At 72.2% G+C, this 94,693-nt stretch carries 79 protein-coding genes and 1 riboswitch; of the genes, 31 read left to right on the top strand and 48 right to left on the bottom strand.

The window, feature by feature from the left end:
- Window positions 1-136 precede the first annotated feature (136 nt).
- The 4 genes from QNO07_RS21145 to QNO07_RS21160 all read left to right on the top strand — a co-directional run bounded on the left by QNO07_RS21145 (window position 137) and on the right by QNO07_RS21160 (window position 6,537).
- The gene (locus tag QNO07_RS21145) at window positions 137-589 is read left to right on the top strand and encodes an OsmC family protein (RefSeq protein ID WP_283993792.1); all 453 of its coding nucleotides are present in this window, start codon (window positions 137-139) and stop codon (window positions 587-589) included.
- Between the two features lie 107 nt (window positions 590-696).
- A complete protein-coding gene (trxA, locus tag QNO07_RS21150; protein ID WP_283993793.1) occupies window positions 697-1,068 on the top strand; it encodes a thioredoxin in 372 nt (123 codons plus the stop codon).
- A gap of 261 nt (window positions 1,069-1,329) precedes the next feature.
- The gene (locus QNO07_RS21155; RefSeq protein WP_283993794.1) at window positions 1,330-2,535 is read left to right on the top strand and encodes a globin domain-containing protein; all 1,206 of its coding nucleotides are present in this window, start codon (window positions 1,330-1,332) and stop codon (window positions 2,533-2,535) included.
- Between the two features lie 1,029 nt (window positions 2,536-3,564).
- On the top strand, window positions 3,565-6,537 hold the full coding sequence (locus QNO07_RS21160) for an AfsR/SARP family transcriptional regulator (protein WP_502961901.1): 2,973 nt from the start codon (window positions 3,565-3,567) through the stop codon (window positions 6,535-6,537).
- A gap of 619 nt (window positions 6,538-7,156) precedes the next feature.
- On the opposite strand, the gene QNO07_RS21165 is transcribed toward QNO07_RS21160, so the two are convergent.
- Window positions 7,157-8,134, bottom strand: a complete 978-nt coding sequence (locus QNO07_RS21165) for a hypothetical protein (RefSeq protein WP_283993796.1) — start codon at window positions 8,132-8,134, stop codon at window positions 7,157-7,159.
- Window positions 8,131-8,367, bottom strand: a complete 237-nt coding sequence (locus QNO07_RS21170; protein ID WP_283993797.1) for a tautomerase family protein — start codon at window positions 8,365-8,367, stop codon at window positions 8,131-8,133. Before QNO07_RS21170 ends, QNO07_RS21165 begins: the two co-directional genes overlap by 4 nt.
- A 273-nt stretch (window positions 8,368-8,640) precedes the next feature.
- Here QNO07_RS21170 and epsC point away from each other — a divergent pair, with 273 nt between their 5' ends.
- The 10 genes from epsC (at window position 8,641) to QNO07_RS21220 (ending at window position 19,388) form a co-directional block, all read left to right on the top strand.
- Window positions 8,641-9,351: a serine O-acetyltransferase EpsC gene (gene epsC, locus QNO07_RS21175; protein ID WP_283993798.1), complete on the top strand. Its 711-nt coding sequence runs from the start codon at window positions 8,641-8,643 to the stop codon at window positions 9,349-9,351.
- A gap of 44 nt (window positions 9,352-9,395) precedes the next feature.
- Window positions 9,396-10,379, top strand: coding sequence for a PLP-dependent cysteine synthase family protein (locus tag QNO07_RS21180; RefSeq protein WP_283993799.1), 984 nt, complete (start codon window positions 9,396-9,398; stop codon window positions 10,377-10,379).
- 2 nt (window positions 10,380-10,381) lie between these two features.
- Complete coding sequence (locus tag QNO07_RS21185; protein WP_283993800.1) at window positions 10,382-10,936, top strand: cupin domain-containing protein; 555 nt, start codon at window positions 10,382-10,384, stop codon at window positions 10,934-10,936.
- A 53-nt stretch (window positions 10,937-10,989) separates the two neighbouring features.
- The gene (locus QNO07_RS21190; protein ID WP_283993801.1) at window positions 10,990-11,940 is read left to right on the top strand and encodes a DMT family transporter; all 951 of its coding nucleotides are present in this window, start codon (window positions 10,990-10,992) and stop codon (window positions 11,938-11,940) included.
- Window positions 11,941-12,238: 298 nt separating this feature from the next.
- Window positions 12,239-13,063 (top strand): cupin domain-containing protein, encoded by an 825-nt coding sequence (locus QNO07_RS21195; protein ID WP_283993802.1) that lies wholly within the window; start codon window positions 12,239-12,241, stop codon window positions 13,061-13,063.
- A gap of 8 nt (window positions 13,064-13,071) precedes the next feature.
- The gene (gene asnB, locus QNO07_RS21200) at window positions 13,072-14,931 is read left to right on the top strand and encodes an asparagine synthase (glutamine-hydrolyzing) (RefSeq protein WP_283993803.1); all 1,860 of its coding nucleotides are present in this window, start codon (window positions 13,072-13,074) and stop codon (window positions 14,929-14,931) included.
- A complete protein-coding gene (locus QNO07_RS21205; protein ID WP_283993804.1) occupies window positions 14,928-16,031 on the top strand; it encodes a PrpF domain-containing protein in 1,104 nt (367 codons plus the stop codon). The genes asnB and QNO07_RS21205 overlap by 4 nt, the downstream gene beginning before the upstream one ends.
- A complete protein-coding gene (locus tag QNO07_RS21210) occupies window positions 16,010-17,260 on the top strand; it encodes an acyl-CoA dehydrogenase family protein (RefSeq protein ID WP_283993805.1) in 1,251 nt (416 codons plus the stop codon). Before QNO07_RS21205 ends, QNO07_RS21210 begins: the two co-directional genes overlap by 22 nt.
- A complete protein-coding gene (locus QNO07_RS21215; protein WP_283993806.1) occupies window positions 17,248-18,720 on the top strand; it encodes a dihydroorotase in 1,473 nt (490 codons plus the stop codon). The genes QNO07_RS21210 and QNO07_RS21215 overlap by 13 nt, the downstream gene beginning before the upstream one ends.
- Window positions 18,721-18,881: 161 nt before the next feature.
- Window positions 18,882-19,388, top strand: coding sequence for a flavin reductase family protein (locus QNO07_RS21220; protein WP_283993807.1), 507 nt, complete (start codon window positions 18,882-18,884; stop codon window positions 19,386-19,388).
- An 872-nt stretch (window positions 19,389-20,260) separates the two neighbouring features.
- Here QNO07_RS21220 and QNO07_RS21225 read toward each other — a convergent pair.
- From QNO07_RS21225 to QNO07_RS21240, 4 genes are all read right to left on the bottom strand, one after another.
- Window positions 20,261-23,632, bottom strand: coding sequence for a type ISP restriction/modification enzyme (locus QNO07_RS21225; RefSeq protein WP_283993808.1), 3,372 nt, complete (start codon window positions 23,630-23,632; stop codon window positions 20,261-20,263).
- 482 nt (window positions 23,633-24,114) lie between these two features.
- Entirely contained in the window at window positions 24,115-24,507 is a 393-nt protein-coding gene (locus QNO07_RS21230) for a type II toxin-antitoxin system death-on-curing family toxin (protein ID WP_283993809.1), read from the bottom strand.
- Window positions 24,504-24,698: a ribbon-helix-helix protein, CopG family gene (locus QNO07_RS21235; RefSeq protein ID WP_217165866.1), complete on the bottom strand. Its 195-nt coding sequence runs from the start codon at window positions 24,696-24,698 to the stop codon at window positions 24,504-24,506. Before QNO07_RS21235 ends, QNO07_RS21230 begins: the two co-directional genes overlap by 4 nt.
- A 425-nt stretch (window positions 24,699-25,123) precedes the next feature.
- Complete coding sequence (locus QNO07_RS21240; protein ID WP_283993810.1) at window positions 25,124-26,452, bottom strand: class I SAM-dependent RNA methyltransferase; 1,329 nt, start codon at window positions 26,450-26,452, stop codon at window positions 25,124-25,126.
- A 235-nt stretch (window positions 26,453-26,687) separates the two neighbouring features.
- Between QNO07_RS21240 and QNO07_RS21245 the strand changes: the two genes are divergently transcribed.
- From QNO07_RS21245 to QNO07_RS21255, 3 genes are all read left to right on the top strand, one after another.
- Window positions 26,688-28,328: an SDR family oxidoreductase gene (locus QNO07_RS21245; protein ID WP_502961902.1), complete on the top strand. Its 1,641-nt coding sequence runs from the start codon at window positions 26,688-26,690 to the stop codon at window positions 28,326-28,328.
- A gap of 474 nt (window positions 28,329-28,802) precedes the next feature.
- Complete coding sequence (locus QNO07_RS21250) at window positions 28,803-29,372, top strand: hypothetical protein (RefSeq protein ID WP_283993811.1); 570 nt, start codon at window positions 28,803-28,805, stop codon at window positions 29,370-29,372.
- A gap of 1 nt (window position 29,373) precedes the next feature.
- Complete coding sequence (locus QNO07_RS21255; protein WP_283993812.1) at window positions 29,374-29,829, top strand: hypothetical protein; 456 nt, start codon at window positions 29,374-29,376, stop codon at window positions 29,827-29,829.
- Between the two features lie 106 nt (window positions 29,830-29,935).
- Here QNO07_RS21255 and QNO07_RS21260 read toward each other — a convergent pair whose 3' ends face one another.
- Entirely contained in the window at window positions 29,936-30,478 is a 543-nt protein-coding gene (locus QNO07_RS21260; RefSeq protein WP_502961903.1) for a MarR family winged helix-turn-helix transcriptional regulator, read from the bottom strand.
- 95 nt (window positions 30,479-30,573) lie between these two features.
- On the opposite strand from QNO07_RS21260, the gene QNO07_RS21265 reads away from it, so the two are divergent.
- The 3 genes from QNO07_RS21265 (at window position 30,574) to QNO07_RS21275 (ending at window position 34,298) form a co-directional block, all read left to right on the top strand.
- The gene (locus QNO07_RS21265) at window positions 30,574-32,766 is read left to right on the top strand and encodes an MMPL family transporter (RefSeq protein WP_283993813.1); all 2,193 of its coding nucleotides are present in this window, start codon (window positions 30,574-30,576) and stop codon (window positions 32,764-32,766) included.
- Between the two features lie 106 nt (window positions 32,767-32,872).
- Entirely contained in the window at window positions 32,873-33,538 is a 666-nt protein-coding gene (locus QNO07_RS21270) for a potassium channel family protein (RefSeq protein WP_283993814.1), read from the top strand.
- 46 nt (window positions 33,539-33,584) lie between these two features.
- Window positions 33,585-34,298 (top strand): potassium channel family protein, encoded by a 714-nt coding sequence (locus QNO07_RS21275; RefSeq protein WP_283993815.1) that lies wholly within the window; start codon window positions 33,585-33,587, stop codon window positions 34,296-34,298.
- Between the two features lie 128 nt (window positions 34,299-34,426).
- Here the strand turns inward: QNO07_RS21275 and QNO07_RS21280 are convergent, their stop codons facing one another.
- The 8 genes from QNO07_RS21280 to QNO07_RS21315 all read right to left on the bottom strand — a co-directional run bounded on the left by QNO07_RS21280 (window position 34,427) and on the right by QNO07_RS21315 (window position 41,291).
- Window positions 34,427-35,269 carry a DUF3159 domain-containing protein gene (locus tag QNO07_RS21280; protein WP_283993816.1) on the bottom strand — a complete coding sequence of 281 codons (843 nt, stop codon included), beginning with the start codon at window positions 35,267-35,269 and terminating at the stop codon, window positions 34,427-34,429.
- 3 nt (window positions 35,270-35,272) lie between these two features.
- The gene (locus QNO07_RS21285) at window positions 35,273-35,665 is read right to left on the bottom strand and encodes an OB-fold nucleic acid binding domain-containing protein (protein ID WP_283993817.1); all 393 of its coding nucleotides are present in this window, start codon (window positions 35,663-35,665) and stop codon (window positions 35,273-35,275) included.
- Between the two features lie 47 nt (window positions 35,666-35,712).
- The gene (locus QNO07_RS21290; RefSeq protein ID WP_283993818.1) at window positions 35,713-36,396 is read right to left on the bottom strand and encodes a response regulator; all 684 of its coding nucleotides are present in this window, start codon (window positions 36,394-36,396) and stop codon (window positions 35,713-35,715) included.
- A 53-nt stretch (window positions 36,397-36,449) separates the two neighbouring features.
- A complete protein-coding gene (locus QNO07_RS21295) occupies window positions 36,450-39,005 on the bottom strand; it encodes an ATP-binding protein (RefSeq protein WP_283993819.1) in 2,556 nt (851 codons plus the stop codon).
- A 56-nt stretch (window positions 39,006-39,061) separates the two neighbouring features.
- Window positions 39,062-39,184: a hypothetical protein gene (locus tag QNO07_RS21300; protein WP_283993820.1), complete on the bottom strand. Its 123-nt coding sequence runs from the start codon at window positions 39,182-39,184 to the stop codon at window positions 39,062-39,064.
- 208 nt (window positions 39,185-39,392) lie between these two features.
- Window positions 39,393-40,172 carry a DUF3710 domain-containing protein gene (locus QNO07_RS21305; protein WP_283993821.1) on the bottom strand — a complete coding sequence of 260 codons (780 nt, stop codon included), beginning with the start codon at window positions 40,170-40,172 and terminating at the stop codon, window positions 39,393-39,395.
- Window position 40,173: 1 nt separating this feature from the next.
- Window positions 40,174-40,710 carry a dUTP diphosphatase gene (gene dut / locus QNO07_RS21310; RefSeq protein ID WP_283993822.1) on the bottom strand — a complete coding sequence of 179 codons (537 nt, stop codon included), beginning with the start codon at window positions 40,708-40,710 and terminating at the stop codon, window positions 40,174-40,176.
- The gene (locus QNO07_RS21315) at window positions 40,707-41,291 is read right to left on the bottom strand and encodes a PaaI family thioesterase (protein WP_283993823.1); all 585 of its coding nucleotides are present in this window, start codon (window positions 41,289-41,291) and stop codon (window positions 40,707-40,709) included. The genes dut and QNO07_RS21315 overlap by 4 nt, the downstream gene beginning before the upstream one ends.
- 81 nt (window positions 41,292-41,372) lie before the next feature.
- On the opposite strand from QNO07_RS21315, the gene QNO07_RS21320 reads away from it, so the two are divergent.
- Window positions 41,373-41,822 carry a DUF3093 domain-containing protein gene (locus tag QNO07_RS21320; RefSeq protein WP_283993824.1) on the top strand — a complete coding sequence of 150 codons (450 nt, stop codon included), beginning with the start codon at window positions 41,373-41,375 and terminating at the stop codon, window positions 41,820-41,822.
- Here QNO07_RS21320 and QNO07_RS21325 read toward each other — a convergent pair.
- The 4 genes from QNO07_RS21325 to QNO07_RS21340 form a co-directional block, all read right to left on the bottom strand.
- Complete coding sequence (locus QNO07_RS21325; RefSeq protein ID WP_283993825.1) at window positions 41,756-42,568, bottom strand: hypothetical protein; 813 nt, start codon at window positions 42,566-42,568, stop codon at window positions 41,756-41,758. The genes QNO07_RS21320 and QNO07_RS21325 overlap by 67 nt on opposite strands.
- Before the next feature lie 15 nt (window positions 42,569-42,583).
- Window positions 42,584-42,883, bottom strand: coding sequence for a DUF4193 domain-containing protein (locus QNO07_RS21330; RefSeq protein WP_283993826.1), 300 nt, complete (start codon window positions 42,881-42,883; stop codon window positions 42,584-42,586).
- 541 nt (window positions 42,884-43,424) lie between these two features.
- Window positions 43,425-44,675, bottom strand: a complete 1,251-nt coding sequence (locus tag QNO07_RS21335) for a sensor histidine kinase (protein WP_283993827.1) — start codon at window positions 44,673-44,675, stop codon at window positions 43,425-43,427.
- A gap of 7 nt (window positions 44,676-44,682) precedes the next feature.
- A complete protein-coding gene (locus QNO07_RS21340) occupies window positions 44,683-45,336 on the bottom strand; it encodes a response regulator transcription factor (RefSeq protein WP_283993828.1) in 654 nt (217 codons plus the stop codon).
- A gap of 319 nt (window positions 45,337-45,655) precedes the next feature.
- Between QNO07_RS21340 and QNO07_RS21345 the strand changes: the two genes are divergently transcribed.
- On the top strand, window positions 45,656-45,826 hold the full coding sequence (locus QNO07_RS21345; RefSeq protein WP_283993829.1) for a hypothetical protein: 171 nt from the start codon (window positions 45,656-45,658) through the stop codon (window positions 45,824-45,826).
- A gap of 121 nt (window positions 45,827-45,947) precedes the next feature.
- Here the strand turns inward: QNO07_RS21345 and QNO07_RS21350 are convergent, their stop codons facing one another.
- Both QNO07_RS21350 and QNO07_RS21355 read right to left on the bottom strand, forming a co-directional pair.
- Entirely contained in the window at window positions 45,948-46,748 is an 801-nt protein-coding gene (locus tag QNO07_RS21350; protein ID WP_283993830.1) for an inositol monophosphatase family protein, read from the bottom strand.
- A 102-nt stretch (window positions 46,749-46,850) separates the two neighbouring features.
- On the bottom strand, window positions 46,851-47,981 hold the full coding sequence (locus tag QNO07_RS21355) for a ferrochelatase (protein WP_283993831.1): 1,131 nt from the start codon (window positions 47,979-47,981) through the stop codon (window positions 46,851-46,853).
- A gap of 114 nt (window positions 47,982-48,095) precedes the next feature.
- On the opposite strand from QNO07_RS21355, the gene QNO07_RS21360 reads away from it, so the two are divergent.
- Window positions 48,096-49,355 (top strand): MFS transporter, encoded by a 1,260-nt coding sequence (locus QNO07_RS21360; protein WP_283993832.1) that lies wholly within the window; start codon window positions 48,096-48,098, stop codon window positions 49,353-49,355.
- Window positions 49,306-50,634, top strand: a complete 1,329-nt coding sequence (locus QNO07_RS21365; RefSeq protein WP_283993833.1) for a D-arabinono-1,4-lactone oxidase — start codon at window positions 49,306-49,308, stop codon at window positions 50,632-50,634. The genes QNO07_RS21360 and QNO07_RS21365 overlap by 50 nt, the downstream gene beginning before the upstream one ends.
- 27 nt (window positions 50,635-50,661) lie before the next feature.
- Here the strand turns inward: QNO07_RS21365 and QNO07_RS21370 are convergent, their stop codons facing one another.
- On the bottom strand, window positions 50,662-51,699 hold the full coding sequence (locus QNO07_RS21370) for a hypothetical protein (protein WP_283993834.1): 1,038 nt from the start codon (window positions 51,697-51,699) through the stop codon (window positions 50,662-50,664).
- 399 nt (window positions 51,700-52,098) lie between these two features.
- On the opposite strand from QNO07_RS21370, the gene sepH reads away from it, so the two are divergent.
- Entirely contained in the window at window positions 52,099-53,163 is a 1,065-nt protein-coding gene (gene sepH / locus QNO07_RS21375) for a septation protein SepH (RefSeq protein WP_283993835.1), read from the top strand.
- Between the two features lie 139 nt (window positions 53,164-53,302).
- On the opposite strand, the gene QNO07_RS21380 is transcribed toward sepH, so the two are convergent.
- Entirely contained in the window at window positions 53,303-54,166 is an 864-nt protein-coding gene (locus QNO07_RS21380; RefSeq protein ID WP_283993836.1) for a sulfurtransferase, read from the bottom strand.
- A 264-nt stretch (window positions 54,167-54,430) separates the two neighbouring features.
- Between QNO07_RS21380 and QNO07_RS21385 the strand changes: the two genes are divergently transcribed.
- Window positions 54,431-55,240, top strand: coding sequence for a VOC family protein (locus QNO07_RS21385; protein WP_283993837.1), 810 nt, complete (start codon window positions 54,431-54,433; stop codon window positions 55,238-55,240).
- A gap of 69 nt (window positions 55,241-55,309) precedes the next feature.
- Here the strand turns inward: QNO07_RS21385 and QNO07_RS21390 are convergent, their stop codons facing one another.
- The 4 genes from QNO07_RS21390 to QNO07_RS21405 are packed head-to-tail and all read right to left on the bottom strand — an operon-like array spanning window position 55,310 to window position 60,573.
- A complete protein-coding gene (locus QNO07_RS21390) occupies window positions 55,310-55,981 on the bottom strand; it encodes a thymidine kinase (RefSeq protein ID WP_283993838.1) in 672 nt (223 codons plus the stop codon).
- Window positions 55,982-56,033: 52 nt separating this feature from the next.
- Window positions 56,034-57,242, bottom strand: a complete 1,209-nt coding sequence (locus QNO07_RS21395) for an alkaline phosphatase family protein (protein WP_283993839.1) — start codon at window positions 57,240-57,242, stop codon at window positions 56,034-56,036.
- A complete protein-coding gene (locus tag QNO07_RS21400; protein ID WP_283993840.1) occupies window positions 57,242-57,826 on the bottom strand; it encodes a DUF5998 family protein in 585 nt (194 codons plus the stop codon). Before QNO07_RS21400 ends, QNO07_RS21395 begins: the two co-directional genes overlap by 1 nt.
- Before the next feature lie 29 nt (window positions 57,827-57,855).
- The gene (locus QNO07_RS21405; protein ID WP_283993841.1) at window positions 57,856-60,573 is read right to left on the bottom strand and encodes a bifunctional acetate--CoA ligase family protein/GNAT family N-acetyltransferase; all 2,718 of its coding nucleotides are present in this window, start codon (window positions 60,571-60,573) and stop codon (window positions 57,856-57,858) included.
- Window positions 60,574-60,753: 180 nt separating this feature from the next.
- Here QNO07_RS21405 and QNO07_RS21410 point away from each other — a divergent pair, with 180 nt between their 5' ends.
- On the top strand, window positions 60,754-61,035 hold the full coding sequence (locus QNO07_RS21410) for an HPr family phosphocarrier protein (protein ID WP_283993842.1): 282 nt from the start codon (window positions 60,754-60,756) through the stop codon (window positions 61,033-61,035).
- A 163-nt stretch (window positions 61,036-61,198) separates the two neighbouring features.
- Here the strand turns inward: QNO07_RS21410 and QNO07_RS21415 are convergent, their stop codons facing one another.
- The 4 genes from QNO07_RS21415 to QNO07_RS21430 all read right to left on the bottom strand — a co-directional run bounded on the left by QNO07_RS21415 (window position 61,199) and on the right by QNO07_RS21430 (window position 66,093).
- The gene (locus tag QNO07_RS21415; protein ID WP_283993843.1) at window positions 61,199-61,885 is read right to left on the bottom strand and encodes a GntR family transcriptional regulator; all 687 of its coding nucleotides are present in this window, start codon (window positions 61,883-61,885) and stop codon (window positions 61,199-61,201) included.
- A gap of 275 nt (window positions 61,886-62,160) precedes the next feature.
- On the bottom strand, window positions 62,161-62,940 hold the full coding sequence (locus QNO07_RS21420) for a M23 family metallopeptidase (RefSeq protein ID WP_283993844.1): 780 nt from the start codon (window positions 62,938-62,940) through the stop codon (window positions 62,161-62,163).
- A gap of 13 nt (window positions 62,941-62,953) precedes the next feature.
- A riboswitch (cyclic di-AMP (ydaO/yuaA leader) is annotated at window positions 62,954-63,101 on the bottom strand.
- 215 nt (window positions 63,102-63,316) lie between these two features.
- Window positions 63,317-64,687 carry a M16 family metallopeptidase gene (locus tag QNO07_RS21425; protein ID WP_283993869.1) on the bottom strand — a complete coding sequence of 457 codons (1,371 nt, stop codon included), beginning with the start codon at window positions 64,685-64,687 and terminating at the stop codon, window positions 63,317-63,319.
- Between the two features lie 35 nt (window positions 64,688-64,722).
- Window positions 64,723-66,093, bottom strand: a complete 1,371-nt coding sequence (locus QNO07_RS21430) for a M16 family metallopeptidase (RefSeq protein WP_283993845.1) — start codon at window positions 66,091-66,093, stop codon at window positions 64,723-64,725.
- A gap of 194 nt (window positions 66,094-66,287) precedes the next feature.
- On the opposite strand from QNO07_RS21430, the gene QNO07_RS21435 reads away from it, so the two are divergent.
- Complete coding sequence (locus tag QNO07_RS21435) at window positions 66,288-68,735, top strand: DNA gyrase/topoisomerase IV subunit A (RefSeq protein ID WP_283993846.1); 2,448 nt, start codon at window positions 66,288-66,290, stop codon at window positions 68,733-68,735.
- Window positions 68,736-68,825: 90 nt separating this feature from the next.
- On the opposite strand, the gene QNO07_RS21440 is transcribed toward QNO07_RS21435, so the two are convergent.
- Window positions 68,826-69,986 (bottom strand): CobW family GTP-binding protein, encoded by a 1,161-nt coding sequence (locus QNO07_RS21440; RefSeq protein WP_283993847.1) that lies wholly within the window; start codon window positions 69,984-69,986, stop codon window positions 68,826-68,828.
- 59 nt (window positions 69,987-70,045) lie between these two features.
- On the opposite strand from QNO07_RS21440, the gene QNO07_RS21445 reads away from it, so the two are divergent.
- Window positions 70,046-71,059 carry a ferredoxin family protein gene (locus QNO07_RS21445; protein WP_283993848.1) on the top strand — a complete coding sequence of 338 codons (1,014 nt, stop codon included), beginning with the start codon at window positions 70,046-70,048 and terminating at the stop codon, window positions 71,057-71,059.
- Here the strand turns inward: QNO07_RS21445 and QNO07_RS21450 are convergent.
- The 3 genes from QNO07_RS21450 to QNO07_RS21460 form a co-directional block, all read right to left on the bottom strand.
- Window positions 71,037-72,665: a monocarboxylic acid transporter gene (locus QNO07_RS21450; protein WP_283993849.1), complete on the bottom strand. Its 1,629-nt coding sequence runs from the start codon at window positions 72,663-72,665 to the stop codon at window positions 71,037-71,039. The genes QNO07_RS21445 and QNO07_RS21450 overlap by 23 nt on opposite strands.
- Entirely contained in the window at window positions 72,662-73,195 is a 534-nt protein-coding gene (locus tag QNO07_RS21455; RefSeq protein WP_283993850.1) for a DUF485 domain-containing protein, read from the bottom strand. Before QNO07_RS21455 ends, QNO07_RS21450 begins: the two co-directional genes overlap by 4 nt.
- A 135-nt stretch (window positions 73,196-73,330) precedes the next feature.
- The gene (locus QNO07_RS21460) at window positions 73,331-75,454 is read right to left on the bottom strand and encodes a DNA gyrase/topoisomerase IV subunit B (protein ID WP_283993851.1); all 2,124 of its coding nucleotides are present in this window, start codon (window positions 75,452-75,454) and stop codon (window positions 73,331-73,333) included.
- Between the two features lie 436 nt (window positions 75,455-75,890).
- Here QNO07_RS21460 and QNO07_RS21465 point away from each other — a divergent pair, with 436 nt between their 5' ends.
- Entirely contained in the window at window positions 75,891-76,121 is a 231-nt protein-coding gene (locus tag QNO07_RS21465; protein ID WP_283993852.1) for a DUF7455 domain-containing protein, read from the top strand.
- A gap of 267 nt (window positions 76,122-76,388) precedes the next feature.
- On the opposite strand, the gene QNO07_RS21470 is transcribed toward QNO07_RS21465, so the two are convergent.
- The 8 genes from QNO07_RS21470 to QNO07_RS21505 form a co-directional block, all read right to left on the bottom strand.
- A complete protein-coding gene (locus tag QNO07_RS21470) occupies window positions 76,389-77,207 on the bottom strand; it encodes a S1 family peptidase (protein WP_283993853.1) in 819 nt (272 codons plus the stop codon).
- A gap of 262 nt (window positions 77,208-77,469) precedes the next feature.
- The gene (locus tag QNO07_RS21475; protein ID WP_283993854.1) at window positions 77,470-79,020 is read right to left on the bottom strand and encodes an RNA polymerase sigma factor; all 1,551 of its coding nucleotides are present in this window, start codon (window positions 79,018-79,020) and stop codon (window positions 77,470-77,472) included.
- A gap of 363 nt (window positions 79,021-79,383) precedes the next feature.
- Window positions 79,384-80,349, bottom strand: a complete 966-nt coding sequence (locus tag QNO07_RS21480) for a FadR/GntR family transcriptional regulator (RefSeq protein ID WP_283993855.1) — start codon at window positions 80,347-80,349, stop codon at window positions 79,384-79,386.
- A 135-nt stretch (window positions 80,350-80,484) separates the two neighbouring features.
- Window positions 80,485-82,911: an ABC transporter ATP-binding protein gene (locus tag QNO07_RS21485; protein ID WP_283993856.1), complete on the bottom strand. Its 2,427-nt coding sequence runs from the start codon at window positions 82,909-82,911 to the stop codon at window positions 80,485-80,487.
- Window positions 82,912-83,098: 187 nt separating this feature from the next.
- Complete coding sequence (locus tag QNO07_RS21490; RefSeq protein ID WP_283993857.1) at window positions 83,099-83,857, bottom strand: NUDIX hydrolase; 759 nt, start codon at window positions 83,855-83,857, stop codon at window positions 83,099-83,101.
- Window positions 83,858-84,001: 144 nt separating this feature from the next.
- Window positions 84,002-85,954, bottom strand: a complete 1,953-nt coding sequence (locus tag QNO07_RS21495) for a glycogen debranching N-terminal domain-containing protein (protein ID WP_283993858.1) — start codon at window positions 85,952-85,954, stop codon at window positions 84,002-84,004.
- A 262-nt stretch (window positions 85,955-86,216) separates the two neighbouring features.
- Entirely contained in the window at window positions 86,217-87,383 is a 1,167-nt protein-coding gene (locus QNO07_RS21500) for a DUF4192 domain-containing protein (protein ID WP_283993859.1), read from the bottom strand.
- Window positions 87,384-87,604: 221 nt separating this feature from the next.
- Window positions 87,605-89,764 carry a RecQ family ATP-dependent DNA helicase gene (locus tag QNO07_RS21505; RefSeq protein ID WP_283993860.1) on the bottom strand — a complete coding sequence of 720 codons (2,160 nt, stop codon included), beginning with the start codon at window positions 89,762-89,764 and terminating at the stop codon, window positions 87,605-87,607.
- A 305-nt stretch (window positions 89,765-90,069) separates the two neighbouring features.
- On the opposite strand from QNO07_RS21505, the gene QNO07_RS21510 reads away from it, so the two are divergent.
- A complete protein-coding gene (locus tag QNO07_RS21510; RefSeq protein WP_283993861.1) occupies window positions 90,070-90,603 on the top strand; it encodes a hypothetical protein in 534 nt (177 codons plus the stop codon).
- A 71-nt stretch (window positions 90,604-90,674) separates the two neighbouring features.
- On the opposite strand, the gene QNO07_RS21515 is transcribed toward QNO07_RS21510, so the two are convergent.
- From QNO07_RS21515 to QNO07_RS21535, 5 genes are all read right to left on the bottom strand, one after another.
- Window positions 90,675-91,139 carry a hypothetical protein gene (locus QNO07_RS21515; RefSeq protein ID WP_349636861.1) on the bottom strand — a complete coding sequence of 155 codons (465 nt, stop codon included), beginning with the start codon at window positions 91,137-91,139 and terminating at the stop codon, window positions 90,675-90,677.
- Between the two features lie 250 nt (window positions 91,140-91,389).
- Window positions 91,390-92,094, bottom strand: a complete 705-nt coding sequence (gene rnhB, locus QNO07_RS21520) for a ribonuclease HII (RefSeq protein ID WP_283993863.1) — start codon at window positions 92,092-92,094, stop codon at window positions 91,390-91,392.
- 9 nt (window positions 92,095-92,103) lie between these two features.
- Complete coding sequence (locus QNO07_RS21525) at window positions 92,104-93,024, bottom strand: ADP-ribosylglycohydrolase family protein (RefSeq protein ID WP_283993864.1); 921 nt, start codon at window positions 93,022-93,024, stop codon at window positions 92,104-92,106.
- Window positions 93,025-93,076: 52 nt separating this feature from the next.
- Window positions 93,077-93,733: a phosphoglycerate mutase family protein gene (locus QNO07_RS21530; RefSeq protein ID WP_283993865.1), complete on the bottom strand. Its 657-nt coding sequence runs from the start codon at window positions 93,731-93,733 to the stop codon at window positions 93,077-93,079.
- An 80-nt stretch (window positions 93,734-93,813) separates the two neighbouring features.
- On the bottom strand, window positions 93,814-94,422 hold the full coding sequence (locus QNO07_RS21535; protein WP_283993866.1) for a YdbC family protein: 609 nt from the start codon (window positions 94,420-94,422) through the stop codon (window positions 93,814-93,816).
- Window positions 94,423-94,693 lie beyond the last annotated feature (271 nt).

The following is a 94,693-nucleotide window of genomic DNA, read 5'->3' on the forward strand; positions in this document are numbered from 1 at the left end:
GCTTCACACACCAAAGGATGCCCAACACCAGGAAAGATCACTCAAGGTAACGAAGCACTACTAGTCCCCTCGCGACGGCGCTCCGGCCGCGGTGCACTGGATACCAAGCGAGTCAGCGGACCCGAGGAGACGCGCCATGGCCCACACCGCGGCTGACACCGCCACCGCCACCCAGTCACCGGCACCGGACATGCACAGGCTGGAGGTCGCCCATGTCGACGGAAACACCTACGCCGTCGACGTACGCGGCCACCGGCTACTCGTCGACCAGCCCGAGGACACCGGCGGGCAGGGCACCGCCCCCACGCCCACCGAGCTGTTCGCCGCGTCCCTGGCCACCTGCGTCGCCTTCTACGCCGGCCGATACCTGCACCGCCACGGCCTCGACCGCACCGGACTGCGGGTGCGGACCGGGTTCACGATGGCCACCGACCGCCCGGCCAGGATCGACGCGGTCCACGTACAGGTCCTGCCGCCTCCCGGACTGACCGAGCAGCGCCGTGCCGCCCTTCTCGCCGTCGCCTCGCACTGCACCGTCCACAACACCCTCCGGCAGCCGCCCGAGATCGTCATCGCACTGGAGCCATGAGCGTGTCTGCCCGCCCGCCGGGCCGCACGGAACAAACCCCCGGTCCGGCGTGTTGGAGCCTATACCCGCAGGGGTATAGAACTCGACCGGGAGAAGTGGAGACCGCCATGCCGACGGCTGAACTGACCAGGGACAACTTCGACGCGACCGTCACCAGCGCGGACATCGTACTGATCGACTTCTGGGCCGCCTGGTGCGGTCCCTGCCGCCGGTTCGCCCCCGTCTTCGAGCAGGCCGCGGACAGGCACCCGGACATCGTCTTCGGCAAGGTCGACACCGAGGCACAGCCCGAACTCGCCGCGAGCTTCCAGATCTCCTCCATCCCCACCCTCGTGGCCGTTCGCGACAAGACCGTTCTCTACGCCCAGCCCGGCGCTCTCCCCGCCCCGGCCCTGGACGACCTCATCGCCAAGATCCGCGCTGTCGACATGGACGACGTGCGCCGACAGCTCGCGGCAGGCACCGGAGACCGGGGCTGAACCGGGCGAAACGGCAAGGCCCGTCGGCAGGCAAGGCCCGTCCACATGGTCCCGCTCGGCGGGAGACGCAGGCGACATCACAAGCCGCCGAGCGCGGGCCTGCGAACCCGCGCCCGCGCCCGCGCACCGGTGCCGAGTGGCCCTCCTCGAGCAGGCCGATCGGCCTGCTCGGAGAGGCCGATCGGCCCCTCCGATCCGGTCGGTTTCCAGCCACGATGGTGAGCACAGTTCCCCCTGTACCACCCCTTGCTGAGGAGCCCCATGCTTTCGCCAGAGTCGGCCACCGTCGTCCGCGCCACCCTTCCTGCCGTCGGCGGAGCCCTGGACGAGATCACTGAGCGCTTCTACGGCACCATGTTCGCCGAACAGCCCGAACTGCTGGACGGGTTGTTCAACCGTGGCAACCAGGCCAGCGGCGGCCAGCGGCGCGCTCTGGCCGGTTCCATCGCGGCCTTCGCCCAGGCACTGCTCACCGACCCCGACGCCCGGCCGGACGCGCTGCTGTCCCGAATAGCCCACAAGCACGCCGCACTCGGTGTCACCGAGGACCAGTACACGGTCGTCCACAAGTACCTCTTCGGTGCCATCGCCGACGTACTCGGCGACGGCGTCACACCGGAGGTGGCCGCCGCGTGGGACGAGGTGTACTGGCTGATGGCCGGCGCCCTGATCGCCATGGAGGCACGCCTCTACCAGGAGGCCCAGGTCGACCCCCATCACCCGTGGCGGCAGTGGACGGTGGTGGAGCGGCGCGAGGAGACTCCAGACGCGGTCTCCTTCCTGCTCCGCCCCGCCGACGAGGACACCGTCCCGGCCGCCCGCGCCGGCCAGTACGTCAGCGTCAGGGTGCGGATGGCCGACGGCGTCCACCAGGTGCGCCAGTACAGCCTGTCGGGAGCCCCCGGTGACCGGCTGCGCCGTATCACCGTCAAACGGGTCACGAGTGTGGCCGACGCCCCCGAGGGCGAGGTCTCCAACCAGTTGCACCGCACCGCCAGGACCGGTGACGAACTCACCCTGTCCGCCCCGTTCGGCGACGTGGTCCTCGACGAGGGCGACAGCCCGCTGCTGCTGGTCTCGGCCGGCATCGGCTGCACCCCGATGGTCGGCATGCTCGAACACCTCGCAGGGACCGGAGCCACCCGCCCGGTGACGGTCCTGCACGCCGACCGCTCCCCGTCCGGCCATGCTCTGCGTGCGGACACCCGCCGCCTCGTCGGCCGACTGCCGGGCGCCCGGGCAGAGTTCTGGTACGAGGAGGACGCCGCCACCGAACCCGGCGCCCGCACCGGCCTGATGGACCTGGAGGGACTGGATCTTCCCGCCGACGCCGAGGTCTACCTGTGCGGCTCGCTGCCCTTCATGCGAGCCGTCCGCACCCAGCTGCTCCAGGCGGGCGTCCCCGCCCGCCACATCCGCTACGAGGTCTTCGGCCCCGACCTGTGGCTGGCCCACACGGAGGGCTGAGCCCGGGCGTCGCAGGGCCCCCGCACCTCGGGCACGGGGGCATGTACCCCCTCGGGGATACGCCTTGCGGACACTCCCTGAACGATGCACCCGCCACAACCGGCGGTCGCAGGGCCGCACGACTGGGCCGGGATGTGCCGCAGACGACGAACACCGGCCGCGTCGCGGACGGCGGACGGAACCTGGCAACGAGCACGTGCTCCTGCCGCCCCCGCGCCCACAGAAAGGCCTCCCCGCCTACGACGATGGCCATGGAGTCCGGCCGGTCGCTGAAGGGCCGTGCCTCCACTCCAGGAAGATCGTGCTCAAGGTGCCCGCCGGTACGGACGTTGGAGCCGTTCTCCGGGCCGCCGATGCAGAACTCGACGGACGATCCGTTCCTGCCGCGGAACTCACCGCTGATCCGCATCGCCACCTCGCAGCCCAGGTCCTGGGCCAGCACGGCGGCCTGGACCATGGCCTGAACGTCGTGTTGTGCGGCCACCCCGGGCCGGTCCCACTTGTGGTTCATGACGATGACGCACGTCTCACCGGGCCGCATGCCGAAGAACTGTGCCTTCCGGCGCAGTGCACGCGCGTTTCCGCCGCGCTGCCACGGCCAGACGAACACCGCGCTGATCATGCTGGTGAGCAATCCGATCGCCACGTTCAGCGTGACCCCCGCCACCACCGACCCCCTCCGTCGCCCCACCCTCCGATGTCTTCGGTCCACTGGCCGGAGTTGTGATGCGACGTCATTCTCCCCGCTCGGACGGGCGGCCGGAAGCACACACTTCCCGTCAGGGCACCTGAGCGCGACAATATGCTGGGGGCATACCCGTTCTCGCGCGGCGAGCGGCATGTGCGGCCACAGCCCGGCAGACCGTCTTGCCGCCCGCCGAAGTGGCCTGATGTGATGGCACATCGGGGGCCGACAAGGCTGGGGACGTCGGAGGGGTGCGTTTCATGGGCGAGGGAACTGCGGAGAACGGAGCGCGGTTTCGCATTCTGGGCTCGTTCGAATGCTGGGACGGACCGGACCGCGTCCGGGTGGGTGGCCCCGTACACGAAAGGGTGCTGGTCACCCTGCTGTTGGAACCTCAACGCGTACTCCCCGTCTTCCGGCTGGTGGAAGCCGTCTGGGATGACAACGCGCCTGCCACCGCTGCCCACCAGGTGCGCAAGGCGGTTGCCGAGTTGCGGCAACGCATTCCCGACGGACGGAACCTGATCGTCACCGAGGGTCCGGGGTACCGAGCGTTGACCACGCTCGAGCAGGTGGACCTGAGCCGGTTCACCGAGGGGTTGAGACAAGCCAGGGAGGCGACCGCTGCCGGACAGGGCTCGTACGCTGCCACGGCACTGCGTGAGGCACTCGACCTGTGGCGGGGCCCGCTCCTGTCCGGCAGCGGCGGCTCCGTACTCAGCGCGGCTTCCGCAGCGCTGGAGGAACGACGACTGACCGCCGTCGAGCAGCTCTTCGATCTACGCCTCGCCGCAGGCGAGACCGGCGAACTCGTCGGTGAGTTAAGAGAGTTCATCGAGGCGAACCCGCTTCGCGAGACGCTGCGCGGACAGCTCATGCTCGCCCTATTCCGGTCCGGACGACAGGCCGAGGCGCTTGAGGAGTTCACCAAGGTCCGCGAGTTCCTGGTCGACGAACTCGGCATCGGCCCCGGCGACGCCCTCACCGACCTGCACCACGCCATCCTGCGCAACAGCCCCGAGCTCGCCGCCCCGGCCCAGGCCGCCGGTCCCACACCGCTCACCCCGGAGGGCTCGCCCTCCACCCTCCCCTACGACCTGGGCGACTTCACCGGCCGCCAGGAGGAGGTCCGCCAGTTGCTCGGGTACGTGGAGGAGGCGCCCGGCGCCGGACCGCTCATCGTCGCCATCGACGGCATGGGCGGCAGCGGCAAGACCTCCCTCGCCGTACGCGCCGCCCATCAGCTCACCGACCGCTACCCGGACGCCCAACTCCACATCGACCTGCGCGGGTTCACGCCGGGCGAACAGCCGCTCAGTGCCGGGGCGGCTGCCGAGGCGCTGCTGCGCATGCTCGGAGCCCCCGGCGACCGCATCCCCGACGACGCCGAGGGCCGCATCGCCCTGTGGCGGCGCACCATGGGCTCCCGCCGGATGATCCTGCTGCTCGACAACGCCGTGGACGAGTCCCAGATCAGACCGCTCCTCGCATCCCCCACCCAATCCCTCGTCCTGGTCACCAGCCGCGCCCTGCTCGTGGACCTGGACGCCGCGCACACCGTCTCCCTCGGCGTCATGCCTCCGCACGACAGCGTCGCCCTCATCGAAGGCGTCCTCGGCAACGCCCGTGCGCGCGCCGAGCCCGAGGCGGTCGCGCAGCTCGCCGAGCTCTGCGGCCATCTGCCGCTCGCCCTGCGCATCGCCGCCGCCCGGCTGCGCAAGCGTCCCCGCTGGACCGTCCGCTACCTCGTGGACCGGCTCCGTGACGACGCCCACCGGCTGGCCGAGCTCAGTTCCGGCGAGCGCAGTGTCGAGGTGACCCTGCGGCTGTCCTACGAAGGTCTGCCGGCCGAGACCCGGGAGGCGTTCCGGCTGCTGGGCCAGCACCCCGGGGCCGAGATCGAGGTGTACGCGGCCGGAGCCCTGCTCGACAAACGGGCGCGGGACGCGGAGGACGTGCTGGAGTACCTCCTCGACATGCACCTGTTGCAACAGCACGAGACCGGTCGGTACGCCTTCCACGACCTGGTTCGAAGCTTCGCCCAGAACCTCTCGCGCGTCAGCGGCCGCCCTTCCCCGGAAACCGGGGGCGGGGACGCGGGGGCGGGCGACGAGGAGGCTGCTCGCGCCGTACGCCGCCTCCTCGACTTCGCGCTCAGCGCCACCGACGTGGCCTGCGACCTCCTCTTCCCCGGACGGGTCCGGATCCGCCGCCCCGCGCACCAGCCGCCTGCGGAGCTCCCGCCGCTGAAAACCCCCGAGCAGGCCCGGGAGTGGCTGGAGCGAGAGCAGGACTCGCTGCTGGCTGCCGTCTTCCTCGCGTTCCGCTGGGAACTGGACACGCATGTCGGGCTGCTCGCCGCCAACGTTGCCTTTCCGCTGGACCTTCGCGGACGCCTGGAGGAATTCCGGGAGTTGAGCCGCACCGCCGTCACCGCTTCCCGCAGGCTCGGCGATCCGGGGCTGCTGCGGCTGAGTCTGTCGAACCTCGCCGTCGCCTGCTGGAAGCTTGGCCGCTTCGAGGAGGGCATGGAGGTTTCGGAGGAGGCGTTCGGCCTGGCCGTCGACCTCGCCGACCGGCGCGGCGAGGCCAAGGACACCGGCGTCCTCGGTCTCCTGCTCAGCGCGCTGGGGCGGTACGCCGAGGCACTGCCCCGTCTGGAGCAGTCCATCGCGATCAAGCGGGAGCTCGGTGCGGAGCGCGCCGAGGCCGAATCGCTCACCAACCTCAGCAACCTGTACGCCGAATGCGGCCGTTTCCCCGAAGCCGTGGAGGCCGCCACTCGCGCCGTCACGCTGTCCCGCGGTATCGGAGCGGTCGACAAGGAGGTGGAGGGCCTCACCGATCTGGCGGTCGCCCGGCTCGGCCTGGGCTCGGTGGGCGAGGCCGCCGATCTGCTGCGCAGGGCCCGCAAGCTGGCCCTGGACGTCGTGTCGCCCGCCGACATGTCCCTGCTGCTCGCCCTGTCCGCCGAGGCCGCCGACCGGCTCGGCGACAGCGGCCAGGCCGCCGCGTGGGCGGAGTCGGCGCTCCGGGTCGCCGACCTGAGCGGCGCGCCGATGCGGGAGGCCGCGGTCAGCAACATCGTCGGCCGGCTGCACGCCCGTAGCGGTGGGTACTCCCGCGCCCTCGAACTCCACCAGCGGGCCCAGCGTGCGGCATCCGGCGTGGGTTACCGCATCGAGGAGGCACGCGCCCTGGCCGGCATGGCCCACGCGCTGGAACACCTCGGCGAACACGAGTCCGCTCGGGTCCACAGGTCCACGGCGGACGAGGCGTTCGACGCGATGGGGATCCCCACAGGGCGGAGGGCCTGAACGGTTCCGCGCCGCCGGGACGTTCACACACACCGGCCTTCCGGCACGTCCCTCATCAACGCGGACGCGCCGATGCCCCGATCCCGTGCGGGGAGCGGGGCATCCGGATGACGAGGGTACGGGGAACGAGGTCGGGGACCTCGACGGAGGCGGGAGCTCAGTTGGGGCCCTCACCGGAATCGGGAGCGGCGTTCGGCCCCTCACCCCGCATCGGAGTCACGTTGGGGCCCTCACCGTCGTTCGTCCCCGGATGCGGGGTGGCCGCGAGGGCGTGTGCGGTTCGGTCCGTCGTGTCCGCCGCGGCGGCGCTGCCCGCCCCCAGCGCAAGGACGGCTGCCGTGAGGATTCCCGCAATCGTCAACACCGTGTTCCGCATCTGATTTCCCGCTTTCCGGAATCGTCCTGCCTGGGCTTTCCTGCTGACAGAGACGACTTTCACGGAATCCGCTCCCGACCCGTTCCGCTTCCGCTACCCGCCCTTCCCGCCGGGCGGGAACGGAGCGGGAAACTCCACCCCCGACGCCGAAGGGCGCCGGGAACGCGCCAGGAACACAGGTGCGCGAAGGGCCCGCCACAGCGTGGCGGGCCCTTCGCGAGGTGGAGAGGTGGAGAGCTGCGGTCAGGCTGCCAGGCAGTCGCTGACCGCAGCCGTGCGGACCGCTAGCTCGGCGGAGGTGAGGGCGGTGAGCAGGGCGTGCCCGTCCCGCACCTCCCTCACGCCCGGAAGCGCCGTGATGCCCTCCGGCACGTTGTGCGGATCGGGCAGCGGGACGGCCGCGGCACATCCGACCAGCGTCGGCGCCTCCAAGGGCTTGCCCAACAGCGCGCGCACCAGTTCCCGTTCCGACACCAGTCCCGTGGTCAGCTCGATCAGCCGGGATGTCGGCCAACTGGTCTGCCGAGTGAGGGTGTTGATGATGCGAGGTCCCTGGGCGGTGAGCGCGATGCGGGTGAAGGCGTCACCGAACTCGTAGCCGGCGAGGTCGAGCAGTCCAGTGGCCAGGGCGCGGATCTCCGCCTCTTCCAGCCGGGTGAGCGGCGCGGGAAAGGTCTGGAGGGGGGCGCCTCCGCGTACCGTGTCGACGGCGCCGGCCCCTGACGCCGACCCGGCGGACGTCCCGTCCGCTCCCGTGAAGCGCAGTTCGACGATGCCGGTGACCCTGTGCATCCCTTCCGCCGTCAACGTCTCCACGCCGTACTCGATGTGGTTCGGCTGCGGCTCTTCCCGGTGCCCGGTGGGCAGCGCGACCGCCTCCCACTGGGGGCCGCTGAGTGTCAGCAGGCTCCGAATCCGTGACGGGTCGGCGAGCAGCCGGGCCGAGGCGGCCGGGTTGGGGGACAGCCCCATTTGTTCGGCCGTCTCCAGTACGGCGGCCAGAGTGCTCGCCTCGCCGCAGGCGATCAGCCTGCTCACCCGGTGGGTGCGGGCGGTCCGTGCGAGGTGCTCGCGGAGCACCTCGTCCGGGAAGCCGGTCACGTCGGTGACGGTGAGGACGTGGAAGCCGGCCTCCGTCGCCTCCGCCACCATCCGGGGCGACGGGGAGACGAGAAGGAGATGCCGCGGATCCGGGCGACCGGGTCCGACGGGTGACGTCATGTCTGTCCCCCCGCGTCCTGCGGGGCGGTCGTCGCGGTGGCACCGGTCTGCCACACGTCGGCGAGAACGCCGCCCTTCCCCCAGTGACCGGGGTCGACATCCCGCACGATGACGGTGACGGCGTCCTCGGGGCACCCAGCTATACGGGACACGCAGGCGGTCAGTTCACCGACCAGTTCCTGGCGTTGTGCGCGGTCGTTCCCTTTCCACCAGTCGACGGAAATCACGGGCATGAGGGCTCCTCTGCTCGACATCGGGTGAGTCGATGTGCGGTGGCGCCGGTGCACACCGGCGGGGCGGCGCACCGGAGAGTCGGTGAGCGGCGGGGGTGATGCTCCGGCGAGTGTGGAGGCGGCCGTTCCCGTCTGTTTCCCGGCACGTTCCCGCCGCCTTCCCCCGACGCCGCCCGGGATTCCCCCGAGCGGGAACGGGCCGGGACTCCAACGGGAAGGCGACCCGGCACGCTCTGTTCGGTCAAAGAGGCCCGCCCCGCCACTGGAGCCACGATGAGCCTGCTCAGTCCGACGAAGACGGAGTCGCATCCGGAGACCTGTCCGGCCTCCGACCCCGCCAGCGGCGCCGCGAGGCGCACCCCCGCCGCCACCCCCGCCTCCCCCACTCCCCGTCTGCTGTCCGCCCTCCGCGAGGACCTGCACGTCGTTCTCGCCCGCGACCCGTCCGTGCGGAGTGCGAAGGAGGCGGTACTCCACCCCGCGCTCACCGCCCTGTGGGCGCACCGGGTCGCTCACCGCATGCACGGCCGCGGGCTGCGGATCCCGGCCCGGCTGCTCGCCCGGTGGGCGCGCCGGGTGACGGCCGTCGAGATCCATCCGGGCGCGGTGCTCGGCCGCCGGGTCTTCATCGACCACGGCGCCGGCGTGGTGATCGGCGAGACCGCTGTCGTCGGCGACGACGTGACGATGTACCACCAGGTCACGCTGGGCGCGGTCGGCTGGTGGAGCGACAACAAGCGGCCCGAGGGCGACCGCCGCCACCCCGTCGTCGGCAGCGGCGTCGTCCTCGGCGCCAACTCCACCGTCCTCGGCCCGGTGACCCTCGGCGACCGCGCGGTCATCGGCGCGCAGGCCCTCGTCAACAAGGACGTCCCCGGCGGTGCCCGGGTGCTCGCGCCCACTGCCGTCATCAGGGAGCCGGGTCGCCGACCCGAGTTGATGGAGGACGTCTTCACCGTCATCGCCTCCGCGGGCTCCTGGTGACTCCCAGGGCCCCCGTACTCCCCGAAGCCCCTCGACTGCGAGAGATGAGAACCGTGACGACCACCGCACAGGCCCCCCTGGCCCACATCGCCCCCGTCCGTCCCGCAGTCGCCTCGCGCATCGAGGACCTCGTGGGCTCCACCCCGCTGCTGGAGCTGCGCCTGCGTGACCTGGCTCCCGGCGCCCGCGTGCTGGCGAAGCTGGAGTCCGCCAACCCGATGTCCTCCAGCAAGGACCGGGCGGCCCTCTACATGCTGCGCGCCGCCGAGGACCGCGGCGACCTCCGTCCCGGCGGCACCGTCATCGAGGCCACCTCCGGCAACACGGGCATCTCGCTTGCCGCCTTCGCCGCCTCCCGCGGCTATCGCTGTGTGATCGTGCTCCCGGACAACGCCACCACTGAGCGGGTCAAACTACTGCGCGCCTTCGGAGCGGAGATCGTCCAGACGCCGAGCGCGCTCGGCTACCCGGGGGCGATCGCCGAGGCGGAGCGGCTGCACGCCGCCACGGCCGGCTCCTGGTTCCCGTGCCAGCACGAGAACCAGGACAACGTCCGGGCGCACTACGAGACCACGGGCCCCGAGATCCACTCCGCAGTAGCCGCCACCGGCCGCCGCATCGCCGCGTTCGTGTGCACGGTCGGCACCGGCGGCACCCTCACCGGCGTCGCCCGCCACCTCAAGGAACAGGACCCGGACGTACGGGTGGTCGCCGTGGAGCCGGAGAAGTCACCGATCCTCTCCCTGGGTTACGCGGGCCAGCACCGGATCCCGGGCCTCAACGGCGGTTTTGTCGCCGACACCACCGACGTCACGCTCATCGACGAGGTGCTCACCGTCTCAGACGAAGGCGCCCTCGACACCGCGCACCGGCTCGCCCGCAGCCAGGGCCTGTTCACCGGCGTCTCCTCCGGCGCGGCCGCGTACGCCAGCGAGCTGGTCGCCCGCAGGCCCGAGTTCACCGACGGCGTGGTGGTGACGCTGCTGCCCGACACCGGGGAACGCTACCTGAGCATGTGGGAGGCCTGAGCATGAGCCACGCCATGTTCCGGGCGTACGCCGACGCGGTGAAGGCCGAGATCGGGGTGGCCACGACCACCCGTTTCATCGCCCTCGCCGAGACCACCGACGGCCGCTTCGGGCTCTTCCACCACTCGATGCTGCCGGGTGCCGGCGGCGCCGACCCGCACTACCACTCCCGGATCTCCGAGTCCTTCTACGTACTGACGGGCGAAGTGCGCCTGCACGACGGCACCGGCTGGCGCACCGCCAGAGCGGGAGACTTCCTGCACGTGCCGGAGAACGCTGTGCACGGCTTCCGCAACGAGAGCGACTCGCTCGTCGAGATGCTCATCATCTTCACCCCGGCGGAACACCGCGAGGGCTACTTCGAGGGCTTGTCCGCCCTCCTCGCCGACGGTAACCGTCCGTCCCGCGAGGAGATGGTCGCCCTGATGGAGAAGTACGACCAGTACGAGGTCGACGCCCCCGACACGGACCACGACCACCCACTCTCCGGAGACGGGCAGGGGCACCACGGCCCGGGCGACACGCACTCGCACCGGACCGCGCACGTCCACCACTGACCTCACTCACATCGCCCGGATCCGCACCTCACTCCCGATTGAGGAAACACACCATGAACCTCACCAACTGGGGCCGCTTCGTCCTGCTGGCCGCCCTGTGGGGCTGCAGCTTCGCCTTCATCAAGATGTCTCTGGAGGCCTTCGCGCCTCTCCAGCTCGCCTCGGGCCGCCTGATCGTCGGCGCTCTCGTCGTCCTCGGCATCCTCGCCCTGAAGCGGCTGACCCTGCCCTCCCGCAAGCTGTGGGGGCACATCGCCGTCGCCGCCGTCTTCGGCAACGTCATCCCCTTCACCCTCTTCGCCATCGGCGAGCAGTACACCACCGCGACCACCGCCGGAGTCATCCAGGGCGCGACCCCTCTCATCACGATGGGCGTCGCCGTTCTCGCGCTCTCCGAGGAGAGGCCGTCGACCCGCAAGGTGGCCGGTCTGATCGGCGGGTTCATCGGGCTGATCGTGGTCGTCGGACCATGGAACACCGACGGGTTCGGCACGCTAGGCGGCCAGCTCGCCTGCGTCGGCGCCGCAGCCAGCTATGCCGTCAGCTTCGTGTACGTACGCCGTTTCATCGCTCCCCACAAGCTGCCCGCCCTCTCCGTGACCGCCGCCCAGCTCGGCGCGGCCGCCGTCATCACCGTGGTGGTCACCACCTTCATGACCGGCTGGGCGCTGCACGGCGACCTGACCGCCAAGCCGCTGCTCGCGCTGCTGGTGCTCGGTGCCGCCTCCACCGGTATCGCGTTCGCCCTGCTCAACCGGCTGATCGCGGATGCCGGGCCGACGACGGCGTCCGGCGTGAACTACCTCGTGCCGGTGTTCGCCGTGATCGTCGGTGTGCTGGCCCTCGGGGAGCCGCTGACCTGGAACGTGCCGGTGGGCGGCGTCATCGTCATCGCCGCGCTCGCCCTCGCGGAGGGCCGCATCTCCGCCCTCCGCAAGCGCACGGAGGCCGCACCGCCGATGCCGGTCGCGCCCGCACGCGTACCGGAGAAGGCCTGCCCGTAGCCGGCGGGGCGCACCAGGAGCCGGACAACGCACCACACCGAGCCGGGGCCGGCGCGGACACCCTTCCGGGTGCCTGCGCCGGCCCCGGCTCGCTGCGCACTCAACCACCGTCGTCCACAAGGGTTCTGCGCCGCAGGGAGGGGCCGGGCGATCCGGGACGCTTCCCGGTCATGTCCCGCGCACCGGTAGCGGAGCGGGAGGACAGCGGGATCGGCCGGCGCGAACCTGAGGTCACAGGACGAAGGGAAGCGCCAGAACCGTTCTGTTCCCTCCCCCATTGCAAGGAGACCACCGCATCATGCGCACATCCACCTCGGGAACCCTCGACGCGTCCCCCCTCGGGGACGCCCGCATCATCGCTGCCGACGACTTCGAGTTCGCTGCGCTGCCCGGCCGGCGGACCACACTGGCCACTCCGGTAAGCCCCGCCGCGGGCGCCACCCATGTCACTCTGCACGTGGTGCGCATCGCGACGGGTGAGTCCTTCAGCCCCGAGGCGAGCGCCGACGAGGAGAACACCGCGGTCGTCTTCAGCGGCCTGGGCACCGCGACGGTCGGCTCCCGCACCCGCCCGGTCGGCCGTTCGCACGCCGTGTACGCGCCCACCGGGCAGACCCTGACCCTCACCGCGGGCGCGGAGGGCCTGACCGTCTACATCTGGCGCACCCCGCTGGCCGCCGGACGCCGCCCCGGCACGGACCCCGAGCCCTTCTCCAGCCTCTGGGACGAGACCACCCAGCTGCGCGGCTTCGGCGGCACCGGCCAGGTCACCCCCGACGCCGACCGCGCCACCATGAACTTCGTCTTCTGGCCCGGCAACGGCAGCAGCCAGCTCTGCCTGCACTGCGGCATCCAGCAGCCCGGCCAGACCTTCAACGTCCACCTGCACCCCGACAGCGACGAGGCGTTCATCGCCTTCGAGGGCGTCGGCCAGATGTACCTTCGCGACCGCTGGATCGATGTCGCCGCCGGCGACGTCCTGTACGCGGCGCCGGGTGTGCTGCACGGCGCGCGCAACCCGCACACCGGTCCCGACGCCCGGCGCTTCGTGACCTGCGGCGGCCCCAGCCCCTACGACCCGGCGCTCTACTCCGCCGCCGGCTTCATTTCCGACGTCAGGTGATATGAGCCATGTGCCGCATCCACGGATCCTTCCACGCCCGTACCACCGCCCAGGAAATGCGCGACGTCGCCGCCCTCCAGCACCACGGCGGGCCCGACGCCCAGTCCTTCGCCCAGCACTCCGGCTGGGCCCTCGGCAACAACCGGCTGTCGATCATGGACCCAGAGGGCGGCGCCCAGCCGTACCGCCTCGGCGACATCACCGTCGTCTTCAACGGCGAGCTCTACAACCACGACCGCCTGCGCACCGAACTCATCCGGCAGGGTTTCCACTTCGAGGACCGGTGCGACGGCTCGATCCTGCCGGCGCTGTACCTCACGTACGGCGAGAGGTTCGCCGAGCAGCTCGACGGCATGTTCTCCGTCGCCGTCATGGACCTTCGGGCCGCCCCGCGTCTGGTGATCGCCACCGACGCCTCCGGGATGAAGCCCCTCTACTACCACTGGGAGGAGCGCGGCGGCCGGTTCCACTTCGCCTCGGAACTGCCCGCACTGCTCGGCTTCACCGACGTGCGCCCCGGCGAGGACGAACTGGGCCTGCACACCTATCTGTCGGCCAAGACGCCGTTCGGCCGGCGCACCATGTTCCGGGGCGTCGACGTGCTACCGCCGGCCGCCACCGCGGTCGTCAGCCGCGAGGGAGGCATGCGCCTCACCACCCGGCGGATGGGGTACGAGAGCGCGCCCCCGGTCCGCGAGGAGCGCAGCCTCTCACATGCAGGCGGCGAACTGCGCGAGCTGCTGACCCGCGAGGTGTCCCGGCTCCTCGTCGCCGACGCCCCGGTCGCCGCCATCACCTCCGGCGGTCTCGACTCCAGCCTGGTCACGGCACTCGCCGCCCGCGCCCTGCGCGACCGCGGTGCGGCCGACGCCCTGCACACCTTCAACATCGCCTACACGGGCGACTGGCCCGGCGACGAACGCGCCTTCGCCGCCGAGGTGTCCCGGCACACCGGCACCGTCCACCACCAGGTGGAGATCGACCCGGCCACCTTCCCCGACCTGATGGGCGACGTCGTCCGGCACCTCGGCCAGCCCAACGCCGACCCGATCACCCTCAGCACCTTCTCGCTCTTCCGGGCGGTCCGCGACGCCGGGTTCAAGGTCGCCCTCACCGGTGACGCGGCCGACGAACTCTTCGGCGGCTACGCCCGGATGACACAGGCGCTTGCCGCCCCCGAGGGCGCGGACTGGGCCGGGGCCTACCTCGACCACCTGGCCGCGGTGCCGCGCTCGCTGCGCGAACACCTCTACACCAGCGACTTCGCCGCCCAGGTCCACCACCACGGCACGGCCGCCATGCCGCCCGGCCTCACCGAGATGCTCTCGCACGGCCCGGGCAGCCGTCTCCAGCGGATCTGCCGCGTCGAGCAGCGCTACCGGCTGCCCGCCTACCACCTGCGCCGGGTCGACCACCTGTCGATGGCCAGCTCGGTGGAGGCCAGACTGCCGTTCTGCCAGCCCAGCGTCGTGCGCTATGCCGCGACGCTGCCCGACCACCACCGCACCCTCCCCGGCACAGGGGTCAAGCGCGCCTTGTACCGAGCCGCCGACGGACTGCTGCCGGACAGTGTCCTGAACCGCCCCAAGCAGCCGTTCACCCTCCCGATCACGGCGATGCTGGCGCCGGGACAGCGGCTGTGGTCGACGGCTCGCGACGTGCTGTCCCCGCAGGCGCTTCGTGCCGACGGGCGGCTGCGGTACGAAGCCGTGGACGCCCTGTTCACCGAACAGTCGATGCGGCCGTCCGACCAGGTGTCGCTGGCCCTGTGGGCGCTGATGTCGCACCAGATGTGGCGCACCGAGTTCTTCGGCGCGGCCTCGGGGGCCATGCTGCGCACCCCCGAACCGACGGGGGCGGTCGCGTGAACGTCTCCCTCGCCAAGGCGCACGGCGCACCCTGTCCCACCGCCGTCCTCGACGGCCGAGCCTTCTCCGAGTCCGAACCGGAACTCCTGAGCGCGCTGGCCGACCTGCGGGCCGACCTGCGCGGCCAGGGTGCGGGCGACGTGCTGAAGAACGCCATCGTTCGGCCGTCCCGGCACCCGCTCTTCGACCTCGACTACCGGTTCGTCCAGTCCCTTCCGCACAGCCACGACAGTTTCGACCTGCGCGGCTCCTGCGGGCACTCGATCCTTGCCGCCGTGGAGGCAGCCGCCCGCACCGGCATGATCCAGCCGCTGGTGCCGGGCTGCCGGGTCCGGGTCAACGTACTGAACAACGGTGACAACGTGGTCTGCGAGACCGAGAAGACCTCCGACCGCGGCACCCGGTTCACCGCCCACTTCCTGTGCTCGCCGCCGCTGCGCCCGCCCGAGCTGCTCATGACGGGCGAACCGGTCACCGACGTCCCCTTCGAAGACCGGTCCGTGCCCGTCTCCTTGGTGTCGATGGGCAACCCGTATGCCTTCGTCGACGCCTCCCACCTCGGGGTGAGCGGCCCCGACGCGCTCTTCGGGGACGATCCACGGCTGTTCACCGCCATGACCCGGCTGCGGGTCGCGGTCTGCGAGTCGCAGGGCTGGGACACCTTCGGGGCCTTCCCGAAGATCGCCGCCCTGCTACCGCAGGAGGGCGGCGGACTGTTCGTGCGCGCCGTGTCCGTACCGTCCTGGCACCCCACGGTCGCGCTGACCGGCGCGATCTGCCTGGGCGCCGCCGCCGGGATCGCGGGCACCGTGCCCTGGTCACTGGCCGGACGGACGGCGCGGAACCCCGACACGCTGCTGACGGTGCGCACCCCCGGCGGGTGCGTACGGGTCGCCGCCCACTCCACGCAGGACCCCGACCACGTGCGCAGGCTCGCCTGGGTGTCGGTCGCCGAGAAACAGGTCGAGTACCGGGGGCTGCTGCGGCGCTCCCGGACCCCGGCCGCGCAACCCGGTTCCGCAGCCGGCCCCCGTATCCCCGTACTCGCCACGTCCGCCCACCGATCCGAGGAGGCCCCGTGGGTTCCGCTGACAGCCTGACCACCGAGCGCGGGAGTACACCGCCGCGGACGCTGCCCGACTCGTACGACGTCGACACGTACGCGAAGACCGGCCCCCACCCCGCCGGTCGCGCCGATCCCGGCCGCCCCGCCCCCCTCGCGCCTTCGCCGGAGGTACTGAGCCGTCTGGCGGCCTGTGCCGAGGCGGCCGACCGCAGCGGGGAGCCGGACCGCGAGGCCGTCGCCGTGCTGCGCGAGAGCGGGCTGCTCGCTCTTGTCGTCCCCAGGTCGTACGGCGGTGCGGGAGCCGAGACGGTGGCGCTCAACTCCTGTATCGAGCAGGTCGCCACGGCGAACGCCTCCGCAGCGATCATGCTCTTCCAGCACTGCGCCGTCACCAGTCGGATCGTCGAGAACGGCACTCCCGCCCAGCACCGCGAGATTCTGCCCAAACTGGCCGGCGGGCAGTGGCTGGCGGCTTCCGCCTGGTCGGAGAGCGGGGCGGGGGCCGACAAGAAGAACCTCTCGACCCTGGCCCGCCGCACCCCCGACGGGGGCTGGCTGCTGGACGGCGCCAAGTCCTTCACCACCAGCGCCGGGCTCGCGGACGTCTATCTCGTCCTGGCGCAGTCGCAGGAGGAGCAGCCCTCATCGGCGCCCTCTGCGCCGGACACCGGGTACGGGGCCGCCGGTCAGACCTTCTTCCTCGTCCCCGGCGAACACCCCGGCCTGGTGCCCGACACCTCCCTCCGGCTCACCGGAATGCGCGGCTCGGCCACGGGTTTCGTGTCGGTGCGGGATTGCCACGTCCCCGACACCGCGCGGCTCGGCGCACCGGGCGTCGCCGCGTCCATCATCGCCCGCGTCCGGAACAGCGGTGCCTCGCTCGGCGCGGTCGCCGTGGGAATCGCCCAGGCCGCGCTCGACGCCGCGCACGAGCACGCCACGCGCCGGGGGCTCTACGGCCACCAGGCGGTGCGCCACCGTCTGGTGGACCTGGCCACTCAGATCGAGTCCGCCCGCGGCGTGGTGGAACGTGCCGGCCGCCGCACCGCGGCCGACCCGGGACTGACCACCCTGCACTCCAAGCTGGCCGCCTCCGCGGCGGCCGAGCGGGTGGTGGGTGACGTGGCCCAGTTCCTCGGCTCGGCGGGATACGTCGAGACACACCCGATCAACCGGTTCGGGCGCGACGCCCGTGCCGTCGCCCTGATGGGACCGACCAACGACCTCTGCAAGGAACTGGTGAGTCTGTCGTGGAACCGTTGAACACCGCCCTCTCGTCCCGCACGTCCCCGGCGTCCGGCCACACCGGCGAAGCCGACCTCGTGGTGGAAGGGGGCCGTCTTGTCACCCCCGAGGGAGTCCGCGAGGGCGCCGCGGTCGTCCGCGACGGCCGCATCACCGCCCTCCTCGCCCCGGGCGACCGGCTCCCCTCCGGGCCACGCCTGGACGCCCGCGGCCGGTACGTCCTGCCGGGCCTGATCGACTCCCACGTGCACTTCCGCACCCCCGGTCTGGAGCACAAGGAGACCTGGGAGCACGGCAGCCGGGCCGCCCTCGCGGGCGGCGTCACCACGGTCATGGATATGCCCAACACTCGGCCGCCCTCACTCGACGCGGCCTCGCTGCAGGCCAAGGCGGCCCTGATCGCGGGCCGCTCCTACGTGGACCACCATTTCCACCTGGGGGCGGATCCCGACCACCCCGAGGTCCTCGCCGACCTGGACCCGGCGGTCGCGACCTCGGCGAAGGCGTTCATGGCCGGTCACCACACCGCGCCCGTGGTCTTCCGCGAGGCACACGAGCTGGAGGCGGCCTTCGCCGCCGCTGCGCGCGGCAACGTGCGCCTCGTGCTGCACGCCGAGGACCAGCACGTCTTCGACCTGCTGGACTCCCGGAGCGGCGATCCCGAATCGTACGACGCCTACGAACCGCACCGGCCGCGCTCCGGGGCGATCGTCGCCGTGGCCAAGGTCATCCACCTTGCCCGCACCCACGGCACCAAGGTGCACGTGCTGCACGTGTCGTCGGCAGAGGAGACCGACATGCTGGCCGCGGCGGCGGCCGAGGGGCTGCCGATCAGCTTCGAGGTCACGGGCCACCACCTGTCGTTCACCGACGACGACACGGTCAGGCGCGGCCCGCGCACCCGGCTGTCCCCCGCGATACGCGCCGCGCGCGACCGGGAACGACTCTGGCAGGCGGTGCTCAGCGGCGAGGCCACCACCGTCGGCAGTGATCACGCCCCGCACACCGTCGAGGAGAAGAACCGCCCGCCGGCCGAGGCGCCGCCCGGCCTGCCCGGCGTCCAGGAACTCGCCGTGTCGATATGGACCGGCCTGCTCGCCCGCGGTGTCGAGGCCGACACGGCGGCCGCCCACCTCGCGCGGCTGATGGGCGAGGGACCCTCGGAACTGTTCAGACTGCCGGGCAAGGGCAGGCTGGCGGTCGGCGCGGACGCCGACCTCGCGCTCCTCGACCCGGCCGCGCGCTGGCAGCTGTCAGCTGAGCACGTCCAGTCGCTGTGCGGTTGGTCGGCATACGAGGGCTGGACGTTCACCGGACGGTTCACGACGGTGGTGACGGGCGGCCGGGTGGCCTGGGACCTGGCCCACGGCACGGTGGGCGAGCCACGCGGCCGATGGCTGCGGGGGCCGGCCCGGCGTCTCCCCGAGCCGACTCTGCCGACGGTGCCGCACCGGGAGCTGGAAGGGGCGTCCCGATGAGCGCCTCAAGCATGCTCGCCGAGTCCGCGGCGCCGGGTCCGACCACGACGTCTTCCCGGGACTCCGGGGCATGGTCCACAGCCACGGTTCCGCCCCGGGACCCCGGGGCGCGGTCGTCAGCCGTCGCATCCGCCAGGGAGCCCGACGCGCCGGACCCGGTCATGTCGCGCGACATTCCTGCCGACGAGTTCCGCGCCGCAATGGCCTCCCTCGCCGCCCCCGTCACGGTCGTGACGTGCTACGACGACACGGGAGCCGCACGGGGTCTGACGGCGAGCGCGGTGTCCTCGCTGTCGCTGGACCCGCCACTGCTTCTGGTCTGCCTGGACCGGGGATCGCGTACCCACGCCGTACTGACCGCCGCGACCGCCTTCACCGTCCATCTGCTGGGCCCGGCGAACGAGGCCCTGGCACGGCAGTTCGCCGGTCCCACCGCACAGCGATTCGAGGGCGTCTCGCTGGCCACCGGCGCGACATCACGTCACGCGCCCCAACTCGCGGACTGCGCACTGCGGTTGACCTGCGCCCGGCATGACGTGATCGAGGCGGGAGACCACACGATCCTGGTGGGCCGGGTGGCGGTCTCCGACTGCCTGGGCAGCCCGGCGGGCGGCCTGGTCTGGCATCACAGGGGCTTCGCGCTCGCGAGGCCTGCGGAGGCAGGCTGACCGGGCGGGAAAGCTGGCGCCGCGTGCGGCACTTCCGACGCGGACGCCGCGTGGCGTGGTCACGGTGATGCGAGGAGCGCGGGACGAACGGCGGCTCGACCGGGAACCCGGTCGAGCCGCCGCGGCTGTGCGGGGGCGCCGGCCCCGTGGTCCTACCGGCGCCCGTTTGGCCTCAACCGCGGACAGGCCGCACAGCTTCGCGCTCAGCGTCAGCTGCCCTCGGCGCCTCCGTCCAGCATTCGCCACCTGGGCAGGGGGACCTGCTCAACAGGGAGCCTGACGCCCCATCAGAAAGTGGGTCAGGAGCGTCATTCCGTCATCGGAGTATCGCCCGTAACGCCCGCACCGCACTTCACGCACACGCACAAAGCACCAGTTCAGACGTCCTTCCCCACCGGCTCCAGCACCGCGAGCGTCTCGAAGTGGTGCGTCATCGGGAAGAGGCCGCCAAGTGAGGGACGTGGCATACCGGCAGGTCAACGGCTGTTCTTCGGTCTGTCTGAGGAGTATTGGGGCACCTGGAGCGTCCAACGAGCGTCACGACTGGCCGGAGGGGATTCCTCGCCCAATCGCTTCGGCCAGGTCTGTCAACACGACGTCAGCCACCAGTTCCTCAACGACGGCGGTGCCGAGTTCGGTCAGGGCACGGGCCAGCTCTTCCGAGGAGCCTCGGTGAGGCGACAGGTCCGTGCAGTGTGAGGGCGGTCGCGGCGGGGTAGTCCGCCGCTGGCATGCGGCGTCGTCGATGAGGAGACGTAGCACCGAGTGGCGCAGCCTCAGATTGCATTGTGCATCAGCACCGGCACTCTCGGTGTGCGTCTCGCTGACGACGTTCCGACACCCCGTCCAGGAGACCGGGTCAGGTAGCAGCTCTACGGAGCTTGCCGCTTCCTGCGAGGCGACTGCGTAGCGCCGGAACTCCTGCTCCTGCGCGACCGCGCCATCGGAGCGGCGGCCGGAGAGCTCTCGTCTGCGGCGAGTGGCCTGACGGCGTGCGGCTCGCGCGCCTCGATTCCCTCGGTCCCGGGGATGGGGTCCGCCTGTATCCGTGCGGGAGCGGAACGACGGGCGGTGTCCGGGACGGGCAGGACATTCCGACGCTGCAACTCGGCGACACTGACCAGCGGTGACGTGAGAACACGGTTGAGCAGCTCGTTCTGATCCGACTGCAACTCGACCAGATGCCACAGGACGGCCAGCACGTGCTGGAGTTCCTCGCTCCAGGCAGGGTTCCACCGGTCGGGCCGGATGTGGTCCAGCTGGCTGACGGCCCTGCGAGACGGTGGTCCCGTCCTGCGTTTCAACCAGCCGTCGAGAACGTTCTGCCCGCTTACCTGGTAATCCCGCATCTGTTGAGTCACTGACCCGAAAACACCTTGCCCAAAATGGAGTTCCAGACGGTCTGAGTCGTAGTCGAAACTCTCGGGTAGCTCACCCCTCCCGACCTGTCTTTGGTAAGTGATCGCTGGCTGTGCGGTCGCCCAGACCCCCTGGGGCCCGCCAGGCCTTCCATCCACCGGGTCCACCAGCCTCTCTCCGAAGACGGAGGCCCAGATCACCTTCCGCCCGATGTGCAGCGCCTCCGACCACAGCGTGGCGTCTCCGGTGAGGGGTACGCGGACGCCGACGGTCGTGAGTTCGTCGGCGAAGCGGGACCGGAATCCGGGGTGAGCCGTGATTGCGGCGATGTACGCGGCCAAGTCCTCTACGGAGACGGGCAGCCCACCGAAGGAGTTGCGAAGGTGCTGGAGAAGGCCGGGGGTCGCATTGGAGGTGCCGTCCTTCTGCAGGAGAGGTATCACCCTGCCGCCACCCCAGCCGGCGAAGTGATGCATATCCGGCATCAGCGCAGTGAACAGAGTGGCGGGGCCGTCACCGAACCGTTCGGAGTGCAGCTCCACGATGTACATCTGGTCCTCGGCCCGGTTGTCCCACAGCTCCGGCGAGCATCTGTCGAGGACCCTGTTGTCTGGGATGATCCACTGCCGATCGAAAGGGCGGAAGGCCACAGGCACTGGTTCCGGACACTCGGGACCTGCCTCCAGCATCGACCGCCTTCCCTGTGTCGAGCCCGGGAGCGGCTTCACCGGCAGGTCGACGGCACGGCCGCCCTTGGTCTCCCTGAACAAGGCGCGCTTCTCGGCGATGTCTGTTTCGGCGGTCAGTCTCCGCCACCGGGAGCGCAGTGTGTCGGGGTCCGAGGAGTAGACCCATGTCCGCTTGGGCAGGATGCCGGGCACGGTCCATGGCAACAGATCGTTCAGTGCGGGATAGGTGTCCCATGCTCCGAGAGCCGCGGGCGTGAACGGGGCCTGAACGTCCTCACGTACCGGACGCCACTGGTCACTGTCGGGCCCGAGGGCCTCCAGCTGCGTGTACTTGTCTTCACGAGTGCTGCCGTCCAGAGCAACGTACCTGATGCGGGCGGGTGCGGTGTTGGCGCTGCTGCGGACGAACACGGCGATCGTCAACTGCTGTTGAACGTCTTCGAAGAGGCGTGTCCGCAAAGGTGGCTGGATACCCTCCGGGCTGAGGTCGATGATCCAGCCCTCGGAACAGGTCTCACGCAGGTACTTCCTCATCCCTCGGAATCCGGGCCCGCTGAGGAAGCCCGCGGTGCTGATGAAGGCGACGATTCCGCGGTCCGACTCGGAACGATGCTGTTCGAAGACTTTGAAGGTGGCCCAGCGCCAGAAGTAGACGTACAGGTTCTTGAGCTTGTTCTCGTGCACTCCGTTTCTGCCACCGAGGCGGAAGGCATCGAGCAGAGGTGCTTTGTGATCACCCTCGCGGCCGTTCTCCACCCAGCCGCCCTCCCCCTCGGCTCTCTCCCGGTCCGGAGGGTTGCCGATCATGACGGTGACCTTCTGCTCGCGCTTGATCCAGTCCGCCTTGCGGGTGTTCTCGACCAGAGGATCCCCATCGGGCAGGAAGGTAAAGAGCGTGGCCCTCTCGTAGGGGTCTGCAAGGGTGTCGGCGAGATGGAGCCGCAGATCGCCGAGTTGAGTGTCGGTGACTTGCTCGCGGAGGGTCTGGGTAATCCTCATCTGGGCGACCGCGTAGGCGGCCATCTGACGCTCGAAGCCGATCAGCCGGCCCGCCAGCTGTTCCACCGCTTCACCGCGGAAACCCTCCCCACGGCGGGAGCGTTCTTCGGCGACCCTGTCGATGATCTCGCTGAGGAATGTGCCGGTGCCCATGGCGGGGTCGACGATCGTCACCTGCTCGTCCGCGAAGCCCTCCACACAGTTCAGACGGGTGCGCAGGACAGCATCAGTGAAGCGGACCATCTCCTTCACCAGACGAGGTGGGGTGTAGTACGTGCCGGAGCGTTTACGCAGATCGCGGTCGTACTCCTGGAGAAAATCCTCGTAGAGATGAACGTGGGCGTCGGGCGTCCGGGCTCGGATCGTCTCCCAGTCAACAGCATCGACGACCTGCACGAGCGTGTCGATTCGGCGCGCGAACTCGGCGTCCACCGTCTCCGTCAGCAACTGCAGGGCTCGACCCATGACCGTGTTCTCGGCCTTCAACTCACGTGCGACGTCAACGAAGTTGCGGTCGGCGAGCGGTACGTTCTCGATACGGGCCAGCAGCAGGGCGAAGGCGATCGTCTGGGTGTAACGGTCAGCGAAGAGGTGGTCGGGGTCTTGCCCGTCGGTTGAGGGGAAGAGCACCTTGCTCCAGTGGTGCGCCAAGGCGGTGAAAGGCTTGGGAGCCCGCCGGCGGCTGCGCGGACCGTCTGGCGTTCTGCGTTCGAGGGCGAGCTGCTCCAGCACCTCCTCTCGCAGGTACTGGCACAGCGGAGCGATAGATGACACCAACTGACCAACAGCAGTGATGGGTTGAGGCTGCCACCCGAGAAATTCCCGCAGCAGATCCCGAAACGCCACTCCTTCGGCTTCGCTGGTACGCAACCGACTGCCGGACCGGTACAGATCACCTTCGAGCCGAGCCGTACGGAGAGGCCGCGAACCGCCTCGGTACAGGCACCAGGTGTGACCATTGCTGTACAGCACGTTGGGCAGCCGACGCATCAGCTCCCACTGCTCCCGGTCCCGCTTCGTGAAGCCGCCAGGCGTGATGTCGTGCCCGGGGGATTTCAGCTCGAGGAAGCCGGTGATGCGCCCCGATGTCTCCACCGCGTAGTCCGGACGCACTCGAGCCTCGGGCAAGGGATACTCAGGATGAAGGCGAGGGCTCAGCTTCCAGCGCGCCCCGAAAGCCTCCAACAGCTTCGCCACTGGCAGGCTGATGGACGCCTCCGTGTCGCTGACCCTCAGCCGCTCATTGCACTCGGATCCAAAGTCCGCAACGAGAGCCTGTACCCACTCCTCTGGCATCTTGCCCCCCTCCAAGTTACGGACGCGGACGATGAATCACCGCAGACACAGCTTGTTGGAGGCGAAGGGACCGGCTCAGCGCGCACGGGGGGCGCGGGAGGGGCACAGACGGCGCGTTCCGAGACCGCTGGGAAACGAGGGGCGGGTGTTGGTCGGGAGGAGACCGCCGTAGCCGATATGGAACTTGTTGCTGCCCTAACGGGAAGGCTCTCTCGAAACGTCACTTGCGCGCCGAGTGAACCCTCCGTGTCGCGAAGGGATACGACTCAACCCGCTGAACGAACGGATCCCACAAGAACAGGATCAGTCCGCCCGGCGGACTGCCAAAACCCAGCACCGCTCACGGAACCTCATCTCGTTCCGTACCTCATGACGTCCGAAGGTCAGGAAACGGGGAACCAGACCGACAGACGCTTGGCAATGGCCGGTACATCGACGTTGTCCTGCGCGACGTCCTCGACGAACGGACCGGCAATGGAGGCAGGTGGTGGGACGGTACTGGCGCCGACGCCATTGAGCCGCAGGAAGACACGCATGGCGAGCCAGGCGGTGCGCTTGTTGCCGTCGATCAGCGCATGATTGCGGGCAATGGAGTGCAGCAGTGCCGCGCCCTTCTCGTGCAGCGTGGGATAGAGCTCGGTCCCGAACACATTGGCCCGGGGCCGTTCGATCGCTGACACCAGAAGCCCCATGTCACGCACGCTGTGCTCCGTGCCGTTGACCTTGCGAGCAATGGCCAGGATCTCGTCGATCTGGATGTAACGCACCTCGGTCACTTCAGGTAGTCCAGGATCTCCGCATCGCTGTCCATCAGCTCGGCCAAGACGTCATCGACCCTCAGCTCGGCCCGATTCTGGGCCTCTCGGATGGCTTCGATGGCGAGTTCCTGCTTGCTGCGGCGCTCACGACTGGCACGCTCGGTGAGCTTCGCGTCAAGGTCGTCGGGGAGCCGGAGTGTCATCGCCATACAGCCATGATACCGGACTGGTATCTAGGTGGCTAGGTGATACCAGCCACTCGAGACGAGACCTCGGACCACGGCGTCTGTGGCCCTGACGGGCCACGCTCTCGGATCCAAGGAGTGACGGGCTCGATGGAATCTCGCGTCGCCGCTGGGACGGTACAGCGGGGCCGCCGGTAGTGGAGTCCTTGCCCCATGCCGGTGGTCCAGTCCGCACAGCCCCCAGGCGGGGGGCGTGAAGTTCGGGCTTCCGTTTCGAGCGTCATCTGAGCGTCAAAAGTTTCCGAACGAGACCCTGAAGGCGTCGCCGGTGCAAGCGCCTCCCTCATGAACACGCAGGTCAGCCGGCCTACAAGGGCCGATCCGTCAGCTCGACCCGCCACACGGAGGAAAACAGGTCAAGCACCCCACCCGGACCGCGAAATCGCAGGTCACACACCCTTTGCAGCAGGCTCCAGCACCGCCACCGTCTCGAAGTGGTGCGTCATCGGGAAGAGGTCGAAGGCGCGGACGAAGCGGGGCTTGTAGCCGGCGTCGGCGAAGTATTTGAGGTCTCGGGCGAGGGCGGCGGGGTCGCAGGCGACGTAGGCGATGCGGCGGGGGCCGAGGGCGGCGAGCTGCTGGACGGTGCGCTTGCCCGCGCCGGCGCGGGGCGGGTCGAGCACGACGATGTCGGCCTCGGTGATGCCGGTGCGGGGCAGGACCTGGTCGACCTTGCCGTGTTCGATGCGGACCCGGTCGAGGTCGGCGAGGTTGTGGCGGGCGTCCTCGACGGCGCGCTTGTCGGACTCGATGCCCAGGACGGCGCCCTGGTCGCCGATGCGGTCGGCGATCGCGCCGGCGAAGAGGCCGACGCCGCAGTACAGGTCGAGTGCCATCTCGCCCTTGCGCGGCGTGAGGCCGCGCATCACCGCGTCGACGAGCATCTCGGCGGCCTGCGGGTGGACCTGCCAGAAGCCGCCGCCGCCGACGCGCCAGGTGCGGCCGTCGGCCCGTTCGCGGACGAAGGGCCGTCCGTGCACGCGGTGGATGGCCTGGTCCTTCTCGCCGACGCGCAGCACCGAGACGGGCTGGTCGAGTTCGACGATCGGCAGCCGGCCGCCGGGGCGCGGCGTGAGCACGACCTGGCGGTCGTGGGAGCCGACGGCGGCGATGGCGTCGACGGACTCGATCTGCGGCCACTCGCGTTTCTCGATGCCCAGTGCGGAGATCTCGGGTGCGGCGATCAGGCAGCGGTCGATCGGCTCGACCTCGTGGGAGCGGTGGCGGCGCAGGCCGGCGCGCCCCGCCTCGTCGACCGCGTACTGGACGCGGGTGCGCCAGCCGGGGACCTCACCTGCGGGCAGCTTGTCGCCGGGGGCGGGCTCGACGGTGCCGTCCCACTTGACGTCCTCGGGGGTGAGCCCGGCGAGACGGGCGAGTTGCTCGGTGAGCACGTCGGCCTTCAGCCGCCGCTGCGCGCCGGGCTTCGCGTGCTGCCAGTCGCAGCCGCCGCACTTGCCGGGGCCGGCGAAGGGGCAGGGCGCCTCGACGCGGTCCTTGGACGGTTCGAGGATGTCCACGGCGTCGGCGCGCAGGAAGCGGGACTCGGCGTGGCCCTCGGTGACGCGGGCGGTGACGCGCTCGCCGGGCAGGGCGTGGCGGACGAACAGCACGCGGCCTTCGGCGGTGCGGGCGACGAAGTGTCCCCCGTGGGCGACCGGGCCGATCTCCACCTCGTACTCCTGGCCGACCAGCGATTCGGCGGCGGTCTCGGTCATGCGGGGTGACTCCAGGAGTACGAGGGGTGCCCGGCGCACGCACAGGGGTGCGCGACGGGCGAAAGGACGGCAGCCTTCCACTCTACTGCGCGTAGGCGGCACCCGCGCACACGCCCGAGCACCGCACCGCCCCACCCCGCAAAGTGACGCACAAGCGACGCATGTTGCGGGCGCCCCGGGGCTGGCTGAGGATGGCGGGTGACGCGTGTCCCCTGCTCGAAGGAGGCGTCCGCACGTGGCGGGAAGCGGAGACGGTGACGCAGACGCGAGCCCGGAGGCGATCGGCACGGAAGCGGGCCCCGGCAGGCTCTGCCTGGTCACCGGGGCCACCGGATACGTCGGCGGGCGGCTGGTGCCGGAGCTGCTGGCGGCCGGGTACCGGGTGCGCTGCCTGGCCCGCACGCCGTCGAAGCTGCGGGACCACCCGTGGGCGGACCGGGTGGAGGTCGCGACCGGGGACGTGACGGACGAGGCCTCCGTCCGGGAGGCGATGCAGGACGTGGACGTCGCCTACTACCTGGTGCACGGCCTGAGCGGCGGCAGGGACTTCGAGGAGACGGACGGGCGCGCGGCCCGCGTCTTCGGCCGCCGGTGCAAGGCCGCCGGGGTCGGCCGGATCGTGTACCTGGGCGGTCTGACGCCGGCCGGGGTGCCGGAGTCGGAGCTGTCGCCGCACCTGCGTTCCCGTGCCGAGGTGGGGCGCATCCTGCTGGACTCGGGGGTGTCGACGGCGGCGCTGCGGGCGGCGGTGATCATCGGATCAGGTTCGGCTTCGTTCGAGATGCTGCGGTACCTCACCGAGCGGCTGCCGGTGATGGTGACGCCGAGCTGGGTGGGCACCCGGGTCCAGCCGATCGCCATCCGGGACGTGCTGCGGCTGCTGGTGGGCTGCGCCGAGCTGCCCGGTGACGTGAGCCGCAGCTTCGACGTCGGGGGGCCCGACGTGCTGACGTACCGGGACATGATGCAGGGCTACGCCCGGGTGGCCGGGCTGCCGCGGCGGCTCATCGTGCCGGTGCCCGTGCTCACGCCCCGGCTGTCGAGCCACTGGATCGGCCTGGTCACGCCGGTGCCGCGGGCCATCGCCAGGCCGCTGGCGGAGTCGCTGCGGCACGAGGTGGTGTGCACCGAGCGGGACATCGAGCGGTACGTGCCTCCGCCACCGGAGGGGTCCCTGAACGTGCGGCGTGCGCTGGAACTGGCGTTGCAGCGCATCCAGGACGCCGAGGTGGTGACGCGCTGGTCATCCGCCGCGCTGCCGGGCGCACCCAGTGACCCGCTGCCGACCGACCCGGACTGGGCGGGCGGCAGCCTCTACAGCGACCGCAGGCGGCGGTTGGTGCGGGCGTCGCCGCAGGCGCTGTGGTCGGTGGTGGAGGGTATCGGCGGTGAGAACGGCTGGTACTCGTTCCCCCTGGCGTGGGCGCTGCGCGGCTGGCTGGATCGTGCGGTCGGCGGGGTCGGCCTGCGGCGCGGACGGCGGGACGCGTCCCGTCTGCGCGTGGGCGACTCGCTGGACTTCTGGCGGGTGGAGGAGATCGACCGGGGCTCCCTGCTGCGGCTGCGGGCGGAGATGCGGCTGCCGGGCCTGGCCTGGCTGGAGCTGCGGGTGACGCGGGACGAGAACGGCCGCACGAGCTACGAGCAGCGGGCCCTGTTCCACCCGCACGGACTGGCCGGGCACCTGTACTGGTGGAGTGTGAGCCCGTTCCACGCGGTGGTGTTCGGCGGCATGGCCCGCAACATCGCGTCGGCGGCGGAGAAGCAAGGCGCGCGGCGGCCTGGCGGTGACGGGACCGGCGCCGACCAGACCGGCGGCGACCGAGCCGGGGCCGACAGCCGCCGCGCGCGGCAGGCGGGCCGGGCGGCAGGCTGAGGCGGGCCGCTCGGCGAACAGACCGAAAGGGCAGACCCCCTCGCCGGCGGCGACCGAGCCGGGGCCGACAGCCGCCGCGCGCGGCAGGCGGGCCGGGCGGCAGGCTGAGGCGGGCCGCTCGGCGAACAGACCGAAAGGGCAGACCCCCTCGGGCACCTCCGGCTCTGGTCACTCCCGCGTCCACCGGTAGCCGGGGTGACACTCGCGCTTCGCGAGTCGCCCTTCACTGGTTTCCTGCATCCGCTGTCCTAGGTTGCTGGAGACCGTTGAACGCTGGCCAGGGCCGCGTCGGCCCTCCCCGCCTCCCCATGGGAGGGCCGACGCCTGTCCGCGTCCCAACCTGGGGTCCGGCCGTCGCTCCGCTCGGGACTGCCGAGTACCTCCCGCCTACCCCGCTGCTGCACGTGCCCGGGCGGCCTTGTCAGTGCGGGGTCACATACTGCCTTCCATTGAAGAGCTGACAAGGGGGCAGTTATGCGGACGGTGTACGACGGTGAGCTGAACGTCTGCTACAGGCAGTTCTACGTGGATAGCCGCCTCGGCCTTCCGGCCGAGGACATCGCGCACTGTGCCGGTCAGAGCAACGGGCTGTGCGGGGCCGCGAACCCCGGCATCCTGTTCCTGACGACGGGTCTGCACGCGGGACGTGTGGGCCTGTTGGTGGAGGTCCACGAGACCGAGCCACCCCTGGATGACCAGTGGGAGGAGATCGTCGAGGTCTCCTTCCGTCCTGCGTCCGCGGAGACCGCCGTCGTGCCGTGGGGTGACGGCGCGATCTGCTCGCTCGATCTTCCCGTCACCGACTACCGGGTTCGCTACTGCGGACGAGGCATGGATGTGACACCGGACGACGAGCTCTCCGTCCTGGACGGAGGCCCCGTGGTCGATCACTACCTGCTGCAGTTGTGGCCGGCCAAGCCGGCTGCGGATTGCGTGATCAAGCAGACGACGCGGAGCGCCGCATACTGGCATGACCACGCCCGCACTCTGCCGCCCCCCGCCCGGGCCCGCGAAACGCGCCGAGGCCGAGCGCCTTCGACGTGAGGTGGAAGAGACGATCGTCCATGAGGCGGAGCGGCGAGCGGAAGCAGGCGACTGGGGCGGGCGGGCGCCGAGCCCGAAGCTGCGCGAGGTCGGCGGCAACAAGTGGGGCCTCAGCTCCCTAGACCGTGACCTGGTGGATGCTGTGAACAGCGCCGATGCGGCCACCCAGCGAGTCATCGCCCGGTGGGCCGTCAGCTACGCCGTCGCCAGGGCTGAACTCCATACGTTCTATACCTTCGCGCGCGCCATCCGGGCGCTGCGGGTTGGCGAGGAGATACCGGTCCCCCTCGGCGACCGGGCGGAGGTCTGGGAGTGGTTCTTCGCCCAGAGGAACCTGCCGCACACCTTCGTACGCCCTTTGCACGGTTCCGGGGGTGAGGTGTTGCAGCAGGCCATGGCGGTGATCGCGCTGTTCGCCGCAGTCCAGAAGGACCCGCTGCGTGCCAGCTCAAACTGAGGTTGGAAAGAACTCAGTGGCGGCCGGAGTGCGACCCCCGGGCCGTCGGCGGGGCCGCAGGCGATGGCGTCGGCGGTCAGGTGCCGCAGGCCGCCCGCCGAGGCGCTCAGCTGCGCAGGTGGTCCAGTTCGTCGTTGACGGCGGCCAGGAAGCGGGCGGCGACGCGGAGCTCGGCCTCGCTGAAGCGCACCCGGGCAGCCTCGGTACCGCGGGCGAGCGGACCGAAGTACTCCCGGGCCACCTGGCGTCCGCGTCCGGCGTAGCGCAGGTGGATCACGCGGCGGTCGCCGGGGTCGCGTTCACGGCGGACGTGCCCGGCGCGTTCCAGGCGGTCCAGGCAGGCGGTGACGGCTCCCGAGGTGATGTTGAGGCGTTCACGCAGCACGCCGGGGGTGACGGGCTCGCCGGGGTCGCTGTCGAGGATCGCGATGAGTGCCTGCACGTCGGTGGTGTGCAGGCCGTGGGCGTGGGCGAACTCGTGGGCGATGCGGTTGAACTCGCCGTTCATGTGGCGCAGCAGGACGGCGAACGCCTGGAGGTCCGTCGGGACGTCCTCGGTCCGCTCGCCCTCGGTCCGCTCGCCCTCGGCATGCTCGTCTTCGGCAGGGCCTCGGGGCTGACCGCCCCCGCCACGGTCTGTGTCGCGCACCCTCCCACGATATACATGGTTCAATCATTGAGATTCTTTTTCATTGAGCTAAGTGGCCGCCGAAGGCGTGCCCGTGCACCTTCCCTGGGGAGCCGATGACCACCGCACCGCGCCGCGTCCGCTGGCTGATTCCCATCGTGCTGCTGATCGCCTGGCTGGGAGTCGGGGGTGGCCTCGGGCCGTTCGCCGGCAAGCTCGGCGAGGTGTCGACGAACGACCAGGCCGCGTTCCTGCCGCAGAGCGCCGAGTCGACGAAGGTCAACGAGGCGCAGCAGGGGTTCCGCGACGACTCCTCGGTTCCGGCGGTCGTCGTGTGGGTCGCCGAGGACGGCCGCGTGACCGAGGCCCAGCAGGGCGCGGCCACACAGGCCTTGGCCGGGCTGCGGGACGCCGAGTGGAGTGCGGGTGAGGTCTCCCCCGCACTGCCCTCCGAGGACGGCGAGGCGCTGCAGGGGGTCGTGCAGCTCGCCGGCGACCTGGGTGAGGAGGCCGGGGAGCCGCTGGAGGAGATCCGCAAGGCGGCCGAGGCGGTGCCGGGCACCGAGGTGTACATCGGCGGACCGGCCGCCACCCAGGCCGACCTGGGCGAGGCGTTCGCGGGCATCGACGGGCTGCTGCTGGGCGTGGCGCTCAGCGTGGTGCTGCTGATCCTGCTGCTGGTCTACCGCAGTGTGCTGCTGCCGCTGGTCATCATCATGGGATCGGTGTTCGCGCTGGCACTGGCCTGCGCGGTGGTCTACGTGCTGGCCGACCGGGACGTGCTGCGGGTGGACGGGCAGGTGCAGGGCATCCTGTTCATCCTCGTCATCGGTGCCGCCACCGACTACGCGCTGCTGCTGACGGCGCGGTTCCGCGAGGAGCTGGCCGTGCCGGGCAGCGACCGGTTCGCGGCCGTGGTGGCAGCGGTGCGCCGGTCCTTCGGCGCGATCAGCGCGAGCGCGGCGACCGTCGCGCTGGGCCTGCTCGCGCTGCTGCTGAGCGATCTGACGAACAACCGGGCGCTCGGCCCGGTGGGGGCGATCGGCATCGTCTGCGCGGTGCTGAGCGTGCTGACCTATCTCCCGGCGGCGCTGGTGCTGCTGGGCCGGGTCGCCTACTGGCCGGCGAAGCCCCGGCCCGCCGAGGACCCGGGCACACCCGGGGAGAAGCCTTCGGGCGTGTGGGGCCGGGTGGCGGCGCTGGTGGACCGGTCGCCGCGCCGCGTGTGGGTGACGTCGCTGGTGGCGCTGGCCGCGTGTGCCGCGTTCTCGCCGATGCTGAAGTCCGACGGCGTGCCACTGAAGGAGATCTTCGTCAACGACGCGCCGTCGGTGACCGCCCAGGAGCGGCTCGCCGAGCACTTCCCCGGCGGTTCGGGCAATCCCGCGGTGATCATCGCCGACGCCGGCCGGGTCGAGGAGGTGACGGCTGCCGCGGGGAGCACCGACGGCGTGGCCGACGCCGCGCCCGTCACGGCCGGCGGACGGCCCGGCGGCGAGCCGCTGGTGGTGGACGGCAAGGTGCGGATCGACGCGACGCTTGAGGACGCGGCAGACAGCGACGCGGCGAAGCAGACCGTGCTGCGGTTGCGGGACGCGGTGCACGAGGTGCCGGACGGCGACGCGCTGGTCGGCGGCTACACCGCGCAGCAGTACGACACCCAGACGACCGGGGAGCGGGACCGGATGGTCATCGCACCGGTGGTGCTGCTGATCATCCTGCTGATCCTGGTGTGGCTGCTGCGGTCCCTGGTGATGCCGGTGATCCTGGTGGCGACGGTGGCGCTCAACTTCCTCGCCACCCTGGGCGTCGCCGCGCTCGTCTTCCGCTACGGCTTCGGCTTCACGGGCACCGACGCGTCCGTGCCGCTCTACGGGTTCGTGTTCCTGGTCGCGCTGGGCGTCGACTACAACATCTTCCTGATGACCAGGGTCCGCGAGGAGACGCTGGTGCACGGCACCCGGGTCGGGGTGCTGCGCGGCCTGACGGCGACCGGCGGTGTGATCACCTCCGCGGGTGTGGTGCTCGCGGCGACGTTCGCCGCGCTGGTGGTCATCCCGCTCGCGTTCCTGGTGCAGATCGCCTTCATCGTGGCGTTCGGCGTGCTGCTGGACACCCTGGTGGTGCGGTCGCTGCTGGTGCCCGCACTGGTCCGGGACGCCGGGCCGGTGGTGTGGTGGCCGAGCGCGCTGCGCCACCGCGGCGACCCGCATCCGGCGGCGGGCGGCGCGGGGGCTGCGGCTCGCGGTGGTGGCCCCGGCGCGGCCGAGCGGGACCGGGGTGCGGCCGGTCAGGGCGGCGCCGGGTAGCGTGGGTGTTTCGCCGTTCACCAGCCCCGGCCCCAGGCCGGGGGAAGAGGGTGGGCGGTTTATGCCCAGGTGATCGCAGCAGGGGAAGGTGTGGGGTAACAGCCTCATGCACATCGTCATCATGGGGTGCGGCCGCGTCGGAGCCGCACTCTCCAAGACCCTGGAGAACCAGGGCCACACCGTCGCGGTGATCGACCAGGACCCGACCGCCTTCCGGCGGCTCGGGTCCGGGTTCGGTGGACGCCGGGTCACCGGTGTCGGATTCGACCAGGACACGCTCCGGGAAGCCGGGATCGAGGACGCGGGCGCGTTCGCCGCGGTGAGCAGCGGCGACAACTCCAACATCATCGCGGCCCGGGTGGCACGAGAGATGTTCGGCGTGGACAACGTGGCCGCGCGCATCTACGACCCGCGGCGGGCCGAGGTCTACCAGCGGCTGGGCATTCCGACGGTGGCGACCGTGCGGTGGACCGCCGACCAGATGCTGCGGCGGCTGCTCCCCTCGGGCGCCGAGCCGTTGTGGCTGGACCCGACCGGCGGGGTGCAGCTGGCCGAGGTGCACATCTCCCCCAGCTGGGTGGGCCACCGGGTCAGCAGGCTCCAGCAGGAGTCCGGCACCCGGATCGCCTTCATCACCCGGATGGGCGAAGCGATGCTGCCGGACAGCGGCACCGTGCTCCAGGAAGGTGACCTGGTGCACGCACTGATGCGCTGCGACCAGGTGGGCGACGTGGAGGCGGCGTTCGACCGCGGCCCCGAGGAGGCATCGTGAGCGGGAACCGCCGCGGGTCCGCGCGCGAGAAGCGGGAGGTCCAGCCGTGAGGGTGGCCATTGCTGGAGCGGGAGCGGTCGGCAGGTCGATCGCCGCCGAGCTGCTGGAGAACGGGCACGAGGTGCTGCTCATCGACAAGGCCCCCACGGCCATCTCGGTGGAGCGGGTGCCGCAGGCCGAGTGGCTGCTGGCGGACGCCTGCGAGATCACCTCGCTCGACGAGGCGGCACTGCAGCGCTGCAACGTGGTGATCGCCGCGACCGGTGACGACAAGGTCAACCTCGTGGTGTCGCTGCTCGGCAAGACCGAGTACGGCGTGCCCCGGGTGGTGGCCCGCGTCAACAACCCGAAGAACGAGTGGCTGTTCAACGAGGCGTGGGGCGTGGACGTCGCCGTGTCCACGCCGCGTCTGATGTCGGCGCTCGTCGAGGAGGCCGTCAGCGTCGGCGACCTGGTGCGCCTGATGCGGTTCAGCCAGGGCGACGCCAACCTGGTCGAGCTGACCCTGCCGCCCGAGGCGGCCCTGGCCGGTACCCGGGTGGGTGACGTGGACTGGCCGGAGGACACCGCGCTCGTCACCATCATCCGCGGAGCCCGGGTGCTCAAGCCCGGCCCCGAGGAGACGCTGGCCGCCGGGGACGAGCTGCTGTTCGTCGCCGCGCAGGACCGGGAGGAGCAGTTGGAGGATTTGCTGTCGGTCGTCCGTGAGGACGGCGAGGAGCATCCGCGGAACGGTTCCGGCACGGACCGCCGCGGCTGACCCCGTCCGGCTGCGGCGCCCGCCGCGGCCCGCACGACCCGCACATGCGAGGAGGGAGCGCCTCCGGTGAGATCCGGAGGCGCTCCCTCCTCGTATGTGCGGCGGTGCCCGGCGGGACGCGGGCGGGATCAGCCGGGGCGGTGCGGGGTGTCGGGGTGGCGGTCGTCGCCTGCGGCGGCGATGCGCCGCTCGGTCTCGGCGGTGACCTCGCGGGCCACCACGTCCATCAGCTGCGGGCCGTCGGCGGCCTCCCACGTCTCCTGGGCGCGCTTCTCGCGCTTCTCCGCCTCCTCCTCGGCCTCCATCTCCGCGAACACGTCGATCGGCGGCGGGGCCTTGGCGAGGAAGATCCAGGTCAGGTACACGCACAGCAGGAACGGCGGAATCCCCAGCGCCACGCGCAGCCAGCCCAGTTGGGTGGCGTCGCCCCAGAAGTAGATGGGGAAGGTGATGCAGGACTTGGCCAGCAGGATCAGGCCCCAGGCGTAACTGGACTTGACGTAGGCGCGCTTGCGGCCGGGGTTGCGGGTCCGCCAGGAGAGGTTCTCCTTGAACACCGGGCCCAGGATCAGGCCCAGCAGCGGCCAGCCCGCCATGGCGCTGCCCAGGTAGGCCACGGCCAGGCCGAGGGTGTAGATCATGCCCGGCAGGAAGAAGTTCTTCGCGTCACCGGACATCATGGCGAACACCGCGCCGATGGCGACGCCGAAGACGCCGCTGAAGGCGTGCTTGACGGTGTCCTTCCGGGCGAGCCTGGCCAGCCCCATGACGGCGGAGAGCCCGAGCGCCGCGATGGCCGAGAAGTGCAGGTCCCGGTTGATCGTGTAGCTCAGCACGAACACCAGGCCGGGGACGGTGGTCTCCACCATTCCGCGAACGCCGCCGAACGCTTCGAGGAAGGCGGCCTTGGTCACCTCCGTGTCGGCCGTCGGTGACTCGGTGTCCGCGGAGGGCTTGTCGAGTGAGGTCACCCGTTACTCCTGTCCCAGGGATCGCAGCTCGTACTTGGGGTTGAACAGCACGGGCCGGCCGCGGTTCATGGCGACCCGGCCCGACGCGATCAGCGTACGGCCCGGCTCGACCCCCGCGATCGCACGCCGTCCGAGCCAGACGACGTCCAGCGACGCGGAACCGTCGAAGAGCTCCGCCTCCAGCGCGGGGACGCCGGCCCGAGGTCGGAGTGTAACGCTGCGCAGCGTTCCGGTCACTTTCACGATCTGCCGGTCACCGCAGTCGCAGATCCGGGTGCAGCCCGCCGTGTCGTTGCGCGTCGGCTCGTCCTCGACCGGCTCGTCCTCGGTGGAGAACCGGTCGAGGAAGCGCCGTATCTTTCCAGGCCGTTTCGACGGCCTCGGGGCACCGCTCATGTCGGCCAGCGTACCCGGGTGGCGGAGCGCCGCGGACGGTCAGGACGTCACCGTTCGAAGCGGTAGCCCATGCCGGGCTCGGTGATGAAGTGCCTGGGGTGGGACGGGTCGGCCTCCAGCTTGCGGCGGAGCTGCGCCATGTAGACCCGGAGGTAGTTGGTCTCCGACCCGTACGAGGGACCCCAGACCTCGCGCAGCAGCTGCTTCTGGCTGACCAGCCGCCCGGTGTGGCGGACCAGGACCTCCAGCAGGTGCCACTCGGTCGGGGTGAGGCGGACGTCACGGCCGGCCCGGTGCACCTTCTTCGCCGCCAGGTCCACGCTGAACGTGCCGGTCTCGACCACGGCGGTGTCTCCGGCTGCGGGCGCCGGCTCCGCCCGCCGTACCGCGGCACGCAGCCGGGCCAGCAGCTCGTCCATGCCGAAGGGCTTGGTGACGTAGTCGTCGGCGCCCGCGTCGAGCGCTTCGACCTTCTCGTCGGAGGAGTGCCGTGCGGACAGCACCAGGATGGGCACCCGCGTCCAGCCCCGGATGCCGCGGATGACGTCGACGCCGTCCATGTCGGGCAGGCCGAGGTCGAGGATCACCACGTCGGGCCGCCGCTCGGCGGCCAGCTTCAGGGCGGTCGCGCCGTCCGGCGCGGTGTCCACCTCGTACCGGCGGGCACGCAGGTTGATCACCAGCGCCCGGACGAGCTGCGGTTCGTCGTCGACCACGAGCACTCGGTGCATGGCGGTTGCTTCCTTCGGCTCTCTGAGCGGTTCGTGAGCGGGGCTGCGCGGCGTCAGGTGGTGGACGTGGAGAGTTCCGGTGCGAGCGGCGGGCGGGTGGGTCCGGCACGCAGCGTGAGGACCATCGTCATGCCGCCGCCGGGGGTGTCCTCGGCCTCCAGGGTCCCGCCCATCGCCTCGGCGAAGCCACGGGCCACTGCGAGGCCCAGGCCGACCCCGACGCCCCGCGGCACGTCGCCGTACCGCTGGAACGGTTCGAAGATGCGGGCCTTGTCGCTGTCGGGCACCCCGGGGCCGCGGTCGGTGACCCGCAGCTCCACCCGGTGGTGCAGGGCGCTCGCGGAGACCTTGACCCGCTCGCCGGGCGGACTGTACTTGACGGCGTTCTCCACCACGTTGGCCACCGTGCGCTCCAGCAGCCCCGGGTCGACGGCGACCATGGGCAGCGCCTCGGGCACGTCCAGGAGCACGCTGCCCTCGGGCACCCCGCCCAGCGCCTTGGGCACCACCTCGTCGAGGTCGATCTCACGGATGAGGGGGGCGACCGTGCCCGTGTGCAGGCGCGACATGTCGAGCAGGTTGCCCACCAGGTGGTCGAGCCGGTCGGCGCCGTCCTCGATGCCCTCCAGCAGGTCCGCCTCGTCCTCCGGCGACCAGGCCACGTCGTCCGCCCGCAGCGAGGTGACGGCGGCCTTGATGGCGGCGAGCGGCGTGCGCAGGTCGTGGCTGACGGCGGCGAGCAGCGCGGTGCGGATGCGGTTGCCCTCCGCCAGGGCTCGGGCCTGCGCGGCCTCACCCTCCAGCCGCTGGCGGTCCAGCACGCCCACCGCCTGCGCGGCGAACGCCGCCAGCACCCGGCGGTCCTCGGCGGGCAGGACCCGCCCGGCCAGCACAAGCATCATGTGGTCGCCGACCGGCATGTCCACCTCACCGTCCTCCGGGCGCCGCATCGGGCGCCCGTCGGCGGGGGCGCCGACACCGCCCACGCAGGTCCACGGGCCGCCGTCGCCGGGGCGTTCCAGCAGGGCGACGGCGTCCATCGCGAAGGTCTCCCGGACGCGTTCCAGCAGCGCTTCGAGCGAGTCGTCGCCGCGCAGCACGCTGCCGGCGAGGGCGGCGAGGATGCCCGACTCGGCGCGCAGCCGGGCGGCCTGCCGGGACCGGCGCACCGCCAGGTCAACCACGGAGGCCACCGCAACGGACACGAAGAAGAAGATCAGCAGGGAGACCACGTTGCGCGGGTCGGTGATGGTCCAGGTGTGCACCGGGTCGGCGAACCAGTAGTTGAGCAGGGCCGAGCACAGCACGGCCGACACCAGCGCCGGCAGCACACCGCCCACCAGCCCGGCGGCGACGGCCATCGCCAGGAAGACCAGAACGGTGTTGGCGAAGCCGATGCCCGGCTGGAGGACGAGCAGCAGCGGCGTGGTGAGGGCCGGCAGCCCGAGCGCGGTGAGCCAGCCGGCGGCGGTCCGCCACCGCCCCGGGCGGGCGCCGCGCGACCCGGGCAGGCCGCGGCCCCGGGCGACCTCGTCGTGCGTGACGATGTGCACGTCCAGGTCGGTGCCGGAGTGGCGGGCCACGGTCGCTCCGACGCCCGGTCCGAAGACGTACTGCCAGGACCGGCGGCGGCTCGACCCGAGCACGATCTGCGTGGCGTCGACACCGCGGGCGAAGTCCAGCAGCGCGTCGGAGACCTCGTCGCCGATGACGTGGTGGAAGGTGCCGCCGAGGTCCTCCACCAGGGTGCGCTGTACGGCCAGTTCCCGGGGGGAGGCGGGGCGCAGGCCGTCGGCGCGGGCGATGTGCACGGCGAGGAGTTCGCTGCCGGAGCTCCTGGCCGCCATGCGCGCGGCGCGGCGCACCAGGGTGCGGCCCTCGGGGCCTCCGGTGAGGCCGACGACGATGCGTTCCCTGGCCCGCCAGGTGGAGCGGATGGAGTGCTCGCTGCGGTACTGCTGGAGGTACTCGTCGGCACGGTCGGCGGTCCACAGCAGGGCCAGTTCGCGCAGCGCTGTGAGGTTGCCGGGGCGGAAGTAGTTCGACAGCGCGGCGTCGACCTTGTCGGGGCTGCAGACGTTGCCGTGCGCGAGGCGGCGGCGCAGCGCCTGCGGGGTCATGTCGACCAGTTCGACCTGCTCGGCCCGCCGCACCACCTCGTCGGGCACCGTCTCGGGCTGCCGCACGCCGGTGATGCCCTCGACGACGTCGCCGAGTGACTCCAGGTGCTGGATGTTGACGGTGGAGATCACGTCCACGCCGGCGTTCAGCAGTTCGTCGACGTCCTGCCAGCGTTTGCGGTGGCGGGCGCCGGGGGCGTTGGTGTGGGCGAGTTCGTCGACCAGCGCGACGGCGGGGTCCCGCCGCAGCACCGCCTCGACGTCGAGCTCCTCGACGGTCGTACCGCGGTGCGGGTGGCGGCGGCCCGGTATGCGCTCCAGGCCGGGCAGCAGCGCCTCGGTGCGGGCCCTGCCGTAGCACTCGACGGCGGCCACCACCACGTCGGTGCCGCGTTCCTGCCTGCGGTGCGCCTCGGACAGCATGGCGTAGGTCTTGCCCACCCCCGGTGCCGCGCCCAGATAGATCCGCAGCCTGCCTCGTCCAGCCATGGGTCCATTCTGACCACTCGAACGTGCGACCGGCTGCCGGGCTGCCGGCTCGGCGGTCAGAGCCGGGACAGGGCGCGCAGGAGGACGACGGCCAGCACGCCGACCAGGACTGCGGCGGCGACCAGTGCCACATCGGCCATGGTGACTCCTCGGCGGGGCGGTTCACGCCGGACGCCCACCCGAGCGCCGGCGGGGACGGTCGGCCCCCGCCCGCCATCACACCGCACCACCGGGCGGCTCCGGCCGCTGTTGACGGGGTCCTGACGGGCACCGGCCCGTCCTTGACGCCGTCCATACGCCGCAGCGGGCGCGGGCGCACGGCGAAGGCCGGTGAGCGCCCCGGGCAGGGGGCTCACCGGCCTCGGCCTTGGTGCGGCGCGGCAGGGGTCAGCGGATCTCGGTGACCTCGGGGCCGCGCTGGAGCTTGTCGATGCCGCCCGCGTACTTCGAGCCGGCCTCGGCGTCGTCCTGCTGGACGCCGTCGGGGACCATCTGGGCGTCGTTGGGCAGCTTGAGCACGATCGGGTCCCGGGGCGCCATCGGCGCGTCACCGCGGACGACCACGGCGTCCTTGAAGATCTGCTCCAGCAGCCCGGCGGCCTGCGGCTGCACCGCGCCCTGGCCGGAGATGACGCCGCGCAGGAACCACCGCGGGCCGTCCACGCCGACGAAGCGCACCACCTGGACGCCGTTCTTGCCGTCCGGCAGCTGCACGGGGACCTGCGCGCGCAGCTCCCAGCCGAGCGGACCCTCGACCTCGTCGATCACACCGCCCTGCTGGGTGATGCCGGAGGCGATCTCCTCGCGCACCTCGTCCCAGATGCCCTCGCGCTTGGGCGCGGCGAACGCCTGGAGCTGGATGGCGCTGTCGCGCAGCACGATGGTGGCCGCCACGATGGCGTCCCCGGCGACCTCGACACGCAGTTCCATGCCCTCGACCCCGGGCACGAAGACGCCACCGAGGTCGACACGTCCCTTGTCCGGCTCGCTGACCTCGGAGAGGTCCCACGGCCCGTCGGGGCGCGGCGCGGGGGGCAGCTTGACCCTCGCGGGCGCCACCCCGGACTCCGCGGCCCCGTCCGCCGTTCCGTCGGCGGCCCCGCTGTCGTTACTGTCGTTCGAGACGCCTTCCGGCTTCTCGTCCCGCTTGTGACGACGTCCGAACACGTCACTGTCCCTTCAGGTCGGGGCGCTCAGCGCCACCGACCGCAGCGTATGGAATGTGCGGTGAGGCCCCACCGGCCGCACCGCTGTGGCCACCGGTCGAGCCGAAGCCCCCCGTGTCCCGCGCCGATCCCGGCAGCTCCCCCACTTCGTGGAAGCGCACCTTCTCGACCTGCTGCACGACGAGTTGAGCGATGCGGTCGAAGCGTTCGAACCGCACCTCCGCGCGCGGGTCGAGGTTGACGACGATCACCTTGATCTCTCCACGGTACCCGGCGTCGACCGTTCCCGGGGCATTCACCAGTGCCACACCGCACCGGGCCGCGAGGCCCGAGCGGGGGTGGACGAAGGCGGCGTAGCCGTCCGGCAGGGCGATCGAGATGCCGGTGGGCAGTACCGCCCGCTCGCCGGGCGGCAACGTGCGGGCCTCGGTGGTGACGAGGTCGACGCCGGCGTCGCCGGGGTGCGCGCGGCCGGGCAGCGGGACCTCGGGGTCGAGGCGGCGGATCAGGACGTCCACGGGCTCGCGCGGGCCGGTCACGGGTTCACCTCGAAGGCGCGTGCCCGGCGGACCTGGTCCGGGTCCTCCATGGCCGCCTTGATCTCCTCGTCGCGGCCGTGGTCGATGAAGTGCTCGACCTTGACCTCTATGAACACGGCAGTCGCCCGGACCGCGACGGGCCCGTCGGGTGCCCCGACGCGGCCGGTGGCGGTGCAGTAGATCTTGCGGCGGTGCACGGCGGTCACCCGTGCGTCCAGGTGGAGCACGGTGCCGACGGGCACCGGGCGGACGAAGTCGGTCTCCAGGCGGCCGGTCACCGAGATGACGTGCATGAGCCAGTTGAGCGAGCCGAGCGTCTCGTCGAGAGCGGTGGCCAGCACCCCGCCGTGGGCCAGGCCGGGGGCGCCCTGGTGCTCGGGCCGGACGGTGAACTCGGCGGTGACGTCGACGCCCTCGCCGGCCCGCACCTGGAGGTGCAGGCCGTGCGGCTGGGCGCCGCCGCAGCCGAAGCACTGGTCGTAGTGGGCGCCGATGGGCTCACCGGGCGCGGGCGCTTCCGGGTGCCGCACCGGGGGCAGCGCGCCCTCCGGCGGCGTCAACGAGGTCTTCACAGCTGTCACGTCCCAAGACCCTACCGCCGCGCGCGCACGACGGGTGCAGTCCCTGGTCGGCGGGGCAGCGCCGCGTGCAAAGCTTGGGTCATGCAGCCTTACGACGAACGACTCACCGCGCCCCGCTCCTGGTGGCTCATCGCGGGCCTGGCAGGCCTCTCCTGCGGGCTGACGCTGCTGCCCCTGGGGCTGGTGCCGATGCTGGCGGGCCTGGTGGCCGGCGGCGCCCTGGCGGCGGTGCTGGTGAGTTCCTACGGTTCGGTGCGCATCCGTGTGGTGGCGGGGTCGCTGGTGGCGGGCAGCGCACGCATCCCGCTGAGCGCGCTGGGGCGCGCGGAGGTGCTGGACGAGGCGGAGGCGCGGGCCTGGCGCTCGTACAAGGCCGACCCGAGGGCCTTCATGGTGCTGCGCGGCTACGTCCCGACGGCGGTGCGGGTGGAGGTCACGGATCCGGCGGATCCGACGCCGTACGTCTATCTGTCCTCGCGCCGCCCGGAGCGCCTGGTGGCCGCGCTGGAGTCGGCGTCTTCGGAGGTCTGACCGGCCGGTGGGAGTGCCGGCCACGGCTGCCTGGGGCGGTCGCGCAGGTCGGCGCGGATGCGTTCGGCGAGCTTGCGGGTCTCCCGGCGGTTCATCGCCGCTCCGGCGGCGGCGCCGATGAGGAACGGCGTGAGGTTGGGCAGGTTGCGCAGGCTCCGCTTCATCAGGCGGTGGCGCAGTTCCCGGCGGAACTGCACGCCCAGGGCGACGGTGACGGTCGCCGGCACGACCGGGTCGATGCCGCGTTCGGAGGACCAGGCGTTGAGGTACGCCGTTCCGCGCTGGGTGGCGGTGCCTGCGGGCCGGGCACCGTACAGCTCGTGCAGTTCGGCGATGAGCTTGAGTTCGATCGAGGCGACGCCGATGATCTCGGCGGCGAGCTCGGCCGGCATGGCCGGCGGCACGGGCAGCATCGCTGCGGCCCCGACGCCGGCACCTACGGTGGCGGAGCCGCGTACGGCGGTGGAGACCAGTCGGTCGGCGATCTCCTCCGGGCCCTGGCCCGGGAACTGGGCTCGGAGCGTGGCGAGATCGCGAGCGGGGATGCGCGGGGCGGTGTCGATGAGCCGGTCGGCGACAGCACCGAGAAACGCCCGCAGCCTGTGGCGGTCGTGGTCGGGCTTCCGGGCTTTCGCCTTGTTGCGCACACCGTGCCGACCGCGCAGGCGGCCCGGCCCGGCCGCACGCCTGGGAGCGAGCGAGGCGTCCGGGCCCCGCTCGGCATCACGTGCGTCGTCGGCCGACATGGGCACCGTTCGCGATCAGGCCGCGCAGTCGCGGCAGATCGGGTGGCCGTTCTTCTCCTCGGCGAGCTGGGAGCGGTGGTGGACGAGGAAGCAGCTCATGCAGGTGAACTCGTCCTGCTGCCGCGGCAGCACCCGTACGGACAGCTCCTCGTTGGAGAGGTCCGCGCCGGGCAGTTCGAGTCCCTCGGCCTGCTCGAACTCGTCCACGTCGACGGTCGACGCGGCCTTGTCGTTCCTGCGGGCCTTCAGTTCCTCGATGCTGTCCTCGTTGGCATCGTCGTCAGTCTTGCGTGGAGTGTCGTAATCCGTGGCCATCGTGTTCTCCCCCTCTGGGTGTCGTTTGGTGTCTCAGCGCGTAACGCGCGAGGGGCCGGACTTGTGCCCGACCTGAGGCGGAGATTTTGCCTCACATCAAGGCCTGTTACTCAATCGACACCCAACCGGACCCCTGCGGTAGTGGTCCGACGGACTGTCGATGGGCCTGTTATGACCCGAAGGTCGCAGTTCGCAGACGCCATCACGGGTACTTCCCGCAATATCGACCTGCGAAAACCTGGATTTTAGGGTGTTTTTCCCCGGGTTCCCGACCACACGGCGACATGGATCAAAAAATCGGGTGTGTGATCGATCACAGCAGGGCCCGGCGGGGAACGTACCGGGTGGATTACCCCCATTACCAACCTCCCGTCTCGCGGATGCACCGTACATGTATCAGACCGGCGGCGGATGCCCGACCCCGGTTGCCGGGCACCGGTCGGCTGGGGCGTTTCACGTCGGGTGCCCGCCCGCACCGGATCGAAGCGCGGCGGACGGGCGGGTCGGCCCACCCGGGCTCACGCCGGCCTCTCTCGGGGCCTCACACCGGCAGCGTGACCGTCACGACCAGCCCTCCGTCCTCCCGCGGCACCGCGGAGATCGCCCCGCCGTGAGCCCGGGTGGCGGACCGGACGATGGACAGTCCCAGCCCCACGCCCTTGTCGCTGCCGGTGCGCTCGGTGCGCAGCCGGCGGAACGGCTCGAACAGGTTGTCCACCTCGTAGGCGGGCACCTGCGGGCCGGTGTTCTCCACCGTCAGCCGCGCCTGCCCCGGTGTGGCCTCGGTGGTGACCGTCACCCAGCCGCCTTCGGCGACGTTGTAGCGGATGGCGTTCTGCACCAGGTTCAGCGCGATGCGCTCCAGCAGGACCCCGTTGCCCTGGACGTACACCGGCTGCCGCACGCCGCGCACCTCGACGCCCTTGCGCTCGGCCTCGGGGCGGGCCTGCTCGACCGCCTGGTCCGCCACCTCGGCCAGGTCCACCGGCTTGCGGTGGATGATCTCGTTCTCGCTGCGGGCCAGCAGCAGCAGACCCTCCACCAGTTGCTCGCTGCGCTCGTTGGTTGCCAGCAGTGTCCGGCCCAGCTGCTGCACCTCCACGGACGCGTCCGGATCGGAGAGCTGGACCTCCAGGAGGGTTCTGTTGATCGCCAGCGGCGTGCGCAGCTCGTGCGAGGCGTTCGCGACGAACCGCTGCTGGGCGGTGAAGGCGCGGTCCAGCCGGTCCAGCATGTCGTCGAAGGTGTCGGACAGCTCCTTCAGCTCGTCGTCGGGGCCGTCCAGCTCGATCCGGCGGTGCAGGTCCGACCCGGCCACCTGGCGGGCGGTACGGGTGATCCGGCCGAGCGGGGACAGCACCCGCCCGGCCATCACGTAGCCGAGGGCGAACGCGGCCACCGCCAGGCCCATCAGGGCCAGCAGCGAGCGCTGGAGCAGGGAGTCCAGGGCGATGCGGCGCTGGAGCTGCAGGCAGGCGTCCAGGGCCTGCCCCAGGTCGGCGCCGCTGCCGCTGGGCGGCAGCTCGCAGGTGTCGCTCGCCACCTGCACGGGACCGCTGATGCGCAGCGACAGCCGGCTGCCGTCCTGCAGGGCCTGCGCGGCGAGCAGGTAGATGATCGTCAGCAGCACCATGCCGGCGATGAGGAACATGCCGCCGTAGAGCAGGGTGAGCCGTATGCGGATGGTCGGGCGCAGCCACGGGTAGGAGCGCGGCGGCGCGGTGGGGTCCCAGGTCGGCTTGGGCGGGGCGGGCGGCGGTCCTGCGGACCGGTGGGGTGCGGGGGCGGACACGGCGGCCTCAGATGCGGTAGCCGGAACCGGGCACGGTGACGATCACCGGCGGTTCGCCCAGCTTGCGGCGCAGGGTCATCACGGTCACCCGGACCACGTTGGTGAACGGGTCGGTGTTCTCGTCCCAGGCCTTCTCCAGCAGCTGCTCGGCGGAGACGACGGTTCCCTCGCTGCGCATCAGCACCTCCAGGACGGCGAACTCCTTCGGGGCGAGCTGGATCAGCCGCCCGTCGCGGTGCACCTCGCGGCGGTTGGGGTCGAGCCTGATGCCGGAGCGTTCCAGGACCGGCGGCAGGGCGGTGGTGGTGCGGCGGCCCAGGGCCCGCACCCGGGCGATCAGCTCGGTGAACGCGAACGGCTTCGGCAGGTAGTCGTCGGCGCCGATCTCCAGCCCCTCCACCCGGTCGCTGACGTCACCGGAGGCGGTGAGCATCAGCACCCGGGTGGGCAGGCCCAGCTCGACGACCCTGCGGCACACGTCGTCGCCGTGGACCAGCGGCAGGTCGCGGTCGAGCACCACGACGTCGTAGTCGTTGAGGTCGACGCGCTCCAGGGCGGCGGCCCCGTCGTAGACGACATCCACGGCCATGGCCTGCCGGCGCAGGCCGGTGGCGACGGCGTCAGCGAGCAGCTGCTCGTCCTCGACGACGAGTACGCGCACGGCGCTTCCTTCCCTCAGGTACCAAAGGTGACGGCGGCGGCAGGGCCGACACACGTCCGATGTGACCTCCATCGTGCCCCGAAGTCCCATAAACCGGCTGTAAGAGAGCGCGGGAGGCGCGGATGCCGGACGCGGCAAGGATTTTTCCGGGACTTGAGGTTTCTCTGAGGCCGGGGGTGGGGAAATCCCCTCCACACCCGATCACGCCCTGTAGGCGGCATGCCACCCGCGCGCTGTCGACCACCGTCAGGGAACACGCCGTGATCGTCCCACCCCCGGCACACCCCCGTGCCGCCGACCCACGACGAGGGGGCGCACCATGGACGCGTTCACCGCAGGCCTTCTGCAGCGCATAAGGAGTACGGAACACGACCTGAACCGCGCTCGCGAGTCCGGCGACGACTTCCTCGCAGAGGTCGAGCAGGCAGAGCTCGAGGACCTGCACCGGCTGGCATCCGAGCACGGCGTGGAGGTCGGCGCTCTGCGCTGACGTCCGCAACCGGTCCATGACGAAGGTGCCCCCGCGCTGTCGCGGGGGCACCTTCGTCGTGTGCGGGCCGCCTGCCGGGCGGCTGGCGGGCAGCTGGCGGGCAGCGGCCACGTGGGCGGGGTCAGTCCCGCCAGGCGCCCAGCTCGTCCAGCAGCGGCTGCAGCTCGGCGAACACCCCGGGTGAGGCGGCGACCGCCAGGTCGGGCCCGAGCGGGCTGCCGGGCCGGCCACCGGTGAGCGCTCCGGCCTCCCGGGCGACGAGGTCGCCGGCCGCGTGGTCCCAGGGCTGGGTGCCGCGCTCGTAGTAGCCGTCGAGGCGCCCGCCGGCTACGTCGCACAGGTCCAGCGCGGCCGAGCCGGAGCGGCGGATGTCGCGGACCCGCGGCAGCAGTTCCGCGACGATGCGGCCCTGGACGACCCGCCGGTCCCGCGTGTAGGAGAAGCCGGTACCGACGAGCGCCTGGTGCAGCGGCGGCGACGGACGGCAGCTCACGGGCCGGCCGTTGCGCAGCGCGCCCCCGCCCAGTACGGCCTGGTGGACCTCGCCGCGCGGCGGAGAGGCCACCACGCCCACCACCGTCTCGCCGTCCACCTGGGCGGCGATGGAGACCGCCCAGCTGGGCAGGTTGTAGAGGTAGTTGACGGTGCCGTCGAGCGGATCGACGATCCACCGCACACCTGTGGTGCCCTCGGTGCTGGCGCCCTCCTCACCGAGCACGCCGTCGTGCGGGCGGCGCTCGGCGAGCAGGCCGGTGATCAGCTTCTCCGCCGCGATGTCCATCTCGGTGACCACGTCGATGGAGCTGCTCTTGGTCGCCGCGACGCCGAGGTCGGCCGGGCGGCTGCCGTGCAGCAGCTCACCGGCCTTTCGGGCGGCTTCCAGTGCCACGTCCAGCAGTTCGCTCCGCAGCGGATCGCTCACGTCTACCTCCAGGGGTGTTCCGGTCGGGGACGGGGACGGTCCCCGCACATCTGGACCGCGGCCGGCTCCCGGGGGTCGTTCCCGCAGGTGCCGGCCGCGGCCTCACAGGTACGGGCTGTCCGCGCCGGCCGCGGCGGGCCGAGGCGCGCGGGCCGGGCAGCACCCGATCGGGCACACGTCGTGCGAGGGGCCCAGCGCGCCCAGCGCGCAGCGCGCCGGCTGCTCGCCGCGCTCGGCCGCGGCCCGCTCCAGCACGAGTTCGCGCACGGCCGCGGCGAAGCGGGGGTCGGCGCCGACGGTCGCGGACCGTGCGACGGGCAGGCCCAGCTCGGCCGCCTTGGCCACGGCCTCGGTGTCGAGGTCGTAGAGGACCTCCATGTGGTCGGAGACGAACCCGATGGGCACCATGACGACCGCCGGGGTGCCGCCGGCGTGCAGGGTCTCCAGGTGGTCGCAGATGTCGGGTTCCAGCCACGGGATGTGGGGCGCGCCGCTGCGGGACTGGTAGACGAGGTCCCAGGAGTGGTCGGTGCCGGTCTGCTCGCGCACCGCGTCGGCCACCAGTCGGGCCGCGTCCAGGTGCTGGGCGACGTACGCGCCGCCGTCGCCGTGGCCCTCCACGGGCCCGGAGGTGTCGGCCGCGCTGGTCGGGATGGAGTGGGTGGTGAACACCAGCCGGGCGCCGCCGCGCACCTCCTCGGGCAGTTCGGAGAGCGAGCGCAGCACACCCTCGGTCACCGGCTCCAGGAACCCGGGGTGGTTGAAGTAGTGGCGGAGCTTGTCGACCCGCGGCAGTTCACCGGCCGGCAGCTCCTGCTCCAGCACCGCCAGGGACTCCGCCAGGTTCTCGCGGTACTGGCGGCAGCCCGAGTACGAGCCGTAGGCGCTGGTGGCCAGCACGAGGACGCGGCGCCGCCCGTCGCGTGCCATCTCGCGCAGCGTGTCGGTCAGGTAGGGGCCCCAGTTGCGGTTGCCCCAGTACACCGGGAGGTCCAGGCCGTGGTCCGCGAAGTCCTTGCGGAGGGCCTCCAGCAGGGCGCGGTTCTGGGCGTTGATCGGCGAGACACCGCCGAACAGGAAGTAGTGCTGCCCGACCTCCTCCAGGCGTTCCCTGGGGATGCCGCGCCCTCGCGTGACGTTCTCCAGGAAGGGCACCACGTCGTCGGGCCCCTCGGGGCCGCCGAAGGAGAGCAGGAGCAGGGAGTCATAGGGCTCGGGGTACGCATCGGGCATACCCCCGATCCTGCCATCACGAATTCCGCGCGGCGGTGACGCCCCGCCCCGTAAGCTGACCGGACGCACGTGATTCCTTACCGGGCGACCGGCATGACCTTCTGAGAGCTTCCCTTGCCCAGTCCCTACCGCGGGCTCTTCGCCGCGCCCGGCACCCGGTCCTTCACCGCCGCGGGGCTGGTCGGCCGCATGCCGATCGCGATGATGGGCCTGGGCGTCGTCACCATGGTGTCCGAACTGACCGGTGCCTACGGGGTCGCGGGCGCGCTGGCGGCGACCGTGGCGCTGTCGACGGCCGCCCTCGGGCCGCAGGTCTCCCGGTTGGTGGACCGCTACGGGCAGCGCCGAGTCCTGCGACCGGCCGCGCTCGTCGCCCTGACCGCGGTGGCCGCGCTGGTGCTGAGCACGGGGCTGGGGTGGCCGCAGTGGACGCTCTTCGTCTTCGCCGCGTTCGCCGGGTGCGTGCCCAGCCTGGGCTCCATGATCAGGGCCCGGTGGATCACCGTGTTCCGGGACCGGCCGGACCGGTTGCACGCGGCGTTCTCCTGGGAGTCCATCGTCGACGAACTCTGCTTCGTCTTCGGGCCGGTGCTCGCCATCGGCCTGTCCACCGGCTGGTTCCCGCAGGCCGGTCCGCTGGCCGCCGCGGTGTTCCTGGTGACCGGTGTGTTCTGGCTGACCTCGCAGCGCGCGACCGAGCCCGCCCCGCACCCCAGGGACCACAACTCCCCCGGTTCGGCACTGCGTACGCCGGGCCTGTGGATCCTGGTGGTGACACTCGTCGCGGTCGGGGCGATCTTCGGCGCGGTGGACGTCGCCACGGTGGCGTTCGCCGAGGAGCAGGACCGCAAGGCGGCGGCCAGCCTGCTGCTGGCGGTCTACGCCCTCGGTTCCTGCGTGGCGGGGGCGGCTTTCGGCATGTTCCGCCCGAGAGGTCCGGCGGTCCGCCGCTGGCTCGCCGGTGTGTGCGCGGTGGGCCTGAGTATGATCCCCCTCCAACTGGTCGGGAACCTGCCGTTCCTGGCCGTCGCGCTCTTCCTCGCGGGGCTGACGATCGCCCCGACGATGGTCACCACGATGGCCCTCGTCGGGGAGTTGGTCCCGCGCACCAAGCTCACCGAAGGCATGACGTGGGCGAGTACCGGCGTCGCGGTGGGAGTGGCGCTCGGCGCCTCGGCCACCGGCCGGGTGGTGGACGTGGCGGGGGCAGCGGCGGCCTACGGCGTGCCCGCGGTCGCCGGGGCGCTGGCGGTCGCGGCGGCGGTCCTCGGCCACCGCCGGCTGAGACCTCGGTCGGCGGCGGGGCGGCAGGAGGGGACGGCGAATGACCGGTTGGAGCAGGCGCAGCGACCGCAGGAGCGACACCTGGCGTAACTGGGCGGGGAACACCGGTTCCCGACCGCTGCGCACGGTGGCGCCCTCCACGACCTCGGCGCTGGCGGAGGTGGTGCGCCGGGCCGCCGAGGACGGACTGCCGGTCAAGGCGGTGGGCACCGGGCACTCCTTCACCTCCGTCGCGGGCACCTCGGGCGTGCTGATCCGCCCGGAGCGGCTCTGCGGTGTCAGGGCCATCGACCGGGCCGCGGGCACGGTGACGGCGGCGGCCGGCACTCCGCTGAAGCAGCTGAACCAGGTGCTGGCCGGTGAGGGCCTGTCGCTCACCAACATGGGCGACATCATGGAGCAGACCGTCTCGGGCGCGACCAGCACCGGCACCCACGGCACCGGGCGGGACTCGGCCTCACTGGCGGCCCAGATCGCCGGCCTGGAGATGGTGTGCGCCGACGGCTCGGTGCTGCGCTGCACGCCGGAGGAGAACGCGGACGTGTTCGCGGCGGCCCGGGTCGGGCTCGGCGCGCTGGGCGTGCTCAGCGAGATCACCTTCGCGGTCGAGCCGCTGTTCTGGCTGCACGCCCGGGAGCAGCCGATGGCGTTCGACGAGGTGACCTCGCGCTTCGAGGAGTTCGCGGCGGAGAACGAGCACTTCGAGTTCTACTGGTTCCCGCACACCGACGTGTGCCACACCAAGCGCAACAACCGGGCCCCGGGCCCCGCCCGGCCGCTGCCCGCGGTCCGGGGCTGGGTGGACGACGAGCTGGTGGCGAACGGCGTCTTCCAGGCCGCCTGCTCGCTCGGCCGCGCGGTGCCCGCCACCGTGCCGGCCATCGCCCGCATATCCGGGCGCGTGGTGAGCGACCGCGCGTACACCGACATCCCCTACAAGGTCTTCACCAGCCCGCGGCGGGTGCGCTTCCTGGAGATGGAGTTCGCCCTGCCCCGGGAGGCAGCCGTCGCGGCGCTGACCGATCTGCGCGCCATGATCGACCGCTCGGACCTGCGCATCGGGTTCCCGGTGGAGGTACGCACGGCGCCTGCCGACGACATCCCGCTGTCCAGCGCGAGTGGACGGGAGAGCGTGTACCTGGCCATGCACGTGTACCGCGGCACACCGCACGAGGCCTACTTCACCGCTGCCGAACGCATCATGACCGCACATGGCGGAAGGCCCCACTGGGGCAAGCTGCACAGCCGCGACGCGGAGTACCTGTCAGCGGTCTATCCGCGCTTCGCGGAGTTCACCGCACTGCGGGACCGGCTGGACCCCGACCGCCTGTTCCGCAACGACTACCTGCGGCGCGTGCTCGGCGAGTGACGTGCGGCCGGGAGACGCCGGGGCGGATCAGCCCGCGCCGGCGTCCCCGCCCCCGTCCTGCTGCTCACCGCCGGTACCGGCCGCCTCCCCGGCGTCACCGGAAGTCCCGGCGGAGCCGGAGCCCGAGGAGGTGCCGGAGCCGGACGAGCTGCCGCCGGTCGTTGCGCCCGGGTCGCCGGTCGTGCCGTCGGTGGCTTCCGGCGTCGGCGCGGGGTCGGGGGTGGGCGCGACCTGACCGCCGGTTCCGCCATCCGCACCCGTGCCGCCGGTGCCTCCGGTCGCCGGGGCGTCGGGCGCACCGGTGTCCGGGGCGGCGTCCGGCGAGGGGCCCTGCCACGGCTGGTCACTGCTGCCGGTGCCTCCACCGCTGCCGGATTCCGCCTCGGGCCCGGTGCCGGTGCCGGGGTCGGGCGTGACGTCGGGGGACGTGCGCTGGAACGCCTCACCGAAGGACGTGGTGCCGCCGCGGCCTCCGGAGACGTTGGTGCCGGACAGCAGCTCGTAGGTGGTCAGGCCGCCGATCGCCACGGCGAACACCAGGGCGGCGGGCAGCAAGCTGCGCTTCCAGCGCCGGCTCCGGGTGCCGTGGGTGACGGCCGCCCCGTACCCCTCACTCCGGACGTCCCTGTCTGCGGCCCCGTCTGCGGACCCGTCTGCGTTCGTGTCCCCGATCGCGTTCGCACCCGCGTTCGCACCCGCCGGGGTCGCCCCCCGGGGCAGGCGGGCCGTGCGCCGGGCGCGCGGAGCTGCCGCGACCGTCACATCCTTGACCTGCTCACCCGTACGGCGGAACAGGTGCTGGAAAACCGGTCCGCCCGTGGTCGCCACCACGCTCACCACGCCGGCGCCGATGAACGTGCCGTACACACCGAGCCGTCCCGCGATGAGCGCGGCGATGACGGCGGCCAGGGTGCTGCCTGCCACCTGGGCCACGCTGACGTCGATCTTCTTCTTCGGCCCGCCGCCCTCCGGCCCGTCGTGGCCCTTCACCCCTTCGTTCCCAGGGCTGTCCTGCTGGTTCGGCTCATCCGCCGCTTCGGCTTCCGCCGGTGTCTTCCCGTTCATCTCCCGCCTCGGTTCGCACAAGAGTCCCGCTGTGCACACAAGTGGGACCGACAGAGGGAAGTCATTGGTTCCGATTCTGTGGGTTCTGTGAAGATCGCCACCTTCCGGTGGCAACGGGAACGGCCGCCGTCCAGCAAACTCCGCACCACTGGAAGAAGTTCAGTGGCGCGCCGGTCCACCCACATGGCCCTAATGGAGTAGTGTGACGAGCCCTGGCCCTGGCCTGACCCGGCCTGCGTAGCACAGAGTGAGCGGTTCGATCACACAGAGTGGCCAACTGGTAACCGTGCCATAACGGCGGTTCGGGACGCAGTCCCGACACGCCGGGCAAGTCGGCAAGGTAGTGGCAGGCTGAACCCGGGCAGGCCACACTCGTCTAGCGGGAGAGCAGCGACGCACGTGACGTCGGCAGGCACCACCCGGGAGGTCCCCATGCCCGAACTGCGCGTCGTGGCGGTCAGTAACGACGGCACACGGCTGGTGCTCAAGGCGGCCGACGACAGCCAGTACACCCTTCCCATCGACGAACGACTGCGGGCCGCGGTGCGCAACGACCGTGCCCGGCTCGGCCAGATCGAGATCGAGGTCGAGAGCCACCTGCGGCCCCGTGACATCCAGGCGCGCATACGAGCCGGTGCCACGGCCGAGGAAGTCGCCCAGATGGCCGGCATCCCCGTCGACCGGGTCCGCCGCTTCGAGGGCCCGGTACTCGCCGAGCGCGCCTTCATGGCCGAGCGCGCCCGCAAGACCCCCGTCCGCCGCCCCGGTGAGAACACCGGCCCGCAGCTAGGCGAGGCGGTCGCCGAGCGGCTGCTGATGCGCGGCGCCGACAAGGACACCGTGCAGTGGGACTCCTGGCGGCGCGACGACGGGACGTGGGAGGTCCTGCTGGTCTACCTGGTCGCCGGTGAGGCGCACTCCGCGAGCTGGACGTACGACCCGCCGCGCCGCCTGGTGCAGGCGGTCGACGACGAGGCGCGGACGCTGATCGGGGAGACCGACGACACGCCCGAGCCGAGCTTCCCGTTCGTGCCGCGCATCGCACGGCTGCCCCGGGACCGGGACGGCGAGGACGGCGAGCTCCGGGCCGACTCCGGCCGGGCCGAGCCGGCCCGGATCGACAACGAGGACCGCGACTCGCTGACCAGCCTGCTGGAGGCGGTACCGAGCTTCCGCGGCGACATGATCGTGCCCGAGCCGCCGCCCTCGGACGCGCCGGAGGTGGAGACCGAGCCGGCCGCCGCCGAGCCGGCCGAGGAGATCGAGCCGCCGGCCCCCGCGGCCAGCGCGGGTTCGGCGTACGCGGACATCCTGATGCCCCGCTCGGTCGCGGGGCACCGTGACCGGCTGACCGGCACCACCGACCGCCAGGCCGAGGCGGACGGCGTCCGGCCGGGCCGGCGGGCCGCCGTGCCCAGCTGGGACGAGATCGTCTTCGGCACCCGGCGCAAGAAGCAGGAGTGAGCCCGCCCGGGGGCGGGGGCGCCTGCCCTCACCCCCGGGAGCCGCACACCGTCACCCGTCCGGGTGATACCTCGGCTAGGAGTTCCGGCGTTCGCGCCCGGCGTGCAGGCGGTCGGGGCGCGTGCTACGGACTTCCCCCTCAGCCCGGCTCGGGGCCGGTGGCGACCGGCCGCTCAGGGTCGGCCGACCACGCCGACCACGAACCCGGGTACAGCGCCGCGTCCGTCCCGGCCGCCGCGAGCGCCAGCACCTGGTGCGCGCCGGACACCCCCGAGCCGCAGTACACGCCCACCTCGGCTCCGGGCACGGCCCCCAGGGCGGCGAACCGGTCCGCCAGCTCGCCCGGTGGCCGGAAGGTGCCCTCCGGGGTCACGTTCTCCGTGGTGGGCGCGCTGAGCGCGCCCGGGATGTGGCCGGCGACCGGGTCGATCGGCTCCACCTCACCGCGGTAGCGCTCCCCCGCCCTCGCGTCCAGCAGCACCCCGCGCCGCGCCAGCCCGGCTGCGCCGTCGGCGTCCAGTACCGGCACGCTGCCCGGCCTGGGCTCGAAGTCGCCCGGCGCGGGCTCGGGCAGCTCGGTGCTCAGCGGGCCCGGCCAGGCCGCCAGGCCGCCGTCGAGCACCCTGACCTGCTCGTGGCCGGCCCAGCGCAGCAGCCACCAGGCACGGGCCGCGGCCCAGCCCTGGCCGCCGTCGTAGACGACAACCGGCCTGTCCGCGCTGACTCCGGCGCGGCGCATCGTGGTACCGAAGTCGTCCGGGTCGGGCAGCGGATGCCGTCCGCCGCTGCCCGCCGGGCCCGCCAGCTCGGTGTCGAGGTCGACGTACACCGCGCCGGGCAGGTGCCCGGCCGCGTAGGCCGGTCGGCCGGACGGTCCGCCCTGCTCCCAGCGGACGTCGAGCAGCACCGGGCAGAGTGGGCCGCCGGGCCCCGCGGCGGGGCCCGGGGCGAGTTCGGCGGCTAGATCGGCAGCCAGTTCGGCGGCACTGATGAGAGGCGTCATGCGGGCATTCTCACCCGGCCCGGTCTCCCGCGGGGCCCGTTCCCAGCCGGTGGTCCCCGGACGGGGCGGCGGGAAATCCGGTCAATCCCCGCCCCCGCTGCGAGAAATGCGGCGCGGCGGGTACACACCAGGTCGGAGGATGCGAGCATCACCCCTACAGACACACAGCGCACACGGCAGGTCACGGCGCGCAGCAGTACGACGTTCACGGTGCCCTGGGCACCGCACGACCGCATCGATGATGGTCCGAGGAGACGACAGAAGATGACCGAGGCAGTGACTCGGCCCGCGCCGGGTACACCCTGCTGGGCCAGCCTGAGAGTGCACGACCTGGCGGCCGGCCAGAAGTTCTACAGCGAGCTGTTCGGCTGGGAGTTCCGCGAGGGTCCGCGCCAGACCGGGCCCTTCGTGCGGGCGCACTTCGGGGACCTGGTCGTGGCCGGGCTGGGAGAGGCCCGCCACGAGCCCTCCGGGCTGGGGGCGTGGCTGCCCTACCTGGCGACCGACGACGCCGACGCGACCTGTGCCCGCATCCGCGAGAGCGGCGGCACGGTGGCGGTCGGGCCGCTCGACTCGGGCGAGGACGGGCGGCTGGCGATCGCCTCCGACCCGAGCGGCGCGGCCTTCGGCATCTGGCAGGCGGGGCTGCACAGCGGCACCGAGCCGGACGGCCGTCCCGGCACCGCGGTGTGGGACGAGCTGGTGACCCGCAGCGCCCACGCGGTCCGGCCGTTCTACCGGGCGGTGTTCGGCTTCGACACCGAGCGGGTGGAGGCCGCCAGCGGCAACGAGTACCTGGCCCTGAAACTGGACGGGCGGCTCGTCGGCGGGATGCGCGGCGTCGGGGACGAGCTGCCGTCCGACCGCGGCCCGTACTGGACGACGTACTTCTCGGTCACCGACGCCGACGACGCCGCCCGGCGGGTGGTGGAGCTGGGCGGCCAGATCCTGCGGGACCCGCGGAACTCGCCGTACGGCCGGCTCGCCCACGTCGCGGACTCCGAGGGGGCGGCGTTCGCGGTGGTGCAGCTGACGGACCCCAGCGACGCGGTGACCCGTCCGCTGCGCAGGTAGCGGACGTCCGCTTCGTACGCGGCGGTAGCGGCCGGGCGGACGTCCGGCGCGGGAGCCCCCGGGGGCCGGTCAGCGGCGCGGCGCCGGCAGCGGCACGCCGTCCACCGGCAGCACGTCCGGGGACAGCGCGCCGGCCCCGGCCGCGGCGGCCGTCAGGCGCCGCCGGTGGTGGCGACGGCACAGCACCTCGTAGCCGACTTCACCGGGCGGCCGTCCGACGTCGCCGACGACGACCTGCGCGCCCTCCACGACCATCTGCCCGTCGACGGTGCGCGCGTTGTGCGTGGCGCGCGCACCGCACCAGCACAGGGCCTCCACCTGGAGGACCTCGACTCGGTCGGCCAGTTCGATGAGGCGCTGCGCACCGGGGAAGAGCCGGGTGCGGAAGTCGGTGGCGATGCCGAAGGCGAACACGTCTATGCCCAGGTCGTCGACCACCCGGGCCAGCTGGTCGATCTGGTCCTCGGTGAGGAACTGGGCCTCGTCGGCGATCACGTAGTCGGTCCGGCCGCCCGCGGTGAGGTGGGCGACGAGGTGGGCGTGGAAGTCGAAGCCGTCGCCCGCCTCCACCGCCTCGGTGACCAGGCCGAGCCGGGAGGAGAGCCGCCCCTCCCCCGCCCGGTCGTTGCGGGTGAAGATCATGCCCTGGAGGCCCCGCGCGGACCGGTTGTGCTCGATCTGCAGGGCAAGCGTGGACTTCCCGCAGTCCATTGTTCCACTGAAGAACACCAGCTCGGGCATGGGGAGTTGCGGCCTTTCAGGGTGACGAGGTGACGTGCGGCGCGGGCGTGCGTCAGGTTCGCACTTCGAGCAGCGGGACGAGCTGCTCGGCCGGGGTGAGGGACCCGTGCATGCCGACGAGGGCGGACTCGTTGGGTTCGGTGCGGGTGGCGACGACGGCCGCGGTGCCGTCCATCGCCACCACGACGTCGCCGATGCGGTCGTACACGCGGTCGTCGACGCCCTTGCCGGGCAGGCCGAACCAGCCCAGCTCGATGGCCTCGTCCCGGGTGGCGACCCACGCCTGGTCGGCGAGCACCTCGCGCCAGACGGCGTACACGTCGCGGGCGGCGCCGGGAACGGCGTAGAGGTGCCGGGCGCGGCCCTCACCGCCGAGGCGCCGGACGCCGGCGCTCAGTTCCCAGTCCTCGTCGAAGTCGAAGCGGTGCGCGTCGCCCGGCGGCACGTCGACCATGCCGTGGTCGGCGGTGACGTACAGCGCGGAGCGCGGCGGCAGTTGCTCGGCGAGGCGCTGCGCCAGGCGGTCGACGTGGGCGAGCTGGCCGCGCCAGGCGTCGGAGTCCACACCGTGGCGGTGGCCGTTGCCGTCCAGCTCGGCGTAGTACGTGTAGACCAGCGCCCGGTCCCCGGCGCCCAAGCGGTCCGCGGCCAGGTCCATGCGCTCCTCGCCGGTGAGCCGGCCGAAGAAGGTGCCGCCGGACAGCGCGACGCGGGTGAGCGGGGTGGTCTCGAAGTGCGGGGCCGACACCTGGCAGGTGGCGACGCCTGCGGCGTGCGCCTGCTGGAAGACGGTCGGGTAGGGCTGCCAGACGTGGGGGTCCGTCCACGGCTGCCAGCGGAGCTGGTTCATCAGCCCGCCGGTGTCGGGGTCGAGCACGGTGTACCCGGGCAGCCCGTGCGCGGCGGGGGTGAGGCCGGTGCCGACGGAGGCGAGCGAGGTGGCCGTGGTGGACGGGAATCCGGACGTGATGGGGGTGCCCGCGCCGCCTCCCGAGGTGGCCAGCAGCGAGGTGAGGAACGGCGCCTGGGCGGGGTGGTCCCGCAGGATGTGCCAGCCGAGCCCGTCGACGAGGAAGACGCAGACCCGGTCGGCCGGCTCGATGGCCAGGCGGGCCGCGTGGCCGGGCACGTGCTGCCCGGCGGCGATGGTCGGCAGCAGGTCGGCGAGCGAGGCGTCGCCGTAGCGGGGCGCGGGGGCGCTGCGCGGGTCGAGGGGTTCGGGATCGGGCAGCGGCGCTCCCGGGGCTGCGGGGGGTGCCATCAGCGGGACGTCACCGTCGCCTCGGACAGCGCCTGGGCGAAGGAGAGCGCCTGGCGCACGGTGTCCGGGCCGTCGCCGGCCTCGCTGACCCGCAGGGAGAGGTCGTCCGCGGTGGTGGACCCGGTGTAGCCGTGGTCGGCATCGCAGTTGGGGTCGCCGCAGGCGGCCGGTTCCAGGTCGATGCGGCTGACCGCGCCCCAGCCGATGGTGAGGACCACCTCGCGGGGCAGCGTGCCGGGGGTGTACGACTCCGGGTTCGCGACCACCCGGCTCAGCACCACCGAGGAGATGCGGTCCAGCTTCACCGACTCGGTGGAGGTGGTGGCGTAGGGCACGGAGGCGTCGCCGTCGGCGGCCTGCTCGTCGGTGTGGCTGACGATGAACCGGGTGCCGGTCAGCACCAGCACGGTGACATGGCGGCGCACCTCGTTGGAGTCGAAGGTCGTCTCCTGGTGCACGACGTAGGAGGCGACCGGTTCTCCGCCGACCGCGACCTCCACCGCCTCGGCCACGAGGGCGGGGTAGTAGCCACTGCGCTCGATCGCCGTACGCAGTCCCTGCGTCGTCGTTCCGGTCTTCGCCATGCGGCCCATCCTACGGGGACGGGGAGGTGTCAGTACGCGGGCAGACGGCGCGGGCCGAGGTCGGTGGTGGCCGCTGGCGGGGCCAGGCGCACCGCCGCGCCGAGCACGGCGAGCCCGTGCGGGGCGACGACGACCGGCTCCAGCTCTACCGAGACGATCTGCGGGTGGTCGTCGACGAGCAGCGACACCCGCAGCAGCAGGTCCTCCAGCGCGGCGGTGTCCACCGGCTGGGAGCCACGCCAGCCGAACAGCATGGGCGCGGTGCGGATGCCGCGGACCAGCCCGGCGGCCTCCCGGTCGGTGACGGGGACCAGCCGGTAGGCGAGGTCGCCGAGCAGCTCCGAGGGCGGCCCGGCCAGCCCGAAGGACAGCACCGCGCCGATGGAGGGGTCCACCGCGGCCCGCACCACGGTGTCCACGCCGCGCGGCGCCATGGCCTGCACGACAGGCCGCAGCTCCTGCGCGGTGCCCAGGGTGGTGGTCAGTTCGGCGTGGACGCGGCGCAGCGCGGGCTCGCCGGCGAGGTCGAGGCGGACCGCGCCGAGGTCGGCCCGGTCCTTGAGGTGCGGCGCGGTGGTCTTCAGCGCCACCGGGTAGCCGAGCGAGGCCGCCGCCGCCGCGGCGGCGTCGGCGTCGGGGGCGGGGACCGCCGGGGAGACGTGGATGCCGTAGCCGCCGAGCAGGGCGGCGGTGTCGGCGGCGCCGAGCGGGACACTGCGGGAGCGGTCGGCGGCCGGGGCCCTGGCCGGGTCCAGCCCGGCGGAGCGCAGGGCGCTGGTGATCAGCTCGGCCGCCGCGGTCTCCGCCACGTCGTGGTCGGGGACCCGGCCGGGAGTGGCCGCGTCGGCCTGCCACTGCGCGTAGCGCACGGCCTCCGCGAGGGCCCGCACGGCGCGCTCGGGGGCGGGGAAGGAGGGGATGCGGCGTTCGCTGAGCGCGGCGTCCAGCCCTTCGATGGCCAGATGGGCGACGGAGACCGGCTTGCCCGATCCGGCGGCGGCCGACTGGAGCGCGTCGGCGAGCTCACCGGCCTGCCAGGCGTCGACCCAGGGGATCGCGGTGACGACGACGGCGTCCGTGCCGGGGTCTGCCAGCGCGGCGGCCAGTGCCTGCCGGAAGTCCTCCGGTGCGGCGGAGGAGGTCAGGTCCACCACCTGGGCGGGTTGCAGGCCCTGGGCGAGGCAGGCGTCGTAGGTGAGCAGGCCGAGCGACTCGGCGTTGCCGAGCGTGGTGACCCTCGGTCCGGCGGGCAGCGGCTGGAAGGCGAGCTGGACGCCGGTGTCGACGAGTTCGGTGACGGTGTCGACGAGCAGCACGCCGGCCTGCCGCAGCAGCACCGACACGGTGGCGTCCGGGGTGCGGCTGGCGGGGACGGCGTGGCCGGGCGGCGGCGCGCTGCCGCTGTGCCGGGCGCCCTTGACCACGACGACCGGCTTGCGCACGGCGGTGCGCTTGACGAGCCGGGTGAACTTGCGGGGGTTGCCGATGGACTCCAGGTACATCAGGACCACGTCGGTGTCCGGGTCGTCGTCCCAGTACTGCAGCACGTCGTTGCCGGAGACGTCGGCGCGGTTGCCGGCGGCGACGAACGAGGACAGCCCGGCGCCGCGGCGGTGCAGTCCGGCGAGCAGGGCGATGGCGATCGCCCCTGACTGGGTGAACAGCCCGATCCGGCCGCGTTCGGGGGTCTCCGGGGAGAGCGTCGCGTTGAGGCGTACCGCGGGTGAGGTGTTGAGCAGGCCGAAGGCGTTGGGGCCGATGATCCGCATGCCGTAGGAGCGGGCGCGGCGGACGAGTTCACGCTGCTCGGCCCGGTCGAAGTCGGCGGACAGTACGACGAGCCCCTGCACGCCGTGCTCACCGCAGTCGGTGACGACGGGGCCGACCTGGTCGGCAGGGACGGCGAGCACCGCGAGGTCGACGGGTTCGGGGATGTCGCGCACCGAGCGGTGGGCGGACACGCCGGGCACGCCGTCGAGCGCGGTCGCGCCGGGTTCCAGGCGGTGGTTGACGGCGTAGGTGCGGCCGGTGAAGCCGGCGGTGCGCAGCGACTCCAGCACCGAGCGGCCGGCGCCGCCGGGGCTGCGGCCGGCGCCGATGACGGCGACCGAGCGGGGGGCGAGCAGCCGCTGCACCGAGTGCGCCTCGGCGCGCTGCTCGCGGGCGCGCATGACGGCCAGCGACTCGGCGGTGGGTTCGAGGTCGAGGTCGAGATGGACCGAGCCGTCCTCGAAGCTGCGCTTCTGGGAGTAGCCGGCGTCGGTGAAGACCTTGATCATCTTGCTGTTGGCGGGCAGCACCTCGGCGGTGAAGCGGCGCACGCCGCGTTCACGGGCGCAGGCCGCGATGTGCTCCAGCAGGGTGGAGGCGACGCCGCGTCCCTGGTGGGCGTCCTGGACGAGGAACGCCACCTCGGCGTTGTCGGCGGGCGCGGACGCCGGGCGGCCAGCGGCGTCGATGCGGTCGTAGCGCACGGTGGCGATGAACTCGCCGCCGACGGTGACGGCGAGGCCGACCCGGTCGACGTAGTCGTGGTGGGTGAAGCGGCGTACGTCGCGGTCCGACAGGCGGGGGTAGGGCGCGAAGAAGCGGTAGTACTTCGACTCGTCCGACACCTGCTCGTAGAAGCTGACGAGGCGGCCCGCGTCATCGGGGGTGATCGGCCGGATCGTGGCCGTCCCTCCGTCGCGCAGCACCACGTCGGCTTCCCAGTGGGTCGGGTAGGCACGCTCCGGGGCTGGCTGCATGGGCACAGCGTACGGGCCGCGGCCGGGTGCCGGACCGGGCCGCGACCCGTACGCGGCGGGTGTCCCAGTTCGCGGACGCGGGTGCGTGGCAGGCTTCCGGGACGGCAGAGTGCGGGGAAGGACCACGCGCCCCTCCGTGCGAAACTGGTCTAGACAACTCTCCGAATGAAGGGCAACACCATGGCTGAGCGCCGCGTCTCCGTCGGCTGGCCCGAGGGCCTGCACGCCCGTCCCGCCTCCATCTTCGTTCGCGCCGCGACCGCCGCCGGCGTGCCCGTCACCATCGCCAAGAAGGACGGCGACCCCGTCAACGCCGCCTCGATGCTGGCCGTGCTCGGCCTGGGCGCCGAGGGTGGCGAGGAGGTCGTACTGGCCTCCGACGCCGAGGGTGCGGACGCCGCGCTGGACCGCCTGGCGAAGCTGGTGGCCGAAGGGCTGGAGGAGCTCCCCGAATCGGTCTGAGCACCCCGCCCGGCACTCCCCCGGCACCCGGGGGAGCCGGCAGCGGCAAAAGGCGGCGGAGCAGGTGCTCCGCCGCCTTTTGCCGTAACACGTCAGGCGCCATTCGGAATTCGACAGCGTGAATTGCCTCCCCCGCCCCGCAGACCTTTGTATACAGCGCCTGTTAATCGCGGGCGCGCGCGGTGTTTACAGCAGGTTTCAAAGTCCTCACAGCCGCCGGGCGCGGGAGGCGGCGAATTACCGGGAATCGCTCCACCTGGGCCGCCGCCAGCGCCCTGGCGCGCTCGGCGTCCCGGCGGGCGACGGCATCCACCATCGCGCCGTGCTCCTGCCACACCGCCGCGGCCCGCGGCGGCGGATCGACCACCTCGGGTGAGTACATCCACACGGTCTTGCGGCGCAGCTGGGTCAGCAGCGCGGCCAGGCTGGGACTGTCCGACGCCTGGGCCAGCGTCTCGTGGAACCAGTCGCCGAGCGGGCGCAGGTCCGACAACTGGCCGTGCGCCGCCCGCTGGCGCCCCAGCCGCACCAGCCCGCGCAGCACCTTCAGATGTGCGTCGGAGCGCCGCTGCGCGGCCCGTGCGGCGCCCAGCGGCTCCAGCAGGGCGCGGATGTCGAGCAGGTCGGCGGCCTCCCGCTCGGTCGGCTCCGCCACACACGCGCCGGCATGCCTGCGGGTGGTCACGAAGCCCTCGGACTCCAGCGTGCGCAGCGCCTCGCGGACCGGCACCCGGGAGACGCCGTAACGGCGGGCCAACTGCTCCTCGGTGAGCCGCGCGCCCGGCGGGAACACGCCGGAGACGATTTCGTCGCGAATCGCAGTGCATACCGTGTGCGCGGAAACGCGCATGGTCCGACCTCCGGCGTGATCCCATGACCCCGTGATTCCCACGATTTCTGGTGGCGTCGCAGAACCGAACTGTATTCCATTCACCGGTTAATTCCGATCCCGGGACCGGATGCGGCGGAAAAGGAACGGCCCGGCGGACGCGGGAGGACCGGCTCCCGGGGCAGGCGCACGAGGACCCCCGGCACGGATGCCGGGGGTCCTCGGGTGGGGTGCGGCGGGTCAGGTCGCCGCTGCGCGTGCCCCTGGGGGCACGGCGGCCGGGTGGGCCGCGGGGCTCAGACCCCGACGCCCTTGGAGCGCAGGTAGGAGACGGGGTTGACGTCCGAGCCGTACTGCGGCGAGGTGCGGGCCTCGAAGTGCAGGTGCGGGCCGGTGGAGTTGCCGGTGGAACCGACCTTGCCTATCTGGTGGCCGGAAGTCACCGCCTGGCCGACGCGGACGTCCATGGCCGACAGGTGGCCGTACTGGGTGTAGCGGCCGTCGCTGTGCCGGATGACGACGTTGTTGCCGTAGGCACCGCCCCAGCCGGCCTCGACGACCTGGCCGGCGCCGACCGCGCGCACCGGGGTGCCGGAGGCGGCGGCGAAGTCCACACCGCTGTGGCTGCCGGAGGACCACATGGCGCCACCGGAGCGGTACTGGGTGGTGACGGGCGCGGACACGGGGGCGACGAAGCCCTTGGGGGCGGCGCGCTTGGCGGACCGTGCGGACGCCTGCTGGGTCCGGCTCTCCGCGGCGCGCTCCTCAGCCTTGCGCTTGGCGTCAGCCTTGCGCTTCTCCTCCGCCTTGCGCTTCTCAGCGGACTTGCGGTCCTCCGCGGCCTTGCGGGCCTCGGCGGCGCTCTTCTGTGCGGCGGCCTGGGCCTGGACGCCGTCTGCGGCGGAACCGCTGAGGGCGACCGCCCGCAGCAGGCCGGAGTCGTGAGCGGCGGTGGCGGCAGCGGCGGGGCTGACGAGTACGCCGGTCAGACCGGCGACGGTGAGTGCTCCGGCGAGGCCGGCGCGGAGGGCGCGGCTCGATCGGCCGGACTTCCCGGTGGCATGCGTAAGCGCCATGGCTGGCGTGCTCCTTTCCTTCCTTCACGCCTACCGGGTTAGCTGACGGGTTCGGAGCAGGAAGGTCTCCTACGGGCGCCTGCGAGGAGGCTCGCCCGATTCACCCCAAGGACTTCTGATGGGTCCCCGGCTCCCTCACGGGGACTCGGCGTTCGCCGGCCGTCGGCCGCGGATGCGGTCGCTTCTGACGGGCAGCGGGATCGAAGCTAAACCGGACATCTGACCGCTACCAAACCGATCTCGGTCTTTGTCGCCCATCCCACACCTGGAGCCACCACAAAAGCGCTAAATCCGGACATAAAGCGACCCCTGATTGCCGGGATCTGCAACCAAGGGCCGCTTCCTGGGCCGTATCCGCCACCTCCGGACGCACCGGCTACTGGCCGGAGACCACCGTCACCTCGCCGACGCCCAGCGCACGCACCGGGTCGGCGATCTGCTCGGCGTCACCCACCAGGACCGTCACCAGCCGGTCCAGCGGGAAGGCGTTGACCGCCGCGGCGCTCGCCTCCACCGTGCCCGTCTCGGCGAGCAGCGCGTACAGACGGCTCTGGAAGTCGTCCGGGAGGTGCTGCTCCACCTGGTCGGCGAGCGTGCCGGCGACGGCGGCGGCCGTCTCGTAGCGCAGCGGCGCCACCCCGACCAGGTTCTGCACCGCCACGTCGCGCTCCTCGTCCGTCAGCCCCTCGGCGGCCAGCGTCCGCAGCACCTGCCACAGGTCGGCGAGCGCCGGGCCGGTGACGTCGGTGGCCACCGAGCCGCTGATCGCCAGCAGCGCCGCCCCGGTGCCCTCAGGCCCGGAACGCAGCACCTGGCCGAAGGCGCGCACCCCGTACGTGTAGCCCTTCTCCTCACGCAGCACCCGGTCCAGCCGGGAGGTGAGAGTGCCGCCCAGGCAGTAGACGCCGAGGACCTGCGCCGGCCACACCCGGTCGTGCCGGTCGGCGCCGATGCGGCCGATCAGCAGCTGGGTCTGCACCGACCCGGGACGGTCGACGATGACCACGCGGGCGGCGTCGTCGGCGGTGATCGGGCTCATGGGGCGCGGCTGGGCCTCCGCCCCAGTCCACGCGCCCAGCGTCCCGCCGAGCGCCGCGTCGAGGTCGATCCCGGTGAAGTCGCCGACCACGACGACGGTGGCGGTGGCCGGACGCACATGGGCCTCGTAGAACGCCCGGACGGCCGCCGCGTCGATGCGCGAGACCGTCTCCTCGGTGCCCTGACGCGGCCGGGACATGCGGGCGCTCGGGGGGAACAGCGTGCCGGACAGTGCGATCGCGGCGCGCCGCGCCGGGTTGGCCATCTCGTGCGGGATCTCGTCGAGCCGGTTGGCGACCAGCCGCTCGATCTCGCTGTCGGGGAACGCGGGTGAGCGCAGGGCGTCGGCCAGCAGCGCCAGGGCGCGCTCCAGCCGGGACGCGGGCACCTCCAGCGACACCCGCACACCCGGGTGGTCGGCGTGCGCGTCGAGGGTGGCGCCCGCCCGCTCCAGCTCGGCGGCGAACTCCTCGGCGCTGTGCTTGTCGGTGCCCTCGCTGAGCGCGCGGGCCATCAACGTGGCGACGCCGTCCAGCCCTTCGGGCTCGGCGTCGAGCGGCGCGACCAGGTTGACCTCGACCGCGACGACCTGCTGGCCGGGGCGGTGGCAGCGCAGCACCGTCAGCCCGTTGGGCAGCGTGGAACGCTGTGGCGCGGGGAAGTCCCAGGGCTTGGGCAGGCCGCCGGCCGGCTGCGGGTGGAACTCCATGACGGGGGTGACGGGGCTGACGGGGGTCACGTCGCTCACTGCTCGGCCCCTCCTTCTTCTTCGGCGGTCTCGGCGGCTTCGGCGTTGTCGGCGGACTGCGCGTCCGCCGGGGCGGTGGGCTCGTACACCAGCACCGCACGGTTGTCGCTGCGCAGCCGCGCGGCGGCCACCTCGCGGATCTCCTCGGCGGTGACGTCCAGCACCCGGCGCACCGCGGTCAGGGCGAGCTGCGGGTCACCGAACAGCACCGCGAACCGGCACAGTTCGTCGGCCCGCCCGGCGACCGTGGCCAGCCGGTCCAGCCACTCGCGCTCCAACTGGGCCTGGGCCCGCTCCAGCTCCTCCGGGCTCGGCCCCTCCTCCGCGAACCGCTTGAGCTCCTCGTCGATCGCCGCCTCGATGGCGGCGACCTCCGCGTCGCCCGAGGTCTTCACGTCCAGCCAGCCGAGCGACGGCGCGCCGGCCAGCCGCAGCATGCCGAAGCCCGCCGTGACCGCGAGCCGGTCCCGCCGCACCAGGCGGTTGTACAGCCGCGACGACTCGCCGCCGCCGAGCACCGTCAGCGCCAGGTCGGCGGCGTCGGCCTCGCGGGTGCCGTCGTGCGGCAGCCGGTAGGCGGCCATCAGCGCCCGCGCCGGCACCTCCTCGCGGACGACCTCGCGCACCTCCGCGCCGATGACGTCCGGCAGGGAGCCGTCCCGCGGCGGCTGCTTGCCGTCGTGGCCGGGGATGGAGCCGAAGTACCTCTCCGCCCACGCCAGCGTCTGCTCCGGGTCGATGTCGCCGACCACCGCGAGCACCGCGTTGTTCGGCGCGTAGTAGGTGCGGAAGAACGCCCGCGCGTCCTCCAGCGAGGCCGCGTCCAGGTCGGCCATCGAGCCGATCGGCGTGTGGTGGTACGGGTGGCCCTCGGGGTAGGCCATGGCGGTCAGCTTCTCGAACGCCGTGCCGTAGGGCACGTTGTCGTAGCGCTGGCGGCGCTCGTTCTTCACCACGTCCCGCTGGTTCTCCATGGACTCGTCGTCCAGGGCCGCCAGCAGCGAGCCCATCCGGTCCGCCTCCAGCCACAGGGCGAGTTCCAGCTGGTGTGCGGGCATCGTCTCGAAGTAGTTGGTGCGTTCGAAGCTGGTGGTGCCGTTGAGCGATCCGCCCGCCCCCTGCACCAGCTCGAAGTGGCCGTTGCCCTTCACCTGCGCCGAGCCCTGGAACATCAGGTGCTCGAAGAGGTGGGCCAGTCCGGTCCGGCCGGGGACCTCGTGGCGCGAACCGACGTCGTACCAGAGGCAGACGGCGGCCACCGGAGTCTGGTGGTCCTCGGAGAGCACCACACGAAGGCCGTTGGCCAACCGGTGTTCGGTGGCTGTCAGCCCTCCGGTGGCGGGCGGGGGCGTGGCCGTGTGACCCATGGGCGTGGAGTCCCTTCGTCGGTGAGCTGGCCGGTCGGCGAGCGGTTGTCCGCTCACTGTATGCAAGCGCGCGGACCACACGCGAAGTTCCCGTACCGTTCGGGTCGAAGGACCGGCTGTCGGAGGCCGGGTCCACAATGGTCGGCGACCGACCCGCTCGAAAGCCGCACGTACCCGAAGGAGCCGCAGCCCCGATGGCCCGCCGCAGTACGAAGACCCCGCCGCCGGACGACTTCGAGGAGCGCATCCTCGACATCGACGTCGTCGACGAGATGCAGGGTTCCTTTCTGGAGTACGCATACTCGGTCATCTACTCCCGCGCGCTGCCCGACGCCCGGGACGGGATGAAGCCGGTCCACCGGCGCATCCTGTACCAGATGCACGAGATGGGCCTGCGCCCCGAGCGCCCCTACGTCAAGTGCGCCCGGGTCGTCGGGGAGGTGATGGGCAAGCTCCACCCGCACGGTGACAGCGCCATCTACGACGCCCTGGTGCGCATGGCCCAGCCGTTCTCGATGCGGCTGCCGCTCGTCGACGGGCACGGCAACTTCGGCTCGCTGGGCAACGACGACCCGCCCGCCGCCATGCGGTACACCGAGTGCCGCACCGCGCCCGCCGCCGGGCTCATGGTCGATTCGATCGACGAGGACACCGTCGACTTCGCCCCCAACTACGACGGCAGCGAGCAGGAGCCGGTGGCGCTGCCCGCGGCCTACCCCAACCTGCTGGTGAACGGCGCCTCCGGGATCGCCGTCGGCATGGCGACGAACATGCCGCCGCACAACCTCGGCGAGGTGATCGCCGCCGCCCGGCACCTGATCAAGCACCCGGGCGCGGACCTGGAGACGCTGATGCGCTTCGTGCCGGGTCCCGACCTGCCCACCGGCGGGCGCATCGTCGGCCTCGACGGCGTCAAGGACGCCTACGCGAAGGGCCGCGGCACGTTCAAGATCCGCGCGACCGTCGCCGTGGAGCAGGTCACGGCCCGCCGCAAGGGCCTGGTCGTCACCGAACTGCCCTTCACGGTGGGCCCGGAGAAGGTCATCTCCAAGATCAAGGACCTGGTCAACGCGAAGAAGCTCCAGGGCATCGCGGACGTCAAGGACCTCACCGACCGGGCGCACGGCCTGCGCCTGGTCGTCGAGATCAAGAACGGATTCCATCCCGAGGCCGTGCTGGAGCAGCTGTTCAAGCTGACGCCGATGGAGGAGTCCTTCGGCATCAACAACGTCGCGCTGGTGGACGGGCAGCCGCTCACCCTGGGCCTGAGGGAACTGCTGGAGGTGTACGTCGACCACCGGTTCGAGGTGGTCCGGCGGCGCAGCTCGTTCCGCCGGGACAAGCGCCGCGACCGCCTGCACCTCGTCGAGGGCCTGCTCGTCGCGCTCATCGACATCGACGAGGTCATCGCGCTGATCCGGTCCAGCGAGAACGCCGCGCAGGCCAAGGAGGCGCTGATCGGGCGCTTCGGCCTGTCGGACGTGCAGACCCAGTACATCCTGGACACGCCGCTGCGCCGCCTGACCCGGTTCGACCGGCTGGAGCTGGAGTCCGAGCGCGACCGCCTCAACACCGAGATCGTGGAGCTGACCCGCATCCTGGACTCGGACGCGGAACTGCGCAAGCTGGTCTCCTCCGAACTGGCCGCGGTGTCGAAGAAGTACGCCACCGACCGCCGCACCGTGCTGCTGGAGTCGGCCGGCTCGACGGTGGCGGCGGTCCCGCTGGAGGTCCCTGACGACCCGTGCCGGGTGCTGCTCTCCTCCACCGGCCTGCTGGCCCGCACGGCCGTCGACGGCAACGGCTTCGACGAGGCGGCCAAGCGGGTCCGGCACGACGTCGTGGTGTCCGCGGTGCCGGCGACCGCCCGCGGCCAGGTCGGCGCGGTGACCTCCGCCGGACGCCTGCTGCGGCTGACCGTGATCGACCTGCCGCAGCTGCCGCAGACCTCCTCCCCGCCCAACCTCTCCGGCGGAGCGGAGGTGTCGGAGTTCCTCTCCCTCGCCGACGGCGAGTCGCTGGTCTGCCTGACCACGCTCGACGAGTCCTCCCCCGGTCTGGCGATCGGCACCCGGCTGGGCGTCGTCAAGCGCGTCGTGCCCGACTACCCGGCGAACAAGGACGAACTGGAGGTCATCACCCTCAGGGACGGGGACCGCATCGCCGGCGCGGTCGAACTGCGCACCGGCGAGGAGGACCTCGTCTTCATCACCGACGAGGCCCAGTTGCTGCGCTACCCGGCCGGGCAGGTGCGGCCGCAGGGCCGGGCGGCGGCCGGCATGGCCGGCGTGAAGCTCGGCGAGAGCGCCCGGGTCATCTCCTTCACCGCGGTCGATCCCGCCGCGGACGCCGTGGTGTTCACCGCCGCCGGCACGCACGGCACTCTGGACGACACCCTGGGCACGGCCAAGCTGACGCCCCTCGACCAGTACCCGCGCAAGGGCCGGGCGACCGGCGGGGTGCGCTGCCAGCGCTTCCTCAAGGGCGAGGACTGCCTCACCTTCGCCTGGGCGGGCCCCGTACCGGCCCGCGCCGCGTCCGCCAACGGCACCCCGGTGGAACTGCCGGAACCCGACCCGCGCCGGGACGGTTCCGGGCTGCCGCTGGCCAAACCGGTCGCGGTGATCGCCGGACCGGTCTGAGCCACGGCTCGTCTCCGGTGGGCGCGCCGAGCGGTTGCGCCCACCGGACGGCCCGGTGTCACGGCCGTGGCCGTCCCTCGGCGTGCCCAGTCACGGCACGGGCAGGTCGTCCTCGTCCGGGTCCTCGTCCGGGTCCGACGCCGGCCCGGCCGCCGCTTCTGCTATGGCGGGGTCGTCCACGTAGCGCAGCACGCCCCACATGCCGCTCGGCCCGGCGTCCGCCGGCTCCGGTCCGGCGCAGGCCGCCAGTTCCTTGAGCAGCCCGTCCCCGTCCAGCCCGGCGCCGATGAGCACCAGTCGGGTCAGCCGCTCCTCGCCGTCCGGCCACGGCTCGGGCCGGAAGCGCAGGAACCCGCCGACCGCGTGCACCACCCAGCGCTGCGGTGAGCCGTCCGCGCCGAAGTGCACGAAGCCCTTCACGCGGTACAGGCCGGTGGGCCGGGCGTCGAGGAAGGACAGGAAGCGGCGGGGGCTGAGCGGGACGGCCCCGGTGTACTCGACACTGCGGTAGCCGTCGTGCAGATGGCCGTGCCCGTCGTCCTGCCCGTGCCCGGAGCAGCCGTCGCCGCCGTTCGCACCCTCGGCCTCCTCCTCGATCCGCAGGTCCTCGAACGACAGCTGCCGGGCCCGCTGGGCCTCCTCGCGCTCCCGGGCGGCATCCCGGTCGAAGAGCAGTCCCGGGTCGACCCGCCCGTGCACGGCCGTCACCACCGGGGTGCCGCGGCCGAGTTCGGCGAGCGTCGTGTGCAGCGCCGCGAGCCGGTCCGCACCGACCCGGTCGGCCTTGTTGAGCACCACCAGGTCGGCCGCGCCGACATGCCGGTCCAGCTCCGGGTGGCGGGCCCGGACCGCGTCGAACTCGGCGGCGTCGACCACCTCGACCAGCCCGCCGTAGACGATGCGGCGGTTGGTGCTGGCGAGCACCATCCGGATCAGGGTCTCGGGTTCGGCCAGCCCGCTGGCCTCGATGACGATCAGGTCGATGGCGGACGACGGCTGGGACAGCGTGCCCAGCACCTCGTCGAGGTCCTCGGTGTCCACCGCGCAGCACAGGCAGCCGTCCCCGAGCGAGACCATCGAGTCGACCTGCCCCGCGACGGTCAGCGCGTCGATCTCGATGCTGCCGAAGTCGTTGACGACGGCGCCGATCCGGACGCCGCCGCGGTTGCGCAGCAGGTGGTTGAGGAGCGTGGTCTTCCCGGAGCCCAGGAAGCCCGCCAGCACGACAACCGGAATACGGGGGGTGACCACGTCGTTGCCTCCAGCGTTCGGAACGGCCTTTGATCCTAGCGGCGGTTAGGCTCGCCTATGTGAGTACGTGCACGGTCTCCTCCAGGGAACTCGACGAGCCGCTCGCGGCGACCGCAGCGACCGCCAGGACCTGGCTGCTGATCGAGCAACCCGGCCCCTGGGGCGTCGACGCCCTGCGGCACAGCCGCCTGGACGCCGGGCTGGGCGCCGACCTGTCGGGACGCTCCGAGGGCACCGGCGTGCGGGTGGCTCTGATCCGCCGGCCGGGCCCGCACGCGCACCGTTCCGGAACGGGCAGCCGGCGGGTGTTCGCCGCGCACACCGTGCCGGGCCGCTCCTGGATCCGCAGCGCCCGCCTGGACGCCCTGGACGAGCTGTGGGGACTGGACCTCGCCGGGCTCGGTGCGGGACGCCACAGCGGCCTGTGGGAGCCCCACCGGGGCGATCCGCTGGCCCTGGTGTGCACCAACGGCAAGCGGGACCGCTGCTGCGCGGTGCTGGGCCGCCCGCTGGCGGCCGAGCTGGCCGCGTCGGGCGACGCCGACGTGTGGGAGGTCACCCACATCGGCGGGCACCGCTTCTCCCCCACCCTGGTCGTGCTGCCGCACGGCTACGCCTACGGCCGGGCCGACGCGCCGCTCGTCAAGGAGGTCCTGACCGCGCTGCGCGACGGGCACGTGGTCACCGGCCACTGCCGCGGCCGGTCCTGCTGGGAACGCCCCGGGCAGGCGGCCGAGCTGGCCGTGCGCGACCTGACCGGCGAGCCGCACGCCGACGCGCTGACCGTCACCGGCACCCGGCCGCACAGCGACCGGGCACGTGGCGCTGCGGACCTCGGCGACGCCTGGGCGGTGACCGTCAGCCACCGCGACGGCCGGTCCTGGCGGGTCAACGTGGTCGCGGCCGCGGACCGGCCGCCGATCGCGGCGAGCTGCGGCGCGGCCCTCACCCGGCAGCCTCCGATGGAGATCAGCGCGATCACCGCCCTCACGCCGGTGTCCCCCGCGGCATCCGTCACGAGTGAGGCCTCGCCGGCTTCGGCGCGGCGGCTCAGACCGCGCCGGCACCGGTGAGTGCCCGCACCTCCGTCTCGGCGTGCCGGGCCGGGTCGGACCGCTCGTCGTCGGTGACCGTGCCGAACCAGCCGGCGAGGAAGCCCAGCGGGATGGAGACGACGCCGGGGTTCTGCAGCGGGAACCAGGCGAAGTCGAGGTCGGGGAAAAGCGCCTCCGGGCTACCGGACACCACCGGGGACAGTGCCACCAGGGCCAGCGCGGGCAGCAGCCCCCCGTAGACCGCCCACAGCGCGCCGCGGGTGGTGAAGCGGCGCCAGAACAGCGTGTAGAGCAGCACCGGCAGGTTGGCGGAGGCCGCGACCGCGAAGGCCAGACCGACCAGGAAGGCCACGTTGAGGTTCTGCGCGAGCAGCCCCAGCGCGATGGCGATCCCGCCGATCACCACTGCCGACCCGCGCGCGACCGCGACCTCGCTGCCGACCGCCGCCTCCCGTCCGGACGTCTCCGGCCGTCCGCCGCCGGCTCGCGACCTGCGCAGCGGGGCGTACAGGTCGTGTGCGATCGCCGCCGAGGAGGCCAGCGTGATGCCCGCCACGACGGCGAGGATGGTGGCGAAGGCAATGGCGGCGACGACCGCGAACAGCACGGTGCCGCCGGTGGTCCCCTCCCCTCCGCCCAGCATTCTGGCCAGCAGCGGAACAGCCGTGTTGCCGGCGGGGTTGTCGGCCCGCACGGTGTCAGGGCCGAGCAGTGCGGCGGCGCCGAAGCCCAGCACGATCGTCATCAGGTAGAAGCTGCCGATCAGTCCGATCGCCCAGATCACCGAGCGGCGGGCGGCGCGGGCCGTGGGCACGGTGTAGAAGCGGGCCAGGATGTGCGGCAGCCCGGCCGTGCCCAGGACCAGGGCGATGCCGAGGCTGACGAAGTCCAGCCGGGAGACCAGGTTCTCGCCGAAGAGCAGCCCCGGCGCCAGGAAGTCGCTGCCCTGGCCGCTGCGCTCGGCCGCGCCGGTGAGCAGCGCGCCGGGATCGCCGCCGAAGCGCAGCAGGACCATGACGGTGAGCGTGATGGCGCCGCCCATCAGCAGTACGGCCTTGACGATCTGGATCCAGGTGGTGGCGCGCATGCCGCCGCAGGACACGTAGACGACCATCAGCGCGCCCACGCCGATGACCGTCCAGGTGCGCACCTGCGTGCCGCTGTCTCCCAGCAGCAGCGCCACCAGGGTCCCGGCGCCGACCATCTGCGCCACCAGGTAGAGCACCGACACGATGACGGAGGCGGTGCCGGACGCGATGCGCACGGGCCGCTGGCGCAACCGCGCGGCCAGCACGTCGGCGAGTGTGAAGCGCCCGCAGTTGCGGACCAGTTCCGCGACCAGGAGCAGGACGACCAGCCAGGCCACGAGGAAGCCGACCGAGTAGACCATGCCGTCGTAGCCGTAGAGGGCGATCAGCCCGGAGATGCCGAGGAAGGAGGCGGCGGACATGTAGTCGCCGGAGATGGCGAACCCGTTCTCCATGGGCGAGAACAGTCGTCCGCCCGCGTAGAACTCCTCCGGTGAGCCCTGCCTGCGGCGGCTGGCCCAGGTGGTGATGGCCAACGTGACGGCGACGAAGGCGCTGAAGAGGACCAGGGCGAGGGTCTGGTGGCTGAGCGTCACCGCCGCGCCTCCCGGGTGCGCAGCTGGGTCTCCCAGCGCAGGTCCAGGGCCGCCCGGTCACGGCGGCGCCCGGCGTTCCAGGCGTAGGCCCAGGTGATGAGGGCGGTGCTGAGGAACTGCCCGAGGCCGGCCAGCAGTCCGATGTTCAGCGGACCACCCGCCACCTCCCGGGCCATCAACCCGGGGGCGGCGGTGGCGGTGATGACGTAGGCCAGGTACCAGCCGAGGAACAGGCCCGCGGCCGGGAAGACGAAGTGGCGGTGGCGGCGCCGCACTTCGGCGAAGGCACCGCTGCGGTGGACGGCGAGGTAGACCGCGTCGTGCGTCCACTCCGGCGCAGGCGCCACAGGGGTGGCGGGGGCTGCGGGGGCGGGCGCAGGAGCGTTACTGCCCGGAGCGTTACTGCCCGGACCGGCCACCGCGTCCGCCGACCCGGGCGGTGGCTCACCCCAGCCGGACGCGACCGCGTCGTACCAGGGGTCCTCGTACCGCACCGCGCCGCGGTCACCCGAACCGTCGTGCTGTGTCACCCGAACTCTCCTCGCTCGCGACCGCGTCCGCCGTGCGGACGTACGGCCGAGGTCCAAGGATGGTGCGGGCGGTGCGCGCGACGGCCCGGATGGCCCGACCTTCACCCCATCAGGTGACGGGTCGGGCGGGAGCGGTCAGATGTCGATCCGCGACCGGTCAAGAGTGGCCGCGGAGGTGGTGATGAACTCCTTGCGCGGCGCCACCTCGTTGCCCATGAGAAGGTCGAAGGCCTTCTCCGCCGCGTCCAGGTCGCTGATGTTGATGCGGCGCAGGGTGCGGTAGCGGGGGTCCATCGTCGTCTCCGCCAACTGGTCGGCGTCCATCTCGCCGAGGCCCTTGTAGCGCTGGATGGAGTCCTTGAAGCGGGTGCCCTTGCGCTGCAGGTCCAGCAGCCGCTGCCGCAGCTCGCTGTCGGAGTAGGTGTAGATGTACTTGTCCTGGCCGCGCTTGGGGTTGATCAGCTCGATCCGGTGCAGGGGCGGCACGGCGGAGAAGACCCGGCCCTGTTCGACCATGGGCCGCATGTAGCGCTGGAAGAGCGTCAGCAGCAGGCAGCGGATGTGGGCACCGTCCACGTCGGCGTCGGCCAGGAAGATCACCTTGCCGTAGCGCGCCTGGTCGATGTCGAAGGTGCGGCCCGAGCCGGCCCCTATTACCTGGATGATCGCCCCGCACTCGGCGTTCTTGAGCATGTCCGAGATCGAGGACTTCTGGACGTTGAGGATCTTGCCCCGGATCGGCAGCAGTGCCTGGAACTCGGAGTTGCGGGCCAGCTTGGCCGTACCGAGGGCGGAGTCGCCCTCGACGATGAACAGCTCGCTGCGGTCGACCTCGTCGCTGCGGCAGTCGGCGAGCTTCGCCGGCAGCGACGAGGACTCCAGGGCCGTCTTGCGGCGCTGCGCCTCCTTGTGCTGGCGGGCGGCGATGCGGGTGCGCGCCGCGGCCACCGCCTTCTCCAGCACCGCGCGCGCCTGCTGCTTGGTGTCGCGCTTGGTGGAGGTGAGGAACGCCTTCAGCTCCTTGGCCACCACCTGGGCCACGATGCGGGAGGCGGCCGAGGTGCCCAGGACCTCCTTCGTCTGGCCCTCGAACTGCGGCTCGGCCAGGCGGACCGTGACCACGGCCGTGAGGCCCTCCAGGGCGTCGTCCTTGACGACGTCGTCCTCGGCCACGCGCAGCAGCTTCGCGGAGCGCAGCGCCTCGTTGACCGTCCTGGTCACGGACCGCTCGAAGCCGGTGAGGTGGGTGCCGCCCTTCGGCGTGGCGATGATGTTGACGAAGGACCGGACGGTGGTGTCGTAGCCCGTTCCCCAGCGCAGCGCCACGTCGACGCCCAGCTCCCTGGTGACCTCGGTGGGGATCATGTGGCCCCGGTCGTCCAGTACGGGCACCGTCTCCTTGAAGGAGCCCTGCCCCTGGAGCCGCAGCACGTCGCACACCGCGCGGTCCGGCGCGAGGTACTCGCAGAACTCGCTGATGCCGCCGTCGTAGTGGAAGACCTCCTCGGTGACCTCGTCACTCTCCATCAGGCGCTCGTCGCGGACCGTCAACGTCAGACCCGGGACCAGGAAGGCGGTCTGGCGGGCGCGGGCGTAGAGGTGGTCCAGCGAGAGCTTGGCGTCCTTGAGGAAGATCTGCCGGTCCGCCCAGTACCGCACCCGCGTGCCGGTGCGGTCCTTGGCGATGCGCTTGCCCTTGAGCAGGCCGGTGGCGGGGTCGAACGGGGCGTCCGGGCCTGACTCGGTGAAGATGCCGGGCACACCGCGCCGGAAGCTGATCGTGTGGGTGCGGCTGCTGCGGTCCACCTCCACGTCGAGGCGGGCGGAGAGGGCGTTGACCACGGACGCGCCGACGCCGTGCAGACCGCCGGAGGCGGCGTAGGAGCCGCCGCCGAACTTGCCGCCGGCGTGCAGCTTGGTCATGACGACCTCGATGCCGGACAGGCCCGTCTTGGGCTCGACGTCCACCGGGATGCCGCGGCCGTTGTCGCGCACCTCCACCGAGCCGTCCTCGTGCAGGCACACCTCGATGCGGTCGCAGTGGCCGCCCAGCGCCTCGTCGACGGAGTTGTCGATGATCTCCCAGAGGCAGTGCATGAGTCCGCGGCTGTCGGTGGACCCGATGTACATACCCGGTCGCTTGCGCACCGCCTCCAACCCCTCGAGGACGAGCAGGTGCCGCGCGGTGTAGTTGGAGCCGTCACGATCCGCTCCGGACAGCAGCGCAGTGGACGACGGCACAGACGACTCGGCGGTCACGCGGGTTCGCTCCTCGCTGAATTTCCATGGGGGTGGCTGGCTTGCCGGTCAGAGGGTACCCAGGCCAAGTAGAGCAGGTGGGACGCCACCCAGGGGTAAACCTATGCTAGACCAGGGTCGTGCACGCGTTCGATAACTCGTAAGGGTGACGTGTACATCACGTTCCCATCTGGGCATGAACCATTTAGGCTCCGGGCACGTCCTCATCAACGAACCGGCAAGCAAGGTTCGACGCACCACAGCCGGGCAACCGGAGAACACGACAAGAAGTACAGACCGCTAGCAGCTCAGCAATACGGCTCTTTCGCCGCCAACCGGCAGCATTCGGCCACCCCAAGAGAAAAAGTTCGAGGCGAAAGCCCCGGGCGGGAACGTTTTCGGCCTGGTTGGATGTTGACCCTGGTACGACAGCTCGTCGAGCTAGAGAAGAGGCGACGTGACTACTGTTCTGACACCCGCGAGCCCGCTGACGGCCGCTGACCGCTGCGACCGTTGCGGCGCCCAGGCCTACCTGCGCGTCGTACTGGCCACCGGTGGTGAGCTGCTCTTCTGCGCGCACCACGGCCGCAAGTTCGAGCCAGAACTCAAGAAGATCGCCGCGGAAATACAGGATGAGACGGAGCGTCTCACCGCGAGCCCGGTGACCCACGCCGAGGACGAGCGCTGACGCCCGCCTGACATCCCCCACGACCGACGAGCTCGGACCGGCCCAGGGCCGGAGCACTGAGGGCGGTCACCCCGGAAACGGGGTGACCGCCCTCAGCCATGCTCCTTGGGAGAACACCCGTCGATTCCCCTGACCGAACGACTCGTCACCTAACGTGGCGTCGAACTGACCGAGTGCAACCACGCCAGACGTGCGGCGCACGGGCCGGGCGGCGGTTGAGGGCCGCGAGGGCCCGCCCCGTCAGGGCGGACCCGGCGCCGGTCCTGGTCAGCCGTGCTGGGAGACCAGGTCGCGCACGGCCGAGACCCGCGTGTAGACGCCGGGTCGGCCGGGTTCCCCGCAGCCGGTACCCCAGGACACAAGGCCCACCAGACGTCCCCTGGCCACCAGCGGACCGCCGCTGTCACCCTGACAGGCGTCCCGTCCTCCCTCGGGAACACCCGCACAGACCATGGAGCCGGCCTGGAACGTGCCACCGGGGCCACCCGGGTAGGCCCGGGCGCACTTCTCGTCGCTCAGCATCGCGACGTCGGCTGCACGCAACTCCGTTGCGTAACTGCCGTTACCGCTTGTGTCACCCCAACCCAGGACGGACGCCTCCGTTCCGGGGCGGTAGGCCGCGTCACCCGGAGCGGCCATCGGGACGACCGAACCGGCGGGCAGATCCTCGGCCAGCCGCAGTACCGCCACGTCACCGGCGTTCGTGCGGGTGTCGTAGTCCGGGTTCACCCAGGTCCGCCGCACGGCCACCTCGACCCCTCCCGGTCCGCGCAGGTCGTCCCGGCCTGCGATGACCCTGAGATCCCTGATCCGGCTCGGAGTCGTGCCGAGCACGTCCCTGGCGAAGCAGTGCGCAGCGGTGACGACCGTGCGCGGTCCCACCACCGCACCCCCGCAGAACTGCCCGGATCGCGAACCTCCGAACAGGTCCCGGCTGGCGACCGCGACCGTCCAGGGGTGGTCCGCCACGCTGGCGGGGGTTCCGCCGATGATCCGGGTCTCGACCGCGGCCCCCGCGGGCAGCAGCACGACGGCGGACAACAGCAGGACAAGGGCGCCCAGTAGCAGGCGAAGTGAGGTACGCATCCCCCCTGTTTACCCTACGTCAGTTGTTCGTGACACCACGTGTGCACCCGTGCGTCCCGTGCGTGCGCCGAAGGGCGTCTTGCCGCGCCGCCTCACGCCACCGGCACACGGCCGGACGCCCGACGGAGGAGCGCATCCGCAGGGCGGACGAGTGCTCAGGCCCCGCACACGCCTGCGGGCCGACCCCCGGGAGGAGGTCGGCCCGCAGCACGGACACGCATGAGCCGCCGGGCCGCCCGGGTGGGCGGTCCGGGGCACCCGCTCAGTCCAGGTAGTCCCGGAGGACCTGCGAACGTGAGGGGTGACGCAGCTTGGACATCGTCTTCGACTCGATCTGCCGGATGCGCTCACGCGTCACGCCGTAGACCTTTCCGATCTCGTCCAGGGTCTTCGGCTGGCCGTCGGTGAGGCCGAAGCGCATCGAGACGACACCGGCCTCCCGCTCGCTGAGGGTGTCCAGCACGGAGTGCAACTGCTCCTGGAGCAAGGTGAAGCTGACCGCGTCGGCGGGCACCACGGCCTCGGAGTCCTCGATGAGGTCACCGAACTCGCTGTCGCCGTCCTCGCCGAGCGGGGTGTGCAGGGAGATCGGCTCGCGGCCGTACTTCTGGACCTCGACGACCTTCTCCGGCGTCATGTCCAGTTCCTTGGCCAGCTCCTCCGGGGTGGGCTCGCGGCCCAGGTCCTGGAGCATCTGGCGCTGAACCCGGGCCAGCTTGTTGATGACCTCGACCATGTGCACCGGGATGCGGATGGTGCGGGCCTGGTCGGCCATGGCGCGGGTGATGGCCTGCCGGATCCACCAGGTGGCGTACGTGGAGAACTTGTAGCCCTTGGTGTAGTCGAACTTCTCGACGGCGCGGATGAGACCGAGGTTGCCCTCCTGGATCAGGTCCAGGAAGAGCATGCCGCGGCCGGTGTAACGCTTGGCGAGCGAGACGACCAGCCGGAGGTTGGCCTCCAGCAGGTGGTTCTTGGCGCGGCGGCCGTCCTCGGCGATGATCTCCAGCTCGCGCTTGAGCTTGGGGGCCAGCTTGTCGGCACCGGCGAGCTTGTCCTCGGCGAAGAGGCCGGCCTCGATGCGCTTGGCGAGCTCGACCTCCTGCTCCGCGTTGAGCAGCGGTACCTTGCCGATCTGCTTGAGGTAGTCCTTGACGGGGTCGGCGGTGGCACCGGCGGCGGCGACCTGCTGCGCGGGGGCGTCGTCCTCGTCGTCGTCGGAGAGCACGAAGCCCTCGTTCTCCGTCTTGCCCTCGGTGGCGGGCTCCTCGCCGGGCTTCCCGGGCTTGCCCGGGGTCTCCTCGGCGTCCTCGCCGCCCTCGAGAAGTTCGTCGACGACGTTCTTCTTCGCGGTCGTCTTCTTCGCCGCGGCCTTCTTGGTGGTGGTCTTCTTGGCGGCGACCTTCTTCGCGGTCGTCTTCTTCGCAGCGGCCTTCTTGGCGGGCGCCTCGGACTCGGCCTCCTCGCCCACGGCGGCCTCGGACTCGACCGGGGGCACGGTGACGGTCTTCTTGGCTGCGACCGTCTTCGTGGCGGTACGCCGGGCCGGGGCCTTCGCTGCGACGCTCTTCCGGGTGCGCTTGGGCGCCTCGGCGGCACTCACCATCAGCGTCACACCCTCCTCGTCGAGGATCTGGTTGAGGCTGCGCAGCACGTTCTTCCACTGCGTCGGCGGAATCTGGTCGGCCTCGAAGGCCCGGCGCACATCGTCGCCGGCGATCTGCCCATCAGCCTTTCCCCGCTCGATGAGCGCCATCACGGACTCGGACTCGGCGATCTCCGCGGGAAGGGTACGGGATGTGCTGGCCGACACGAACAACCTCTCGGAACGATGGAAACGGCTACGGTTCCGCCCACGAGGGCCGGAACCTGCGAGCGCCGACAAGGGTGGTGCGGCGACTCGGGCGGAGCGTGCAGAGGGGCGGTACAGCGTTGTGGATCTCGGCTGTATTCCCTCTGCGGCAGCCACCTCTTGAGTCATCGTGCTTCTCGTCGAAGCGTTACGCCCAATTCACGTGTCCCGAGTCACACGATGTATGCCCGGCCGTCACTCGCAAGCCGCACTTATCGGATCATTCACCCCTGAACGGCCATGGCACCCGGCCCCGCCGGGCCCCGTGGAGAACGGGGCCGGCGGCGGAGGCTCGACCGGTCAGCGCGGTGCGGACCTGCGGGTTCAGTGCTCCCGAGGAGCGGGAACCACGTGCTCGGTGTGCGCGGGCACGGCCGGCTCGGGCTGCACCGACAGGAGCTGGCGCATGGCGGCCTCGGCGACGGCGGCCTCTCCGGCGGCGAGCGCCTCGACGATGCGCTGGTGGTGGGCGACGGACGCCTCCGTGGGCCGCTCGCACCCGGTGGCCGGGCCGCCCGACACGTGCAGGGCAGAGGAGACGATGCCCGACAGGTGCTCCAGCATGCGGTTGCCGGCGGCCTGGAGCAGCAGGCCGTGGAACTCCGCGTCCGCGCGGGAGAACGTGAGGCCGTCTCCCTGCGCGAGCGCGTGGCCCATGATCTCGACCATGTCGCAGAGTCGCTGCTGCAGCTCCTCCCGGCCGTGTCCGGCCGCGAGGCGCGCCGCGAGCGGCTCGATGGTCCAGCGCAGCTCGCACAGTTCACGGCGCTGGCTGTCGCGCTGGGGCCCGAAGGCCCGCCACTCGATGATGTCGGGGTCGAGCAGGTTCCAGTCGCTGACCGGCCGGACCCGGGTGCCGACGTTGGGTCGCGCACTGACCAGCCCCTTCGCTTCCAGGACGCGGAGCGACTCGCGGACGACCGTGCGGGAGACCTCGAAGCGCTGGCCGATCTCCTCGGGGACCAGCGGTCGGTCCGCGCCGAGATCACCGGAGACGATCATCTGGCCGAGCTGCTGGACCAGTTGGCCGTGCAGTCCGCGCCCGCGGTTGGCCGCGGGGCGGCGGCCGACCCGGGACATGTCGGCGTCACCCCCCTCCCAGCCGGGGGTGTTGGCGGCAGGGCGGGCGGTGCCCGGGGTGTCTGCGTAGGTGTATCGGTCCAGCTCCCCGGAGCCGGTGAGGCCGGAGTCGGAGGTGCGGGCCGCGGACATCATGGAGTGCGCAAGGGTAGTCACGCCTCCTTTGTCGGCCGCATGGAGCACGCCCTTGAGGGCTTTGGTGAAAAGCACACGAAAGGGTGATCGTCGACCGGTGTGTCATTGACGCCATTTTCGGAAGAAATCGCCCTCCCTTCGTCCGATGAACGCCAGCCCGGGCATGGTGCGGTGACGAGTACACACGGTCCGGCATCAGGTCGGCGGGCCTCACCCCGCCTGGGTCCGCAGGGCCGTGAGCAGGTAGGCGGCGAACAGCACCACCAGCGACAACACCATCGCGCCACCGGCCGGTTGGGACAGCACCCGAGCCGCTGACGCCGCCCCTTCACCGAGCCCCGACGGCCATGAGGCGTGCAGCGCCGACTCCAGGCGGGCGGGCAGCAACTCCAGAGTGCGGCCCGCGGGTCCCTCAAGGAACTGCCGGATCGCCGGTGTGATGATCAGCGGCACGACAAGGAACGCGCCGATGCCGGTGACGGTCGACCGGAACACCGCTGCGGCCAGCAGCCCGGCCCAGGCGCAACCGGCCGCCAGCGCGGCTCCCCCGGCGAACTGGAGCGGCCAGTGCCCGGGAAGCGCCAGGAAGTCGGTGCCGTAGAGCGCCGTCACGGTGGCCGCGTTGACCGCGGTGGAGGCCACGCACAGCAGCACCGCGAGTGTCGCCGTCACGAGCAGCTTGGCCACCAGCAGACCCAGCCGGCGCGGCACGGGGACCTGTGCGGGGGCCAGAGCGGGGTAGCGGAACTCCTGGCCGAAGGAGAGCGCCCCCAGCAGCCCCGCGGCGGCGGCCACCGGCGCCAGGGGCAGCGCGGGCGGCCGGCCCGTGAGGACCTGCGGGACGGGCACTGCGCCGCCGAACCCCAGCACTGCCGCCACGACCGCCCCGGCCAGCAGTGCGATCCCGCCGATCACCCAGCTCGACCGGACACTGACCAGCCTGCGAACCTCGTAGCGCAGCGGCCAGCTGGGGCCGGGCGCCGGAACCGCCACCAGGCGCGGCGGCAGCGCACGCGGGGTGCCGCCGCGCCTGGTGGCGGCCGACGCGGCTCGGCCCCGGCCCACCGCGACCGCCGGGGAGGCGGCGACGCCGGGGACGGCCGGGATGCGAGCGGTCGGCGCGGAAGCGGCAGAGTCGTTGGCGGCCGGGTCATTGGCCGGCGGATCGTTGGCCGGCGGGTCGTTGACGGGCGGGGTGAGGGCGGGCGGGGTGAGGGCGGGCGAGGTGAGGGCGGGCGAGGTGTGGACAGCGGATGTGAGGGCCCGGGGGGAGCTGATCGGGGTGAGCGCGACGCCTGTGACACCTGCGGTCGCTGTCCCCGTTGGCCCTGCCAGCCCTGTTGCCCACGTTGTTCCTGTTGTTCCTGTTGTTCCTGTTGTTCCTGTTGTGGTGGCAGTGCCCGCGGCGCCCAGGTGGGGCGCCTCGGGGAGGGGGGATGTGGCGGCCGGGCTCACTGGTGCGCTCACTGCCTTCCTCACGGCACCGGGCGCCTGGGTGGCGTGAGGATGGCACGCCGGACGGGGGGAGCCTTCCAGCGGGGCGTCAACGGTCCGGCCCTCCGGTCCGACCATGGCATCCCAGGCCGCTGAGGCGTCGGAGGGCACGGGCGCACCCGAAAGGGCCGGCTGGGTCCCGAACCCGGCGGCCTCGCAGCGCGCGGGGGTGAGCAGGGCTGCCGGAGCAGCGGGGCGTCCGTCGGCCCGGGTGAGAGGGGGCGCCGCGACCCGGTCGCCGGCCACGCCGAACTCCTCGGCCAGCCGGTGCATCAGGATGCCGTGCCGGTAGGCCGTCTCCCCGACGCGTGCGCAGTCGCTGCCGTAGACCGCGATGCGGCCGCCCGACTCCCGCACCACCTCCAGCGGCTCCGCGCTCCGGGCGGCGGGCGGACGCGCCGTCAGAGCCGGGCTGCGCGCTTCCTGAACCAGCAGCGTCGCGAGGCGTTCGGCATGCGGTGAACTGACCACGACCCGGGGACGCAGACGGGTCCTGGCGAAGTCGGCCGCCTCCTGGTCGGCGACAAGCCGGCCGCCGTCGAGCGTGACCACCTGGTCGGCGAGGCGGGCCGCCTCCCTGGGGTCGCGATCGGTGGTCAGCACCAACCCGCCCTGGTCGGCGTACTCCCGCAGCAGGCCGTGCAACCACGCGGCCTCCCGCGGCCCGAGACCGCGTCCGGGTTCGTCCAGCACCAGGGTGTGCGGGTCCCCGAGCAGCGCCGCCGCGAGGCCCAGCCTGCGGTCCATGCCGAGAGAGAACGTACCGAGGGGCTGGTCGGCGAGGCCGCTGAGACCCACCACGTCGAGCATCTCGTCGGCCCGGGAGACGGGAACACCGGCGACGGCGGTGAGCATGCGCAGATGACCGCGCGCCGTTCGGCCGGGGTGCCCGGCGACGTCACCGAGCAGCACGCCGACCTCACGGGCGACATGCGGCACCCGATGCAGCGGCCGGCCGCGGAACAGTGCCACCCCCCGCCCCGAGCGCAGTTGCAGCATCAGCCGCAGCGCGGTGGACTTGCCGGACCCCGCCGGGCCGAGCAGTGTGGTGATCCGGCCCGGACGGGCCTCAAAGGTCAGGTCGTCGACGGCGGGGGGCTTGCCGCGACGGGGGGCGTCGGTGAGTCCGATTGCCTGAATCATCGCTTCTCCCGCGAAAGCATGGGGGACGCATGCAAGATAACGCGATATGTCCGACTTTCACGGTAGCTGGGCTGGCCCTGGTTCCGGGTGTCGGCCTCGACCGCCCGTGCCACGGCCCTTCCGGGAACGCCCCCGTCGGCCTCTGCCCCCACCGCAGGCAGGCTCCCGGGCGAGGCGAACTACCCGGTCAGAGCTCCGGACGCAGCATGGGCGGGTTCAGCAGGGTGGCCCCGCCCGCACGGAACAGCTGGGCGGGCCGACCGCCCTGACGGGTTGTCGTGCCGCCGGTCGGCACCAGGAACCCGGGTGTGCCGGTCACCTTTCGGTGGAAGTTGCGGGGGTCCAGCGCCACGTCCCAGACCGCCTCGTAGACCCTGCGCAGTTCCCCCACTGTGAACTCCGGTGGGCAGAAGGCCGTCGCGAGCGAGGAGTACTCGATCTTTGAACGCGCGCGCTCCACTCCGTCGGTGAGGATCCGCTCGTGGTCGAAGGCCAGGGCGGAGGTGTGACCGCTCTCTGCGGGCCGGACGCCTGACGGGCCGGGCAGCAGAGTGCTGACCGCCGCCCACCGGGCCGTCTGGGCGTCACCTCCGGACGTCGGAGCGGGCAGGTCGGGCGCGAGCACCAGGTGGGCCACGCTCACCACCCGCATGCGGGGGTCACGATCGGGCTCGCCGTAGGTGGCGAGCTGTTCGAGGTGCGCACCGACCTGGTGCCCGTCGGTTTCGTGAACCCGCAGCCCCGTCTCCTCGGCCAGTTCACGGGCCGCCGCGGACGCCAGGTCCTCATCGGGCAGGACAAAGCCGCCGGGCAGCGCCCAGCGCCCCTGGAAGGGCGGCTCGCCGCGTCGCACGGCAAGAGCACACAGCTCGTGCCGGCGCACGGTGAGCACGACCAGGTCGACGGTGACGGCGAAGGGCGGGAAGGCCGACGGGTCGTAGGGCATACCGTGATCATAGTCGTCTGCCTGACGATAAACAGGGCCTCGCGCGGACCGGACCAACTGCTTGCCGGCGGCGGCACATCTGCGGTCCCCGGCAGGTGCCGGGTCGCCCGCCACCCGTCTGCGCCGGGGGGCCTTGCGCCTGATTCACACGCCCAGTTGCAACCCCTCCCCCGCTTCTTCGACCACTCCCACGCCGAGCCGGCTCACCCGGACGGAGAACGGCTCGGCCGCCACCCGGAGGCCGGTGAACTGGACGGCCCCCAGGGGAGCCGAGCGCATCGGCCGTACCGAGACCGTGCCGCCCGGCGCATCGGGCCGGACACCGGCGAGGGACAGCAGCAGGTGGACCGCACCGGCAGCGGCCACCGCCGCCGGGCGGGCCGCCGCCGGATGCGGGATCGGCACACCGCCGGCGGACCGCTGTTCGGCGGCGAACATCTCCGGCAGGCGGTACTCGAAGCGCTCCGCCGCGTCCAGCAGGCCGCGGAGCAGCGAGACCGCCTCCCGCTCGTAGCCGGCGGCGGCCAGCGCCGCCACGGCTGTCGCCGTCTCCTGGACGCGCACCGCGCCGCTGCGGTGCCCGAAGGGCTGGTGGCCCGGTTCCGCGGCACCGAGGCTGCGCAGCCCCCAGCCGGAGTCCATCGACGGGTCTCCGAGCAGCCGCGCCAACTGCTCTGTCTGCACCTTGTCCAGCAGGCCCGGCGCATGGTCACCGCCCTCGTCGAGACCGGTGTCGAGCAGTTCGGCAGCGGACGATGTCCAGCGGGTGGACACCGTGCCGTCGCGCCGGCGCATGGCGAGGGGACGGCCACCCCGGGCGTCGTCCTGCCAGAAGTCGGTGCGGAAGCGCCCCCGCAGCTCAGCGGCCCAGTCCCGCCACCGTGCCGCTCCCGGGCGGCCCGCCGCGTCCAGCAGGGCGGCGCCCAGGTAGGCAGCGCGGTGGGCCTGCGCCTGGGTCTCGCACCGGTAGGGGCCCGTGGGCCGGGGATCGGGTACGTAGCCGTCCACCGAGGCGGAACGCAGCCAGTCGAGGCAGCGTTCCGCCGTCGGCAGCAGCGCCTCGACCTCGGCATCCGGCAGCCCCCACCTGCGGGCTTCGGCCAGCACGACAGGAAAGAGCAGTGTGGTCTCCACGCCGGTGCAGCTGGGTGGCGCGTGCGGCCCCGACTGCCGCAGAGATCCGGGCAGGCGCCCGGAATCGGGGCCCGGGCCGGGTGACTGCCCGCGCGCCAGGGTGCGCAGCGTGGCGGCGGCCAGTGCCGTCCCCAGGGGCAGCAGCAGGCGGGCGGCGCGCAGCGACTCGGCAGGCGCCAGCAGGCAGCGCCAGGGTACCCCCGCGGCCAGATGCACGTCCGCCGGGTGGTCGGGATCACGGATCAGCAGGCTCTGCAGGTCGTCGACGCTGGTGCCCAGCAGTGCGGTGACGCGTACGTCGTCGCCCTGCGCCTCCGGCCGGTGCCAGGGGAACGCCGCCGTGTCCGGTCGCGGGCCGGGCAGCGGCACCACCGGACGGGGCGGTCGAGCCACTCGACCGGCTGGCCGGTCGAGTGTCACCGTCAGCACGATGCTTCGGCTGCCGCCTGGGGGGAGTTCCAGTTCCCACCGGAGGATTCCGCCCGCTGCCAGCGCGGTGTCGGGGGCGGGGAGCGCGGTGGCGACCGCGCGTACGTCCCCGGCCGTCCAGGCCAGGCCGCTGCCCTGGACGGCCGCCGGTAGCTCCGCGCCGCGGTGGCCGTTGGCCAGGGCGGCGAGTTCACCCAGGTCGGTGCCCAGGCTGAGTTCGAGCGGAATGCGCAGTGCCCGGTCGGCGGTGCTGCGCAGGACGATGCGCTCGACGCCTTCGGCCTCGCGGGTGCGTTCCACCGTCACGGCGGGGTCGGGGCCGTCGTCGGCCGAGGTGCGGGCCGCCGCGACGAACCGTGCCCGCCCGGCGCCCAGCATGCGCCCGAGCAGCGGGACCGGCTCACGGCCGCCGATGGTGAGCGTGCAGCGGGACAGGACCCGGCGGCCAGCCCGGTAGAAGCCTTCGAGCCCGTTCCCGGTGAGTTGCCCGTGCTGGGCGGAGACGGCCAACGCGGGGGCGGCGACACAGATCATGAGGGAGTGAACGGGCTCGTGGGCGACGGGGCGCGGTGGCGCCGCGGGGCGAGCCGGTGGGCGGGCGCCGGGTACGGAGGGGGCGGATGAACGCATGGGCTGCTCCGGTCTTCCTCGCACCGCCGCAGGAGCGTGGCGTCGGCGGAGGGGTGGTTTGGGAGGATGTGGGGTGGGAGGCGGACGCGGCGGGCGGGGCGGTGACGGCTTCGGCGGGGCGGGCGCGGTGGCCCGCACAGCGGTGAACGCGCGGCGGCCCGGCTGGTCACGCGTGGTGTGGCGATCGCGCGTCATGGGAGGTGCGCTGCTTTCGCAGGCACTGTCGCAGCGGCTCGGGATCCAGCCCGCCGTTGCACGCCGAGTGCAGCAACCGGGCGAAGACGTAGCGGGGATCGGCCTCCAGTGCCAGCCCGAACGCCACCCGGGCGCTCGGCTCGTCACCGGTCACCCAGGCCACCCAGCCCGCGAGGGTGAGGGGTGCCGCGCGATGCTCGGCGTACGCTCCGACGCAGCGGCGGCTCAGCGCCCGCCACAGCCGCAGGGCAGGCTGCGCTTCGCGGCTCTCCATCCACTCGGCGGCCCGATCCCTGGTGAGGCGGTCCTGCAACCCGACGATCAGTGCGGCGGCCTCCGTGTCGGAGAGCAGCCGGTCGTCGGCGGCGTCGGCGTCCGTGGCGGACAGGTGGTCGACCGCCCGGGAGGAGTTGCGGAAGCGCCGCAGGAGCCGCGCCCCCAGGGCCAGCGTCTCGGCCCGGACCTCCGTCCGGTCGGCTTCGCCCAGCATCCTCGGCAGGAGCACCGCCCCCGCCTCGTCCAGTACGCCTTCCTGGTCCTCCGCCGCGAGGCCGGTGAGCGGCGCCAGGCGGGCGGTCAGCTCCCGCAGTGAGCCCCGTACCTGAATGCCCGCGTACGCGGCGGCCGCCGCCATGGTCGAGCGCCCCACGGGTGCGAGCGGACTGCCCTCGGCCGGGCAGCAGCGGGGGTCGGGGCAGCAGTACGACCAGTACGTGCCGCCGGAGAGGCACAGGGCTTCCTGGACGGGCATCTCCAGACGCCCGCATGCGGTGCGCAGTTCGTGGGCGAGGGGGCGCAGCCGTTCCATGGCCTGCTGTGGCGTCTCTCCGGGGGACGGCTCCTGGCAGAGGTAGATCAGAGCCCCGTCAGGCCGGTTGCCCCGGGCGCGGCTGTTGTCGAGCAAGCATTCCGCGACCTGGCGGGCGGTGTCCGGCCATTCCTGGGGCAGTGAGGGGATACCCAGGCGGATGCGGCCGCCGAAGCGGCCGTTGCCGCCGTGCAGGCCGACCACCACGACGGAGTCGTCGGGGTGGTATCCGAGCAGGTAGGGCAGCGCGTCTGCGAGCTCCGCGGGTCCGCGCAGGGTGACGCGGTTGTCGGTGAGCGGCTGGTCGTGAACGGGTCCGGTGTGTGTCATGCCCCGACGATGGACCCGAAGCCCGATCGCTCGTCGCCGGTCATCCACAGGCGGCGTTGATGATCTGATGATCGCCCGCTTGTCCACAGCTCGGCGTGCGGGCTGTCGGCCCCACCGTGTTGCCTGGGCGCATGACCACACACCGGTTCCGCACCGCTGCCCGCGCCCTCCCGCTCCCCGGCGTGCAGCCCACGCATCACGCAGGTCCGAGGGGCGATCGCCTACCCGGACACGGCGAGCACCAGAGGCAGCACGTCACCTGCGCCGGACTGGCGCAGCAGGCGTGCGCCCACGGCCAAGGTCCATCCCGAGTCCGTGTAGTCGTCGACGAGCAGCACCGGGCCGGGGATGTCGGCCAGTGCGGCGGCGAGGTCGTCGGGCACGGTGAACGACGCCGCCAGCGCGCGCAACCGCTGGGCGGAGTTGCTGCGGTGTGCCGCCCACTCACCGGCCTCGGCCGAGTAGGCCAGGCTGCCCAGCAGCGGAAGCCTGCCGACCCGGGCAAGCCCCTCGGCCAGAGAGGACACCAGCTGCGGACGGGTGCGGGAGGGCAGGGCGACGACGCCCACCGGCCGGGCCGAGGCGTCGGGGCCGCCACCGGCCCAGCCGCCCGGCGAACGCGCCCAGTCGGCGACCACCGTCACCACGGCGGACAGCACGTCGTCCGGGACCGGCCCGTCCGCGGCCTGGGGCGCCAGCAGCGGACGCAGGCGGTTGCCCCAGCCGATGTCCGAGAGCCTTCCCAGCGCCCGCCCGGTGACGGCCTGCTCGCCCGCCGGGATACGGCCCTTGATGTCGACTCCGACCGCCGCCATGCCCGAAGGCCACATGCGGCGCGGCTCCACCTCGATCCCGGGACGCTCGAGTTCGCCCGTCGCCGCCGCGAGCGCCCCGGGCGTCACGGCGGAGTCGAGCCAGGGACCGGCGCAGGAGTCGCAGCGGCCGCACGGCGCTGCCTTCTCGTCGTCGAGCTGGCGCTGCAGGAACTCCATCCGGCACCCCGTGGTCGCCACGTAGTCCCGCATGGCCTGCTGCTCGGCCTCCCGTTGCCGGGCCACCCACGCGTAGCGCTCGGCGTCGTAGGCCCACGGCTGCCCGGTGGTGGTCCAGCCTCCCTTGACCCGCCTGACCGCGCCGTCCACGTCCAGGACCTTCAGCATCGTCTCCAGGCGCGAGCGGCGAAGGTCCACCAACGGCTCAAGCGCCGGCAGCGACAGTGGGCGGCCCGCCTGCTCCAGAGCGGCCAGGGTGCGCCGTACCTGCTCCTCGGCCGGAAAGCCCACCGAGGCGAAGTACGCCCAGATCGCCTCGTCCTCCCGCCCCGGCAGCAGCAGCACGTCCGCGTGGTCCACTCCGCGCCCGGCACGCCCCACCTGCTGGTAGTAGGCGATCGGGGACGAGGGCGACCCGAGGTGCACCACGAAGCCCAGGTCCGGCTTGTCGAAGCCCATTCCCAGCGCCGAGGTCGCCACCAGCGCCTTCACCCGGTTCGCCAGCAGGTCCTCCTCAGCCTGCACGCGGTCGACGTTCTCCGTCTTCCCCGTGTAAGAGGCCACCGGGTGCCCTCGCTGCCGCAGGAACGCGGCGACCTCCTCCGCCGCCGCCACCGTGAGGGTGTAGATGATTCCCGACCCGGGCAGGTCCCCCAGCCGCTCCCCCAGCCACGCCAGCCGGTGCGCCGCGTCCGGCAGCCGCAGCACACCCAGTCGCAGGCTCTCCCGGTCCAGCGGTCCACGCAGGACAAGCGCGTCCCCGCCCCCCGTCCCGAGTTGCTCGGCCACGTCCGCGGTCACCCGGGCGTTCGCGGTCGCGGTGGTGGCCAGGACCGGCACGCCCGGCGTCAGCTCCGCCAGCATCGTGCGCAGCCGCCGGTAGTCAGGGCGGAAGTCGTGTCCCCAGTCGGAGATGCAGTGTGCCTCGTCGACCACCAGCAGGCCTGTCGTGGCCGCGAGCCTGGGCAGTACCTGGTCGCGGAAGTCCACCGAGTTGAGCCGCTCCGGGCTGACGAGCAGCACGTCGGTCTCGCCTCGTTCGACCTCCTCGTGGATGGCGCCCCACTCCTCCGGGTTGGCGGAGTTGATGGTGCGGGCCCGGATACCGGCCCGCGCCGCCGACTCGACCTGGTTGCGCATCAGGGCCAGCAGCGGGGAAACGATCACGGTCGGGCCGGCCCCGCGCCGCCGCAGCAGTGCGGTGGCGACGAAGTAGACCGCCGACTTGCCCCAGCCGGTGCGCTGGACCACCAGTGCACGACGGCGCTCCTCCACCAGGGCCGCCACCGCCTGCCACTGGTCCTCCCGCAGCCGTGCGGAGCCCCCCGGGTCACCGACCAGCTCTGCGAGGACGGCATCGGCTTCAGCGCGGAGCTCCAGGTTGTCCATGCCCCCCATGCAACCCGATGGCGAGGACAATCGGCGAATTCACCCAGCGCGACATCCGCACCGGCGCACCGCCTGCCAGCCGCGCGACGATCGGCGGCGGCCGGCAGGCCGAGCGAGGGAGGACAAAAGCTGTCGCACCGGCTGATTAGGTCCGCTCAGCCGATTTACTCGTTGCCGACTACGGGTTCGGGCGGAGACAATCTGTGTGACTCCCGTTTCGGAGCGTCCTGTCCTCCAGGCCCTGTCGCGGTGTGCGCCCATGCCCGACACCGTGTCGAACCATGGGCGCAGACACAGGAGCACGCATGGCCTTCGGCACCACTTCCGGCCCGGCTGCTCACTCCGTCACGCGGCTCGGGCGCACCCTGGAGCCGGCGGAGTGGGCGGCGGGGGGCATCCCACTGCTGCGCAACCCGCGCGAGGTGGTCAACGGCCTGTGCCTGCGCCACCGCCCCGTTCCGGGCACGGTGGTCGTGGCGGTGCTGGAGCCCGACGAACGGTTGCGGGCCAGCGCCTCGTTCACCGTGCGCACCGCGATGCCTGACGGGTGGGAGTTCCGCAACGCGCTGCTGTCGCGGCTGCGCCGCGTCATACCCCACGACCTGCGGCTCCGCTGTCCGGTGCGGACCGCTCTGGTGCTCTCCTGCCGGGACGGTGACGGCGGCTGGACGGAGGAGGACGGCGCCTGGATGTGGGCGCTGCGGGACGCCTGCTCGCTGCACGGTCTGCGCTGCGGGGCCTACGTCACGCTGACGCAGAGCGGTTGGCGGGTCATGGGCGAGGACCGCGGGGGCCGCCGCCCGGCGGCGAACAGGCCGCCGGAACTGGCGGCCGGCTGACCCCCGGGCCTGCGCCCGGGAACGCGCCGCCGGTCGGGCGAGCCGACCGGGACGCCGCCGGGCTCATCGCGTCAGAGCAGACGGCCCAGCCGCTTGGTGTCACCGCAGACGATGAGCTGCGCGGCGGCTCGTTCCATGACGGCGGGCAGAGCCGAGCCGACCTCGGCGTCCGTGCCGCCGTTGACGGCCAGCACGACCACGGGACGGCCCGCGATGCGCGGCAGCGCGGAGACGTGAGCGCTGAACACGTCGTCGCCGGCGGCCTGCTGGGTCCAGTAGGCGTCCTCGCCGAAACTCAGCTCGTGCTGCGCCCAGGGGTGCTGTTCGCCGGTGGTGAGGACGAGGATGTCCGCGGGTGCCCGGCCTTCGTCGAGCAGTCGGTCAACCGTTTCGTCAGCGACCTGGACGGCGGCGGACTCCTGCGCCTCGACGAGCTGGATCTGCGCGGCGGCAGTACCGGTGGGCGCAGCCGTCCCAGCCGGCGACGCAGCCGGTTCGGCTACAACAGCGGTGGCTGCGGGGCGGGTTGGTGCCACTGCCGTGCGCGCACCGCCGGAGCGGCCGGGTCCTGGCTTGCCACGCTCCGCACGCGGCGGCCCAGGGCGCGGGCCGGGACGGGGTCCGGGCGCGGCGGGGCGCGGAACAGCGGGGCGGGGTGCTTGCGGGGTGCGGGCGGCATCCGCTGAGGTGCGGGGGCCCGGAACACTGGGGTGAATCTCTGGCTCCTCGGAGCTGTGAGGCATGTGGGATGTCTATCAAACGCCGGCGCATTTCGCACCGTCGGGTTCAGAAGAGGCCGATCTGAGCCGGTGTGCCGCCTGCCGAGGCGGGCTGCACGCCGTCCGTCCTGACCTTCTTCAGGTGCCGCCAGCGCGGCAGGGCGTCCAGGTAGGACCAGGACAGCCGGTGGTGCGGGGTGGGGCCCTGCTCCTCCAACGCGGCACGATGGACCGGAGCGGGGTAACCCGCGTTGCCGTCGAACCCGAACTCGGCGTGCTGGGAACCGAGTTCGGCCATGAGCCCGTCCCGGTGGACCTTGGCGATCACCGAGGCCGCGGCGACCGAGACGCAGGACTGGTCGCCCTTGACGACTGTGCGGACCCGCCAGGGCGAGCCCAGGTAGTCGTGCTTGCCGTCCAGGATGACCGCGTCCGGACGCTCGGGCAGCGCTTCCAGCGCGCGCTGAGCGGCGAGCCGGAGCGCCGCGGTCATACCCAGCCGGTCGATCTCGGCCGGCCAGGCGTGGCCCAGTCCGTGAGCGGTCACCCAGCCGGTGAGCAGCTCGGCGAGTTCCGTCCTGCGTCGCACGCCGAGAAGCTTGGAGTCGGTCAGGCCCTCGGGCGGCCGACGCAGTCCGGTGACCGCCGCACAGACGGTGACCGGTCCCGCCCAGGCTCCCCGGCCGACCTCGTCCACGCCGGCGATCACCTTGGCTCCGGTGGTGGCCCGCAGCGAACGCTCGACGCGGTGGGTGGGTGGCTCGTACGGCACACCGTCACCCTACTGGGCGCGGTGCGGACCGGTGCCGGGTACCCACCCGGGGAGGGATTCGGTGCCGGCGGCCCACTCCGGCGGCGGTGCGGAGCCGGGGGCCGCGGCAACCACTCCGCAGGTGATCGCGCAGGTGGTGTCCATGTCACCGCCGGCCTGCGCGGTGGTCCAGAACGCGGAGGTGAAGTCGTCGCCGTGGCGGGCGGCCGCCCACAGGGCGAACGGCACGGTGTCATGGGCGCTGGTCCGGCGTCCGCAGCCCAGCACCGCGGCCACGGTGTGGACGTCCGCGTAGTCGAGCATGTCCCGCGCTCTGCGCAGTCCCGCCTGGACGGCGCTGCGCGGTACCAGGGCGATGACACCGTCGAGCAGTTCCGCGCCGCTGCCCGCGTCCCAGCGGGTCAGCCCGGCCCGCAGGGACGCCGCGACGGCGACCGCCATCGCACCGCAGACCGCCTCGCGGTGCTGATGGGTGGTGTAGGCAGAGACCTGCGCCTCGTGTGCGGCCCGCTGCGGGTCGTCGGCGAACCAGGCACCCAGCGGGGCGACCCGCATCGCCGCCCCGTTGCCCCACGAGCCGTGGCCGTCGAAGAGCGACGACGCCAGCTCCCGCCAGTCGGCGCCTTCCTCGCGGATGCCCCGCAGGAGCCGGTCGACCGCCGGGCCGTAGCCGCGCGCCGAGTCGTGGCGGGTGGCGAAGCTCTCGGCGAGGGCGTCCTGGTCGATCGCGCCGTGGCCGGTCAGCACCGCGACCATCGAGCACGCCATCTCGGTGTCGTCTGTCCACCGCCAGGGCGCGGGCGGCAGCTCCCGCCGCCGCAGCAGCGGGTAGTGGTCGGGCAGGAAGAACCGCGAGCCCAGCGCGTCCCCCACGGAAAGCCCGCGAAGGCTCGCCAGGGCGCGGTCTGTGCGAGCGGAGTCAACTCTCATGGTGACCGGAACTCTATCCGGCGGCGTTCTCCGCGGCAGCACGGACCGCAGGTCACAGCACTCCGTAGGGCTCCGGCGCACACCACTTCTCGAACGGCCGGTCGAGGTGGTAGCGGCCGTCCGCCCCCAGCACGAGCGCTCTCGTCTCCCCGTTTCCGGGGTTCGACAGCGACTCGAACTCCGCGACGCTCCAGTGCATCCAGCGCATGCAGAACAGCCGCATGGTCAGCCCGTGGGTGACCAGCAGGACGTTGGGCGGATGGTCGGGCGCGTCGAAGCTGCGCCACAGGCTCTCCAGGAAGGCGTCCACCCGGTCGTAGACGTCGGCACCCGACTCACCCTGCGCGAAGCGGTAGAAGAAGTGCCCGTAGGAGTCGCGGGCGGCCTTCTGGCGGCGGACGTCCTCCTGGTCCTGCCAGTTCCCCCAGTCCTGCTCGCGCAGCCGGGGCTCCTCCCGCGCCCGGACCAGCGTCGGGTCCAGCCGCAGCGCACGGAACGTGTCGTGGGTGCGGCGGTATGGGGAGACGTAGGCCGACACCCGCTCGGTGCCGAACTCCCGCCGCAGCTGCACCCCCGCCTCCGCGGCCTGCCTGCGGCCGCGTGCGGTGAGCCGCAGCGCGTGGTCGGGCACCCGCTCGTAGACGGAGTCGTCGACGTTGCCTTCGGACTCGCCGTGCCGGATGAGGACGATGCGACGGGGACGTGCCATGCCGCCCAGCCTAGGCATGCCGGCACGCTGCTCCTTCCAGGAGGCTCGGCGGCGCGCGGTGCAGGCGTCCGGTGGGCAGCTCAGACCGTCCAGGCGGACTCCAGATCGATGACGTCACCGTCGATGGCGGCGATGTCCGCGTTGGTCTGCGCGCGCAGGGAGAGCCTCTCGATGCGCTCGATGCGGTACTTGCCGTGCTCCGCGGCGGAGTTCCACATCGACAGCACGAGGAACTCGTCCTCGCTGCTCGCCTGGGCGAAGGCGCCGCGCAGCATGCCGGGCGACCCCGCCATCGCCGGGTTCCAGACCTTCTCCTGCATCAGCGTGTAGTGGTCGATGCGCTCCCTGTGCACCCGGCAGTGGGCCACCCGCAGCAGGTCGGCGTCGGTGAACTCGGGCCGGAACCCGGTCTTCACGTCAAAGCGGTACTCGAAGAGCAGAGTGCGCATGTCCTTGTAGGTGCCGACCTGGGAGGCGTGCAGTCGGTCGTGGGAGCGGGCCATGAACGAGTCGTAGAAGGCGCGGCTCTCCCAGAAACCGAAGAGGTGCGCGACCTGCGGCTGCGACCTGCTCCACCCACCGCCCTGGCCTCGGAATCCGGGCTCGCCGAGCAGCCCGGCCCACTTTCGCTGACCTCGTTCGAATCCGCGTCGATCGACCACGGAGCAGCGCATCCACTTGACCAGCACCGCGCCATCGTACGGCCCTCCAGACTGCTCACAGCGGCCAAGACCGCACTCCGGACAGGCAACTCAGCGCAGAACTCGGGGGTTTCGAACACGCGCTCAGCACGACGGCGGCCATGACGGCCGGTACGCCGGATTCGTCCGGGAATGCAGGCACGAGGTGGCTGGGCGGCCGCAGAGGTCCGGACGCCTCGCGGGGCGCGGGGCGCCGGGGTCAGACATCCCTGGACGTTGGATGTCAAGCGGTGAGGTCGTAGTGGTGGTGTGACCATGC

Origin of the sequence: Streptomyces sp. 549 (assembly GCF_030124175.1) — a bacterium.
Classification (GTDB): domain Bacteria; phylum Actinomycetota; class Actinomycetes; order Streptomycetales; family Streptomycetaceae; genus Streptomyces.

Coding starts and splice junctions, on each gene's coding strand:
- QNO07_RS21390 (WP_283993838.1), bottom strand. CDS start 55,981: ATGCCCGAGCTGGTGTTCTTCAGTGGAACAATGGACTGCGGGAAGTCC.
- QNO07_RS21430 (WP_283993845.1), bottom strand. CDS start 66,093: ATGGGTCACACGGCCACGCCCCCGCCCGCCACCGGAGGGCTGACAGCC.
- QNO07_RS21185 (WP_283993800.1), top strand. CDS start 10,382: ATGAGCCACGCCATGTTCCGGGCGTACGCCGACGCGGTGAAGGCCGAG.
- QNO07_RS21485 (WP_283993856.1), bottom strand. CDS start 82,911: ATGATTCAGGCAATCGGACTCACCGACGCCCCCCGTCGCGGCAAGCCC.
- QNO07_RS21320 (WP_283993824.1), top strand. CDS start 41,373: ATGCAGCCTTACGACGAACGACTCACCGCGCCCCGCTCCTGGTGGCTC.
- QNO07_RS21365 (WP_283993833.1), top strand. CDS start 49,306: ATGACCGGTTGGAGCAGGCGCAGCGACCGCAGGAGCGACACCTGGCGT.
- QNO07_RS21170 (WP_283993797.1), bottom strand. CDS start 8,367: ATGCCCGTGATTTCCGTCGACTGGTGGAAAGGGAACGACCGCGCACAA.
- asnB (WP_283993803.1), top strand. CDS start 13,072: ATGTGCCGCATCCACGGATCCTTCCACGCCCGTACCACCGCCCAGGAA.
- QNO07_RS21235 (WP_217165866.1), bottom strand. CDS start 24,698: ATGGCGATGACACTCCGGCTCCCCGACGACCTTGACGCGAAGCTCACC.
- trxA (WP_283993793.1), top strand. CDS start 697: ATGCCGACGGCTGAACTGACCAGGGACAACTTCGACGCGACCGTCACC.
- QNO07_RS21510 (WP_283993861.1), top strand. CDS start 90,070: ATGGCCTTCGGCACCACTTCCGGCCCGGCTGCTCACTCCGTCACGCGG.
- QNO07_RS21395 (WP_283993839.1), bottom strand. CDS start 57,242: ATGGCACCCCCCGCAGCCCCGGGAGCGCCGCTGCCCGATCCCGAACCC.
- QNO07_RS21295 (WP_283993819.1), bottom strand. CDS start 39,005: ATGGCTGGACGAGGCAGGCTGCGGATCTATCTGGGCGCGGCACCGGGG.
- QNO07_RS21405 (WP_283993841.1), bottom strand. CDS start 60,573: ATGCAGCCAGCCCCGGAGCGTGCCTACCCGACCCACTGGGAAGCCGAC.
- QNO07_RS21250 (WP_283993811.1), top strand. CDS start 28,803: ATGCGGACGGTGTACGACGGTGAGCTGAACGTCTGCTACAGGCAGTTC.
- QNO07_RS21190 (WP_283993801.1), top strand. CDS start 10,990: ATGAACCTCACCAACTGGGGCCGCTTCGTCCTGCTGGCCGCCCTGTGG.
- QNO07_RS21470 (WP_283993853.1), bottom strand. CDS start 77,207: ATGCGTACCTCACTTCGCCTGCTACTGGGCGCCCTTGTCCTGCTGTTG.
- epsC (WP_283993798.1), top strand. CDS start 8,641: ATGAGCCTGCTCAGTCCGACGAAGACGGAGTCGCATCCGGAGACCTGT.
- QNO07_RS21385 (WP_283993837.1), top strand. CDS start 54,431: ATGACCGAGGCAGTGACTCGGCCCGCGCCGGGTACACCCTGCTGGGCC.
- QNO07_RS21325 (WP_283993825.1), bottom strand. CDS start 42,568: ATGTCGGCCGACGACGCACGTGATGCCGAGCGGGGCCCGGACGCCTCG.
- QNO07_RS21195 (WP_283993802.1), top strand. CDS start 12,239: ATGCGCACATCCACCTCGGGAACCCTCGACGCGTCCCCCCTCGGGGAC.
- QNO07_RS21345 (WP_283993829.1), top strand. CDS start 45,656: ATGGACGCGTTCACCGCAGGCCTTCTGCAGCGCATAAGGAGTACGGAA.
- QNO07_RS21400 (WP_283993840.1), bottom strand. CDS start 57,826: ATGGCGAAGACCGGAACGACGACGCAGGGACTGCGTACGGCGATCGAG.
- QNO07_RS21425 (WP_283993869.1), bottom strand. CDS start 64,687: ATGGAGTTCCACCCGCAGCCGGCCGGCGGCCTGCCCAAGCCCTGGGAC.
- QNO07_RS21490 (WP_283993857.1), bottom strand. CDS start 83,857: ATGCCCTACGACCCGTCGGCCTTCCCGCCCTTCGCCGTCACCGTCGAC.
- QNO07_RS21410 (WP_283993842.1), top strand. CDS start 60,754: ATGGCTGAGCGCCGCGTCTCCGTCGGCTGGCCCGAGGGCCTGCACGCC.
- QNO07_RS21285 (WP_283993817.1), bottom strand. CDS start 35,665: ATGAGCGGTGCCCCGAGGCCGTCGAAACGGCCTGGAAAGATACGGCGC.
- QNO07_RS21155 (WP_283993794.1), top strand. CDS start 1,330: ATGCTTTCGCCAGAGTCGGCCACCGTCGTCCGCGCCACCCTTCCTGCC.
- QNO07_RS21145 (WP_283993792.1), top strand. CDS start 137: ATGGCCCACACCGCGGCTGACACCGCCACCGCCACCCAGTCACCGGCA.
- QNO07_RS21165 (WP_283993796.1), bottom strand. CDS start 8,134: ATGACGTCACCCGTCGGACCCGGTCGCCCGGATCCGCGGCATCTCCTT.
- QNO07_RS21505 (WP_283993860.1), bottom strand. CDS start 89,764: ATGGACAACCTGGAGCTCCGCGCTGAAGCCGATGCCGTCCTCGCAGAG.
- QNO07_RS21270 (WP_283993814.1), top strand. CDS start 32,873: ATGCACATCGTCATCATGGGGTGCGGCCGCGTCGGAGCCGCACTCTCC.
- QNO07_RS21370 (WP_283993834.1), bottom strand. CDS start 51,699: ATGAACGGGAAGACACCGGCGGAAGCCGAAGCGGCGGATGAGCCGAAC.
- QNO07_RS21435 (WP_283993846.1), top strand. CDS start 66,288: ATGGCCCGCCGCAGTACGAAGACCCCGCCGCCGGACGACTTCGAGGAG.
- QNO07_RS21220 (WP_283993807.1), top strand. CDS start 18,882: ATGTCGCGCGACATTCCTGCCGACGAGTTCCGCGCCGCAATGGCCTCC.
- QNO07_RS21240 (WP_283993810.1), bottom strand. CDS start 26,452: ATGACCGAGACCGCCGCCGAATCGCTGGTCGGCCAGGAGTACGAGGTG.
- QNO07_RS21330 (WP_283993826.1), bottom strand. CDS start 42,883: ATGGCCACGGATTACGACACTCCACGCAAGACTGACGACGATGCCAAC.
- QNO07_RS21495 (WP_283993858.1), bottom strand. CDS start 85,954: ATGATCTGTGTCGCCGCCCCCGCGTTGGCCGTCTCCGCCCAGCACGGG.
- QNO07_RS21290 (WP_283993818.1), bottom strand. CDS start 36,396: ATGCACCGAGTGCTCGTGGTCGACGACGAACCGCAGCTCGTCCGGGCG.
- QNO07_RS21420 (WP_283993844.1), bottom strand. CDS start 62,940: ATGGCGCTTACGCATGCCACCGGGAAGTCCGGCCGATCGAGCCGCGCC.
- QNO07_RS21530 (WP_283993865.1), bottom strand. CDS start 93,733: ATGGCACGTCCCCGTCGCATCGTCCTCATCCGGCACGGCGAGTCCGAA.
- QNO07_RS21265 (WP_283993813.1), top strand. CDS start 30,574: ATGACCACCGCACCGCGCCGCGTCCGCTGGCTGATTCCCATCGTGCTG.
- QNO07_RS21525 (WP_283993864.1), bottom strand. CDS start 93,024: ATGAGAGTTGACTCCGCTCGCACAGACCGCGCCCTGGCGAGCCTTCGC.
- QNO07_RS21180 (WP_283993799.1), top strand. CDS start 9,396: ATGAGAACCGTGACGACCACCGCACAGGCCCCCCTGGCCCACATCGCC.
- QNO07_RS21380 (WP_283993836.1), bottom strand. CDS start 54,166: ATGACGCCTCTCATCAGTGCCGCCGAACTGGCTGCCGATCTAGCCGCC.
- QNO07_RS21355 (WP_283993831.1), bottom strand. CDS start 47,981: ATGCCCGATGCGTACCCCGAGCCCTATGACTCCCTGCTCCTGCTCTCC.
- QNO07_RS21415 (WP_283993843.1), bottom strand. CDS start 61,885: ATGCGCGTTTCCGCGCACACGGTATGCACTGCGATTCGCGACGAAATC.
- QNO07_RS21500 (WP_283993859.1), bottom strand. CDS start 87,383: ATGACACACACCGGACCCGTTCACGACCAGCCGCTCACCGACAACCGC.